This window comes from Bacillus sp. FSL R5-0585, from assembly GCF_038004545.1.
In the GTDB taxonomy this organism is placed as follows: Bacteria; Bacillota; Bacilli; order Bacillales; family Bacillaceae_G; genus Bacillus_A; species Bacillus_A cereus.
This window is the reverse complement of the sequence record NZ_JBBORJ010000001.1, coordinates 1,209,676-1,325,018: the sequence shown is the minus strand read 5'-3', so window position 1 is coordinate 1,325,018 and position 115,343 is coordinate 1,209,676. Positions and strand designations below refer to the sequence as shown.

Sequence of the window (115,343 nt, the reverse complement as noted above, 5' to 3'; positions counted from 1 at the left end):
ACAGCAATCCCCATTTCAGTCAACTCTTGAATTTTCGAAAGCAAGTTCCTTCCTTCAAAAGGTAATCCACCGTTTCCAAAACTTTCAATAATAATCCCTTTATACAAATCTTTTAAACAATCAAATACCTCAGGCTTTGTACCTGGATACAATTTCATAAGAAAAACATCCGTACATAAATTAGTATTTATTGAAAGTTCACTATGTGAGGAAGTTGGCTTCCAATGATATTTCACTTCATCTTCATTTACCTCAGCAACATATGGATAATTCACACTTTCAAATGCATCATAACTTTTTGTTCGCATTTTAACTGCTCTCGTCCCAATAATCACCCTACTATCAAAAACAATAAACACACCGCCAACATCCTCACAGGCAAACCTAAGAGCATCAGCTACATTTTTCTTTGCGTCTGTCTTTTTAAAACTAATAGGTACTTGTGAACCTGTTAAAACAACTGGTTTTCTTAAACCTTTCAGCATATAAGATAACGCAGAAGATGTATAAGCTAACGTATCCGTTCCATGTGTAATCACAAACCCGTCATAGTCATCATAGTGATTAAAAACAGCATTAGCCATTTCTTTCCAGTGCTCAGGTTGCATATTGGTACTATCAATATTCATTAAGATTTTGCAATCTATCTCTAAGTTTCGAGAAGACTTCGAAAAATAATTCAATAATTCCTCAGCGGACAATCCTGGAACAAGCCCCTCATTCCCCTCCACAGATGCAATTGTCCCACCAGTTGCAAGTAATAAAATTTTCTTCATACACAACCCCTCCATAAAATAAACAACGATATATCGTTCGCGTAATGCGTATTTATATTTATCATTATAGAACTTAATTTGAATTAATCAAGATTTTGTATTCAATACGCGTACTTTTTTTCTATTCTTGATTCTTTTTCTATGTTATAATTAATTTAATAAAATTAGATGGGGTATGAGACGAATGCTGGAACGTTTATCTAAATTAAGAAAAAATCAAAAATGGTCCTTACAAAAGACAGCAGATCGACTTGGGATTGCGAAAAGCACCTATGCCGGGTATGAAAATGGTTATAGATTACCTTCATTACAATCTTTATCAAAAATAGCCGATTTATTTGATACATCTGTAGATTATATATTAGGTCGAATTGAACATTCACATCAAAACAAAGATGTAATTGATATTACAAGACTCCTAAACGATCCAGATCCAACACTTTTAATAGATGGAGAAGCACTGTCAACAGAAGAGATAATAGATTTTATTGCTTTTGTGAGAAGTAAACGAGAACTAAGTTCCAAGAGAATAGAAAATATTGAACCAACATGTAAAAGTTGATTCAATAAAAAACGAAGACACTGTACTCTTTAAACTTAGAAATACTTAGACAATTAATTTGCAAACGGTTTATATAATGAATTCTTAGCAACTGGCCTCATTCGGGGACTTATACTTGGAAACAATCCCATTGGTTATATGATTCAATTATTTTTCATCATTTGTGTAGTGATAGCAGCTATTTTCGGAGGTTTCACATCCAATACATCAATTATCATGAAACAAGGATTTCTCGCTATTTTAGCGTTGCTTGCCCTTTTATCTGTCATATAGAACTAAAGCTTTTCAATAAAGGAACTCACTTTTGAAGAATACGCCATTCTTTCTGTAAATTTATAAGAAAGAATGGCGTTTTTGTATGTCTATTTCTGTATCGAAAGAATTTGAAAGTATAACAGAATTCAAACAAGAATTAGCAAAGTATATAAAGTACTATAATCATGAAAGAATCAAGGAAAAATAAAAGGAAATGAATCCAGTATTGTACTAGGCTCATTCCCTAGAGGCTATTTCATAAACTGACCTTTCTAACTTTCGGGGACACAGTCTAATTGAAGTGCTACAAGCAACGAATTTACTATTTTAAAGTTAAGTGTTTAACCTTGAAGTACTTAAATTCTTTTTTCCAAATAAAGCATACATTATATCTTGATGTTTTATTGTCCTCTTATAATTATGTGGTATCGGGAATTTGTTTTGTTGTTCTTTTATTATAATTATGATTACTGTAAGTGATAAAGCTACAGGTATAAAAACGATTAACAAAGCATCTTAATGTTTATGAAATGCTTTATTAATCGTTTCTCTTCTCCCTAATCTCCTGCGAGACTATATTTTTTCATTAAAATTTCCTATATCTTATTTGATTTATTTATTCTGTAACACCAGATTGGGTTACTTTCACATCAGCTGTTACACGAAAACGTAAATGTTTATAGGATTCTTCCCATTCTTGACTGTTCCATTTTCTTACGTGAGTTCTACCAAGCTTTCTAAGTCCTATAGGATCTGTGTCTTTTTTAATAAATCTCTTTATCAATGTAGTTGCCTTTTTTTCTATTTCTGTTTCCATAATTTTTTCTAATTTTTTTATTTCTTTAGGATTATCTAGATTTTTTGTTTTTGTAAATTCTTGAATTTCAGCTTTAACTTGAATATGAGCATTTACGAATGGATGCTTACTATTCCCCTCCATCTTATATTTTGTTCTAGCTTTTATATTCTCTATCGTGGCGTAAGTATTTGAGGAACCAGGTAGTTTGAATTGGTATGTACCTTGTTTAAAATTATCTGTCAACAATTTAAATACAAATAAATCTTTAGGGTTCACTTTATCAACCATTTTACATCTTTTAAAAAGTGCTATTCCATCTAACTCCAACACGTTACCTTTTTTAGATATCATCGGTAAATAAGAATCTCTCGCATCATCATTAAGTTGATTTAAAAACATAAAAAAATTTGTTTTTGGTTGCGTTCCATTGTCCATATTTTGCTCCAGTAAAGAGGATAGATAGGAAGCAATTTCTTTTTCTTTAGAATAGTTCCCCTTTAATAGTGATTCCCCTTTTACATTTGTAATTGCTAAATAAATTGCATTTCCTACACTAGGATTTCGGTTCAAAGTCTCTAAAATTTCCTGCATTCCCTTTTCAATTATTTTTTCATTAAATATAATAACACGCAATTGCCCCAACTCTAGAGGTCCAGAAGATTTTTCGGATGCTCTTGCCAGAACTTCTCTACCAGTCTGGCCTGATGCTGAATAGATTTTTGTTTCACCTTCCCCGCCTCCTTTATAAGCTGAAATCGCAAAGGTTCCTTTTAGCTTACCTTCTGCTTCGGTATCATATGCCGCAACTTGAACTAAGTCAATGTCATCCACAATTTTCGTTTTAGCACAACCTATTAAGAAGACACTTACTATAAGGAAAAGTATCCATCGCTTCATGTTTATCTCCTTAACTTTATTTTGGCGGTTTGAATTAGCCATAATATAGGTAGGTATACATATATATATACAAAGCCAATTTGACCTGTCCAAGTATTTAATAAGTTAATTTTATTACGGTTATTCAAGAAAAATGATAAAACAAAGATGAACAGGATGATAACTGGCAAAACATATTTTTGCTTTATTCCCAGTGCCTCTTTTATACCACGACTTACTCCCCATAATGTAAAGGAAACATTGGGTAATATAAAAAAAGCCCAAACAGAAACAATAATGTATTCAAACCGCTCTATAAAGGGAAATTGTATAATTTTAATCATGCTTAAATATGCCCATATCGCGCTCGCTAGTTGTTTTTCACTAAAAAACGCAAGAGTTAAAATCATAAGGTATGTGTAGACAATAGTCGTTACTAAATTTGCATAGTGCGCATATTTTTGAGACGTTCTTGCCTTTTTAATAAATGGGTAGTATAACAATAACATTTCAAATCCAAAAAAACTAAACATATTTCCTTTCATTCCTTTCATAATTTCTAGGAATGAATGCTGTGCAATTGGAAATAAATTCTGAAAATCTGCATACTGCAAAGGATAAAAAAATGTGAAGATTAGAATGCTTGGGATAACAATTCCAAAGAAGCCAATTCCGGCAACTACACGAAATCCTCCAGTCACAATGTAATAACATAGACCCAAAAAAGCCCCTGCTATAATCCAAGATGAAATGGAAGGAAACATCCAAACATGTACTACTTCGATATAAGTATGTAGTGTTGTTGCACCTAACAATACAATATAAGATAAAAAAATGAAGTTGAACAATCCACCAATCCATTTTCCAAGTACGTCTTGATTGATTGCAATGATATCTCCATTACCCTGATTTAAAATCTGATATATAATCCAAATCATAAGATTAACAGATATTCCAAAAAGCAGCGTGCTAATCCACGCATCATTTCCAACTAATTTTGCACTAATCCTTTCAAAACCAAGCATACCAACCCCCATCTGTATAGTAATAATTAAAAAAAACACCATATATGGAGAGACTTGATACTCAATTGGGATCTGTTTCATAATGCTCCTCCCTGTTAATTTCAATCATCAAAATCATTTCGTGATTTGATTTTATTTTTCTCTACCTCTTCTGGATTAAAACGAAAACGCTGTTTAGATCTTGAAAAAATAGGACGTCGAAACATCGCTGAGATCGGCAAACGGATAATGCTGTCTTTCCAATCTGTAGGGCGTGTAGGATAAAAAGGAAACAAATAAGGACGTCTTAATGATTCTGTACGTAATAAACGTGCTAAAAGCAAAGAGCTTGTTAAAACAATTCCTAATAAACCCAACAGGTGTGCAGATATTATAAAAGGAAAACGAATTACTCGAATTGTATTACCAATTCGATATATTGGTGCTGTAAATGAGCTAAGAGCTGAAAGTGCAACAATAATAATGAGTACATTACTTGTAAGACTTGCCTCTACAGATGCCTGTCCAATTACAATACCACCTACTATACCGACAGTTAGACCCACTTTAGTTGGTAAACGTGCCCCCGCTTCTCTCAGTAATTCAATCGTTATTTCTAAAAAAAGCGCTTCAATTAATGGAGGAAAAGGTACTTTACTTCTCGATATGATTAACGTTTCAAGAAGTTCTTTTGGAATAAGCTCGTAATGATATGTTAAGATTGCAACATATAATGGAGTCGTTAAGACAGAAAACATAAAAGCAAAAAGCCTTAATAGACGAAAAAAAGAGGCAATAATCCAAGGCATGGTGTAATCTTCTGTCGTAGAAAAAAAGTCAATTAATGTTGTTGGAAGAGTGATGGCATAAGGCGAGCCATCTACAAAAAGTGCAATTTTCCCTTCTGCCAATACAGCTGCTACACGGTCTGGTCGTTCTGTATTCAAAAATTGAGGAAATATAGAATTCGGGTTGTCTGCAATTAACTGCATCAAATACGTGCTATCCAAAACATGGTCTGTTTTTATTTGACTTACCCTTTTTATAATTTCTTGTAGATTTTGATCATTTACAATTCCCTCAATATATACAATCGCAACGGTTGTGTTAGATAGAGAGCCTACTTTCAATTCCTTCATTTGTAAATAAGGTGTTGGAAGCTTTCTACGTACTAAATTTAAGTTTACATCTAAATCTTCAACAAACGCGATTTGTGGACCCACGATATTGTATTCAATTTCAGCTTTTGTAATATCTCTTTTTTCTTTCTTTGCCACATTGATTAACAAGCCATTTAATTTATCTGTATCGAACTGAATAAGTATATAGCCGTTTAAAATACTATCCTGAATATCTTCCATTTGATTTGTTATTTTTGAATTTTCAAAGGGTAAGACAGACCGAATATCTTGTAATGAATCGAAGCTCTTCTCTTTTATATAAGTTAAAACCTCTTCATGAAATATATTTACATCGATTAAGGTTCTAAAATATGAAATGACTATAGAGGATTTGTTTGAAGCGATCTCCAACGTTATAAAATCTTTAGATTTTTTTAGTAATTGCATTAATTCCTGCAAAGATTTTATAGAGTGAACAGGTACTTTTTCATGTGGTTTCAATTGATAATACCCTTCCTTTCAAAAAGAACCTATATATAGTTTTTAGAAATTTCTATTTTAAAAATGAGGGATATTTATATGTCAATATGCTCATTAAAAATAATACCTTTTTAACTAACTTAACCAAAATTAGTTAAAAAATGTATTACGAGCAAAAATTTGAAATGTCCCCAAGAAAAATTACAATATTAAAAACATCCTTTCTTTTGGTTCTAAAGAAAGGATGTTTTTATAACAGGCTTTTTCAAGTGTCTATTCCATAGGGTACATTTACCAGTGTTCTTCTCTTTATTATTTCATTAAGTAACATTAGCATTACATTCTGTATGGTTTCTTAAAAAATTTCAGTAAAAGAATATATTAATTTTGAAGTGTACAAATAGGAAGAGTGACTTCAACTATAGTCCCCTTATTCACTTCACTCTCAATAAATATCTTTCCCTGATGTGTTTCAATGATTTTATAACAGATCATTAACCCTAAGCCAATCCCCTCTTCTTTAATACTATAAAAAGGTTCTCCGAGGTATGGTATACGTTCTTTTGGAATCCCACACCCTTGATCAATAAAACGAATGCTTACTTGATTATTATCAAGTCTATTTATTTGAATCAGGATTTCCCCTCCCATCGGCATAGATTCAATTGCATTTTTTAATATATTAACAAATACTTGTTTTAATTGATTTCCTTCACATGAAATCAATGGAATACCAGGGTTAAGATTGATTCTAAATTTTATATTATTCATCATTGCTTGAGGTTGTAGTAGCATTAAAACTTGATCCATTAGCACACTAATGTTATTAGGTTGCATTTTTACCACCTGTGGTTTGGCTACCGCCATAAATTCAGTTGTAATGCTCTCTATACGCTCAATCTCTGATGATACTATATTAATATAAACCTGATTATTCTCATTTTCCGTTGATTTTAGTAATTGCATGAACCCTTTCATTGCAGTTAATGGATTATTAATCTCATGAGCCATTACAGTCGCTAATTGTCCTACAACAGCAAGTTTTTCAGATTTTCGTAATAATTCTTCTGTTTTTAGCCGTTCAGTGATATCACGAGAAATACTTAGAAAAACTTTTTTACCATTTAAGTTAAAAACACGAACACTAAACTCAGTTGTTATTACTTTTCCTGTTGGAAAAACATATTCATCTTGCAAAGTGAAGGAAGTTTGTCCTTTTTTAATTTTTTCTAATAACCTTACGATTATTTGAGAATCTTGTGGTACTATATTTGAAAATGATAATGAGAGCAACTCTTCTCTACTATATCCAAATCTTCTACACCCAACAGGGTTTACCTCAATAAATCGACTTGGAGTATTATCTTCATTCAGCTCTACTACATATACCGCATCAGTTGCTTGTTCGATTAGTGCACGGTACTTCATTTCACTATCTCTTAATTGCTGGTGTAATCGATGCCGTTCTCTTTCTGCTTGTTTTCTTTCAGAGATGTCTCTACATATTGCTGATAAAGCTATCACATTTCCTCTTACATCTAGTATAGGAGAAACTGTCAGACTGATATCAAGAAGACTCCCATCGCTCCGTTGTCTAACAGTTTCTAATCTAGTAACCACCGATTCACCTGTTAGAATTTTCTGAATATTTTTAAGTGATTCTTCCATTAAAAAATCTGGTACACAAGGTAATCTCTTACCTATGATTTCTTGTGATGACCACCCAAATATCTTTTCATAAGCTTTATTGGCTTGTAAAATATGCCCTTCTCGATCAGAAATGGTAATAGCATCTAGATTGTGCTTTATAAATGATTCTAATAATTCTTTGGTAGCGCTTAATTCTGATTCTACCTTTTTCCTTTCGGTTATATCAACTGTAGAACCAACAACTTCAATAACTTGTCCATTTCGTTTAATTGGCCTAAGCGCAATAAGAATAATAGTTTTATCATTTGGCCAAGGTAATTCAAATATAATCTCTTTTCCTTCCCATGCCTGGAGATAGTACTTCATCAATTGTGGAACTAAATGTGGAGGAATAATAGAAGCATCAATAGTACGTAAGCTTTTTCCTACCACCTGTTCAGAATAAAATCCGTTTTGATAATAAAACTGTCCATCACATAAAGTGTGTATAAAGTGCTTACCCACTTTTTTAAATTTAAAAATTCCTCCTTGAAGCTCATGTACGGTATCTGTAAGTTCTTGCTTCGATTTTTTTAATTCTCGATTCATTTTAGATAAGTCCTGTGTTAAATAATACAATCTCTGGTAGGCTTCCATAAGAAATAGCCCAATTAAAAGTCCTAACGCTATATATAATAAGCCTCCTGTGTAAAGTAATGTAGTATTAAATAATACGCCAACTAACCACTTTATTCCAATAAAAACAGAAAAATATAACGATGCACTTTTAAAAGGATGTAGTTTTTTTTCATAAGTTTTAAAAGTAGAAAATAGAATCCCCATACCTAAATAAGCAATCACAGGAGGTTCCCAATACTCTCCAATGTAAAAGATACGCATTAATATTATGCTAATTAACGTAATCCAACCAGCAATACGACCAAAGTAAATAAAAGATAGAATAAGAGGAACAACTCGAAGATCGTAGGAAAATCCCATGTATGGAAAAGAAAAGAACATTAACGTAACTGCAATAATCCCTCCATAGAGCTTTTCGAAATATCGACTAGAATTAATTGTAAACACTTGAATAAATATTGCTGCGCTAACTAATAAAGAAAAAATAGAAAGGTTGATGAAATAATCTTTAATAATCATGTAATGTCCCTCCTTGCATTAAGTGTATTCGACAAAAAAGCTAAAAATCCTACAAATTGTATAAACAGTTCAAATGCATAAATTTTAAACTAGGATAAAATCTGGAAAAATAAATAAGGAGCACAGCAGATGAGATATTTTAATGAAAAATAGTTCAAAAAAGATAATAGTAACCGTTGACTACTATTATCTTTTTTCTTTAAGTTATCGTAATACGTATGAAACTCTAAGGGACGTGGTATGTCATTTCATCAAACAATGATTATATGCTGAGTCATGAATATAGAAATTTCAGCAGTAATTTTTAAAAAATAACATAAAAAACAAAACTATCTTTGAAAATGGAAAAAATCTATATGAATGTCAACTAATCTATGTACAAAAAAGTTCACTTAATTTTGCATAAAATCACTCCACTTAGGAAGCTAAGTAGTTCTTCAAGGTCGATAAGAACACCTGTAGATGCTTCAGGATAACTACATAATTGTATGGGTAATGTACTTGAAACCTTTCGGTAAAACCATACACATAATACAACTAACTCCTTGGTTCAATATTTACTTTTTCGCTGAACAAATTCTTTTTCTTGAGCAAAATATTCTAGGATATAAGGAGATTTTCCGATTAACTTGGTGTCTAGTTTATTCTCCAGCTCCAATTACTTCGTTACTTTCAGATTCAGTTCATTATATTTTGTACTTTGTCTTTATACACAACATATTCTTTACCATCCACTACTGCTACTACCGCAAATTCATCATTTGGATTGAATGAAAGCCAATCAGCCCACATGTTAGTATTAGCCCCTCCACTCCACATATTATGAACAGTGTTTTTAGTTAAATTCATAACTTTATAAGACGCATTTGGCGCATTTGTTCCAGTCTTTATTTCAAAAGTGTATGCGTTATGAATTTTTTTATAAAAGTAGAAAACGTTTGATGGACGAAGCTGATTCAAAAAATCCTGTTCTTTTTTCTCTGCAATTTTTATCCCTTCTTGCAAAGTGACAACATCTGTTTTTAATGTTTTCCAACTGTTTTTCGCTGCATTCAAGCTAGGGGTTAAGAATTTATATTTATTTTGATCAGCTTTTTGATCAGCTTTATCAATATGTCCCAGTACACCCGAATATTGAGAATCTAAATCCTCCCATTGCGTAGACATATAAGTAAGAGCAGTGATAGCACTATCAAGCATACTATGCATATCACTAATATTATGAAATGCAACTCCAACTACACGATTCAATGTTATTTTATAATCTACAGTCTGACGCAATTTTGCTAATTCAGGTTCTAGCCAACCTAACTTACCTCTTGCATCACCTATCATTATGCCACCAGCAATCAAGGTTGGAATAAAGGGGATTTTCACCATGTCTAACCCCTTAGATTCTATGTCTTTCTGATATTTTACTTGTCCTAAAAGGTCCTCTAGACGCTTTTGGTCCGCCTCCACATCAGCACCTTGGTTTTTTAAAATCGATTGCAATGTCTCTTTATGACTTCCAAATGTTCTAACATCTTCTCCAATAGCATTTTTCAATTGAATTAATTCTTCTATTAATGCTTTTGCAGATTTTTGATTTTGTTGAATTCCTCCCTGTAAATCTGTAATCCCTTTTTTTAAAGTATCTCCATTTCCGGTATTAATCGCCTCTACTAATGTTTCATAATAATTTTCAAATTTTGTATCGTATTCTATAATGCCTGTCAATGTATCAAAAAGCTGTTTTTTTACTTGTGTATTCCATGTAACAGCATGTGCTCTTGCATTCTTTTGATCTTGTACAATTTTACTAGGTAAATCTGCATTTCCATTAATAGTTATTCCTTCAAAACTCACATCTGGATTATTAATTAGCAAATAAGAATATTCATTCATAGCTTTTGCAAATAAACCAGCATCTTGCAAAGCTTTTTTCATCTGTTCTTCATTTGCTGAAAGAGACATATTTTCAGTGTTCGTTTGTTCAATTTCAATTGCAAAAGTTTCTAGTGGTATGACTGCATAAGTAGTTGTTATAGTTAAAAACGCTGATACAGCGAGTAGTTTATTAGGGATTTTTTTCATCATTTCGTATTCCTCCTATATAAGGTATGGTTTCAAGTTCTAATCTTATTAAAAAACGATGTCTTTCAAAATGAGTTCTACATCTTTTATCAGTATCGTTTGAACTTTCTTTAGCAGCCTTCAAATCATTAAGTATTAAAGAAAATGTATATAATCTGCTTCAAATTAACCGATTCTATTGCAAATTTTAAAAAAGCAATTAAACTACAAGGTTATTTTTTATTCGAATCATACTTATATATAATTGAAAGGCGAAGTCTTTAATGAGACTCCGCCTTTCTGTTATATAAGGATTTATTAATTATTACTTTTCTGTTTAACAGTGTAATCATAGACTTTCTATGTTTTAGTTCACTTTACGCAGAATTAATATTTCCCTATTTTTGTGGAGTAACAGTTTCCACTTTTAATTCCTTTATTCCTTCTTTTAATGTAACAGCATCTGTTCGTAATGTTTTCCAACTGTCTTTCGCTGCATTTAAATTAGGCTTTAAGAATTTAAATTTATTTTGATCGGCTTTTTGAGCTGCATTCTCAATATGCCCTAGAACGCCCGAATATTGAGAATCTAAATCATGCCACTGCGTGGACATATAAGTAAGAGCGTTAATAGCATCATCAAGCGCCTTGTGCATTTCATTAATATTACTGTAAGCAACTCCAACTACACGATTTAAGGTTACTTTATAATCCACGGTCTGACGTAATTCTGCTAATAAAGGCTCTAACTTACCTAAATTATCCCTTGCTACTCCCACTATAATACCGCCAATTATTGGTAGACCCAAAATAGCACCCTTCATTACATTAAACCCATCAGATTCTAATTGTTTATAATAGTTTACTGATCCTAATACTTCTTCTAGACGCTTTTGATCGGCATCAACATCTGCACCTTGATTTTTTAAAATTGACTGCAAGAGCTCTTTATTACTTCCAAAAGCTCTAACATCATGTCCAATAGAGTCTCTTAATTTAGTTAATTCTTCTATTAGTTGTTGTGCATACTTTTGATTTTGTTGAATTTCACCTCGCAAATCTGTAATCCCTTCTTTTAAAGTTTCTCCATCCCCTGTATTAATCGCTTCTACCATTGTTTCATAATAATTGTCAAATGTTGTATCGTATTCAACAATACCATTCAATGTATCTAAAAGCTGTTTTTTTACTTTCGTATCCCAAGTAACGGCATGTGCCCTTGCATTCTTTTGATCTTGTACGATTCTACCAGGTAAATCTACATACCCATTAATAGTAATTCCCTCAAAATTCACATCAGGATTCTTAATTAACATATAAGAATAGGCATTCATAGATTTTGCAAATAATCCAGCCTTTTGCAAGGTCTCTTTCATTCTCGCTTCATTTGCAGAAAGAGCCGTATCTCCATTATTCGTTTGTTCAATTTCACTTGCAAAAGTTGTTACTGGTGAAACTACATTAGCAGTTGTAATAGTTAATAACGTCGATACAGCGAGTAATTTATAAGGGATTTTTTTTATCATTTCATTTTCCTCCAATTTAGGTTTTAAATTTCAGTTCTACTCCTGTTTAAAAGCAATATCTTTTGAAATGAATTCTGCATCTTTATGAATATCATTCCAACTTTCTTTAGCGGCTTTTAAATCATCTGGTATTAAAGAGAATTTGTGGTCTTGCATAGAATCGATATTATCCAGTAAATCTGTATAATTTGCGCCCATTGTATTCCATTGCTTTTGAATATTTGTTAGAGACAATATCGCTTGATCTACAGTCTGATATAAATATGCCAATGTTTCTTTCGCGTTAGTAAGCGAAAGAACTGCTTGATTAGCACGATCTGCTTTCATACTTAATTCTCCGATTTTGTTAGAAATTTCATTATAGGAGTCCATATGCTTAGATGCTGTGACACCAGCCGCAGTTCCTAGACCGATACCAGCTGCGCCAAGAGCCGAGAGTCCACCAACAACAGCCGGTGTTGCTGTACCGCCAGTTACAACAATAACTACCGCTCCTCCAATAGCTGCAATAACTAAAATAGCTGCTCCCAATCCACCACCAATTGACCATGCTAATACATCATCAAAATGTTTTTTCTGAGTAGAACGAAGTTGCTCAATTTCAGCTTGAAGTTGTGGAATCGTTGCCTGTTGACCTGCTAATATTGCAGTTAATCCACCTTTCCCATCCGGACCACCAACATTATTTTTAAAATCTGTAGAATTTTGATATAGTTTCCCTTTGAAGTCTTGCAGCATCTTAATCACATCTGTAACTTCTTTTGAATTTGTATTGATTGTAGTAATTAAATCATTTATACCCTCTTTTAGACCTGCCTTATCTTTCTTTTGTACAGTTTCTACTAATGTGTCGTAATAATTTTGAAATTGTTCATCGTAATTTACAATATTACGAGCAGTTTTTTGAATCTGTGGCTTCGCTGTATCTAACCAGTAATTCGCATTGATTCGTGACAGCTCTTGATTAAGGTGAATATTTTTGAGCAACTCTCCCCCCTCTGAGCCTAAATCGATATTAGATAAATTTACATTTGGTTGCTTAATCATTGTTTTTGCGTATAAATCCATTACTAGAATATGAGACCCTGTTTCAGCTAATGCTTTCTTCAGTCCTTCGGGGCCTAATGCATAATTGCCTACTTTTTGTTCTTGAGCGGTCGTTTCTTGTGCAAATGCATGAATAGTGTTACCGGTAGTAGCAGTTATAACAGTTGCTAATGTAGCTAAAGTTAGTACTTTGAATGGAAATTTTTTCATGACTATTCTCCTTCTTTCGCTAAATGCTTATAATCTTTATGAATTCCCAAAAAACGCAATATTAAAATTTATATACTTGTTCTTCAAGGTAACTTATTACATTTTTTAATTGTCTTAATGTATCTTTTTGAGACTGCTCGTTAGTTGTATCAACATTAGTAGATAATTTTGTAATGCTATTTTTTATTAGATTTAAATCTTCTTTATAGCGCTTTAGTAGATCAAGTTCTACATCTACTTGATTTGCAAACGTATGCAAATCATTTTGTGTAAGAAGAAGCATTGATTTTTGTAAATCAGCTATTGATAATTTCGTTGTTAAATCATATATTTTTTGATTTTGTTTCTCTAAATCATCTAAATATGCTCGCTGTTCTGCTGTTAATTTATTTACTTCAGCAAAAACGCCAAATGTTTTCTTAATCTTTTCGGTATCAATGGCTTTCATCAGGTCATACTCTTGTGTTTTTGCTGCGGCTGCGGCTGCTATTTCACCTTGTTTGCTTTTCTCAATTGCTTCACGAGCTGCTTTTTTTGCTGATTCAATCTCTAGAGCAGTTTTACCTTGTTCTGTCGCTTCTTGCGCCGCTTTTTTCTCCGCTTCTAGAATAGAGTTGTTAATTTCTTTTCCTTTGTTATACGCTGCCACCCCTGCTTGAGCAGCCGGTTCAATAATTTCTTTTGAAAGACTATAAACTTCTTTGAATATAGCAAATCCCTGCTCATTTAAAGCCCCTGGTATTAATGCAATTTGCTGTAAATCATTTTGAATTGCTTTTTTGGTATTTAATATTTCATTTTTTAACTGATCTATTTTTCCTGTCCCATCTGTACTTAGTATGCCTTGCGCAGTTGCCACATTAGTATCAAAATCTTTTAATTTTTTATCAAGCTGTAATTTAAGATCTGTTAATTCATTGATTTGTCGTTGCGCATTTTCTTGATTCGTCATAGCCATTTCTTGAAGTACTTCAAGTCTATCCGAAAACCCTTCTCTATCTTCTTTATTGTCTACAAACGATTTTAATGTCGGGTAATAACTATTAAATTTTGTTACAAATCCTTTACTTTTTGAATTTAATAGAATTAACTGTGGATAGAGTTCCGATGACCATTCCTTCATATCTTGTTTGATTAGGAATTGATTGGTATTTAAAGCTGGTACTTCCTCTAGCTGTACATTAGGACTCATTAAAGATTGATCAATATACGTTTGGATTAATTTAGATTGCGCACCTAATTTTCGTAATGAAGAGGAAATATCCATGCCTTCCTGTTAAGTTTCCGCTTGAACGATTGGTGTTGCGAGAGTATTGATAGGAATAGTTGCTCCAGTTACAATGGATGTGACTAATAATCCTGTCATTATTTTAGTTTTCATTCCGTACACTCCTTTACCATTGTTTTTATAACTTAATTCATATAACTTGTACGACCGCTCTCTTTGTAAACTAGATAAGAAGGAGAAATCTTTCAGATACGTTAATATCGTTGTTTTTTACTTCTAATAGGATGTAAGGATTTTATTTATCTCTCATTTCGATACTCTATTTTTTTAAATATAAATAACAAAAATTTGTTAACTATATTTGAATCAGGCACCTTATGAGTAGTAAATTATTAATTCTTTCCTAAAGTTGCGGTTTAACTTACGGAATCGTGAGGATCAATAAACCAATGCTTACAGTTAATCTTGTCATAACATTGTTTAATTTCAATTTGATAATATCCCTCTTAGTTTTGTCAGCAAACTCCTTACTAGACAACAAAAGGTGAAATTATACTGTACATTGCTTATACTTTTATTGCGGAATAACTTCACTTTTGTTATGCAGAAACTTAGAACACGTTTATTACCAATTTGATTCTTGACCCCTCGTAAATAAATTGACTATTTAGAAAATTATTAAAGACATAATGTTACTTATAACTTCACTATAATTCCTATTAGCGTAACCTTCTCCTTTCTGTCTGGTCATACCAGTTATGTTGTTCATTAAAACATTAAATTTTTAATGCGTAAATAAAAAAATTTTGTCGATTATGCTCGATAATTTACTGTTAAATAAAAATGTGAACCGAAAAAAATTATATAAATATAGTTATTCGTAAATTTCATTTCTGTAATTGGAATGATTACAAATTAATGTGTATACGATTAAAAATAACTATTTTAGCTTAACCAAGAAATTTTATTTTAGAAAAAATACTTATAGAATAATATAATAGGTTTTTTTATACTTTTTTACCTTTATTTAGTTATGTATAATTGCATAAAATGTAGATATATTTAGTAATATATGTTATATTGTTGATTTTTTTACAAAACATCATAATATCTTTATCAATAAATATATTATGTGAAGATATTAGTCTATAAACTTATCTTCGTTATAAACGTAGGTTTTAAATTACAAAAAGGCTGCAAAGCTTACTTGAAACACTTTGCAGCCTTCTGTCTTTTTGTTTTCTTTAGCAAAATAATGGTTAGTGAATTTTCATTTTTTGGGATACTTATACCCATGTTTAAGTCTTTACATTGGAGACAGCAGATAACAAGCTTATATTACTGTATATTTTTCACGGTACTGCCTAGGAGTCATGCTAGTTATTTTTTTGAAAACTCTTATAAAATAACTTTGGTCATTAAAGTTAAGCCAAGCGCAGATATCTGATAACGAATAAGTAGTGAGTGTTAATAATTTCTTTGCTTCTTCCACTCGTTCCCTTTGAATATATTCGCTTAAAGTAATTCCCATTTCTTTTTTAAATAGTTTAGACAGATAAGTAGGCGTAATTTCTAAATGATTAGCAAGTTCATTCAGAGATATTCCATCGTAAACATTTTTATTAATATGTTTTATACATGTAGTAACCGCGTAAGAATACTTTTTTGCATTGTATTCTTTCACACGATCTGCAAAGGTACGTAAAGCATCCCCTGACAATCGCTTTACAGATTCTACATTATCTAATTGTTCCAGGGTTTGTATATATAAAATACTATGAGCAAAAGCAATATCTGGTGGCAGATTTCCTTCTATTGCATATCGAGTGGCTAAGGTAATCGCAATAATTCCAAGGTTTTTTTGATTCCTGAGCGGATCCTCTATTAGCATAAGTTCAACATCTTCTTGCGAAACCGCATACATATACTGTATTAACTTTTTTTTATTTCCTTCTTTGATAGTCGAAAAGAAATCATTTACTAATGCCATATTGTGCGTTTTAGGTTTGTTTTGTCGGCGTTTTAAAATATATAAATCAGGTTTCACAATTTTATTAGGAACTTCCTCTAGTACTTTATTTTTTTCCAAAACAATATCTACATCTAACTTTTCATTGAAAATCATGTAATGTAATAAAATTCCCATATCAATTAATGTAGTTTTTTTAATCTCAGATAAACACTGATAATAGGCAAGTCTTTCTTGAATGTTATCATTTGATTTAAATTCTTTCTGAAATTTTATGATCATATCATCTGAATCTTTTGAGTGTATAGTAGGACCGATTATAATAGTCCCTTTAATATCATCATGATTTTCTATATGAATTAGAACAAAATTTTCAAGATAGTTGTTACTTCGGAAAAGTGGCAAGTTAAAGGGATCGTTTTCTTGATAAATATCACTAAGATGTTCTTCTTTTGAAGTATAAAAAGGACTACAAACATTATCAGATGTAGAATGATATAAAATTTTTCTGTCTGTAGACAAAATATGCACAGGGGCATTAAATGCTTTATGTGCAAGATCACACAAGTGTTGTATATCGATGGAAGTATTCATTACATTCTCCTTTATAGATCCATAAAATATATTCTGTTAGATATAATTCACGACAAATAATACTATAAAATATCAAATTAGTACAATTCACAACAAAATATTACTATATCTTTTTTATAAAAATCATATATTATTTAATTGTAGTTAGCATCTAAATATCAGAGTAGATAAGTAAAGGAAATACACGAAGTTCTTTTCTTAATTCTACAAGATATATTATTGAACTTGAGAAAACAGTGAAGTACTACAAAATACAGTGGTAGTCAATGCGAGGACCAAGCTGGAAACAGATTTAAAATAAAGCGAAAGTAAAAAGAGATACTGTACCACCGCAAGAAACAACAGTCAAAGTTCCAATTCAATCATTTATACAAATTGAATTCAAAAAAATAAACTTATTATTAATTTCCAAATACAATAGTTGTTAATCAACAAAAAACTTCAATAATTAAGGTGCACAGTAAATTGATCTCAAAACAGTAATTACTACAGTATCAGTTTTTACTTATTCTATAAAAAAAGAAATATCAATTAATGATTATTATTTCATATCGATTTAGACATAAAACATTTTATTATATCGGCTTAAGTATTATGGAATTAAAATTACAAATAACACCGAAACCATTTTAAGGGACCATACATCGTTCATATCGAATTTACAACCTTTTGATACCTATGTCATTAACACAACTAAAAAATATCATTACAAAGTAATCTGAGAGGTTTTTTTCGATTTCGAAATTTATTTTTTTGTAAATTAAAGGAAAAATAATCCGTATATATACGGATTATTTTCTTAGTGTAATCTGTATTGACCTGTTAACTGTTTTTCAGCCATTCGAACTAAGCGTTTTGTAATCTCTCCACCGATCCGAACCATTTGCAGATGATGTGATGTATCAAGTCCCAGTGTGACTCCTAGTTCAAAAGCAATTTCATACTTCATTTGCTCAATAGTACTTGTAGTAGCAGAAATAAGAATTTCATTTGTATTACTTTCATATCTTTGAATATTTATAATTGCACTTCTAATATATTTATAAATAACATGTGCCTACTTATGCTATTTAAGCATGAGTAACCTAATTTCTTCTAGTACTTTTATGGGAACTCTTTCTCACCCCTTATTATACCAATTGAATTTGAAACACAGATGTACATTGCATTTCAATATAACAATAAAAGCTACAAAAGCAACGAATTTACTACTTTAAAGTTAAGTGTTTAACCTTGAAGTACTTAAATTCTTTTTTCCAGATAAAGCATACATTATATCTTGATGCTTTATTGTCCTCTTATAATTATGTGGTATCGGAAATTTGTTTCGGTGTTCTTTCATTATAATTAAAGTTTGAAGTTCTATGCTCAATACTTTTGCGAGAACATGATAGTTATATCCATTGTTTAACAGAGAAATTATGTCATAAAACATAGTTTTTCCGCCTACTAATTTTACTAATCTATTCTTTAACTCATCCCTTTTTTCTTTAGATTCATCCATTTCTAACAACATGGATTTTTTATTTGTTTGCTTAATGTATTGAGTATATAACTCTGGGAATTCTTTTTGGACTTCTTTGTTTAATACTGGTTTATATTTAATCATATAAGTAACTTGTAACAATGAGCGTTTTAACAAACTATCTTCAATGAGATACGCTACTTTATTAAATAAATGTACATATTCCTTAATATTGGAATAACTATTAAAATGAGCTAATACTCTACTTTTTATACTAAAAGCCTTGCCTATATAAATAATATTGTCATTATAATCTTTAATAAAATAAATACCACTGTCATCTTTTTCTAATTCATTATCCAGTTCTTCTAGACTCATAAAATGCAATTCACTCATACTTTCCTCTCCTTATTAGTTTTAAATCATGAAAAACAGGCAAGGTTTCTAAAAAAGTACTTAGCTGCCCTAGTATCTCTTATTTTATCTCTTGCTAAATGTCAAAAAACTGTTTCTATGTTACTCAACTATCAATATGATTATTAATAAAATTTTCGATCGTTATTATCTCGCAATTTTATCATGTAATTTCGAGATCGTTTCCTCATTTAAATTACTGTGTTTTATCGAATAAAGGAAATATACTACTACCCCAATAGTAATCCAAATACTAAAGTACACCCATGTCCTTAACGGTAAATTTAGCATTAAAAACACACAGCATACAATTGCAACGCATGGTAATACAGGTACAAAAGGTACCATAAATCCACGTTTTAAATTTGGATGTGATTTACGAAGGATAATAACTGATAGACAAACTAACGCAAACGTCACCAAACTACCGATATTAACTAAATTAACTAATTCTTTCAAATCAATAAACCCAGCTATTATAGAGCTCCCTATTCCTGCTAATCCAGTTATAAAAGTGGGTGCTCCAGTTTTCTTATTAACTTTCGCAAATGATTTTGGTAACAATCCATCACGACTCATTGCAAAGAATACTCGTGTTGCCGCATACATATTGGAAAAAATAACAGCCATAAGGCCAATTACAGCACCTGCAGCAATTGCACCAGCGACTTTTCCTTGTCCTACAACTTCCATTACATAAGCCATTGCCTCAGGAACATTTAATTCTTTATAGGAAACCATTCCTGTCATAACAAGGCATACCATAACATAAATAATTGTACATATGATTAATGATGCAATAATACCGATTGGAAGATTACGTTTCGGATCTTTTACTTCTTCTGCTGAAGTTGCTAATATATCAAAACCCGTAAAAGCGAATAAAATAGCTGCTCCACCCGTAAAAACTCCACTTAAACCGTATGGTGTAATTGGTATCCAGTTCATTGGTTTTACATAGAATATACCAACCGTAATAAACAACAAAATCATTCCAATTTTAATCAATACCATTGTATTATTGATTCGTTTGCTTTCTCTCGTACCACGGGATAACATCCATGCTAATATCAATGTAATGATTACTGCTGGTAGATTCACAATACCACCATGCGAAGGAATCGTTACTAGAGCTTTAGGTATCTCTAATCCAAATCCCTTTATTAAATTGTGGAAATAGCCTGTCCATCCAGCAGCGACAGCCGCTGTTGCCACGATATATATTAATAGCAATGACCAACCTACTAGATGAGCAACAAACTCACCAATTGTTGCATATGAGTATGTATATACACTACCAGACGCCGGGAGTGTAGAAGCAATTTCCGCGTAACATAATGCTATAAATCCACATATAATTGCTGCAAGTATAAATGAAAAAACAACTGCTGGGCCAGCATTTCTTGCTGCTACTAATCCAGTTAACACAAGAACGCCCGTTCCAACTATCGAGCCTACCCCTAACATAATTAAATCAAATGCTCCTAATGTTTTCGTTAAAGTCTTGCTTTGATTATGCTCTAACAATTGTGTAACGGATTTCTTTTTTAGTAAATTACTCATATTTTCTGTATCCCCTTTAAAATAAGGTTTGTTCTTCTCGTTAGTGTTGTATATAAATTTACTTAGTTATTAACTAGCCTCATAATATTTCTTTTACATTAAATAGATTTTAAATATTATATAAATTCGCTTCTCACTTACTAGTTAAACGAGACATTTCCATAGATTTTTTCGTACAACGTTTCATAGCTGAAATGATAGCTGTTCTTAAACCTTTTTCTTCTAATGTTGCTACAGCTTCTATCGTCGTTCCCCCTGGAGAACAAACCATATCCTTCAATTCACCTGGATGTATTCCCGTTTCCAATACCATTTTTGCAGAACCTAATACAGCCTGAGCCGCAAATTTATAAGCTTGTTTTCTCGGCATACCGTCAAGTACAGCAGCATCTGCCATGGCTTCTATAAACATATACACATATGCTGGAGAAGAACCACTAATAGATGTAACAACATCCATTAATTTTTCATTTACGACCTCCGTCTGGCCGAAACTATTAAATATATTTAGTACCTCTTTTATATCTTTTTCTGTAACCATTTCATTAAAAGATAATGCAGACATTCCTTCCCCAACAAGTACCGGTGTATTCGGCATTACTCTAATAACCTTTAACTTTCTATCAAATTCATTCTCAGTGCTCTTAATACTTTTTCCTGCAGCAATAGTTACAACAATTACATCATTTTTTATTTGGTCTTTTATTTGGTTAATTACCGATGTGTATAAATCTGGTTTAATTGATAAAATTAAAATGTCAGCACTGTTAGCGACTTCATTATTGTTAGTAGTTATAGTTATGCCATATTTATCACTAGCATTTTTTAAATTACTGACGTTTAAATCTGAACAAATTATTTGATTTGGAGACACTATATTTTTATTAATCATTCCACCTATCATAGCAATACCCATGTTTCCACATCCGATAAATCCTATTTGTTTATTCATAATAATTTGATCTTGCTCCTTCTATTCTAAACTTTATTGATTTTGAAATTATTATTCTAAATAAGGGCTATTACAATTACTGGTTTTATCAATAGAATTTAAAAATTCTCCTTCCTATATAGAGCTTACATATACCTCTAATAACTTCTTTGCTTTCGCTGAATTTTGAAGTGGGGGGCTTACTGCCCGGCAAATAGCCGGGTAAAATCATTTCTTTAATCTATAATAAGAAGGACATAAAAAAACAAAAAGTTACAAAAATTTTCAAATTAAAACTTTTATAACTTTTTGTTTTGATGTAAATATAATTTCAATTAAGGTATCTCACCGTTTTAAACTTGACGCTCCATAATCTTGTATAGTTACATTTATATGATATTTAATCGGTACCTTACTAAATGTTCGATCCCAATTTTTTTTGACTTTCTCCCATGTTCTCGGGTGTTTAATTCTTAATTGGTTGCCAAAACCCGCAATATCGACTTGGTATTCTTTTTGTATTTTTTTTGTAACATGATGTACTAAGTGCTTTACTTCTTTTTCAATAGCTTTTTCTTCCCTTTTTAAAAATTCATTTTCAAAATCTTTTCCTGATTGCATCCAATTTTCAGACAAACGCCCTTCTGATTCAATGTTTACATCAAAGGAAATATTATTTCCGTTAACATGTGGTATGATTTTGCTTTTTATTGACTTTATCTCGTATATAATGAGTTTCTTTGATTCTTTATCAAAAGTTTTTACCACACCACCATTCCTTTTTCCGTTTATCCATACTACTCCTTCCAATTCCTGTTCATTTAAAAAGCCCATCAACTTTTTTGTCTTCCCTTTAATTACAGCAGCTCCTGCAAATTTTGTTTCTCCTTTTATCGAGATTACATTTTGCAAAAGAAAACTGGACCCTGACCGCATCTTTCCTTCTAATTTAGCGAGCGATACAGGAGGTAAAATCCTTGTTGTTCTATTTCTATTATCTGCAATTCCAGACAAACGAAATGCTGGGATTTCTCCTTTTTTGTTTGATTCCAGTACCTCCTTCGCTAGACCCTTGCTAATTAAGAGCATACAGCTAAGCCGAACTTCATTGTCACGGAGATACTGTTCAAGTAATTGTTCTAAACTGTATGTACGTACAAGACTATCACTAATAACAATGTTTTTTAAATGTGGGCTGAACATTGTGCTCTCTCTTTTCAATGAAAACTCACGAACAATTTGATGAATGGAATCACCGGTCTCAGAAACATTTATATAACGTTTTTGTTGTCCATTTCCTTTACTTTGTGCTTGTGAACTAACAATTTGATAAGTAGCTGTTATAAGATTTCTTTTAGGATAACCTCCTTCCTCATCCTCTTTCTCAATTGTTGAATTCTTCCCTTTATCTAGTGCTATACCTGCAGTTAGGCTCAACTCTTCTACTTCTTTACTGCTCCAACACCCTGTTAAAAACAGAAGCGAAAGCGCCCCTAACAAAGCCAAATAGAACCGCATATAATTAAATTTATGCTTCACACTACTCCTCCTTTTAATCGCGTAATAAGAAGAAGAAGCAGTGGCAGTAAACCAAATAAAAATAAAGCAGCATTACCGAGCATATCCCCCAATTTAAGCAATTCAGTTATATTTTTCGAAGTCATAGCAATGATGTAAATGATTGGAATCAAAGCAAAAATAAATGGATGAATACTCTTTTTAAAGAGTTGCGCTAATCCTAATGCAGCTGCATAATAACTAATCGTATAGGTAGCAAATATTTGCATAATCCATATTACAAGCAGTAAAGATTCAAAACGTTCAAATATCAATCCAGAAATTTCAAAACTGCGCATAAGGTCAATTGTCGGCCATGTTCTTGTTACAACCCCATCAATTGATAATGCACCGATGACCATTACAACAGTTATTACATAAAAGATTAACGGAATAGAAATTCCAACTAAAATAGCTTTTACTGCTTTATTTCTTTGTTCCATAAACACCAAAAGAATTAACATAATTTCAGGACCTGTATATGCGAGAGACGTTGTTTTTATCCCATCTAACACTGGTTTAATCCCAAAACCCAATACGGGACGGAGATTATCTATCTCAAATATTCCGATACTCATAAAGGAAATGACTAAAAAAATAAAAACAGTAATAGGGAATATTATTTCAAACATCCGTGCAATTGAGTTAATACCACTCATAATCAAATAGAGACCTATCCACATAAAAGGCATAATAATAGCCCATGTAGGAGTTCCTTCGAGCAAAAAAAAGCTTATTACTTCTGCCATTGAACGAATTTGAAAAGCTGAGGTTGTAAGAAAATAACCTATAATAAGAAAACTAAGTAACCTGCCTATCCATTTCCCTACAATTTCTTGACTGTATTGATAAAAGGTTTTTTCTGGGAATCCTTGACTTAATTTGACCATGATTACTCCTGAAACCATTGCGAGGATTCCACCTAATATCACACTTAGCCATACATCTGGTGTTTTCACTTTTTCCACAGATGCTCTGGGCAGAGTGAGGATTCCTGTTCCGAGTATGTAATTTACAATAATAACAACTGCTTGCGAAGTTGTTATTCGGTCTTTAGGTTCAGTAATCACTGAAGGCCACTTCCTTTTGTCATCAGCTACTTTTTGCGGATAGTTTTTTTAGTATGCATTATTTTTGGTCGACGTCTCATTATTTTTAATGGCATGCGAACCATAAAATCTTTCCAGTCACTAAATCGATACGGAACAGCAGGGCTAGTATAAGGAACGCCAAAACTTTTCAGTTTCACTAAATGACTGCAAAGTAAAAGAAAGAAGAGAATAACTCCATACAAGCCAAATATCGCAGCACAAAACATAGCTACAAAACGAAGAATGCGTAACGTAATTCCCACACTATATTGCGGAATAGTAAAAGAAGAAATAGCTGTTACCGCAACAACGATAACCATTATTGGACTAACAATTCCTGCTTCTACGGCAGCCTGACCAATTATTAAACCACCCACAATTCCCATTGCAGGTCCAATCGGTTTAGGCAGACGTAAACCTGCTTCTCGTAAAACTTCGATAGCTACTTCCATAATTAACGCTTCGATTAAAGCGGGAAAAGGAACTCCTTCTCGCGATCCGATAATCGAAATAGCGAGCTTAGTGGGAATTAATCCTGGATGAAATGAAATAAAAGAAATATACAGTGCTGGAGCAAATAATGAAACAAAAGCTGTCATAAAGCGTAATAAGCGGAGAAGCGTACCAGGAATCCACCTTTCATAATAATCTTCTGGTGATTGCAGCAGCATACTAAATGTAACTGGAGCAATTAAAACAAATGGTGTTCCATCTAACAAAATAGCTACTCGACCTTCCATCAAAGCACTAATAACACGATCAGGTCGTTCTGTATTTTGAATCTGTGGAAAAGGACTGAGATAATTATCTTCAATGAGTTGCTCTATATAACCAGATTCGAGTACACTGTCTATGTCAATTTTCTGAATTCTGTTTTTTATTTCATCCACCAATTCTGTACTAGCAAGATCTTTAATAAATGCGACGACTAACTCTTTCTTTGCACGTTCTCCTACTGGTAGCTTTACTAATGATAAGCTCTCATCCGCACAATGCCGTCGCAAAAGTGAGGTATTATCACTTAATACTTCAGTAAAACCGACCCGTGGCCCTCTGACTAATGCCTCCGATACTGGTTCTTCAATGTTTCGTTTATTTGCTTTTGTTGTACCAAGAATAAACACATCTGCTAAACCATCAATTAAAAGAGCTGTTGAACCTATCAATACTTTGGGTATTAAATCTTTTATGTAATGGACTTCTGCTACTTCACTAATTGTAAGAACTTTATTTTTAATATATTCTTTTGAAACAGTCCCCTCCACATAAGAAGATTCATTTTTATATTCATCAGAAAAATCATCCATTAGTAATTTCATAATATGTTTGTCAATTATCTCTTTATCTGATAGGCCATCAACAAAAACGATCCCAGCCTGAATATCTGTGCGTCCAATATTAAACTTCCGAAAGCGAACATCAGAATTATGTCCGATTTGTTGCTTTATAAGTTCTAAGTTAGAGGCAAAATCATTTGTGAAATGAACGATTGCATTTTGAGATGGTTTATGCTCTTGTTTCGTTTTACTTTGAATATTATTTTTTTTCACTTGTTTGTCTCTTGACTTCCACCAACTCATTCTTCCCACTCTTTCTCTGACATACGAACCCAATGAAAAAATCTTGAGATAGTATACGGAATTAAAAACAAGATAAAAGCTTGTACAAAGACTTTCCAATCTGGAAGATAAGAAGTAATTATGTTCCACATTTTTATCACCCAATTTATATACTCTGCTAGGATTGAGATTTCTAAAAAACGATATGTACTTAATAAAAAATAACTATAAGATTAAAGAGCAGAAAAGCGAGACATTATGCTTATTTAGTACAAATAACCTAATTAGTATAAAAACATTTCTGACCTAAAATACCATTTCCAATTATAATTTGTTAAATATTATCTCCTTTTCCCTTATTTATATGCCCGCATTTGAATTTCAAATAATATAAGGATCAATGATATTTCCTCTTAAAGAAAAAAAGATGCTAGAAGATAGCATCTTTTTTTAAATTCAACTTACTATGTAGTTATATTTTATTTTGGAAATACTCGTTTTTAAATGAATATTAATGTGTAAAAAATACATATTCTTTTGTTCTAAGTTCATACACTTCTACCAAATCGATACGGAATTTTCTGATTTTAAAATCAATATGAAATAAAGGAAAATCCACTCTTAGAAAGACTATATAAAACAAATAACATGAAAACAACTATCAATCTATTAATTGAAAATAATAATGAGCAAGAGTTTATCATCTTAATTCCAAGTGTATTCGTTTTGCTTCAAAATAAAGAACTTGAATAAATTTTTTTGTATCAATACGTGCAGGTACTGTTGGTTCATTATTCAATTCTGTCATCTTTCTCCTTACGGTAGTAAAATCAAAAAATCTAGAAGCATAATTTTCGAACTTCGGGTTTAAAAAATCAGTAAGTCCAAGGGATGCTAAATGGTTTAATGATTGATAAATTGCTCTCCGAATCCGTTGTTTGGAAGCTTCTATGAACCTTTTTAATTCGGCATCTTCAGCTGAATCCCCAAGTTTTTTTTGAGCCAAATTCATAAAAATCTCTTTTAGTGAGGGAAAGCCTTGTTCCAACGTGTTATTTTGTTCATATTTATATAAATAATCTAGCATATCCATTAAATCTTTACTTCCACTTTCACTGGCTATTCCTAATTCAGACAAAAGAAAATGAATGGAATTTTGAAAGTGATTAAAAGTATTTAAATGTTTTTCACTACGGTATTTTTCTTGCGTACTTAAATTACTATCCAATTTTAGTACCATATTAAGCGATTCTTGAATGTTTTTTATCGATTTTTCCAAACGAATTCGTTCAATGACTTTCCGAACAACTGTTAATACTTCAATCCGGTTAATTGGCTTAATGATATAGTATTCAACACCAAGCGAATAAGCTTCAGCAATTAATTCTTTTGATTCTACTTGAGAGACCATGATGATTTTCCCTTTAAACGAAGGTTTTATTTGACGAATTGTTTTTATTCCATCTTGATTCGGCATTAACAAATCTATAAATAAAATGTCTATATTTTTAAGGATTACCATTTGTTGCTCTAAAGATAAACCATCCTCAGCTTCTCCTATAACCTCCCCAAGATCTTCATCCTCGATAATTTGAGCCAACATTGAGCGAACCGCTTTTTCATCATCTACTATATAAAAATACATAGAATCACCCTTTCGAAATTATATGATCAATCCCTAATCTAATTATAAAAATTGATCCTTTTCCTTCGGTTCTGTCCTCAAGCGTAACATCACCTTCAAGTTGTTCGACCATTTCTTTAACATACGATAATCCGATACCTGTCGATGGGTTGCCTAAATCATCATATTTAGAAGTAAACCCAGGCTCAAAAATTGAATCTTTATATTTTGAAGAAATACCAGGACCATTATCGCCTATTTGAAATTCAATAAAATGGTGGTCTTTATTAATGTCAATTGTGATGGTTCCCATACCTTGGATAGCTTCTACAGCGTTTGTAACGATATTATTTATAATAGATAAGATTGTGTAAATATGATAATGAGGATGCACACCATCAATTTTATACACAAATTGGATGTCTTTCTCTAGCAACCGTGCGTATTTCGTATTTGCCCGTATAATGATGTTTACCAGTTCATGTACAGACATATAATCTGTAAAACTTTCATCAGAAATTAGTTTTGAAAGTCCCGCAAAAATGCGTTGGTTATCCTTTTTAACGTCATGAACCTCGCCAGCAATTTGTAATGCCTGTTGCCTTAAATCCTGAAACTGAAAATCCATCTGTTTATGCTCAAAAGAGTCTAAGGTTTTATATAAATCATAGGATTTTTTTGTTATATTCTCAGCATCTTGTAATGTTTTTTTTAAATGAACAGCATCTTCATATAAATTAGAGATGAGCATAAGCATATGTTCATTTTGTTTTTTTATGTGTCTCTCCCTTGATTGCGCTTCATACAATTTCATCATATTGAAAAAGCTTAGAACTATAAAGCTATGGGAACATGCGATAACAATGATCTCATTTATTGCCTCAGATGTGATTGATGTTTTTAATACGAAATATTGAATCATTAATTCCACACAGTCTGACAGTATTTCAATCGTGCAACCAATAAAACCAATCATTAGTGGTTGATGATAAAAACGTTTGATTTTTGCTAAATGAAAGAGATACGAATAAGTAAAATAAAAGAAAAAACTAGGATAGTGAGTATGAAAAGCGGCTAGCCAATCCATATTTCCCTTTATAATGACATCCATTGAGATACGAAATACTACCACGACTATCGCTGTTAAAAAACCCGGTAAAAATGCTGGAATTCGTCGAAACAATAACAAAAAAAAGAAAAATGTTGGTGCGCCAAAGCTCATTCTAAATGTTTCATTTAAAGGAAATGACTTTATTTCACCTACTAAGGGTACTGTAAGTATCATTAAAACGAGAATATAGATGTCTTTTTTTACTAAATTACTAAGATTCAAAATAATCACTTCTCACTTTCGCCTAACAGTCAGTATACAAACCTATTTGCATTAATACAATACTTACTCTATTTTTTTCAAAAACTGATAAATAAGATATAAACGAAAGCATTCTAGATTGTGAGTATTCATTACACCCTTCTACTTTAGAAAGATACTTTATAACTCAAAAATGTTCAGACACAATATAAGGTCTGAACACTTTTGGACTCGCTCTAACACCAAAATATCTGTGCTCCTTTTTAAAATATACTTAAATCCCATTCTTTTGCAATATGTTCTAACAACATAATTCCTGGTAAACTATTCCCATATTCATCAATGGCCGGTCCGTAAATACCAATACCACATCCATCTTGGAACGATAAATCCTTCCTAGATTTTGAGGGAACAAGTGTCATAATTCCGCCGGATACCCCACTCTTAGCTGGTAATCCAATGAAAGCAGCAAATTTTCCAGAAGCGTTGTACATTCCACAAGTAAGCATTAAAGCTTTTGTTAACCTAGCTACTTCTTTAGGGAGCACTTGTTCTTTGCGAATAGGATGATATCCATCATGTGCTAGTATAAGCCCTATTAAGGCAATATCTTCTGTATTTATTTCAATCGAACATTGTTTTAAGTAAACCTCTAGTGTCTCCTCCACATCTGATTCTAGAAAACCATTCTCCTTTAAATAGTATGCTAATGCTCTATTACGATGAGCCGTTTCCCATTCTGATTGAAATACTATTTCATTAATAGCGGGACGCTTCTCTATCATTTTTTCAATTAATACGTATAGAGATTCTAATTTTTCTTGCACCGATGTCCCTGGCAAAAGTGAAGCTATCGTAATTGCTCCAGCATTAATCATAGGATTAAAAGGTTTTCCTGGTTTATGTATCTCTAAACGAATAATTGAATTAAAGGCATCTCCAGTTGGCTCTACGTCAACTCGTTCTAATACATAAGAAATACCGCGACTTAAACAAGCGGCTATAAAACCGATTACTTTTGATATACTTTGTAATGTGAAAGGTATCTCCCAATCTCCTGATTTTATCATTGTTCCATCTGGCTTTACTATACAAATACCTAACTGCGATACATTTATTTCCCCCAGAGCAGGAATATAACTGGCGCTTCGTCCCTTAGCTGCATACGTTCGATAATGAGCTACCCATTGATCTAAGCAAACTTTTTCTTGACCCTCAACTTGAACGCTAGAATTCTTTATCATTTAATCATATTCCCCCGTACTATTAACTTTATATAGAATGATTTTTTCTTTACTATAATCAATAATATTTGCACTAGAACCAAGAAAAATATTCAGACATATTGCAGTCTGAATATCCTTCTTATTACACACTTTTCTTTTTTGAAGTTTTCTCATAACTATCCCAACATTCAATATTTTCAAGCCCTTTAATGTTTTCTTTATAAAAAATAGGATCTTTACCAGCTTTTTTCTGGTTTATATAATCTTGTAACGCCGCAAATGCTACTTTTGAAAGTAAGGTAATAGCAATTAAATTAATAATAACCATAAAGCCCATAAATAAGTCCGCTAAATCCCATACAATTTGAATCTTTGCAACAGAACCAAATACAATCATAGCCAGCACACTTATTCTGTATATCATTAACCACACTTTACTTGTATGTAAGAAGCGAATATTTGTTTCACCATAATAATAGTTGCCAATTAACGCACCAAATCCAAATAAAAAAACAAAGATAGCAAGACAACCCGATGCCCAAGGACCTATGTGTTCACTTAATGCTGCTTGTGTAAGTGCAATACCATTTAACCCCGGTTGTTTATATGCATCAGACAGCAAGATAATAAAGGCAGTGCTAGTACAAATGATCAGTGTATCCGTTAATACACCAAATGCTTGAATCAGTCCTTGTTTCACCGGATGACTTGTTGTTGCTGTTGCGGCAACGTTTGGTGCACTTCCCATACCAGCTTCATTTGAAAATAAACCACGTTTAACTCCATTCATAAGTGCTGCACCAATTGAACCGCCTGCTATTTGTTTAAAACCAAATGCGTTTTGAACAATAAGAGAAAGAACTTCCGGCATTTTTGATATGTTGGTAACTACAACAAATAATGCAACTCCAATGTATAATACCGCTAAAAATACCACCTTGTATTCAGCCATTTTTGCAATACGTTGTACACCACCAAAAATAATCGCAGCGAAAGCAATGGCCATGATTATCCCAACTGTTAGACGATCTGTACCAAATGAGTTTTGAAAAGCAATTGTAACTGTATTTGATTGTACTGAATTGAATACAAGACCAAAAGTAATTGTGATTAAAATAGAGAATAATACTCCCATCCAACGTTTATTCAACCCTTTTTCCATATAATAGGATGGACCACCGCGGAAACCAGTTTTATCTTTTACTTTATATATCTGTGCTAATGTGCTTTCGACAAAACTGGAGGCCGAGCTAATAATAGAAATAATCCACATCCAAAATACAGCTCCAGGACCCCCTAATGCAATTGCAATCGCAATTCCTGTGATATTCCCTGTTCCAACGCGGGCTGCCATACCAATACAAAACGCTTGAAAAGGAGATATTTGATCTTTAGAACCACTTTTCCCCTCCATTAATACACGGACCATCTCTTTTAACATTCGAAACTGTACAAAATTCAATTTAAATGTAAAATAAATTCCGCAAATAACAAGCATAATAATTAACAATTTAGACCATAAAAAATCATTTGTTGATCCGACTAACTCTACAAAAAATCTTTCCATATTATCACTCCATACCAAAAATTTATCTATCATAATCTATATAAAATCACCTATATTCCTTGGCATAAATACCTCATTCATATTCAAATACAACAAGGATAAAAATTTTCTATATGAATAGAATTGGCCTGTTTAAACAAACATCGCAACACGCAACTACAAAACTGAATTTTCTAAAAACTTACCATTTATACACACGATGCTCTATCCCCTTCTGCAAAACCAATATTCTTATCCACTAATGTTGTTGTACTATTATGTTTGTTTCGTTTACCGGTGATTTATATTTAAATCATAATAATCAATAGTGATTAACTGGTTTTTTGTTAATTTTCTTAAGAACATGGAAATATCTCCTTTCTTACTACTAATCTCAAAAATAAGCTAGGTAAAAATTTCACGAAAAACCTATAAAGCGCTTTCAATCTTTAACTAAGAGAAGCTTGTCTTTAATTTATAATTAAAAGTACAGAATGTTACGAAAAAGTACAGATTTTTATAAAAACAAAAAAATATTTTAAGATTTTTCATCTAAAAAAACAGTGAGATTTTGTGAATTTTATACAGTATCCAAACGTCGCAGATTTTGTTCTACCTATCCTTTGACAAGCCTCTATTTTCTTCATAAAAACATGCATACTTTTTCTCTTTTAGAAGTTCATATAAAGTATTTGAAATCAAGAATCAATAGAATATTATAAGAATATTAAAAAAATAGAGCATTTAATTTATTTATGGTATCATACAAAAAACATTTGTTTTCTCAATTAATCCCCCTAGTTGGATTCGTCTATATTGCACATATTTACAACATGAAAGACACTAAGAAAAAAAGGATTTTGTTGAAAGGATGAAACATTACAAAACTCTTATTTAGGACCTTATGACATCCTCTTTTCTAGCAATATCGAGTTATCCCAAAAAACGTATATTTACTAACATAGATTACAGGTGGTGTATTGTGAAAGAAATAGTATTCGTTCAAAATAAAAAAAGACTCCTTATGAAATTCAAATTTTTAAAAAAGGATTTAGTGCTTACCATTTCACTGATACTAGCAATTGTAAGCTGCTTAATACATTCGCCAAAGATCGAATATATTAACTTTGAAGTGTTAATTAGCTTATTTAATCTAATGGTGGCCATTAAGGCCTTGGAACAGCTAAAGATATTAGACAAACTTGCCGTTGCGATTTTAAATAAATGCAATAACAGCAGGTCAATATCTATTATTCTAATTTTGTTATGCTTTATTTGCTCCATGTTTGTAACAAATGATGTCGCTCTCCTCACTTTTGTGCCAATAACACTTGTCATTAGTAAAAAAACACAAATGAACATGATGGATACAATCATCCTGCAAACAATTGCGGCAAACATCGGCAGTAGCTTGATGCCTATGGGAAACCCACAAAATTTATACTTATATTCTTACTATGGAATTAAGCTCATCCCATTTTTAGGTTCAATCCTGCTTTTAGCTGTACTTGGAATCAGTTTGTTATTTATATTTACTCAAAAACTTCAAAAAACAGATTTAAAAATAGAACTACCTGTTATTACCGTGAAGAATCGAAAAAAAGCTACCATCTGGATTTTGATACTTATCACTATCATTGCATCTATTTTTGGTGTCATTAGTTATTACATTGCGCTAATAGTTACATTGATGGCAGCATTTACGTTAGATAGAAACTTACTATTTAAGATCGATTACTTTCTTCTAATAACCTTTGTCTGTTTTTTTATTTTTATCGGAAACATTTCCCATTCCGATGCGCTGGAGACATTTGCTCGCGCTAATTTAAAAGGAGATACTTCAGTCTTCTTTAGTTCCATATTTTTGAGTCAATTGATTAGCAATTTTCCTACTTCAATTCTTCTATCAAACTTTACTTCTGATTGGAAAGCTTTATTACTAGGAGTAAATATTGGAGGGCTTGGAACAATTATCGCATCTTTAGCCAGTGTAATTTCCTATAAACTATTCACTCAAGCCAATGGTAAAGAGAGTAAGGCGTATTTAATTAAATTTAGCATTTACAACTTTGCATTTTTAATCATACTTACATGTATACAATACTTTATCTTTAAATTTCTAAAAATTTTTTAAAAAATTGATTACTTTAGAAAAACCCAAATATCTCAGCATTAAATTGAGAAATTTGGGTTTTAATATAGGTATGTTTAAAGAGATACAACAAAGTTACCATCAATTTAATATTTTAAGATGTTCTCAAAGCGAAAATCTTTTAGCTTTTACGCTATTTATTAGATTTCAGTTCATTTTTGAAGTCCTCTTCACAAAATCCTTAATGTCCCTCAATTTTTTTCCGCTAATATTATCTTTGATCGTTGAATCTATGTCATTTTCAATATAAAAAGTTTTATTCTTAACCTTTGTTTCAAATTTATATTTATTTTTATCCCAATTTATTAGATTGCTCTTTAAGTGTGCAATATTTCTTATATCAAATTCAATCATAAAAGGTTCTAAAGCTGGATAAAAATGTCCAAGTTTATTATTTTCTTTTAAAAAAACTATATATGTCTCCTCGGATTTTGGTTTTATATACAATGGATCTTTATTTTCTACTTTTTTAGTAAACACTTTCGTAGCACCTTTCAGAATGATTCCATTTTTATCAATGATTTCATTACTTTCCTCTAATACGAGATTTTCTGAATATCTATGATTTATTAAGATTTCATTCTTTACATAGTCCCCTTTTAAGATTTCTTTGACATGAAAACTAAACAAATGGCCTTCAACATCTTCACTTTGAATCTCATGTGATGAACTGTTTGCCATATTCCATTTAGAGTATAAGCCGTCATATTCACCTAGTACAATTACGTCTGCTTCTTCAACCATTTCGCTTAAATGATTTGTAGTTTTGAATGTCTTATTTAATACTATAGTTTCAGAATTCGATGACACGCTAGACACTCCTGCCACATCTATACTGGACCAAATTGTTTTACCAATAATAATTAAAAAAGTAAATATGAATAAACATAGACACCATTTCATTGCTTTATATTTATACATTATAATAAAGTCTCCCTAATTATATTTTCTCAATACAAAATATTCTAAATGTTAATTAAATATTAATCCAAAACAAGAGAATGGTGCTATAATTCTCTTGTTAAAAATAATCTTTGGAGGGATAATATGAATTTTAAAAAAGGGATTACTGCATTTTTATTAGGTACTGTGTTTGTTTTTTCAAGCGTTGGCGTTTCAGAGGCTTATGTAAAAGAAGGATGGAAGCTGCCTTCAAAATCAGCTACATATAAATGGGGAGACAGATTAGACGATGGTTCAAGTATCATCAAATCTGGTTGGCAAGCTGCCGATTCAGCCTGGTACACTGCTTCTCGTATTAATTTTACAGTTTCTGCTTCTTCTGTGAACACATTAAACTCTTGGTTTGAAAGTTCCTCTACTTATTATGGAAGAATGAAGACATCTTATAATACATCCACTAAAAAAGTAACGAAATTTGCCGGTGATATTAACGCAGGTAATACAAATATTACAAAATCAAATGTTGCTAAAAGTACAGGAGTCCATGAGTTTGGTCATGCAATAGGAATAGGTCACAACAGTGGTACTTCAATTATGAACAGCAATCGTAATCGTACTACTATGCATGTCCCTCAAACTGACGATAAAAATGGTGTAAATGCAATCTATTAACAGAAAAAGGAGATGATTTCTTAATGTTAAGTAAAAAAGCAAAAACTATGGTAATTGCAATACCTTTGGCTACAGTAATTGGTTTGGGAGGATATTCAGCATTTAATAGTCACTTCTCCCCTGTTGCTGAAGAAGATAAGAATACCGAAACTGTTATTCTCAGTAAAGATTTCCCTGCTACAAGTGATTTAAATCAAATGATTAATGAAGCAGATCTAGTTGTAATCGGTGAATATGAAGGTCTTGACTCTAAGTGGAATATGGCACGTAATCCAAGTAATCCATCGGAAGAGGACAAAGAAAATTACGTTGAAGGACATCTATATAATTTCAACATTTCCGAAACAATTAAAGGTGTGAATGAAAATAAACAAATAAAAATCAATCATCGTTTCGCTGAAACTGTAAAACTTGAAGATTCTAATGCAGTTGTTGCACCAGATGGCACAGTTACAAAAAAGGCTACTAAGATAACTACTAAAGAGGTGCAAAATAAGGATCCTTTATATATCGAACCTATGGTTAATAAAAAATATATGATGTTTTTGAAGAAGGATCAATTATTTGGTAACTACTACGGAGCAATTGAACCATTCGCAATTACCTTTGATGAAAATAACAAAGCAGATCTTCAGACAAACATAGAAACTATTAATGAAAGTAAAATGTCTTCCAAAGCACAACTTGCAGGAAAAACAATTGTATTAAAAAATGAAATACATGAAACTATTACTGACAATATTAGCGGTAAGACCCTTGATGAATTAAAAGAACAAGTAAAACAAAAAAACAAGTAATCATTATAACTTATATTGATTTTCCCTATTTCATAAGATAATTAAAATTAATTTATAACTGTTATTACAGATTAAAGAAAAATCATTTTTTTCACCCAAAAGCAAAGCAACTGCCTATCAATTTTTTTAGTAGGCAGTTGTTCAATTATTAAAATAAAGTACCATACTGTTTAATTAAATACTATTTCCAAAACAAAAAAGTAAAGGTTTTCAATTCACTTGAGCTTTCTTGTCTCTAATTCATATATTCTTCTAAATTTATTTTTTGTATATCCCCCAAAAAAAATCCTACATAGCGCATGTACCAAGATTCATCCGCATAACTAGTTACATTCTCCTTTTTCTATTGTTAATAGCTTCACAATAAAAGCTGTTAAACGGAAAAAGTGCAAAGTCTTAAATTAGACTTCGCACCTTATATAAATTTACAATTAGTGACAATACCCATACAAATACAATATATAATAATCACTCATTATATGTGTTGCTCTTTTAATCGGCCAATGTATAAACCAATCCTTTTGCTTAGCTATCTCTCATGATTGGTTTGATTGTTTCTACATACTTCATCCCCTCTATCTATACTCATTTCAAGCGGTAATCCATTCCGATTGAAATTACAAATGAAAAAATTTTTCCGTTTTTCCTTGTTGCCTACTTGCTAAATTCAGCAAGTAAAATATCTTTAAAAAATTCCGGATTATTAATGTTTAAACTGTTCGCATTGATAGCAAATGTATGTTTTCCTCCAAGTGTTCCACCAACAAAAGTGGAAAACCCTGGAACGGCACCCCTATGTCCCCATATCGAAACACCGTTCGGAAGTTTAATTTCAAGAATTCCAAGGCCATATCTAGTTCCCTCTCTTTCTGTAGGAACTGTAGTAAGCATTTGTTTTAGTTGCTGTTCCTTCAGTATTTTGCCACTGAGTAAGTAAGAGAAGAATTTGTTTAAGTCGTCAGCATTAGAAATTATATCTCCATCCGAGCTACCTGGGTTAATATAAGTAACGTCTTTTAGCTCACTCGCTCCGTCTAGTTGCAAATAGCCACGGGCATGCTTAGTGCCTGGAATCACGCTTGAATTGCCAGGTAGGAATGTATTTGACAAATCAAGCGGTTCAATGATCCGATTTTCAACCTCTTCCGCATAGCTGTTTCCTGTTACTCTTTCGATAAGGATTCCTAGTATTACGTATCCTGTATTTGAATAAGACCAACCCTTCCCTGGAGCGAAGTCTGGTGGAAGAGAAATCCCCATCTTTACAAATTCTTCAGCCGTATACGATTTTTTTATATCCGTAATATCAAAGTCTTTTGAATTTATATAGTCAGCAATACCACTTGTATGATTCAATAGTTGCCGGATCGTAATCTGGTTACCATCATATCCGTTTCCTTGAATGACACCAGGCAACCATTTTTCAATGGGGTCGTCTAAATTCAAACGGTTCTCTCCAGATAATTGAAGTAGAACTGTTGCAATGAACGTTTTCGTCACACTGCCAATGCGAAAGCGAAAATCTGCTTTCATTGGTTTCTTAGTTCTCAAATCAGCTACCCCAGCAGTATAACTCCAAGTTTTACCCCCCTTAGAAATTTGAGCTAGTATTCCCGGGTATCCAAGTTGCAGTGTATCTCGCATTGCTTTCTTAACGGAATTACGATCACTTTGCGTACTTGTTTGTAACGAACTAGATACATTTTGCACGGGTTCTGCTTTTACAATTGAGGCTGGTGTTATGCATAACAGGGAACTCCCAGCTATTAATAGTGATAGACTTGCACATGTAATTTTACTCCGTGTTTTCATAAAGCATTCCTCTCTTCTATTAAAATTGTATAGATGGTTGATAGCTGTGTCATATACGAACCACACAGCTACTAATTCTCTCAATGATGAAAAGGCAACAATGCACTTGCAAACATTGTACTCATTATTTTCACAAAACACTCTTGTTACTGATTGTTTTATATGTAGGCCGTACTTATTCCCTCCTTTACGCCTCCTTATATTTTTATCCTACACATTGAAAATCTCTTTTTCCTTACCTATCCCTTACGAATTCCTTACATTTGAAATTGTTTCTATAATGATAGGATTGAAGTAGCATCTGTGCCCGAAAGCGCAAAAAAACACCAATGTCGCTTCGGTGTTTTTTTGCGTTTTAAGTATTGAATATTCTTTTTACTCTTAATAAGTTACATTGCTGATTTTTTCTAATATGATTATTTTTCTTGCTATATAACAAAATTTCATAGCGCTATATGAAACATTTATCACGTTGTCATTAAGACATATGATTCTACTTTTATTGATACACTTGAGATGGACTCACTTTTTGAATTTGAACAAGTATATCAAATGATTTCCCTAATGATATATCAACAGTTTTTGGTATAGTAGGCCCTTCGGTAGTTATCCCAGCGAAAATTGGATGTTGTTCGTTTAACCAAGTTTTTGTCACTCCGTTCGCCTTACGTAAATCAATAAAAAATTGATCTTTTTTAACCTGTCCAAAGATATAGTTATAACTCTTTGGATCATCTGATTTCAATGTTCCATATGGGCCAAATTCACCGTCACTATTATAGACATTATATTGTCCTTCGTAAACTGACGTTCCAATAGATACATACCGTTTTCCATAGTATTCTGCTAAATGTTGCCCAGCTACTTTAGGGTATATAAAAGGAATCATATTTGTTTTCGAAACGTGCCCATTATGTCCCCATACAATGGTTTTTCCTAAATGTTCTTCAGTCCACTTCGCATTTTCATACATTGCGATATCATGTTTCAAAAAGATATCCGATGGTTTATCAGGAGGTGACGCTAACATTGTAGTAAACTGTTCAATAATACGGGCATTTTGTTTTATCCATGCGAACTCTTTGGATTTTCCATTTAAATAACTTTTATTTTGTTCTAATAAAACACTGATTTGTTTAGCATCTGAACTATACTTTTCTTTTTCTTCTTTCGAAAGACTCTCAAAAGTATTCATATCCTTTGTTACAGGAATAAGCCCTTTTATCTTCTCTTCTACTCTAGGCAACAGTTTTGAATTGTTCGCTTTAATATATTCTATTATATTATTATAAACATTTCCGTTTACTGATTGAATGTCCATCCCGATGACACGTACTTTCGATTTATGTTTTGGATTAGCATTATATTGCCGAATCCAATCAAGTAAATCCAACATTTCATTCGTTTTAAATGTAGGTGATAGATGTTGGATTGGGTTTCCCTTACCAGTAAGAACATATCGATCAAGTTCCAAGGCCCTGTCCCATCCCTCTTCTAAAACTAGATTGGTAAAGCCCTTTTCAGATACTAAATACTTAACAATGCGGTGTTTTATCGTAAAAACTTCATGAGCCCCATGCGTAGCTTCACCTAAACCTACAATTGAAGCTGAACCTACCATATCCTTAAGTGGTTTCAAATCATTAAGAGATGCAGTTGGATTAGTTGTTTTTAAAGGCTTTGCATGTGCTTCTAACCATTCCGCTATTTGATTTGTATTGTAGGGAACTGTAACAGAAACTTCTGTTTTCGAATCTGCATAAGTAATTTCTACAAAATTAGTCAGTATTATAGCAGAAGCACTAAGTGCAATAATTATTTTCTTTTTCATAAAAACCTCCTGAAATACTAATTTATTAATTTTTGACATACTATAAGGACTACCGTTTAAACCATTACCTCTCTTATTACTGTTAAGATACATTTATTCTAATTCCTAAAACTCACTTATTTCTTAATAGGTTCTTAAAAAATCCTTAATTTACTCATACGAATATAAAACTACATGATCTTCAATCCATTGTAGTGTAGCTAATATTGGGCTAATATAAATTTCTAAATTTTGTTTTTTGCAATATATTCTCTTCATCATAGAGTTAATTTAGGGGTTATTTTTTGTTCACTTCATTTTTTTCGGCACTCTGCATCTAGACGGTATACCCATTGGCCACAGTTAGACTATTTCAAATCAAAAAAATAGATTACCTGCACACGAAAAAATATAGTGCACAGGTAATCTATTTGTTTTTGAGATTAATAAAAACCTAATTTATCTTTTGAATTCTTCCATCAATAATAGACTGAATTGGTTCTTTTGATTTTTTTATATAATCTACTAATGCTTCAAAATCAGTTGGTCCTGTTTCAGCATCTTTACCGTTTTTAAAGGATACAAATCCATCTCCACCTGAAGCTAGAAATGCGTTCGCAACGACGCTGTAAGTTTTAGAAGGAATAATTTCTTCTCCATTCGTTAAGCGAATACTTGTTACTTTTTCTCCATTAGGCTTGTTCGCATCCCAAGTGTATTGGATCCCTGAAATTTGAAGCATTCTTGTTATGTCTTTTTGCCATTGTTGATTTAAAATATCACGAATGTCTTGGCCTGTTAAATTTACTTTTATTAATTGATTTCCGAATGGTTGAATACCATATATCTCGCCCCATGTAATATCACCAGCATCTAAGTCATTACGAATACCACCAGGATTCATAAGTGCAATTTGGGATTGCATTGTTGTACGCTGGGCATCAGCAACTAAATTTCCAAGAGTAGATTCACCAGCCGTATTGAGTTTGCGATCTAGTGGAGCAATAGACTTACCTACAACTTCATTAACAAGAGGCGCGATTTTTGCTTGATATTTCTCCATCTTCTTCTTTATTTTTTTATCAGGCTCCATGCCTTCATGGTAAGTTGTAACAATTTCTGCTTTTTTCTCAACAATATCTTGTGTCTTACGGTCAATCTTTACATCAACATCAGCAAAAGCCATACCATAAGAATTTGCTTGTACGACAAGTTTATTATTAACAGTTCCATTTACATACGTGTGGCTATGCCCACCAAAAATAACATCGACTTCTGGATCAGTCTCATTTGCTAATCGGACGATATCACCATTTGTTACGCCGTTCCCATCTGTTGTACCTCCGTTATGTGCAAGAACAACGATAGATTTAACGCCTAGTTTTTTTAATTGCTTTACGGATTTGTTAATAGCTTCAACTTCATCTGTAATTTCCACATTCTTTAGCATAGTAGGCATAACAAGGTTAGGAACATCCGTTGTTACAACTCCGATAAATCCAACAGGAACTCCTTGTACCTTTTTTATAGTGAATGGTGGTAAAAATAAACGACCAGTGGATTTATTATAGAAATTTGCAGCAACATATGGGAATTTTGCTCCTTTAAAATTTCCTGTTTTCTCATGGTATCCACCATAAATAAGGCGGTTCATTTCTTCAACACCTTCATCAAATTCATGATTTCCTATCGTTCCAACATCGAATTTCAAATCATTTAGAAATTCAATCGTAGGTTCGTCTTGTAATAATGCTGAAACAGGAGTACTTGCTCCAACAACATCTCCAGCATGTACCTTTAATGTATTCGGATTTTGTTTTTCACGATCACGTAAATAAGCCCCTAAGTACTCAATTCCCCCTGCATCTTTATTGTTAATTTTTTTTACAGTGTCTAGTTGCCCATGAAAATCGTTAATACCGAGCATTTGTACATCTATGTAGCGGTTTGGTTCTGTACTTGCTTGGGCTGAAGGCATAGCAAATACACTAGTAAAAGTAACTGTACTTAATGCTAAAGCAACTGGAATGATTTTTTTCAACATAAAATTTCTCTCCCCTAATTAAAATCTGACATAATACGATGTTATTTTAATATATTAAGAGAATTATTTCCACAAAAATTCTACCAATTATAAAAATTAATAAGATTTTATTGTTTTCTGACAAGATATTTCTTCCTCAAAAAAATGTATATTTCTTTGTTTTGAGGATTATTCAAAATATTATCTTGATAGTAATATAACAATACTTCTAAGAAATCAAAAAAACTCTAATCAATATATTTTAGCTGTTAAGAAGATTATTCAATCCAAAATTAATGGAGATTTATCAACCTAACATCTCAATATCACCATTTAAAAAATGCTCCTGGATTTATCCAAGAGCATCTTTTATAAAACTTTATTTTTTACTTGTTTATAATTTATTAATTAACAATTATATAGTTGTAATCAGTCATTTAAAAATAGTAGGAGTGCTTCATTAAATTCTTTAGCATGCGTTGCATTTAGCCCATGTGGACCACCCTTTATTAAGGCTACTTTAGAATTAGGAATTGCTTCATGTGTTAATTTCCCACTATATTCATATGGTACAGTTGCATCAGAATCACCGTGAATAATAAGAGTAGGTATATTAAACTTCTCCAAGTCTTTTCTAAAATCTGTCTTACTAAAGGCGGTAATACAATCAAGTGTTCCTTTAGGTGATGCACTGGCTGCAATATCCCAATTATATAAACGGAATGGCTCACTAACTAAATCTGTTCGATTACCAGCCGCGAAAAATCCCTTAGTAAATTCATCAAGAAATGCAAGTCGGTCATTAATCACACCACTTTTGAATGCTTCAATTGTTGCATCATCTAATGCCCCTTCAGGATGATCCTCTGATTTGTATAAATATGGAGGAACTGCTCCAGCAAAAACAGCCTTTTCAATACGATCTGTTCCATACGTACTAATATACCGGGCTACTTCGCCTCCACCCATAGAAAAACCAACAAGTGTGACATTTTGAAGCTCTAAATATTCTAATAGTTGATGTAAATCAGAAGTAAAGGTATCATATTCATACCCTTCCCATGGCTGAGATGATTTTCCAAATCCTCGACGATCATATGTTATAACTCTGTATCCAGCCTCAACAAGAGCTGGAACTTGGTATTCCCAAGATCGACCACTTAACGGCCAACCATGAATTAGTACAACTGGGTTTCCTGTGCCATGATCCTCATAATATATCTCAATTGGTTCTTGATTTTCAGTTCCTACAGTAATTTTAGCCATGCTTCTACCTCCAAAAAATATTCTAATATGTATCCTTTTTTTCAATAATCCAGATGAATCTCATAACCTATTCATACACGTTTATGTTGTGAACTCTAAGTATGAAACTCTATTATTCCAAAGAATTCATTTTCTCCTTTTGGACAATTCCTCCTCTAATACCTTTTTCACCATAAGGTATTTTCTGAACATTCCTCATATTAAATTATAATAACAAAAATAGGTGACTATCAATATTGTTCTATCTATAGGATGTATAGGTAAAACCAATCTATTTTATAGTGAAAACAACTATAGTTACGACCTATACAAATTATAGATAATTTAGAATTGATTAACGAATCAATTTTCAAATACTATAAATTTGTATAGCACTTCATGTTCTGTGAATGCTGCTATAACCAATATTATTGGTTATATTAGTTATAAACGAAGAAACTTATGATAGTATTCTACTATTTAAACTTTCTTCGATTACTTAATTTTTAGGAGGAATACATAATGACTGATCTCTATTCTCGTATTAACAAAGATGATGCTGTCGTGCTTTTAGTAGATCATCAAACTGGTCTTATGTCTGGACTAGTACGTGACTATGGTGTTGATGAATTCAAGAACAATGTTTTAGCTCTTGCTCATACTGCTAAGTTTTTTGATTTACCAGTTATTTTAACAACAAGTTTTGAAAACGGGCCTAATGGACCTTTAATGCAAGAATTGGTTGATCTCTTTCCTCATGCACCAAAAATAGCTCGACCTGGACAAATTAACGCATGGGATAATGATGATTTTGTAAAAGCAATCGAAGACACTGGAAAAAAACAACTTATCATCGCAGGCGTAGTTACGGACGTTTGTGTTGCTTTCCCGGCACTTTCCGCTATAAAAGCTGGATATGAAGTATTTGCTGTTACTGATGCTTCAGGAACTTTCAGTAAACAAGTTGCAGATGCTGCCAATACTCGTATGGCACATAGTGGTGTGCAACTTATGAATTGGTTTAGCGTAGCTTGCGAATTACAACGCGATTGGCGCAACGATGTCGAAGGTTTTGGCAATTTGCTTGCTAGCAATCTTCCAGGCTATCAAAATATAATTGGAAGCTATAGGGGAGCTCAGCGAGATCTTAGTAAACAAAATGCATAAATGTATCTCAAGGAAATAGCTTTAAATCACCTTTTTTAAAGTAGATAGTATAAATTTAGTGCTGATTAAATCAGCACTAAATTTAAATTAAAAAGTATAGCAGAGCTTTAATTGACAGAATATACATTACTTTCAATAAACAATTAAAAAAGGAGCGTTTTATTATGAGTAATTTAGAATTGTTAAATCCGGAGAACAGTGCCTTAATTTTAATTGATTTTCAACCTCAAATGACTTTTGGAGTTGCAAGTATTGATAGACAAACATTGATTAATAACGTTATGCTACTTGCTAAATCAGCAAAAACTTTTAACGTACCTACTATTCTTACTACAGTTGAAACACGCAGCTTTTCTGGTTATTTTTGGCCACAAATTCTTGATATATTCCCAAACCATGAAATTATAGAACGTAGTTCAATGAACTCTTGGGAAGATCCGAAATTTGTTGAGGCAGTTAAAGCAACCGGTAGAAAGAAATTAATATTTGCAGCACTTTGGACTGAAGTTTGCCTTGCGTTCCCTGTGCTTGAAGCAATTAAAGCTGGCTATGAGGTGTATGCAGTTGATGATGCTTCAGGTGGTACTAGTTTGACAGCACATAACGCTGCTATGCGTCGTGTAGAACAAGCTGGTGCAATTCCAGTAACAGCAATTCAAGTTTTACTTGAATACCAACGTGACTGGGCACACAAAGACACTTATGATGCTGTAATGGAGATTGTAAAGGAACACACTGGTGCTTATGGTCAAGGTGTAGAATACGCATATACTATGGTGCATGGCGCGCTTCCAAGCAGGAAAATATGAACCAAGAAGGAGTAGCTGTCGAAGAGACTTATACTGGGAACACGATGGATGCTGTTGATCCAGTAACAACGATTGTTACATGGGAAATTCAACAAGGTAAAGAAAAACAGTTTGAAACATGGAGACATGAAATCGAAGCTGCCGCTACTAAATTCCCAGGGCATTTAGGCGTAAACCTAATAGTCCCAAGTAACGAATCCAGAGAGTATACTGTTATTTTTCGCTTTGATACGTATGAGCATCTACGTGCTTGGCAAGAATCAGATGTTCGCCGGGATTTGTTAAAAACGGCCGAGCAATTTCAAGCCACTAATCCAACTTACAAAACTGAAAGCAGTTTGGCTTATTGGTTTGTTACTCCGAAAACGCCAGTTCCACCGCCAAAATGGAAAATGTCTATAGTTACCCTTCTGGGTGTATGGCCTCTTAGCATGTTAGTTCCTAAAGTGATAGGACCTATTATAAAACATATGAATCCTATTATGTCAGCTTTTTTTGTTTCTGTATGTATCGTGTCCTTGCTATCATGGGTAGTCATGCCGATTTTCGGTAAATTATTTCATCCATGGTTACAAAATAATAGGAAGTAGACGAGGTGTGAATATGAATGTACCGGATATGCTCTTATACAACGGAAAAATTACTACCCTTGACCCTTCTCAGCCTGAGGTATCTGCTATCGCCATAACTGATGGTTTAGTCACTGCAGTAGGTGGAGATGAGCTTCTTAATAGTGCCACGGAAAAAACAAAAAAAATAGACCTTAAAAGAAAGAGAGCTATTCCAGGCCTGAATGACTCTCATATACACGTTATTCGTGGTGGTCTGCATTATAATATGGAATTACGTTGGGAAGGCGTACCATCACTTTTTATTGCTCTAGAAATGCTCAAAGAACAGGCAAGACGTACACCTGCTCCTCAGTGGGTAAGAGTAGTTGGAGGTTGGTCTGAATTTCAATTTAAAGAGAGACGGATGCCAACATTAGAAGAGATTAATGCTGTTTCTGAAGACACGCCTGTCTTTGTGCTACATCTTTACGATAGAGCACTTGTAAATCGTGCAGGGCTACGTGCACTGGGATACACGAAAGATACCCCAGATCCTCCAGGCTGTTTAATTCAGCGGGATAAAAGAGGTAATCCAACAGGCCTTTTAATTGCTAACCCTAACGCTTCTATTCTTTATTCAAGTTTGGGTAAAGCTCCAGTACTTAATTTTGACGACCAGATTAACTCCACACGCCATTTTATGCGCGAATTAAATAGATTAGGTATTACAAGTGCCATTGATGCAGGTGGCGGTTTCCAAAATTATCCTGACGACTACAGAGTTGTTGAACATTTAGCCGAGAAGGAACAATTAACTTTACGTATTGCTTATAATCTATTTACGCAAAATCCTAATCATGAATATGAAGACTTTGCTTCATGGACAAAAATTGTTTCTCCAGGTCAAGGAAATGATAAGTATAAAATGAATGGTGCCGGAGAAATGTTAGTATTCTCTGCAGCTGATTTTGAAAAATTTCAAATGCCACAGCCCGAACTAGCTACGATGATGGAAGCTGACTTAAAGAAAGTAATTTCTCTATTGGTAGAAAACCGTTGGCCATTCCGTTTACATGCAACTTATGACGAATCAATCACACGTTTCTTAAATGTATTTGAGGAAGTCAACAAAGAAATTCCTTTTAATGGTCTACGATGGTGGTTTGACCATGCAGAAACTATCTCAGATCGTAGTATGGAACGTGTTAAGGCTTTAAATGGCGGTATTGCCATCCAAGACCGCATGGCTTTTCAAGGTGAATACTTTGTTGACTTATACGGAAAGGAAGCAGCAAAGCGTACACCTCCGATTTATCGTATGTTAGACCTTGGTATACCTGTTGGCGCCGGTAGTGATGCAACTAGGGTTTCCAGCTATAACCCTTGGGTTGCTCTTTACTGGATGGTTGCTGGAAAAACCATTGGTGGGCTTTCCATATACGATGAAAAAAATAAACTTGATAGAAAAGTAGCTCTGGAATTATATTCAAAAGGAAGTGCGTGGTTCTCTGGTGATGAAGGTAAAAAGGGAACCCTGGCAGTCGGTCAGTTTGCTGATATTGCTGTATTGTCTGCTGACTACTTTACTGTGCCAGAAGAAGAAATCAAAGACCTTGAATCATTACTCACCATTATGGGTGGGCAGGTTGTTTATGGAAATGATGAATTTAAAAATTTATCACCTGAATTGCCGCCAGCATCACCTGATTGGTCACCGACGGGCGTTTATGGGTATGGTGGTGCTAACCTAGCCAACACTATACTTTCTCACGATTCCCATGATAACAAGTTACATAGTTGTAGTAACCCTCTCCATCAACATACTCATACCGTAATAGGAAAAGATGGAACTAAATGGGGGATTGGTTGTACTTGCTTTGCTTTCTAAGTCAAAACCACCGGTATAATGCCGGTGGTTTTCTTTCTGCAATAAGGGTATGTAGATTCGAAATAACATTGTATATCCCTACATGGAATCTGTTACTATGCGATAAGACCGAAGAATTGATTGATTAACTTAACTTGTTTTTGATAGCCTTCTCTCCTTGCAAAGTCTGTCCTTTTTTCCTTAATTAAAAGTCAATGGTATCCCCTTTTGATCGACTACACCACACATATAAATCCACTGCCCTTTGACTTTAATATAGATCTTAATTTTTCAATTGTTACACTAAAATCATTATTATTTCTATTACACTGATACTTTTTGAGAATCATTTAACTTCTGCATAAAGATACGTGCTGCAAAACTTAAAAATTTATCATCAAAGTGAATAAGATTAATATCTTGACTTGGTGTTGGATCAGTAATACGAACTATGCTCAAAGTATCATTATTAACAAAGTTAACCAGTGAAAGAGGTATTATAGCAACCCCATGTCCATTGTATACAAGGCTCAATAGAGAAATAGAAGATTTTGTTTCTATATTTGCTTCAGATAAAGATAACCCTAAACTCTCACAATATATTTTAATAGATTCACGACAACTACATGAAACCATTATTCTACTCAGCCCTACTAATTCTCGAAAAGAAACAAATGATTTTTCATTCAAAGGATGATTTTTGGGAATGACAAGGACGAGCTCTTCACTATACAAAAGGGCGTTTGTTAATGTGTCTGGAATTTGAGCACTACGTGTAATCCCGAAATCAATATTTTTGTCAACGATTTGATTTACAGCAACTTCAGATTCTATAATCTTTACTACGATGTTGGGATAATGTTGTTGAAACTTCATAATATAAGGTGTTAAATAAGTGAGATCCTCTAATAAACCTCCTATAGTAATTACACCTCTTTTTACACCCTTTAATTCAAAAATTTCATTATAAACGTCATCAAATTGTTGCATGATAAATTTTCCTTTATCAAATAGCAGCTTACCCGCTTCTGTCATTTTGATACCTCTTCCAACCCGATGAAACAAGGGTGTATCAAGTTCACCTTCTAACACACGGATTTGTTGACTTAAAGTCGGCTGTGAAATACCTAGAACTTCCGCAGCTTTAGTAAAACTATTATTATTACAAACTTGAATAAAATACTCTAAATGACGTAATTCCATTCTTGATACCCACTCTCCGCTTTATGAAAGATTTATAATTTAAAGGACGATATGTATACGTTAACATAACAACCATCTTTTCTACTATACCACTTGAAATTACATGTTTTATTCATTTTGTATTATAATAAATTTACTACCATTTATTAATTTTTCCTCCTATTCATTTAACTTATATTTAATTAGGACATTACTAATTCGAGATATATTTCTAAAAATTTATAATTCTAGTGCATAATACCCTAATTTTTTCAACTTTTCGATTATCATTTTTTTCTCAATATAGTCCAAACCACCAAATATATGCCGAATCGCCTCTTTATGCTGAGGAAAAATACTATCCATTAACTGAATACTATCTGAAGTAATTGACGCATACGTGACACGGCGGTCTTTTGGACATGGTTTTCGTATTAAGAACCTCTTCTTTTCCAACTTATCCACTACATACGTGATACTACTACTTGCAAGTAATATTTTCCCTCTAATTTTTTGTATAGGCTGATTGCCTTTACTATATAGTAGCTCAAGCACTGCAAATTCAGTTGGATTAAGTCCATAACTTTTTATATCCTCTTCAATACGCTTAGTAATTGCCTGTGCTGCCCTTGATAATGTAACAAATAACTTTAAAGATAAGCTCTCATCATTAATCACACTCATAATTACCAATCCTTTACAAGTTATCTTGAATTCGAGATTTATTATATTATCGTCGAAATATTATGTCAACAATTCATTTTAGTTTTATTAAGCCCTTTATCATTTATTTCTCAACATAAGACATATGGAATTAGAAGAAAAAATTGTTACTATATAAGTATCTCAATTACGTTATTTCTTTTAAAGAGAGCTTGTATTCTAACGCAAGTTCTCTTTTTTTATATTCTAAATTGAATCCGGACAAAGTTCACATATTGAGTCTGCCCATGTATATGATATAGTTTTTAAACAAAGATTAGAGCCCTCCTACAAGAAGGAGAGCTCTAATCTTTCATATGAATTTTCACCTTTTTTATTATTGCGGAGACATCAAAACTTTAACTTGATGGGGATATGGTACTCCCCCATCGCCATCAAGCTAAGATTTTGAGACACCCCCATAACGAAATTTTTCCCTTTACAGTTATTTGTGAAAATTTAGCCTCTATATAAAAAAGACCACTCCTTACAATAACAGAAGTGATATTCCTAAATTATATATTTCATTAAAATCAAACTATTATAATATAGTTCCATTCAGCCATCCGTTTATAGCAATAAGGTCCATCAATACATGTAATTCTGTACCTATTAAAACAGAAATAAAAATAATTTTTAATGAAGAGCTCTGTTTATAAGTAAACAGTTTCATTAATCTAGGTATTGTTTTAAGACCTATCATAATTAGTAAAGTCAAAACTAAAGCGCAAGCTAGTCCACCTATGAAACTCTCATCTACCGCTCCTCCTGGTATAAGCGGTACCTTTCCAATGAACATGCTTATAGCATCTGGAATCGCCATACCGAAAAATAAAGTTGTGATATTTAAATGTTTTTTATATACCAATCCTACAGTTGCGGTAACTACTGTATGTCCTATAACGCCTGCCATATGAATCCTCCGTAATATTTATATTATTTTTTAGTTAGTTTTCACCTTTTTTTGGGCTTATTATTTTATAATTGATAATGCTTCTAAAAACTGTGAATTATCTTTTCTACTCTCAATAATTTTTTGAAATTCTTTCTCCACTTGTACTGAGTTTTTATCCTCGGTATCAACAACTCCATGATTATTTCCATAAACTTTGTTAAGTTCAAAAATTCCCATATAGGTTTCTTGTATAGGAATTTGATTAAACATAGAATTATTGACAATTAAAATACACTGTTCATAATTCGAGTTACGATAATGCCCAAACCAAGTATTACTATCATATTTTACCGGTATTTCTTTGTCAGCAATTACTACTCTTTTTATATTTTTACTTTTTTCACCCGCGAATAACACAGCATTATCATTTGTTATTTTAGGCATAGACTTTATTGGATCTGAAATCGGTGTAAAATGATCTTCTCCCTCTCGTAATATCCCTTTTTTTATTACGGCTTCACCTGTTTTTTGATCCATAATAAATACTGATTCTCCATTATATTGTGCTGTTTTAACTTTATATAAATCGATAGACTTAATTTCACTTTTGTTTTCACTTCGTATATCTTGTAAAGCCTGTTTATCTCCTAACATCAAAATTCCATTTCTTGGTTCTTTAGGCGTAAACGCCAAGTATAAACCAAATAAGAGGGCTCCAATCATACATAGGTTAATGATTTTTCTCATTTTTAATCTCCTTAGAATTATTGTTTAAGGTGGGTAAACTAGTTAAGATAATTACTGCAAATCATCTATACGTATACCGATTCTTTAATTCGTATTTACTCCTTATATAGAATAATTGTTTTATAGAATTTCACATATTCATTTACCTTTCATTTGTATTACATTTATGTAAGGTAAAATTATTAGCAAACTACAATTATCGGGATAGCATCCTACTATTTGTATGAGCAACTGATCGCGATCCTACTCTGTTCGGCTACTATGGTTCAAATGCATCAATTACTTCTTATGAAAAGAAACAAGAACTGAGTGAATATAAGGTCATATATAGATTAAAGATTATTTTCTTCTTATTTATCAAGCCATACAGAAAAACACCTAATAGCTATCAAAGGTGTTAATTCGCCTGTTCAATCTCCTATAATAAAACGGACGAAAATCTCATCGGTATGAGAGGAAAACAGTCTTTGATATATTAGGTGTCGTTTTACAATTGTACCAAGCCTAATAATTAAGCGGATTAATTAGATTTAAAAAAAGACTTCTTTTTCTTTACTCGTAATAAATCACCTGTCCATCCTTTGACTCGCATATACAAATACATCCCCCCTGTTGTGAAAATAATAAATAAGAGAGCGATTAAATAGCTATATTTCCATTCTAGTTCAGGCATGTATTTAAAATTCATACCCCATAATGCTCCTAAAGCTGTCAAAGGCGTACTAACAGCAGTTAATACAGTAAGAGCTTTCATAATTTCATTCCCACGATGAGAAGAAACAACTTCTTGTAAATGAATCATCGTGTCTAATTCTTCTTGGTACTCTTTAACGAGTTGTAATCCACGCTCTAATTTTACGTGCGTTTGTTTATAACAAAGGGTGTTTGTTAGGTTGCCTAACCAAGCTTCCTCCAAGCCTTGTAACACTTCTTGTATTAAGCGAAACACATGTGTGTTCATAAATAATTCATGACGAATATGATAAATTCTTTCTAAAACTGCTATGTTATTATGATGATAAAAATCCCATAACACATTTCTGAAATTGTTTTCAAAATAGTCAACCTTCCGTAAATAGTGAGATATAAATATTGATAAGATAGCACACATTCCTTCAGCGGAACTATTACAATTTTTTATACCCATAGAGAAATTATGTATTAATTTTTGAAAATCCTCTTCCTCTTTTTCTTGGACCGTTATCAGTATTCCATGAGCTACGAAATAATGAAGAAATTTTTGGATTTTGGCGTCCTTTTTATCTTGATCATATAAAAACGAACCATATACACAAGTTTGACTTGGTGATAACGTATAAACATATAATCCATTTTCACAAGGAGAACTTATTTTTTTTACAAATTGAGAGAAATAAGATGTTACATCACGGGGGATTATAGAAGAAATTTTTTCAAGCTCACTAGTTTTCACATGATACCAACTCCATTTCGTCATTTTTATGCATTCCATATTATTCTTCCTTTCTAAATAGTTTTATGTTTGATCGAATCATATCCGTAATATGAAATTTGTATGTAGGTATCCATATCTTGGAGGAAAGGTTTTTAGATAATAAATGGCATAGGAGGTCTTATTCTTTTAAAAGGAAGACCCCCTATATATTAGTTATTTTTATTCTCAATTTTAAACATTTCCTCTATACAAGCACTTTTTATCTTTTCTTATTTATATGTGGAAAAGAAGCCACACAATTTGGCACGTCTATTCAACGAACTCCATTTCGGTCGTCATTATAATTTGGATTCATATGCAGATTGATTGGTGATGTCCTCAAATACTTGACTTCCAATAATATAGTATCCATGAAGCGCGGCCTCTTTTGAAGCGTCTACCATACGGAAAGAAACAATTTCACCTTGCATTTTTTCAATTTGTTTTTTGTGGAGATCTACTATTCCTCCTGTCCAAACAATAGTATCATACTGGTCTAACTTAAATTGTTCTTGTAATACACGCATGATGTCTTGGAAGTGTGTATCCAACTCTTTTTGAATTAAAATATCCACCTGACTTGTCTCATAATTTTCTTCTTTATCTCCATATCCTTTTTCTAATATTTTTGGCATGTCGTTAATATGCAATTGATTACTTTCACCCGCATGATTCTGCAGGATATTCTTAATATTTTTCAAAGGCTTGCTACATCCTAGTTCCGTCTCATAATGATTTAAAATGAGATTCTGTTTCATATCTGTCATTTCTAATGTACGAAATCCACCATCAATAATTAAGATGCGATCTCGTTCCTGAATGATTCCCTCTTTTAAGAAATAGGCATGTAAAGCAACTGGTTGCTGAAGAATCAAAGCATTTTCAACCGTAATATTAATAAATTTCCCATCAATTTGTACGGAAGTTTCTTTTTTTAGTGCATGTTGTAATTGCTCATGCTGACTACCAAAACAAGTGACTGGAAGCCCGGTAACAACTAAAGGTAACACGACATTTTCTTTATAGTCCTTTGCAATGCAACCAAATATTTGTTGTTTAAACTCTTCGCTTTCATAATAATTTTCTATTTCTTCTTCAAATGGAGGAAGAAATGAAGCGTCAGATTGATGTGCTTCATTTCCCATGTAGTATGCAAAGTCTAAGTCTATAAAACTTACCTTTGTTAAATCTTCACTTTCAGCATGATTAGGTACAGGAGCTAGTGTGGCAGCTTCACTCTTAATCGTCACCTCAGAATCTACATCCTGTCGATATGCCCGCTTAGTAAAACCAATTCCTACATCAATTGCATACAGAGATTTCATACTTTTTTCCTCACTTTCTCTTTTTAGAATTAAATCTAAGCACTCTCTTCTTTCCCTTCTTTCACATATTTCTTTTCATTTTCCGTTTTTTCTCCGTCTAGGTTCTTACTATTTTGTTTTATTTCATTATCCTTTTCATCTTTTCTCTTTTTGTTATTTTCGTTTTCTGTTAAGTCTTTAATAGTAGAAATGACAACTGGTGTGGCTGTAAGCAGTTGTGGTAATGTTTGTTTTGCAACATTAGCTGCAGTTACAGAGAATTGTTTACTTGTCTCAGTTACCTTCTCCAATGTTTCCTTTATGTTTCCTTCTTGTAATTTTTCTTTTACGCTTTTCCCTTTTGTTTGTATAGCTTTCCGATTTTCTTTTTTTAATAGGGAGACTATGACTCCGGTCGTAATTCCAATCACAGCATATTTAAATATTGTATGTTTCATTTTTCTCACCCTTCTCTACTTGTATTTTCTTCCATGCTACAACCTAAAATAATTAATTTATCTATTTATCAGATGTTGCAAGCTATTAGAGAGAATGATAGTTTTGCAGCTGCCTATCATTCGCCATTGGTACTTCAGCTGTTACTAGGAGTAAAATCTGCCCTTGATCTAGTTTTTCTTCATATAAGTTAGCTTCCTCTTTCGACAACCCCATTTTCTCCATTTGACTTCGAAGTTCGTCTCCTTTTTTGGAGAAAAAATTGATAATACTTGTGCCCAATCCTTGTTCTTTTACTCCAATCGTATTTGTGTTTGTATCATCTGCAATCCTTTTTGTTATATGTTTTTCATGTGTTAAGACGTAAATGTCATCGTGGCGAATCCCTTGCAATTCTAGCTCTTTTACTTTCATAACTACTTCCTGTTCATTTTGATATTCATAAACCACCGGTTTTCTTTCATTCTTATACATGGTATCTTTCCTCCTTTAGATTTTTTATTTAGTTGTTATGTAATATGTAATACACCTATTTTAAAGATGTTAAACCTAAATTTTCGAAAAATTTCATAAAATAAGTTATAAATGTTTTTGAATATCAAAGCGATGTCACGAGAACTTTGCTTTGATAAAAGCGCTACAAATAACGATTTGTTTGGAAGGCAAGCCCATTGTTTTATAGAAATCATAGAAAAATAAAAAGCACTCCTTTTCAAAGAGTGCTTTTACAAAACATATAACCTCATAAAAATATTTCTATTTTGATTACAGAAAGAAAGTCTTTATTAAAACATATAGTTGCTAATTTAATTGCGATCTTCCTTGCACCCAAGCAGCAATATCATTTATAACATACTCAGGTATATTAGCAGGACTATAATATTCATCCGGCTTACTTATTTCCCCATCGCCCTCTGTAAAGAAATGATTTAACTTTGGATATAGCTGGTAATCAACGTTATTTCGTTCTTTTAATTGTTCTTTCCAAAGAGGAATTTCGATTTTTGATTGAACTTGATAGTCTCTTTCTCCTTGAATAATAAGAAGCGGTGTCTTTTGTTCTTTTGACATTTCTGCTGCTTTAATTTTCCGAATAGAATCCCAAAATACTGCTGATCCTAAGTAAAAATCTTTTGGAGGATTCTGACCAGAGAAATTTGGATCATTTAATAATTCAAATTGCGATTTGTAGAATTTATATTGCTCCTGGTTCATTGCTCCAATAGAAAAAAGATACTCAAATTGATCTAAAACAACGTCTTGAATCGTACGAGCTGGCCCACCCATTACAATTGCCCCAGCAATATTTTGATTTTGGTCTTTTTCAATCATTTTCGGAAGCATCATTCCACCTTGACTATGACCAAGAATATATATTTGATTCTTATTTATTAGAGGCTCATTTTTAAGAAATTGAGTTACAAGAAGAGCATCATCTGTTGTCTCTTTATCAACTGTATAGAAGGGACTGAATTGTGTTTTCAGCCCATGTTCATACGTTCGTTTATTATAGCGAAGGACAGCAATTCCCTTCGATGCAAGACCTTCAGCTAAATCGCGAAATGGTTTTAAAGCAAACGCTGTTTCATCCTGATCAGTTGCTCCTGATCCTTGAACAAGAATAACCGCTGGAAAAGGACCATTTCCTTTTGGAACCGACAATGTTCCTGGTAATGGAAATGCACCACTTCCAACTACTACTTCTTTATCAACAAATGATTCAGGCTTACTATATGATGGACGCTCAGCAACAGGACTAAACGACATGTTTAGTTGAAAATCGTCTATTTTTCCAGATGGATCTAGTTTAATTAGTAAAGGTACAGTCATTTTTTCAAAAACTAATTGAATCTCCACATTTGTATGAACAGGATTTGTCTCTTTTTGTGTAACCTCTCCAATTTCTATAAAAGAACCTGCTTGCAATTGAACTGGAAGTCCCTCCCAATAGCTCTTCAACCATTCTTCGGATATTATTTTCTGTAATGACCTTGAGGTTAAATCAAATGCAGATTTATAATCTTCACTATTCATATGGCGAATAAATGAAAGAGTAGTAGATATAATAGGATTTTCATCATCACTATTGTCTATTTTTTTTATATTTGTGTTTACTTCCTTTAATTTTGAAATAAATTGGTGGTTAAACGGATTATTATATGTATTAGGATATAAATTTGTTTTCAAAATTTCCGTATTCCGTGCCTTATACAAATTTGAAGAACTCTTAAAATTTTCAGGTGAAATTACTTCCTCCGCATATGAGACTGAGGGAATTGCTATTGTAAAAATTGCACTGATAAGTAGTAACTTATTACTTATTCTTCTTTTCTTACCCATACTTATTGATTCTCCCTTCAAAATTTAAAGTTTCTAATACAATATGCCAACTATAAGGAAAATAAAAATTATTAAAGAGATTAATAATCTATTTTACGATCCCCCCCTAACTAGTTAAAAATCTATCATTAACAAACTTCAATAAAAAATGCCTTCCCCCTCTTTTTTTATCATTGGATTTTTCAGTGACATAGAAGCACAGCACGAAATTACATGTAACTGACCCATGTGATTCTCTATTCCAAAAGAAAAAAGCAATCCACTAGATGCTTTCTTTAATTGTTCTCACTCTAATTTTTTTAGATAATTCTCTTATTACTGTAAGATACATTTATTCTAAATCCTAAAACTCACTTATTTCTTGGTAGGTTCTTAAGAAATATCAAAAAATAAAGAAAACAAGTTATTTGGTTATTCATTCCGTAAGCTTAATGCTCAAGTTAGTTTTTTTCACACGGTTAAACTTTATTAAGAAAACCTTAAGAAATTTCCCTCTATATTCATAAGAACTTTTTTCTATACTCAAAAATGTAAATAGACAAAAGGAGAAACGATCATGAAGAAATTTGTAATTTGCATACTAGGAATAGGCCTCCCTATATACTTACTACCTTTTATATTACGTGGAGATTTAGACAGATTTAATCCGATTGCTGAAGAAAAAAATGTATATGCCGTTGCGAAAGGATATGGTGTTCCAGATTACCATCATAAAGGAAAAGCTATGTACTCACTAAAAGCTGTTGACGAATTAAGTAATGAAAAAGAATATACAGTTGGAACGAACACGCCTAATGATTTTATAAGAAAAACTTACTTAAAAATTCATGTGAAAGGAAAATATGTGTATTCTTACGATATTATTTCTAAAGAGGATATTCCGGAGAAAATAAGGGGACAATTGGAGATAGCAAATAAATAAAAGAGCCAATTCATACGATTTGGCTCTTTATTCTCTCTCCCATCTACCGTTTGGATAATTCTTTCGGTAGATTTATTAAATTCGTTATCATTGTTCCAATAACCATTGTTCAATTACTTTCACTGTTTCATCTCGTTGTGCTTTTGCCGTAATTAAACTCGTATTATCACCTTTTTGCTCACCATACATGCCAAAATGAGCATGGTTTCCCCCTTTTATCATGTGCATATTTGTATTCTTTGACATGAACTTTTTATTGTTCTCTATTTTTTCTACAGTTGCTAAAGCATCTACTTCCCCGTAAATTGATAACATTGGAATCGATTTCGTAGAGAAGTCATCTGCAGGATACGAACCTAAGAAAATAATCCCGTCTACCTTTTCTTCATGTTGGAAGGCATACTTAGAAATCATAGCTCCTCCCATTGAATGCCCTGCAACATACCATTTTTGAACTTCAGGATACTGTTCAATTACACTTTCTACCTCATTTATTCCAAGTATCGCTAAATTTAATGGTAACTTAGGCATTACTACAAAGTGCCCATTTTTTGCAAGCGCTTCTCCTAAGTAACTATAAGCCTCGGCTTCTACTTTAGCTCCTTGATAAAAAATAACTCCTATTTTTGCATCTTTCTCTCCAAAAACTATATAATCTTCATCTTTTTTATCATCTACTAACGCCAAAGCCTCTCTCGTCGGTTTATAAGTAAACTGAGACCAAGTCAAAAAAGTAATACTTCCTATAATTAAAATAGCTAGTAAAGAGTACAGCATAATTTTTATCCATTTCTTCACAAAGATGACCTCCCTAAGATGTATATATTCTATATTTCGGATTATCATTAACACATATAAAAACTCGAGCATTTTTATTATGCTCAAGTTTTTAGTTCCGTCTTTAATTTATACTATAAATTGTCCAAGATAAATATGTAGCAAATGCAGACCATAAAAAATACGGAATTAGCAACCATGTCGATACTTTAGATAATTTGGAAGAAACCGCTATGAGAAGTAACGTAGTAATAGCGACAAGTAAACAATCTACTGTTGCTAAAAACAAATTCTTTTGGCTAAATTGAAAATAGCTGAACGCTTGATTGAATATATAATTTAAAAGGAATAAAAACCAAAATGTTTTTGGCTTGAATCCATAGTTGTTGTAAATAATTGCAACTGATAATGCAATAAGTCCAAATAATACAGCCCATATCATTCCGATTGTCATACCAGAAGGTGTCCAAGATGGCTTTTCTAACGCATCATACCAAGTACGATCAATAGGGAATAAAACACTAGAAACATAAAACAAACCATATGTTAATAAAAATACTATAATACTAGATTTTTTCATAAACATTCTCCTTTTTACTAGAAGATTATAGAAACTTTATATGATTAGTATGTCCTTGTAATGAATAAAATTCTAAATACATATTGTTTAACCTATTTCATACAAATTCTTTCATACTTTTATATGCACAAAGGGCTCTCTCTCGTGCTGCCTTATGATCAACAATCGGATAAGGATATGTATTCCCAAGTTTTATATTAGCTTTTTGTAAAATATGCTCAGGTGCTTCCCAAGGTTTATGTATATATTTGTTTGGGATATCTCTTAATTCTGGTACCCATTTTCTTATATACTCTCCATTTTTATCAAACTTTTCTCCTTGTGTGATCGGGTTAAAAATACGAAAATACGGTGATGCATCTGCTCCACTTCCAGCAACCCATTGCCATCCCATTGTATTATTTGCAATATCAGCATCTAGTAGTGTATCCATAAACCATTTTGCACCTTCTTGCCACGGAATTAACAAATGCTTTACAAGAAAAGAGGCTACAGCCATTCTTGCCCGATTATGCATAAAACCTGTTTGCCAAAGCTCCCGCATTCCCGCATCAATAAACGGATAACCAGTTTCACCCTTCTGCCATACTCTTAATAACTCCTCTTCCTTATTCCACGGAAAATGTTCAAAGCTCTTATTAAGAGGTTTATATACTGTAAATGGATAATGGTATAGTAAATAATAAGAAAACTCTCGCCAAATTAATTGACGTATAAAGCTATTAACTTGTTTTTCAAAAAGACTACATTGTCTTTCGGTACTTTTATTTATTAAGTAATGAAACATTAGCTTTACTGATATTTGACCAAATGAAAGATACGGTGCCAACATCGAATGGACATTTTGATCTGGAAAATCTCTTCCTTCACTATAAGAGACTAATTTGCTAGAGAAAAATTTCTTGAATGTTTTATATGCCCCTTCTTCTGTCGGATCCCATATTGCTTCCATATGAGATGTCCACGGTATAGTTGGCAGCAAGTGTAATTCTGAAACAGATAAGCTTGTTGGTAAAGAGCTTCCCCACTTTATACTCTGTACTCTGCTAATAGGTTTAGGTATTACCTGCTTTTGAAATGCATTGTAAAAAGGCGTAAACACCTTATATTCAGTGTTATCCTTCTTTTTTATAATCCACGGTTCTAATAATAAATGCGAATTAAATTCCTTACAAATAATACCTTTATCTTCTAATATCATTTTCATTTTTTGATTAGATTTTAACCTGTCTGGATCATAACAACTATTCCAATATACAGCTGTTATATCTAATTGTTTTATGAGAGAAAGTATTTCTTCTTGTGTATTTCCTTTGCGGATTATTAAAGTAGAGCCCAATGCCTCAAGTTGCTTTTGGACATCTATTATAGCATGGTGTAACCACCACTTTGCTGCACTTCCTATTGAAAAAGTTTCATCTTGTATATATACCGGAAGAACCTCACCAGACTGAACAGCCTCAAATAGCGCTGGGTTATCATATAAACGAAAATCTTTTTGAAACATAACAATAATTTTATTTTGCATGGCTATCCTTTCTAATTCTTAAAGCACAATTCATTCTTTATTAGAACAAATACTTCTGTTATTTTTAAATAATTATGAGAATCATCCTTTTTATTTTATAATCTTCGTCACTATAAACATTGATTTTCTATCTCTCTAAGTACATCATTTCCTATATTATCTATCTTTTCATTTTTTATGTTATTATATAAACTCTGTAAAACTTTTAACTCTGTTCTTAAATGTAAAATGACACTAGATAATATATATAACTTAGCTACACTCTCTTTTCCACACTTCTCTTCATATACTTTTTGAAGGGTAGTAAGATATAACGTCAGTTGAGAAATTTTAGTTTTTAACTGTTCTAGAATTAATTCTTCTTCCCCATATTGTGCAAAAAGTAGCGCTTCATATATAGGACGATGCATATCCTCTTTCTTTATCATTTGCTCTAATAATAAATGTTCAAATTCTTGTTTCCCACTTTTAGTAATACCGTAAATAGTCCGTTCAGGACGTTGTTCATTACGAATAATATCAACAACTTCTATAAAGCCCTTCTTTTCAAGTTGCTCAAATGTATAATATAAAGAGCCTTTAGTAATTTTTATATAATATTTCATTTCACTATTTTTTAAAAGTTGCTGGACTTCATACGGATGCCTATTTTTCTCCATAAGAAGACCCAGCATAAAAAGCTTTGTATTCATAACTCTCCACTCCTTAATAACCTATACCAATAGTATAAGCTAAAAATAAGCAAAGAATCTTTTTGTTTTATAAAATTTATGACTTCAAATTCACTTTATTATCCTTTGTACCGGCTTTAACGTTCCCCATAAATAATATCGCAATAAACGAAACGATAATGGGAAGTAAAGCTAGTAGAAATACAGTAGTAATTGAAGATGACATAGCAACTATAATCTTTTCAAGAATAAAAGTAGGTATACTGGACCTTACATCTGAGCGAAATATTGCACTTGGATCACCTAGATTATTTAACATGCTGGAACCATGTTCTATTCCCTTAAAAGCATCCTTTAAGTTAGCTGTAAAGGTACTATTTTGAATGGAGCCAAAAATCGTTACTCCAATTGTCATACCTAGTGAACGAAAGAATGAATTTGTCGAAGTAGCTGAACCACGGAATCTCGGTTCCATATTATGAATAGAAACTGTGGGAAGCAAAGAGAACGAAAATCCAACTCCAAATCCCGTTATAATCATGTATATCGTTAAAAGTACACGGCTTGTTTGCGGATCCATCGTTCCTAACAAATACATACCTATCCCAAAAGATATTATAGATAATAACATCAAGTTGCGGTAACTAATTTTCGTTTGAAATATTCCACCAATTGCACTACCTACTACAGAACCTAACATCATTGGGGTTAAAATTAATCCAGCATTAGTTGCTGTTCCACCATATACAGCCTGAACAAAAATAGGAATAAATACTGTTAAAATAACAAATGTTGCTCCATAGAAAAACGTAATAATTTGTGATATTGCAAACTCCTTACGCTTAAACATCCAAAATGATATTATCGGATCTTTCACTTTTCTTTCTACCAATAGGAAGCCAACAAAAAATACAATAAACGATGCAAATAACCCAATGATTTGTATCGAATCCCACTTAAATTCTTTTCCTCCCAACTCTAAAGCGAACATTAAGCTAATTACTGCTATGACGAGTGTTATCGCCCCCCACCAATCAATATTTTGCTTAGTAGGTGGATTATTTTCTTTATAAGCTTTTAAAATAAAAATTAATGACATTAGACCAATTGGAATATTGACGTAAAAAATCCAATGCCAACTTATATTTTCTGTTATATACGCACCTAATAAAGGTCCTAATACACTTGAAGAACCAAATACGGCCCCTAATAATCCAGTCATTTTCCCTCTTTTTTCAATAGGAAAAATATCAAATACAATGGTAAAGGCGATTGGCATCAGTGCCCCCCCACCTATACCTTGAATTGCACGATAAATACTTAGCTGAACAATACTTTGCGCAGTACCACATAATGCAGAACCAATTAAGAAGATTAATAAACCAAAAATATAAAACCTCTTTCTACCATACATATCAGATAATTTCCCAAAAATAGGCATACCCGCCATAACTGCAACCATATAAGCAGAAGTAACCCAGATGAATTTATCCAATCCACCCAAATCTGAGACAATTGTACCAATTGAAGTGGCAACAATTGTATTATCCATTGCAGCCATTAAAATGCCTAGCATTAACCCAGCTATCACTAAGCGTAAGTTGCTCTCTTTTGCAACCATACCTCTTTCCTCCTTTTTTCACACTCAATAAAATATATAGTCTAATTAAACTATATACTCATTATAGTCTAATTAGACTATTTTTCAATAAATCATAAAAAAATAAATCCCCCCAAATATATTGGAGAGATTATAATTGTAGAATTGCTTCCTATATAAAGTAATTAAAACCGTAAAAACTATTACTTTTTTATACTACCTTGATTTTGCATACATGTAGCTTACTCATTTAGTTTTGGTCTAGTTTGTAAATATAATTTCAAATCCGGACTTGAACCGTTAATAATTATATCTCGAACAATTTTAGAAAGTACCATACTATATACTAATCCATTATCTCCATACGCATAGATAAAGTGACAATTTGGAAACTCTTCATACATTCCAATTATAGGTAAACCATCATGAGTACCACCATAAAAAGCACTTAAATAAAATTCAGGTTCAACTGTTATATTGGGAAAGAGCTTATTAAATTCATTTACTAATTTCTCTTTTTTATGGATTAATTTTGAATCTCTTTCTTGAGCAATGTTTGTATCTTCATCTAGCCCACCTATAATAATCCTGTTATCTGCAGTAGTTCTCATATAAATATATGGTCTCGCAGTTTCCCAAATGAGAGTACGTTTATACCAAGAAGATAAATCTTCTACAGGATTAGTAACAACTGCATATGAGCTAATCAGTGTAGCGTTCTTTTCCTTTTTAAATTCCAACCCTTCATATCCTGCAGCCACAATTACTTTATTGGCAGTAATAGAATTGCCCCCTTTTGTATAAAAGATAGCACATTCTTTCTCTAACTTTTTGCCAACAATCTCTGTATCTTCATAAATGTGAACTCCTTTATTAGAAGCTTGTTCTAATAAACTATGTGTAAATTTATAAGGATTTATTTCACCATCATTATACGTATAAATAGCTGCACGTTTTTTAAATGGATATCTCTGTCCAATTTGTTCCTCTGATAGCCAAGTCGCTTTAAAATCATGCTTATGTAAATAATACAGTTCTTTTTCTAATTTCTTTATATCCTCTTCATAACTTGCATAATATAAACTGTCACGTCGTTTAAAATCAGAGCAATAAGGTAAGTTTTGATCAGCATATTCAATATCATTAATGGCTTGTTCACACAATTTCATATGCCTAACTGCACACTCTTCTCCAAATGTATTTACAAGCTCAAAAAACATCTTGTCACCTAAATATTGAATAAGTGCTGTATTGGTAAGGTTACTTCCATGTCCTACCTTTCTTTTATCAACGACAACAATATTTAAATCTGATTCACTCAAATAGTATGCTGATTGAGCACCTGAACTTCCTGCTCCTATTATTAGTACGTCACATTTTATATCTTCGTCCAATCGAGGATAAGAAGGTGTATTAGAAAAAGTTGTGTTCCAATATAATTTCCCTTTCTGTAAATCCATTTAAAGTGCACCGTCCTAAATAAAATAGTTATATCCCCATCTGTATCTCCAAATCATTCTTACTATATACTTCTTATCAAATTTATTTTTGCTATCATTAGATTATTAGTGCAATATGTTTGCCCACTCATATTTGGTATTAAACTAAGCTTATAAAAAGTTAATAGTATATATATTATTTATTTTCATTTAGAAATTTAAGAACTCGATTAAAAGCTTCTTCACCTGCTGGAGTATTCATTTTAAATTGAAATTCATGCGCTAACTCGCCAGAGATATTTTTATCAAAGAAAAGTGTATCTACAGGTACTCCTTTATTTTGTAAAGTAGAAGCTAATGCTTTACCTTGCTCTTCAAATGATGCAGTATTTCCATCTGTGATGAACGTTGGTGGGTAATCTTTTGTAACGTGTTTATAAATAGAGGCGATTTCCATTTCAGGTAATGTTTCAAACTTCTTTTTCCCAAAGTAAGCCCAGCCAGTAGTACGCATAAAGTCTTGCACTTCTTTGGATGTTTCCATTTTAGCTAATGCAGGCATATTATACGGGCCGCAAAATAGCAGTATACCTTTAATTGTAGAAGGAGCAACAATAGCGTCAATTCCGGTTAATTTCGCATAATCTGGAGATGTTTGAATAGTAACAAATTGTCCAGATATTTGTGCTCCCGCAGAATCTCCTGCAAAATATAGGTCATCTAGTTTTACATTATATTTCTTTGCATTTGCTTTTATATATTCATAAGCCTCACCAAGTTGTAGTACGGGTGTAGGGTACTTTCTTTTAGGAGCAAGAGCATAATTTATATTAATCACTGTATAACCACGAGCAGCTAATTCTACTGCATAACCAGTAATGTCTGATTTATCTCCACCTACAAATCCACCCCCATGCACCCAAAAAATAACAGATGTTTTCCCTGTAAAATTTTTGGGATAAATAATGTCTAATGTACCATCAGGAAATTTAGAATCATAATTGATATCTTTAACAATTCGTGTCTCTTTTAGAGCGTTTTTATAATTATTAGATTGAACAAACATTCCACCTTCAAATGCTTTTTTTATGAGAAACGCTTTCGGAATAGGTGAAACATTCCAAAAAACAACCCCCGCAATAATCAATCCGACAACAATAAAAAGAGTTAGCAACATTCTTTTTTCCATATCATTTTAGGTTTTAACTGTTTTATTCTCATAATTAAAGAATCTCCATTCTTTTTAGTAATAATCATAAAATAAAGTGAACCTTTAATCAGCCCTCACCAATAGGGCTGCCCGTTAATGCGGGATAAGTCACAATATACACTTCTATTTTACGATTAACTTTATTATCACCTGCTAATCCGTCCTTAAAATTTCATGCAAAAGGTTATATATTTTTATTATGTACATATTAGATATCTCCTATAAAACACATGAAAAATTCAAACAAAAAGAGCAAAAGATCCCCATTTATAGAAGATTTCTTTTGCTCTTTGTAAAGGACACAAGTCCAAATAAAAGTTGCTTATCTATCGATAACTTACACATAAGAATGCATTTTTTTCGCTACTTTATTAGTAGGAATTTTAACAACCACTTCTTTTTCACCTGTTCTATCAATCCTAAAACCACGAACCTTAACATTAGAAGGCACTAATGGATGATGACGGATCATATCTATACTCTTTTCAATATTTTCACTAACATTTTTTTGTCCACTCAGCCATTGATTAAGGCTACCACTTGCAAATTCAGGCATGCAATTTTTAAAGAGATAGTCTAATTCTATCTTATCTTTTATGAAATCACGTTGAGTTTGTAGATTAACTGAAGAAGTTTTTTTATCCTCTATTCCGACAACAAAAATTTCTTTAACATTTTCTTGATAAATAGCAATAATAATAGATCTCATTATATCTCCATAAGGATGTACAATTACAGAATCATAGCTGTGTATAGTCAACATGTTTTCTTGTTGAATGTTAGTTACTTGTTGGATAGTAGGCTCTATTCCGTGTTCAATGTCTGTTAATAATAAAACTTTTTTATTCTTTGAATTCATATGGAGCACTCCTTCTTCATTATTGTATTTATGAAACTTTTAAGCTAGTAACAATAATAATTGTTACCAATTTTTCCAGCGTCCCTCTGAATCAACACTTGCAAGTCTAACCCATCCATTTTGAACTTTTTCTCGAAATGTGAAATCATTATTTAACAAACGTTCTATATATTCAATAGGTGCTTGAATGACAATTAGTAAACGAAGTGGTGAATGATACGTCTCACTATCTGACTGCATAACCGATTGCCAAGGTAAGCCTGGCAACAGGTCACTAGCATTCCCTTGCATAACACCGAGACCCGCCGTTACGGTTTGGGTTGTTTTATTTCCACTACCATAATAATGAGGAGCTACAGTTGATGCGTAATATTGTAGATTTATCCACTGTGCAACTGTTCCTGGTCCTGCAATAATGTTAGCTAATATATCGCCACTTTCATCCTGTTTCCAATCATAATTATGAAGGAAAGCCCTACCTTCTAAGTCACAATCTTGAGTTAATTCACGCTGTCCGATAATAAAAGATGCATTACGGGCTAATCCCCATTCTGGACGTATTTCACTCCAATCTTCTGCAAATCGATGTGCCTCTTTACTCGAATTTTTTATTTTCGTTTTAAAATTAGGTAATTGCGTTAAACGTTCTCTATTTGCATGTTGGCTCACATTTGGCATAATCGACTCAATACAATCAAATGCTTCTTGCGCAGTTTTCGAAAGTTCTGGGACGTAAATCCATTCCAATTCGTCCACTGTTGTTTTATGTTCAGCTGCTGCAAAAATGGTATCCTCAGGAATGTTAATGCCTTCAGCAGACAACGCCTCTCTTACTTCTGGAAGATTACATAAAGTAGCGAAAACTCTTGCATTGAATCCTCCTGCTGCTCCGCCACAAGCACCACACTCAAGTGCTGCAGCATAAGGGTTGTTCGTACTTTGACTACTATGTCCGCACATTACAACTAAAGGAGCAAACTTTTCTGTCAGTCCCACCATTTTCAAAGCTTGACGCACATAGTTCACTTTTTCTTCTTTCGTAAAACCGATAGGTATCTCACCTTTTGTGTCATGAACATGATTAAGCGAGAATGTTGTATCAGGTTTTTGTAACATAGTTTTACGAAGGTTACGAATGAAACCACCAACTCCTCTTGGGACAAAGCTTCTTGTCACCATCTGTAGACCAAGTAAAGGACCACTTAACTCAGGTAGCACCATACTTGTCAGTACGTTCTGTTTCATCGTTTTAAATGTATAACGCACCGAACTGCCTACCCTCTTACGTTGCTCATAAGATTTAAATTCATTTTCATCTGTGAGCTCTTTTATTTGATGCTTCGGTTTTAATATAACTGGCAAAGAAGGATGGCTGTCATTACTACCTAGTTCACTAGTCGCAATTGGTAACCCAAAGAAACCAGCTATTCCAAACGTTTCAAACGGACCTAGTTTTTCTAAGTGGCGACGAAACGGTTCTGAACGTACATCAATACAAAATGCTAATTGAGCTACTACACGCTTTTTATCATTGGCTGCACGTTGTTTAGAAGCAATCTTCTCCCTTAATTGCTCTGCATGCGTCTGTTCCCAAGCTTCCAGCCAAAGTTTTCTGCGAATATTTTCATCAAAACGATAGGCAAATGCTAATAATTCACTTTGTTCAGCAGCAGGCATTCGTAACCATTCCCGTGTTGAAATATTCCCCCAATAGATCCAAGAAGCTATAAGTGGGACAATCGAAACTTTTTTCTCAACCTTTTGATTTTTTAAAGGTAAATAAGGTTTTACAATAGCCAGCTCCATAGAAATTCGAACTGCTAAATATTCTATGAGAAGTTCCTGTTCCTGAATTGATTGTTGTGAGCGCCATCGTATCATTCCTGCCCACCCAGGCAAAGAAAGTAAGTGCCCTTCAAGGTAAGATTGTATGTTAGATTCAGAAATTCCTAGTTCAGATAATGCTCTCGCTAAAGCTACTTCGGCATCTTGTGGCCAATCTTTTAAAACTTTACGCTCATTTTTACTGAGCGCTGGATCAAATGTAATAAGGTGTTGCCATGCACGATAAAAACCTTTCTCTCGATTTGGCATCGTCCAACTTGACTGGGATTCATCAAGATATAATTTACACCATTTAATGATATGATAATTAAGAATATCAGATAGGTTTTCACCATTTTGATTCTCTATAAGCGAACTTATTGGTTGCATAACAGAGGCTTTCATACTCCCTGTATTTATATAACTCATTTCGTCTGCCAGTTTATTTAATTCTGGCAATGATAATAGACTAGAAGGTAATTTTTCTAACTTTAAAGCCGCTTGGCAAAATCGCTCTACTTTCTCTCGCGGAATATGAAAAGATTGTGAATCCAGCCAACGAGACAAACTACTTTGTAAAAATGATTCCTCAATCTCACCTTTCGCTTTTGCCGAATGAATCATGGAGGCACTAGGATACATATCCACATTACGAGCTTCTTTTAACCAATTTGCAACTTGATCAAATGATTGCTTTTCAAGTCCCATCCAAGGATGGTGAGCTGCAAACGTAGAGATAGGCCAAAGTGGTGCAATAACTCGGCTAGCAGATGCAACTAAATCATTTATATTATTTTTTTGTATATCAATGTTTGTATCTTTCTTTAATATTGACGGTATGCTCATCACGAATTACCTCCCTTTGATACATAATGTTTCAGATAGCTTGGATGACTTTCTACTGACTTTCTTCTCGCCTCACCTACTCGAACTAACCAAAGATAAAGTACAGCGAATAAAGTAGAAGATTGATGACGAGTAACGAAAGTACTAATAACACTACTAAATAGTAAAATACATATAACAAAGATAACGGCTGGAGCTGAAGGTTGAACACTTTGATAAATATCAGTATGCAACCATTTATAAAGAGAATTATGAACGGTAAAGTAAATGAGAGAAAATCCAATCAAAACAATTACGCCAGCAATTCGTCCCATTCTTCCCTCTCCAAAAACAACAAGCTGTTTCCATGAAAAGTATAGTGACCAGCCTAAGATTAACGCACTAACTAGTTGATACCCCTCTCCAGAAGTCATAAACCAGAAAGTAATTGCTATAAATAATCCTAAAACACGCCCAACTATAATCCATAAATTGGACATCTTTTCATTAGACTGATTCACTACCCCAAAACGTTGCACGGAAGAACCAGCTTGTAAAAATAGTGTAGCTTTAAACAAACCATGTAAAATTAAATGAATAATAGCTGCTAAATAGGCGCCTAATGCACATTGAATAAGCATAAATCCCATTTGTGCAATAGTTGAACCTACTAGCTGACGTTTATAATCAACTTGGACTAAACTAATTCCTGTACCTATTAAGATAGAAATACTAGAGAAAATTAGTAAAATGATTTGTGCAATATCATCATGAAAAAGAGGTGAAAATCTAGTTAACATGATACCGCCAGCATTTACTAAACCCGCATGCATAATAGCAGAAACAGGAGTTGGAGCAACAGCAGACTCAATTAACCATCTTTGAAAAGGCCATTGTGCTGCTGGAATCATCACCGCTAATATAATTAATAAGTTAATTCCTGTTCTCTCCAATGTTCCATGTAGCACTACATTTTCATTCGTTAAAACTGATGTTAACTGCCACTGTCCTGTTACTTGAAAAAGCCAAATGATAGCTGATAGCAACGCAATCCAACTTATTGTAAATAGGTAGCCAGAGATTTTAGTTGCTTCACTAACTACTTTCCACCCTTTATTTAGCCCTATAAGTAGAACCAATCCTATAAGCGTTGCTCCCCAACAAATGAGCATTAAGCGAAGATCATCACTTAACCATGCAACCGAAGATACACCTGTAGTACATGTAAAAAGTGCAAAGTATTTTCGATATGAGTGATCCCCCATTAAATAACGTACAGAGAAACGCTGAATGATTAAACCAATTGTAAGAACAAAGAAAGCCATTAACCAAGCTAAAGTATCTAGATGCCAAGGCCCCACAACTCTATCTCCATTGTTATTAACAAGTGCGAGTAAAGAAACCAATGAAGGCAATGCAGCGATACCAATATGGAGATGAACAAAACGTAAAGGCATCCTTGCATTTAAAAACAATAATCCACTTAGCCAAGAAGCACTAAGCGCCATAAAAAATAATGTTAACAGTGTTGATGAACTCAGCGAAATTAACATGTTAAATACTCCCTTCTAAGCGAAAATAACCTATAAAAATTCCTTTTAATTAAGATGATTTTTTTAATTTCAATTTTCATTCACTCTTTTTAGTGCATCGTTTTTTCCCATAAAAAAAACCGACAACTTCCATAATTCAATGATTTTATATCATCATTGAATTATGGAGATTGTCGGTTTCCCTTCAACTAACTTCAATAAAGTTTTTTGAAGAGCTCCCATTTTATAGAGGATAATAATGTATGTATTACTCCTGTTAAAAAGAAATGTATATTTCTGATCTCCTAGATTATGCAATCAATATATCAATTTATGTTATACGCTACCTTTTAATTAAGAAACTTTTTCATTTAGTCAATATTACATATTAAAAAAATGCTAAAGCCTTAATTATAGCAAACAGTTAAAATAAGCATCTATTAATTTTTTAAAACAATTATAAGATAAACTATATTAAGCAGTTTGTCAATTTATTTATCAGTTTTTTTAAGAGTTATTAGAATTAAGATTTATTATACCTAAATAACTTCAAATTTTTAATTATTAGCCTGTTAATAAAGTGCAAAACTTGTAGGTTTCTTAATTCTTCCACTAACCTTAAGGTATTTTTAAAATTTCTCCTCAAGATTATGAAGCAATTTAAAAATCATTACTCGTTCGCCTGTACGGGAGCTTATATCCGTATGAAAGCTCTTCACTTTCTCTCCAGTTAATTCTAGTATAATCTCTTTCAAATCATCAATTCCAGATTCAACTAGCTCCGAACGATTCTTCTTTATCGTTAGCATACCATCTTTTGTTTCGCAAACACTATATTCAGCCGGCGTTAAAACACCTTGTAAATTTACGATAATCATATCCCGTAATATATCTGTCTTAACGGATATAGACCCACGTCCTAGGTAGTCCTTTTCCCAGTGAGTAATTGCTTTGCTTATCTCTGATTCAATAGAGCCTTTTGAGCTTTTCATCTATGTATCCTCCTTCAATAAAATAAATTTACAATAACAATATAATAATCCGGATTGATTTTATTTTCAATTATTGAGAAGAATTTATTAGGATTGCAAAAAAGAACTCTTATAAAGTGAAACTTTAATCAGTGGAGGTTTTCTTCATCCCCCACTGATTATCAGCCTTCACCAATCGGACTTTTATGGGCAATTGATCCTCCCCTACCTAACTTCTTTGCTTTCGCTGAATTTTGAGGTAGGGGTCTTACTGCCCATTAAAGTGGGATAAATTTACGAGTCCTTTTTATATTGTTTCGGTCAATCAATCTTTTAATTGTTGTAGGTGGATTTTTTCATGTCTCCTTTAATATCTTTACAAAATACAGTTAAGTTCATAAACAAAAAGAAAAGCAAATGACCTTAATTATTAGATCCCTTGCTTTTCTTCCATCATATACTTTCTAAACTACTCTATAAACGATTCTAATTACTTGCCTTACTTTCAAGTTTTTGAGTTGCCACTTTTTTAGGCATGAAACATGCAAAGATTAATGCTACGAAAGATAAAAATAACATGAATAGATACGCATCACTTGAGCCGAAAATAGAGGATAATTTAGCTAGTTGAATAGCTGTAATGTTTCCATTTTCTAAAGATAACTCTGAAGCGTGTGAAGTTGCTTGAGTTGTATATATAGTAATAACAACAGCTGTTCCAATAGCACCGGCTAATTGACGAACCGTATTATTTACGGCTGAACCATGTGAACCTAATTCTCTAGGTAAAGCATTTAGTCCTGCTGTATTTAAAGGCATTGAAATGAAACTTAACCCAATCCGTAAAAGAATAGTACGCACCATTACATACATATACGTTGTGGATTCAGTTAAATCAATTACCCCCCACATCGAAATAATGATAAATACTAACCCTGTAATAAAGAGTGGTTTTGCTCCGTATTTATCATACATTTTACCTGTAATTGGTGATAAGAATGCATTAATGACCGCTCCAGGTAATAGAAGTAAACCTGATTCAAATGCGGTAAAGCCTCTTCCGTTTTGTAAGTAAATCGGTAAAAGAATTAAATCAGCATACATAATCATCGTGATAAGTACATTGATCACTGATGTAAGAGTAAAAATTTTATACTTAAATACGGATAAATTTAATAATGGATCGTTAGACTTTATTTGACGTAAGCAAAATAGCGTTGTAACAAGTACCCCGGTAATAATTGTCGTAATAACAATCGGGTGATCCCATCCCTTACTTCCTGCACTACTGAATCCAAATAAAACACAACCAAAGCCAATCGTTGATAAAATGACACTTACAATATCCAATCTTGCTTTTGTCGTATCTGCAACGTTCATTAAATATTTTAGCGCAAGAATAATGACGATGAATACAAATGGAGCTAATCCAATAAATAACCATCTCCATGATACATATTCAATGATAAAACCAGATAACGTTGGAGCAATGGCTGGCGCAAAAATCATAGCAAAGCCGATAGTTCCCATAACACTCCCGCGCTTTTCACTAGGATATAAATATAAAATAACTGTCATCATGAGCGGCATAATAATTCCTGCCCCAATTGCTTGAATCATTCTTCCTGTTAATAACATGCCAAAATTGATGGCACCGGCACATAGTAATGTTCCGATTAATAAAAAAATCATTGAGCTAATAAATAATTGCCTCGTTGTAAAACGTTTCATTAAAAATGCCGTAATTGGCACTAAAACACCGTTTACGAGCATAAAACCTGTTGCTAACCATTGTACAGTTGTAGCTGTAACATCAAATACTTCCATTAAGTTACTCATTGCCACATTAAGTAACGTCTGGTTTAATGTTGATAAAAAACATCCAGCAATTAGTACAAGTAATAAAATTTTCTTATTTTTTTCTGTTATTCCCTTCTCCATTTGTAAACTCCCTTTTTCTATAGTTGCATTATCGACACAGTGTCGATAAAATTCATAGTAACAAAGATACATATTCCTGACCATGAACAATTTTGTTAAAAATGTTCATTAATCGACATTGAAAATATGCTATGTCGAGAAAGTCAAAGAAAAATCTATAAAGGAGTTTCAAAATGTCTACATCTAAAAAAGAGGATCCTCGTACACTTCGTTCAAGAGAAATGTTTAAAAATGCCGTCTATTCCCTTTTACAAGAGGAATCCACTATTTCAAATTTAACAGTCCAGAAAATTGCAAACGAAGCTGGATTAAATCGGACAACATTTTACTTACACTATCAAGATATTCAGGATTTACTCATGCAACTCACTGATGAAATTTTAAACGAACTTTCTAATAAAATTACCGCTTTAATACACGTAAGCAATTTATCAGAAAAACAACAGCTAACACAATTGCTTGATTATTTATATATTCATCGAAATTATTTATCTGTTTTATTTAATATGAATCATTTTGAGGAACAATTATTTCTATTAATAAAGAAATTAGTAGAAACGCGCAGAAATAATAGTGAGACAGAGCTACCCGAAGATTATGTTGCCATTGAGATTAAAACCGCTTCATTGGTAGGAATCATTATGTGGTGGATAAAAAACGGACTTCATTTTAGTTCAGATTATATTACAAACCAAATTTATTTCATGTACAGAGGACAATGATTGCAGGCTATTTACTAATAGAATGAGGTTAGAGCATATGAGCCCTATTTCGCTACGGAGAAAAACGCGAATTTCGTACGCTAAGAGAATTTGACTAAAAAAAGTGCCCCTCGATTGTTAGACTTTGTTTAGCAATCAGGGTGCACTTCAAAGTTATATAAGTGTTTTAGTCATTATAAAGTCTATTTATTCCTCATCACCCATATAAAAATCTTCATCTTGTATATAATACCGGAAGAACCTCACCGGATTGAATAGCTTCAAATAAAGCTGGGTTATCATATAAACGAAAATCTTTTTAAAAACATAACAGTAATTCTACCTTGCATAGCTATCCCTTCTGATTCTAAAAAATAAATTTTTTATATTATTATAAGAACAATTCTTTGTACTCACACACAAACTTACTTATAGTTATAGGATTGCTGCGTATTAAATATTTCACTACCACAAGCAATTAATTCCAGTATTACAATATGAAGAAATGAAAACTTATTCATCTTCTTCCTAACACACCCCAAATACACTTTTCCTCAGTAATGTAACGCAAAATAGCACTTAGGCATTTGTAGATTTATACAACATATTTCGAAGCAGAATACAAATAAACCCTAATACTAATGCAAACATGCCTACAAATAAAATATATTTCGTTCCAATTTGTGCAATAATTATCCCTGCGATCCCAGTACCAATTGTAGTCCCTAAATTACAAGAAGTTAAAAATAATCCATTAGCGAAATCTGGTGAATTAGGTGCTGAAGACATCATCCAATATTGATTGACATTACCACCAATCCCGCCAAAAACACCCCAAATTACAATAAAAATTGCAGTTGGTATCGCAAGATCTGATACAAAGAAAAAGGAAAAATATAATATCATTAGAGCAATGGGATAAATGATTACCGTACGGACAGGAGCTATTGTCAGTAATCTCCCTGCAAGAATATTCCCGATAATATTTGCTAACCCATAAACAAATAGCATGATACTTATCATATACGGCGACATTTTCGTAACTACATCTAAATATTCGGCTAGATAACTATAAATTCCAAATACCGCTCCATTTAAAAAAGTTACAGCAAGTATGGATAGCCATGTGATACCTTTCTTTAAAATCTTAAGCTGCGAACCATAAGAAAGCTTTTCCTGAACAGGCATAGAGGGAATAAATACGATTGTCATAATAAACGCAAAAATATTAACAAGCGCAAAAAATGTTAATGATATTTCAAGTGTAAATACATTTGCTAAAAAGTTGACAATCGGTACACCTAAAACCATACCAGCTGAAACCCCAATAAACACTTTGGCAACTGCTTTTGGAGCTTCTTTTGCACGAACTGAAGTTGCTGCTACTGATAAAGCCATCGATACGTACACTGGATGAAAGAAAGCCGGAATTACTCGTGCAACTAAAGCAACTGTAAAATTCGTTGTAAAAATTGAAATAACGTTGCCGATAATAAAGATTGCTAGTACGAACAACATAACCGTTTTTCGATTTACACCCGAAAAAACTAAAGGAAGCGTTGGAGCCGCAATGGCAATGGCGAGCGCGAACAAACTAACCATTAAACTTACCTTCGAAACACTTACATCAAAATGATCTGATAATGTCGGAAGCAAGCCAATATATCCCATTTCAGTATTAAGAATACCGAAAACCCCTACTGCTAATATAAAAATTAATACACTTTTTGAATTCTTCATAAAAAACACTTCAACTCCTCTTTCACTTCTTATCAATGCTTTTGGTAATGTGATTATAAAATGGTATTATTGAGATAACAAATACCTATATTGAATACATTCCTATAACAAATAGGCATACGAAGGAGAAGAGTTTTTTGGACATACGTGTATTACGCTACTTCATTGCGGTAGCAACGCAAGAGAATATATCTGCTGCTGCAAATGCATTGCATTTATCTCAACCTACATTATCAAGACAGTTAAACAACCTGGAAGAAGAGCTTGGAACTACTTTATTTGTACGAGGAAATCGAAAAATCACTTTAACAGACGAAGGTATGTTTTTATTAGATCGAGCAAAAGAAATTGTGGATTTAGTAGAAAAAACAGAAGCTAATTTTAACCAAAAATATGAAATTATTAGTGGAGAAATTCATATTGGAGCTGGAGAAACAGAGGCAATGCAGTTCATTGCACAAACTATAAAAAAAGTTGTTTCCCATCACCCTAACATTAAATTTCATTTATATAGCGGCAACGCTGATGACATTACAACAAAATTAGATAGTGGTTTATTAGATTTTGGTATCGTTATTGAGCCAGCAAATAAACAAAAATATGACTACTTAAAGTTACCAGCTACTGATGTATGGGGCGTACTTATGCGAAAAGACAGTCCCTTAGCGGAAAAAGCTTATATCCATCCAACAGACTTACTAAATAAACCTCTTATCATATCAAGACAAACGGCTGTAAGTAATGAATTATCAGGATGGCTTGGAGAGGAAATTGAAAACTTGAATGTTATAGGTACATATAATTTACTCTATAATGCATCCTTACTCGTAAAAGAAAATATAGGCTACGCACTATGTATTGATAAGCTTATGAATACGTCTGAGGAAAGTACACTTTGCTTCCGCCCCCTATCTCCTAAGCTAGAGGCTGGACTAAATATTCTTTGGAAAAAACATCAAACATTTTCAAGTGCTACAAAGATTTTTCTAACATATTTGCGAGGAGGTATGTAAATATTTTCTTACAAAAACTACATGTTTGAAAAGCGGCATAACCTTCTTTCTAGGATAAATTTTTAGAGCGGAACACATATACACAAATGTAATACATCAATGAGATAAAAAAGGATTCCCCACGAACGGGGAACCCTTTTTTATTATATACATATCATCTTGAGATAACTATTCCTTGATTATTTTTTAATTTTTTCTTTTGCTTTTTCTGGAACATCACTTTCTTTTACTTCTTCTAATGAAAAAACATAACCTCCTTTTACTCGAACTTTTATATAAGTATCTTGATATTCATGTGGGCCAGTAATCCCTACCCTAATTACCGATTCTTTTCCTGATTCATCCACCCCATTTAGCATATACATAAATCTCCTAGGGTAATCAGGGTCAGGTTCTGGTTCAGCTGGTCCCTTAGTAAGAGCATAGACATCTTTTTCTATCACAAGTGGATTATATCTATCTATAATTTCGTTTTCTGTAAAAGTTAATCCCCAACACACTATAATTAGCACTACAACTACTCCAGCAATTTTAAATAATAATTCTTTCATGTTTAAATTTCACCTTTCGTTAATTAATATATTTACAAAAATATTTATATATTTAAATTTATAAATGATAAATATGTTGTATAAGACCTTTCTAAATTTAATAGGTATATCTTAATAAAAAGTGAATAAATAACTTAATTTTTTCTTAATCTCCCATAATGAGTCATTATCATAACGGACATAGACACTGTAACAGTGAATAAGAGCTATCGAAAAAATAAAGTTACCTCTCTAAGGAGCTACCTGTAGCAAAAGAAAAAGCCGATTTCTTTATCGTATAGGAAATCGACTTTTGGCTTAATTATTGATTTAGTAATAAAAACACCTTTTTAAAATAACTATGTTTATACTATAGACGTTGATCTTTTTGGAAGTTTAGACGAAAATGATCCTCGTCATTATATACCCCAAATTCATACCCTTGCTCTTTATAAAATTTAATAATTTCAGGAAGAGCTTGTAATGTTTGCGCCTTTTCATGCATTAATACAACTTCAACTTCTTCTGTTGTCTGTTTCTTTACATTTTCGATAATCTGAATGGGATTATCTTTTAATTTCCAATCATTTGAATCTATCGTCCAATCCCAAACTTTTATTCCTGCTTCTACGATTTTGTTACGAATGTCCTCGCCCTTTAATCCTGGTGCAGATCCATATGGGGGACGGACTAGTTTAGGAGTTGTACCCGTAATATTATGAATAAGAGCTAACGTTTCTTTCATCTCCGTTACAAATTGTCCTTTTTTGTATAGCTTATCACTATTATGTGTCATACTATGAGCACCAATATAATGTCCTTCTTTTACCGCTCGTTTTACGTTTTCCTGAAAACCTGTATTTTGTAAATTGCTACCTTGCATAAAAAATGTCGACGCAACATTTTGCTCTTTTAGTACATCTAAAAACTTCCCAGTTAATTCGCTAGGACCGTCATCGAATGTTAAATAAACAACCTTTCCTACCGGCTTTCCATCAGGTCTTTTCTGTTTTGCCGGTGGTGTTTCTTTTTTCTTTTCTTGTTGTTGCGTGTTAACTTGATTACTACTTTCGTTAGCTATTCCCTTCGCTGGGATAGAGTTCCATTTTCCAATTAAAAAGAAGGTGAAAAAGGTCGTTGCTAAAACAACTCCTAGAGATATTATTACCTTAGTTAGTCGACTTGTTTTTTTCTTACTTTGTGATTCTTTCATTATTTTTCTATCCTTTCCCTATTAATTTTTATATTCATTATTTATACGGCTGAGCATTAACTCCAGCTGATATTTACAATAAATAGATTAATAGAGGAAGGTGAAGATAAAATGCAGATAATGTCGAATTTAGTTAAAGAATAACGTATGGCATCCACTCTTTAAAAAAATATTTGTTTCTCTACTACAGTTAAATTTGAAAACTGGATATACATCCAAAATAAAAGATACTACTCTTTCTAAACAATATTTTCATATCAAGATAACAACATACTGGTATAAAGATAAAATACAAAGATAGCCGTACTATTGAAATTCTATTATAATTTTGTAATTGGAATTCATTTGAACCAAATGAAGAACTAGAAGAAATATTATTATGTGGAGGTGCCCCGATGAACCTTGTAATTAGAGAGTTAGAAACAAATGATTTAGATAATCTCCCGGAGATTGATGACAGTTTTATAGTGAATACTCGGTTAATTCTTTCTCTTTCCAAAGGAAATAGACACATAGAATATACAGTAGAAGACGTTCCGAGTTATGAAAAAAGTTATTTGCAAAATCAAGATGATAATGAAGAACTGGCTTACAATGAATATATAAATAAACCTAATCAAGTCATTTACATAGCACTGTTACATAACCAAATCATTGGATTAATGGTATTGAAAAAGAATTGGAACCACTATGCTTACATAGAAGATATAACGGTAGATAAAAAATATCGTACACTCGGAGTTGGTAAAAGATTAGTTGATCAAGCAAAGCAGTGGGCAAAAAAAGGAAATATGCCAGGTATCATGCTTGAAACGCAAAATAATAATGTCGCAGCATGTAAATTTTATGAAAAATGTGGATTTGTAATTGGTGGGTTTGATTTTCTTGTTTATAAAGGTTTGGATAAGACAAGTGATGAAGTTGCAATTTATTGGTATATACATTTCAAATGATAATAGTTTATAACGTAAAAAACTCAAAATAAAACCCCAATTTCTCTATACTAAAATCGAGAAATTGGGGTTAAGTTATTTAAAACAAATAACTAATTAATAATCCTGCTGACAACAAGAAGCCGAAAATCGTATTTGTCATCGCTGTTGATTTCATTGCGATACGCATATATCCAGGATCCTTTGCCCCTTTTTGGAAACTTTGAATCGCAGAAATTGGCTTTCTCAAACCTAGGAACATAACTAATGCCCAAGGGCTTATATAACCCATTAATACAATTACGGCAATCCATAAATACGCAATGAAAAAGGCTACCGCTAGTGTTACCACAGCTTTTTCTCTCCCAAGGAGGATTACTAATGTCTTTCTTCCACCTTTAATATCTTCTTCGATATCTCGGATGTTATTTGACATATTGATTGCACCTACTAAAATTCCAATTGGAATGGAAATCAATACACTTTCAATCGTTACAGTATTCGTTTGAATAAAGAAAGCAATGAGTACAAAACATGTCCCCATTAACAATCCAGAAACTAATTCTCCAAACGGGGTGTACGCAATTGGTAGTGGACCACCTGTATATAAATAGCCAACTGCCATCCCAATTAAACCAATAACCACTAACCACCAACTACTATTCATACAAATATAAATGCCAATAAAAGCTGCTACGACATATAATAAAAGCGCAACTGTTAACACATTTTTTGGCTTCAATCCATGACGAACAATTCCGCCACCGATGCCAACGGATTCAGCGGTATCTAATCCACGTTTAAAATCATAGTACTCATTAAATAAGTTCGTTGCTATTTGCAATGCTAAACATGCAACCATCATCGCAATAAATAACAGCCAATCAATTTTGGCAACATAAAGTGATGCCACTGTTCCTAAAATTACAGGAGAAAACGTCGCCGTTAATGTATGTGGGCGCGTCATCTTCCATATTAATTTAGCGGAACTAATTTCTTTTTCTGTCCCCATAACTCTGTTCAATCTCCCTACATTTTAAGTATAAATTACTAGCAGTATCTTTCTATCTATTTCCTGCCACGCATCCATTCATTATATCAATAAATGATTATCCTTTCTAACAAATCAACTTTTAATAAGATGAAAAATTATAAAATGAAACTTTAATCAGTAGGAGTTTTGTCATCCCCACTGATTATTAGTACATATCCATTGTTTTTTTACGGGCAGCCCTCCCTCCCATTCGCTGAATTTTGTGGTGGGAGTCTTACTGCCCGTTAATGCGGGATAAAAAAGAAGTCAAATTACTTCCAAACAACACCTCGCCTCTCATATTCCATTCTGTATTCAACAGCAGCCGCAATTTTAGGACTTGCGAACCTTTCCGTGATCCAAAGTCCCAAATCAACTCCTGAAGTGACCCCTCTTGCAGTGATAATATCCCCTTGATCCGCAATTCTGTAATGAAGAAGCTCTGCCCCGTATTCACTCATTTCATCCTGTGCCAAATAGTGCATCGTTGCCTTTCGACCGTTCAATATACCAGAGGCAGCTAATAGCATACCTCCTGTACACACACCAGCAACAATTGTTCCTGCATTGTGCATCTCGCTAATCATTTCGGTCAAAGTACCAAGCTCTGCTTGCTTTCGTGCCCCATGCTCTGCTTTATGATTCCAGCCACCACCAGGTACAATTAACAAATCTGGCCTATTATCCATTCGTAAAAAATCATGTAGTTTAACCGTAACTCCAAATGAAGTCGTAACTTCTTGTTTTTGTTCACTCGAAACGAATTCAATTGTAAATGGAGCCCCTTCTTCTATCGCTCTTTTCAGTACCTCAAACGGTGCGAAAGAGACAAGTTCTCCGAAACCATCAAACAATACTATTTGTATTTTCATTTTCGGACACCTCATATGCTTTCTTTTTTAAATTGTAGATATATATAATGATTGGGCAACCTCAAAGTGTAAATTGTAAAGTATACCTAGATTATTCAAATAAAAAATAATATCCCACATAGTTAAATACATTTGTAAACCCTACATTTTCCACAACTGCAACAGAAGGCTTGTTCAATTCCATACAGTCCCAATATGGAATAATATCATTCTCCAAACAATCTTTCACAAAACTATGCGCTATCTTTTGAGCTAATTTTCTCCCTTGGTGACCTTTTATCGTTTCAATATCTATACAATGTATATTTGCAAATACAAAACCTGAAAAACATACACTTACAATTAGATCATCATAAACAACGCAATAACCGATTCCCTCATCGAAAAAACAATCCGGTGAAGACCAAAACTCTAAAATTTTTGATTGTAAAAAATCAATATTCTTAAATGTATTGTTATTATTTTCATAGAGAGCTTTACTCATTTTCAGCACAGTATATCCCTGTTCAAATTTAGGCTCATGATGATTGTCATAATCCTCTTTTCTTAGCGTATACACTCTTTGATTCCAACTCTTTAATTTACGGTGCTGAAATATTCTTTCAATTGTTTTGTTCCATTTTGAATGATTACCGATTCCTTCAAAGCAATCTAGTCCTACCTTCCTCGCCTCAGGTACTATTACATTATTAATAAAATGATTCATTTCTTTATTAAACTCTTCATTTGCAGAATCTCCAATGAAGAAGAATCCATCATTATTACCTAACCAAATAAGTCCCGAATTAGGAGCAGTACTATTATCTACAAATATACGACCAGGGTTCACTCCTGCAATTACAGCACGTACCTCTAATTGACCTTGTTCATTCACTAAACTATTACACCTATAAAAATCATTCTTGCTTAGTTCACAGATCATACGTTACATCCCCTTTTTTAAACTGTTCTATTCTAACTTTACCACTTTCACATAATATTCTGTATTATTTTCAAGAGTGGTTTTAAAGCGATGCGATAAGTAAATGAAATACATAATAAAAAAGAGTCAATCCCCTATAAGATAGAAGATTGACTCTTTCCTTTATTTACTCCCCTGTTTCAGAAAATCGCTTTATACGTTCACCAATTTCATCACGAACACGTTGAAATTCAGACCACTCTTTTCCTGCTGGATCATCGAATCCCCAGTGAACACGATTTACGTGCGGAGGTGTCGAAGGACAAACAGAATCCGCATGACTACAAAGGGTAACGACTAAATCAGCGTTATTTAAAATATTTGCATCAATTATATCTGATGTTTGATTCGTTATATCAATATTTACTTCATTCATCGCTTTAATCGCATTTGGATTTACTCCGTGTGCTTCGATTCCTGCAGAATATACATTCCATTTATCACCTACATATTGTTTGCCCCACGCTTCTGCCATTTGGCTTCGGCACGAATTTCCTGTGCATAAGAAATAGATTGTCTTTTTGTTTTCCATGTTGTTTTCCGCCTTTGTTTTTAAATTTAGACTGGCTGATCAATAAAATATTTTCGCTTAAACCAAAAAGCGACGTTTACAAGCGCAATCATTACAGGTACTTCCACTAACGGCCCCATAACAGCTGCAAATGCTGCACCTGAATGAATACCAAACACACCAACTGCTACTGCAATCGCTAACTCAAAGTTATTACTACCTGCTGTAAATGCTAACGTTGTCGTCACTGGATAGTTTGCACCAATTTTTCTTCCCATAAAGAAAGAAACAAAAAACATGACAATAAAATAGATTAATAACGGAATTGCTATTCTTACTACATCTAATGGTACGCTAACAATCATTTCCCCTTTTAAAGAGAACATAACGATAATCGTAAATAGCAATGCAATCAATGTAAGTGGACTAATTTTAGGTATAAACACCTTTTCATACCACTGTCTTCCTTTTAACTTAACGAGTACAAATCGTGTCAGCATACCTGCTATAAAAGGAATTCCCAAATAGATAAATACGGATTTCGCTACTTCTACCATTGTAATATCAACAATAGCTCCTTCAATTCCTAACCATTCTGGAATGACTGTTACAAACACGTATGCATAAACGGAGAAGAAAAGCATTTGGAATACGGAGTTAAAAGCCACTAAACCTGCTGCATACTCTTTATCCCCATCTGCTAGATCGTTCCAAACGATTACCATTGCAATACAACGTGCTAAACCAATCATAATGAGTCCGACCATGTATTCTGGCTTATCAGGAAGAAAAATAATTGCTAAAACAAACATAAGTACAGGTCCGATAATCCAGTTTTGTACTAAAGATAAAACCAATACTTTTACATCTTTAAATACGCGGCCCATTTCCTCGTAACGAACTTTCGCTAACGGTGGATACATCATGACAATTAAACCGACAGCTAGCGGGATAGACGTTGTTCCAACTTGTAATGTACTCATTCCGTCTACTACACTAGGAAATACAAACCCTAAACCAATCCCAACAGCCATAGCTAGAAAAATCCATAGTGTTAAATATCGATCTAGAAAAGATAAACGTTTCATTTTATTTTCCATCTCCTCTTAACAACAAGAATTTTTTTCTACTACGTTAGAAGTCGTGCAACAAGATGCCTCTTCTATTTTATGAACATCACTCTGTGCTTTTGTATAAAAGAATTCCCACTCGTTCCCATCAGGATCCGTTACCCAAAACTTATCTTGAACCGCATAGCAACAAGTTGTATCCATCTCATCACGCGCAAAGAAACCTTCTTTTTCTAATCTTTCTTTATGTAACGTAATTTCTTCAGCTGTATCCACTTGGAAACCGAAATGATTTACCTGATTTCCCTTCACTTCATCTTTTACGTTTAGCGTGAAGTTAAGTCCTGGCGTCTCTAATAAAAATTTTGCATAATCCACTTTTACCTTAACTGGTGACACACCAAATACCTTTTCGTAAAATTCGATAGACTTCTCTAAATTCGTAACATTTATACCGACGTGAACATATCTCATAGCCTATTCCTCCTCTATATATGTTATTAATCAATTTTTTTTGATTAATAGTACAAAATTTTAACAACAGCTACCTTTGCCTGTTTTTCTAAAAATACAACACAATTCTTCTGATAATAAATTGTTTACTTCCGCATCATTTAAATCATAATAACTCCACGTACCTTTTGTTTCTTTTACAATTAAACCTGCATCTAATAAAATCTTTAAATGATAGGACAACTTAGATTGCGTCATTTCAAAAACTTCTGTCAAATCACATACACACGTCTGGCCTCGCTGGCAAAGCTCATACATGATTTCTAAACGTTTTTGATCAGCCAACGCTTTAAACTTTTTCTCATATAACTGAAAATTTTGTGCCACTGTAGTTCACTTCCCTTCATCAACTTTTTTTGATGTTTATAGTATATACGCTAGTGAGTTTATTATGCAACTTATTAATCAAGTTTTTTGATTTAGAAAAAACTTCCTCTCATTATATCTTCGCTACAACTAAAAAGTACCCTAGCCTTTTCAAAAATGAAAAACGACGGTTCTTTTTACAACTTAATAGTTATAATATTTCCGAGAAATGGAGTCTCTATAACTATTTTTAATTTTAATTTGATCATAATAGAGTAGTGCCCCATCACCATCAATCTAAGAAAAACAAATACCCTAAAATGAGAAAAATCGATATAACTCTTCGGCAAATAAAGATAACTCTTGTTTTTAGTGCATAATCATAAAAAGCACGTCACCCTTTCTCATTAACATAAGAGAATAGTAATGTGCTTTTCATTTCAAAAACAGTCTAAATCCTTAAGTTGATGGTTGTGGGGCGGGACCCCAATAAGAATGGTATCTAAGGTTGTATAAGAGGTGTTAGTTCCATTCCAAAGGCCTCAGCCGACGATTAACTCAAGTACCGGTTTCGGATGACTCCCATGTGATGAAGTTCGTGTCCTGCGATGCCGTACGCGAGGGCGCGCGCCGTAATGCTGAGGTTATTGGCTGTACCCTTGCGGTTCCACGCCTCCGCCGGTAGCCCGCGCAGCAATGTGATCGTTGATTGCCGGACGGCCTGGTAGTCTTCGGCCAGTTGCGCGATTGTCCAGCTTCCGAAAGGAGGCATGAACAATTCCTGATCGAAACCGGTCAGCGGCGTCTGGTCCCCTCTTGCGAACCGGAGCAGGCGGTAGGTCATGACGCGTTCCGCGTCTGTAATGTGGCCCACAACTTCTTTCAGTGTCCATTTTCCTTCCGCATACCGATATGCGGCCTGGCTTTCGGTCAACGATGCCAGGAGCTCGGTCATTTGCTTTTCCTGAGCGAGCAGAATGTCGATGATGTTACCGTCTGGCACCAAACGAATATATTCGCCGGAGCTCCCAGCGTATTCTTCTTCTGACGGTCTTTGATTCATGCGTAGTCACCTCTTTATGTATATATAGAAAATTATAACACTCGTCTATGTCTAATCAATTCGTGAAATGATAGAACTTTCCTTCTAATAATTGAGGATAAGCAACTATTTAGTTGGTCGGTCGCCACACTACCCTGATTCGTTTGCACAATAAGCAATGCTAATCAATACTGCATAAAGTGAAACTTTAATCAGTGAGAGTTTTCTTCATCCCCCACTGATTATCAGCCCTCACCAATCGGACTTTTATGGGCAGTTGATCCCTCACCTAACTTCTTTGCTTTCGCTGAATTTTGAAGTGGGGGTCTTACTGCCTATTAAAGCGGGATAAAAATTATCTGTTATACAATATTTCGAAGTTATTAATATATAAAGGTAACACCTTCTTTTTTTAATTTAAAGATGAATTTTCAATTATATTTTGAAATGAACCGGAGTAAAACACACTAGTCTAACTACTTTTTCATACAAGATTTTATGCAAAAAAGAATAGCGAAGATCCCTAGAATCTCTGCTATATCAATGATGTATAAACTCTTGTATAAGTGATAGATAGACATAGAGACAAAAAATTTAGTAAAAATAAGGATTCTATGAAAAACTTGCTACCGGTAATGAGACGTTATGTTAACCAATCGTGTATATGGTATACAATAAAATTGAGGTGAAGTTATGGGAATAACGCTAACGATTGATACGCTGCAAAAACTCAATGATACAGATTTAGCAACAAAATTTTTTGATTTGCTAGAGAAACATGGATTATATCTAGAGAAACTAGGATTGTATGAACCATTAAAACAAGAATATAGTAAAGAAAAAGGTATTGAAATATGGTGTTTAGAAGATGAAGGATGTTTTGATATAGAATCAAATAAAAGTTTAGGTAAAGCTGGGGGAGTGCTTGGAAAATCTAAAACACAAGGCTTTACCATGCATGTTGTTTGGTGGGATTGTCCATGGAAAAAAACGAATTATATATGGTTTCATTTTCAGAAAAAGGCTTATAAGGCATATAAAACTCAAATACAAGAACTGTTTAAAGATCTTATTATTCTTACGAATGGCTTGTATGGATACATAAGTGATGAAATTGCAGTTAATCGCCAACATGTTACAGGTACAATTCAAGAACGAATATCAGGAGTGTTCTGGTGTAATTATTTTGGCCCCCCTCTTTTAGAAGTTTTAAGAAAAGAAAATGTAGAATCCTTTTCTTGGTACAACAGTGTTAAGGTTGATAATGGTGGAGTTATTACCTATTTAACATCAGATGCTTTAGATATAAAACTCAAGTCAAATGAACTTGAGACCAAGGCACAGGAGTATATTGGAAGTCATTGGTTTAATGGTAAAGCTGCCAATTATCACATATTTTAAAAATTAACTTCCTGTAACGAGAATTATGTAAATAAGCTGTCCATGTGGACAGCTTATTGTTTTTTTGCTTAGCGTGCAAAATTCGCGTCTTGTTCGCAGGACCCCAAACAGTACGATTTTATTTCAAAGATATAACGATCTTACTACACACTTTTTATTTATTACACACTCTCATCTGCTAGTATTACTATTTTTTATTACTAATGTTGCCGTTTCACTCGGATGGCTAAGAGGAAAATGATGGCCATATGGAACAAAATCAACCTTCCCAAGGTGCGATGGAGCAGAATAGCTTCTGTCATACTCCCCCCAAATAACGTGAAGATTATACTTTGTTAATTCATTGAAATCACCTTGATCGTTTTTCAGTAGTAAACTGTTAAGCTGAACCGTAGTATTTAAAATTCTAGGAGAAGTAAAACTGTTCCTTATTTTTTCAATATAATGTTCAGGGATGCTCTCTATACTTTCAAACAAACCATTACTTAATAAATATCGCTCTATGAAATTAGTAGTTGCCAGTTTTAATGTCCATTTGTTCATAAATTGAGGAACATTTAGCGATTTAGCATTTTTTTTAACAACAGGTGGCTGAAGTAAAGTGATTGAATACTTCTTATCTACGTACTCTTGTACCAATGCTTCCAGAAGAATAAATGCACCGAATGAATGACCAATTAGATGTGCACCATTCGTAGCTTTCTCCAATAACTTTTTCACTACATTCAAATAGATAGCTAGAAGATTTTTCTCTCGTTTAAAAGGAGAACGTCCCAAACCTGGAAGATCCAAGATCCATACAGGTTGACCAGTTTTTTCATGAAGCTCTTGTGCTAAAGGAAATAAATCCTCTCCATCACTCAATAAACCATGTAATAAAATAAACGGTTTACCCTCTCCTTGTAATTGGTAAAGGGTAGTGTTATCGCATAATGTTCGTTTAAATACATGATTATGCTGGCCATTTTGATATATCATTCGATAATCCAGATCAGCTACTACGGCAGGGAGAAATTTCATTACACTCGTCTTCTTAAACCAATCCCCTCCCATAATTTTTTTCGCTGAAACATTTGAAAATTTTCGTTTTGTAATAAAATTCAGTCCATCAGAAGGAATTTTTGTTATTTTACTTACTCCACTATTCATAATTGTTTTCATAAGCGGCATTGGAACCGAGATTTTTGGTGCCCTCATATTCATACTTTCCGACATAACACTTAATAATTCAGCAATGTTCTGATCGTGCTGTTTGTCTTCAACAAGTGTATATGTTTGAATAGTCGGTTGCTCCAACCTGAAAACCTGCACAATAAACTTCGCAAACTCATCGTTTGAAATAAGTGGTAACCTATATCCCTTACCTCCAGGAATCACCGGCATGAGTCCTCTTCGCATACTCATCACAAGCAAACCTAATCCCGCTATCTGCTCTGTACTCCCTGTTTTGCTACTACCGACTACAGTTGGTGGATTAATTACAGAAAGCGGATAACCTACTGCTGATGCCTGCTGACGGATATAAAGATCTGCTAAAAATTTTGTTCTCTCATATGGATTTTTTATTTTCAAATAATCGTTTCCCTCTTTAAACACATCAATTGCAATCTTGCTATTTTTATCATCAAAGGGACTCATATAACCTACAACATGAATAAATTGTTGCAAGCCCTTCAATTGATGAATACTTTTAGCTAATTCACTAATATGTTTGGCACCATTTAAAAATACGGAAGCTGCCTCGTTACTTGTCGCTTGAATATCCATGGGGCCTCCTGCATGAATAATCACATCCGTTTTCAATACCCTCTCCTTATCTTCAGCACTTAGACCTAAATCTATTTTCGTCAAATCACCTTCAATAAAGTGCATAACATCCTTTTTTAAGATGCCTCTTTCTTGAAAAAGACGTATTGCTTTACTTTTCGACCTCACTAAAAGAAGAATTTTAGCATCCTCTTTGGCTAATTCTTTCACTAATTGCTTTCCAATAAAGCCTGTTCCACCAGTTAAAAATACTGTTCTCATATAAGATCCCCTTTTTAGTACTAATCAGTACTAATTTGATGTAAAAAAAATGCTTCTTTTATCGAAGCAATTTTAAAAAATGATCTGCTGTTTTCGTGATTACAGTTGCATCCTTCAATGTTTCTGAAATAAATAACGCTCCTTCAAGATTTGTAATAAAAAGTGATGCAACCTCATCAATATGAATCGTATTTCTGAATTCTCCATTCTCTACCCCTTGTTTAAGTAATAGAGAAACTTTCTTTTGTAATCCTGTAAAAAAAAGACCTATTTTTTCTTTTATTTGCGTGGCCTGTTTAGGACTTTGAATATAAAGAGTAATAAACGGACAGCTCCCCTTATACTCTCTCGACTGAACTCCTTGTGATAATTGCTTTAAAAACAGTTGGATACGATCTTCAACTAAAAATTGGCTCTGAGAAATTACGTCATCAATTGCAGATTGATACATTTCAATCCAATAATCAACGACCGCTTCTAATAATACTTCCTTATTAGAAAAGTGATAATACACATTAGACTTTGAAACTTTGCTTACACGTACTAATTCATCCATACTTGTATAAGCAAACCCTTTTTCTAAAAATAATGTTGCAGCTACTTCAATCACACGTTTTTGATTCATTAATTTTACCTTTGTCATAATTAGAACTATATAGTACTATTTTAAATATTGCAAGTATTTATGTTCATTTAGAAAAAAGTTTAATTAAAAATGTTCCACTAACATTGATTTTACTGCAAAAAAATCTTAGCATCAGTGTTATGCAAAAAAGAAAGGGAGTGGATCCCCCACTCCCTTTAACCATCTACCCCTGATTCTTCTGCGCTTCTCTAAACTCCTCCTTCACCTTCTCTAACAACCCTTCTTCCGTAATTAATCGATATGCCGTATTCGCTAGTGCTTTTGCCGATGTAATTAATGCTTTATCTCCAAGTTCTGAACGTGCTGCTTCTCTAAATTCATTCGTATGTGCAATTAAATCATCTGGTCCGATTTTAATGTACGGATGAATTGTCGGTACGACTTGACTTACGTTTCCTGCGTCGGTTGAACCAATCCCTACTCTTTCTTTACGATTTACATCTTCACCTAATAGTTCTAGTTCTTCCGCTACGATATCGTTATATGTTTTTGTTACGAGTAATTCATCGATTTCATTTTGAAATTGATGGATTTTTACTTTTGCACCTGTTGCTAATGCTGCTCCCTGTGCAATGTTTCTTACTTTTTCTGTTACTTCCGCGCATCTTTTTCGCGTTGCTGCACGGATGAAGAACCTAGCCGCGGCATAGTCAGGAATAATGTTAGGTGCTTTTCCGCCTTCTGTAATGACGCCATGAATTCTCACGTCTGACGGAAGTTGTTGGCGAAGTGCGTTAATACCGTTATAGAGCTGAATAACCGCATCTAATGCATTAATCCCTTCTTCCGGCGAAGCTGCAGCGTGAGCTGTTTTTCCATAAAAATGAAAATCAAGTGGATCGACTGCTAGTGAAGGACTCGTTGTCGCTGTTTTTCCGCTCGGATGAATCATAAGCGCCGCATCAATGTCTTTAAATAAACCTGCCTTTACATAACTTGATTTCGCGCTACCATTTGGCCCACCTTCTTCTGCTGGTGTACCAAACACGACAACTTCCCCGCCAATTTCTTCAAGTGTTTCTGATAATGCAATTGCTGCTGCAACGCTAATTGTGCCAATTAAATTGTGACCACACGCATGGCCTAATCCTGGTAAAGCGTCGTACTCCGCTAAAAATGCAATTGCCGGTCCTTGTTTTCCAGAACTTTTTCGCGCAATAAACCCCGTTTCATGTCCAGCTATATTGTGCTGCAACTGAAATCCTGCACTGCCTAGCAATAAACTTAACGTCCTAGATGCGTAAAACTCTTGGTTACCAATCTCTGGATTCGCATGAATATCATGACTTGTTTCTATGTACTTTTCCTTATTTCTTTCGATACTCTCTTCAATTGTTTTTCTTTGTGACGTTACTCCTGTCGCTCCCATTGTTCTTCCTCCTTTTATTTTCACGTAAAAAAGCCTCTTTCTAAAAGATAGAAAGAGGCTTCTGTATATACAGTCAAAATGAGCTTCTTTCTTATCTTTCAAGTTACCTTGCTGGAATTGGCACAGTATTCATAACGAATCCGCTGCCGAGGTATCATAGGGCCAGTCCCTCCACCTCTCGTGATAAGAATTTTCATAAAATTATATTAAATTATTTTTTATTCTAAGTTCATTCCAAGTAAAAGTCAAGGAATTCCTATCCGAATTTACCGAATATCTAAAAATCCTTTTAATACACCAATTGTCTCAGGTGCTTGCAGTCTTGCACATACGTACGGAAATTCCGTACTACCTTCAAATATCATTTGAGATGTAAGCGGTGCGCCTGCCCAAAAGATTTCATCATCAATTACTAAGAATGGGAATGCTTTATTTTGTCTTTGTAACTTTACATTTTTCAGCGGAACTGGTCCATCACTATAAACTGTTATTTGTGCATTTGTACGCATTAACGCTTGCCATACTCGTTTATCTACTTGTTTCGTACTTGGCAGTGAAATAATAATTTTTCGTTTTGCGGCTAAAATATCTTTTAATAGCCCTTTCGGCTCTTCAAGATTCATTTCCATAAACCAGCGTAAACGTTTCGAAATTTTCCGTTCCCACAATTGTCTTGATGTCGTGCGATCATACACATCTCCGTGACGTTCTATATGAGCTGTTAATTGTGATAACGCTTGTTTTCTAGAAAGATTTTTACGCATATAATGGCAATCTGATAATTGAATGAACTTCCCTCTCGCCCTTGTCACTGCTACATTGACGAGGCGATGGTTTTTGTGATCAAAGAATAATACACCAGGTCGTTCTTGCGGATAACTGTCAACCGTATCAAAGATCATCATATCTCTTTCAGAACCTTGGAACTTATGAACTGTCGCCGCTAAAACTGGTATGTTTTGATATTTTGTTCTCTGCAACATTTCTCTAATACACGTTGATAAAAAGCGTGACTGCGCCCTGTAAGGTGTCACAATACCAATTGATTGCACACCGTCTAACAATCCGATTAACATCATTTGCATCGCTACTAAACCAGACATAATGTTAAAACGGGAACCAGAAGCAGCATCTTTTAACGAAAAAGCTCCCATTTGGCTCGTATCAAATAAAACACTCGCTTCATTTGCGAACGGCTGCAATTGCGCAAGTTCTTTACGCTCTGAAACAGACGGATGATCGTATACTCTATTTTTATAAATAAACGAATTCGTAAACTTCGATATATCCGCATGCATACGTCTTTGTTCCTGCAACATAAATAGGTTTGGGTGTGCTTCTGATTTATTAACAGACTCAACAATCCCAGCATGGTAAAACATATCTTCCCCAAGCCATTTGCGAACGGGTTCATGATTTGCCATCGCAATTGGAGGTAACTGTAAAAAGTCACCGCAAACGACGATACGTTTTCCAAGTGAAGCAGCTAATGCAATTTGCGGAACATATGCCATACTTACTTCATCTACAACAACTAAATCAAATGTGCGCTCATAAATAAGTGAATCAATGGCACATTTTGATAAAGTTGCACCAATTACTTTCGCATTTTCAATATATTCTTTTTCTACTTCTTTAATTTTAGCCTTTTGCTTTCGAAGATCACTTTCAATCTCTTGTATACGCTTCTTATCAGCAGATGTTGCTTTATACGATAAGATTTTTTCACGAAGATCTTGTCGTGTCTCTTCTAAATAGAGTCTTTCCTCACCCCAAGATCCGTTCGTCGTTTCAACTAACTTCGATGCAAGTAACGTATCATGATTTCGTATATGTTCATGTTGACTATAGCCGTAACGAACAATTTCACCAGGCGTCCATTTCTTTTTCTTCTCAATTTGCTTCGTTACTTCACTCATTAATACGTCTACTGCCGCATTACTATGAGCCAACACAAGTACCGATTTTCCTTTTTGATAATGAGCCGAAATAATACGTGATAAATTGTAAGACTTTCCTGTTCCTGGCGGTCCCCATACGTACGTTGTTGGATTATAAAACGCACGATATGCCAGTTCATTTTTCGGATTTTTCATCTTCTCAATATGTTTCGGACTGCTCGTCCCATCAACAAGACGCTTTATACGATTACGTTTCAGCTTATCTTTACGTGCTTCCTTCAACCTCTCTTGTAGTTGCTCTAAAAGTTGCCACGGTTCACTATATAAAACAGCTTCTCGTATTTCACCTTGTATATAATCATTTAATTTCAGTTCTATTTCTAATCCATGTACAGACAATACTTCTCCTGTCGCTTCCTCACCATCAAACTCAATTCGAATGGGTGAACCTTCAGGTAAGCTTACTTCCGAAATAAGCTGAAATACGTATACTGTACTTTCATAATCTGTATATAAAAAACGACCATTCATGATAGAAATTTTACTACCACCTATCGTTTTCCAATGTTTAATTTCATATGCTAATGCATAATGCCACTCTTTCATCGTTCCCGATAATGAAGGAGTTTGAGTAGGTGTATTCATCGTATAATCTCCTTCCTTCTCCCCAAACATACTTTCTCACTATACCATATAAAACGCTAAAATTTGTAAGGTTTTTATCTTGCTTATTTTCTTAATTTTCAATAATATATTGTATATAATTTTCAGAAAGAAGGAATCTACATGCCAGTTAGAAGAATTGAACACGTTGGACTTATGGTAGCAAACTTAGAAACATCTATTTCCTTTTATGAAAAAGTAGTCGGCTTACAGCTCATTAAGCGAATGGGGCACCCGAACCCAGACTTAAAACTCGCTTTTTTAGGTGTGGAAGAATCAAAGGAAACGATACTCGAATTAATTGAAGGCTACAACTCTTCTCTTCCAGCAGAAGGAAAAGTACATCACATTTGCTTTAAAGTGGATTCATTAGAAGATGAAATTAAAAGACTAAATAAACATAAAGTAACCTTTTTACTAGGAGAAGAAATTGAAACATTACCAGATGGAACACGTTACATATTCTTTGCTGGTCCTGATGGAGAATGGATTGAGTTTTTTGAAACCGAGAGATAAAGTAAGACTTTATTTTGCGAGATAAAAAAGAAGCCGGAATTCCGGCCCTTGTTTTTAACGAAACATATTTTATTATAGGAATAAAAAGAAATAGGATATTCTCTCCTATTTCTTTTCTTAATGTTATAAAAATCTTTCTAATAACTCTAACTTGCACAATGCTTCCCGTTAATATAATAGGCTGATTCTGTGAAAACTGTAAATACAACCTCTACTTCTAGAAGTCCAAAATCCATTACATATGTAGTAATGGCCTTGGCAAATCGATCACGAATTTCCTGTCCACGCTCGAACCATTTCACTTCAATAAGAGGAAACGCTTCTATTTCTTCTCCATTGAATACAAACGTAGAACTTGGTAGTTCCAAGGTGAAATTATCCGTACCACACTCACAGATATCTGCGAGTTCTTCTACTAATGGCTTGCTTATGCTTTTTAATTGTTCAGTAGTAATTCCACGAAACACAACATGCGGCATGTTATTCCCTCCGTTACATAGCTTTATATTTCCTCATATCATAACACAATTTATTTTGCTGCACTAACATCTATTCGTACATTTCACTGACATTCTTAAGAATGATTATATGTTATTAAAGCTTTTCATTAAGAATATAATCAGGAGTTAAGGAAAAGCAGACTGATAGAATTAAAGATGAAGAGGTAATACTTGACCTCAATTCTAATCGTCATATAATCAATGCCATGCACAAAGAATCTCAGTTACATTATTTTCTGAACAGTCTCGTTAAAGCCATACCAAGAAATCCAGCACCCATTCCTATTAGCCATCCAGTTTGGGCATTACCTAACATAGATCCCACTCCTCCACCAAGAAACATACAGCCAACGAATACTAATCCTCCAATTCCCCAATTCGGCCGTTCCATAATTCAATCACATCCTTTCAATAAAATATATGCGATTAGCTCCCTCAACTTTCTTCCATAGGATAGTTCATTATTTTACTTAGGTTTAGCACTTCAGGGCATTCAAAAGATGCGAAGCTTGAGTCATTTATATAGATTGTAGAAGTATGGAGATTTTCCACATTTTAAAATAGTAAAGTATAAACATGAAAAAACTCCTAACAAATTTTGTTAGGAGTTTTTTCAAATAAGCGATATTTATTTAATCTTCATTATTGAGTTCTATTGTACCTGTTCTAGCACTAACTTTTAAAATATTTAACAGATTATCAGGTGTCTTGATTTCCACTTCATATTCAAATTTTGATTGTGCTAAGTTGTCATCTTCTAATTCAAATTCTTTTTTCACATTAATAATTTCTCCATTTGTATGAGCTAAAGAAATTTCACGAACTTGTTTCTCTGTGTAGTTTTCATTCTTTTTTGCATAATTGTAACCCATACCATAATATCCACCAACAATAGCAATACCACTTACTAAAATAGCAATTACAATTATCATTATTTTCTTTTTATGTTTTAACATTTTCATCCACTCCTTCATAATTAATCATCTATTCCAAATCTTGCTTCGAGTGCATTTTCTGCTTGTTCTAATTGATCTTCCAGTATATCGTGTTCTCTTTCTTGCGTTTGATATCGTTCAACAGTTATCGTTCCAGCGTGATAATCTGCTTCTAGCTGATTATCAGACAGATCTATCTTGTCATCTAATTGATCAATTTCTTTTTTTGCTGCTAAGTACGTATTTAAGTTTTCTTCTTTTGATCCAACTGGTTTCGTGTTATTTGTCTTTTCAACGATAGATGTGACTTCGTTTTTGAAATCTTGTATTTGCTTCCTATCATTCGCAGCAGCTTGTGTTTTGATTGGTTCTTGTTGTAATTGAGAACTTTCTTTTTGCAATGTATCATTCTCCACCTTCAGTTGTTGTACTTCTGTATTGTTATCAGCTTGAGTAGAACAAGCTGTTAACAATACACAAGACATTGCTCCAATCAACATCCACTTTCTCATTCTGTTTTCCTCCCTTTACATGTGTACCTTATCCTTGCCTTTATATTACTGAACAAACATTAAAGGAAGATTAATGTACAAAAAAATAAAGTGAAGACTTTTACGGGTAGCCCGACTTCCCCTAACTCCCTCGCCATTCGCCGAATTTTGAAGGAGGAGTCTTACTGCCCGTTAATGCTGGATAAAATGATATAATTAACTAGTTTCTAATCTTTCTTTAATGTTTTGGAATTATAATGATACATATAAATAAGGAAAAAAGGAGAATGTTAATGCGAGTTCTTATTGTCGAAGATGAACAAGACTTACAAAATATATTGGTAAAACGATTAAATGCAGAAAATTATAGTGTCGATGCATGTGGGAATGGAGAAGATGCCCTGGATTATATAAACATGGCTACCTACGATTTGATTGTACTTGACATTATGATTCCAGGAATAGATGGTTTACAAGTATTACAAAGATTACGCGCGGACAATAATACAACTCCGGTCTTGCTTCTTACAGCTAAAGATACAATTGATGATCGTGTAACAGGACTCGACTTAGGTGCAGATGATTATTTAGTAAAGCCGTTTGCTTTTGATGAACTGTTAGCAAGAATTCGAGTGTTAATGCGAAGAAAAACAGGAAATACATCTAATGTGTTTGAAATCGCTGACCTAGTGGTAGATTGCAATATGCATAAAGTAACAAGAGGAGACCAAGTTATCACTCTTTCCAGTAAAGAATTTGCTATTTTAGAATATATGATTCGTAATAAAGAAGTTGTGTTGACACGAGATAAAATTGAGCAACATGTGTGGAATTACGATTATGAAGGTGGCTCGAATATTATTGATGTTTACGTCCGCTATCTTCGCAAAAAAATTGATAGCCAGTTTGAAACGAAGTTAATTCATACAGTACGAGGAACTGGTTACGTATTGCGAGTAGAATCATGAAAAGACTATCAATAAAAATGAGAATAACTCTGTGGTATACGGGGCTAATTGTAATTATTATGGCACTCGTGTTAGCTTTTATTTTAACTTCTTCAGATAAAGTTTTGCTTTTTAATATGAAAGATCAATTGAAGAACACAGTAAAAGAAAGCATGGAAGATATCGAATATAAGCATGGACAATTAAAGATGGACGATGATTTTGAAGCCTTAGAAGATGGAGTAAATATTAGTATTTATAGTAAACAAGGTGAGCTGCTAGCAGGAAATAGTCCAACAAGCTTTAATAAACAGATATCGCTTAAATCTGATGAAATACAAACTATTAAAGACGGTAATAAAGAATGGATAGTATATGATTTTCTCCATAATACAGGCGGCGATCAGCAAGTCTGGGTTCGTGGAATAATGACTATGAACCAATTATCCTCAACGATGAATACGCTTATTGTGGTAACAATCATCTCATTCCCATTACTTATTCTCATTGCGGCAGTCGGGGGATATTTTATTACGCAAAGAGCGTTTCGACCTGTGCAACAAATGAGTGATTCAGCTAGTAAAATTGGTGATGGTAAAGACCTTTCGAAGAGAATTCATTTACAAGGTTCACCGAAAGACGAAATGTATCATTTAGCACAAACCTTTGACAAAATGTTTGAGCGATTGGAGACATCATTTGAAAGTGAAAAACAATTTACATCTGACGCATCTCATGAATTAAGAACGCCAACATCTGTTATTATTTCACAATGCGAATACGCTTTATCGCAGAGAAATAACCCGAAAGAAATGGAAGAATCGTTAGAAGTAATTTTAAAGCAATCACGTAAAATGTCCGCTCTAATCTCACAACTCTTATTGTTAGCAAGAGCTGATCAAGGAAACCATAATACTTTCCAATTTGAATGTATTAATATGAGTGAATTAACGGAAATCGTTGTAGAAGAGCTTTCATTAATGGATCAAGAAACATCGGTTGATATCACAACTCATATAGAGGAAAACCTGTTTATAAAAGCAGATCAAACATTGATGATGCGTTTATTAATGAATTTACTAACGAATGCGATTGCTTATAGTAAAGCGAACGGCACTGTGCATATGCAACTGTTCCGTGATGGAACCAACATAATAGGTAAAGTCTCCGATAATGGCATTGGCATCAGCGAGCAACATATTACGAAAATATGGGACCGCTTCTATCGAGTTGACGTAGCACGCACATCTTCAAACATCGGAAACACAGGTTTAGGATTGTCGATGGTAAAATGGATTATCGAACTACACGGAGGAGAAATTACGGTTGAAAGTAAATTAGGAGAAGGCAGTACTTTTACATTTAAACTACCAATTGAAAAAAGAGCATAATGTATGCGCGTCTGTCGCTTCAAAATAAAGATTAATATTTAAAAGCTCTCTACAATCCTTATGTAAAAATAACTGACGCATTTTAAACATCATCGATTTTATCATTTTGGACAACCTATTCTGTTAAATTGATATACATGCGAAAAAACTATCGAAATAAAACCCCAGAAATCCAAAGGTCTCTGGGGCTCCATTATATATTTAGCTCTTTTTGCTTTTTATTTTGTTTATGTCTATACAGTAATTTTCGGCTTATTAGAGAAATCACTAATAAGGTCAGAATTAATAAGATAAGTTGCATAAATGATAGATCAAAATATTTAGCACCTGTAACGATTAAAAGTGTAGAAATCGTGCCTTTTACAACGAAAAAAATAATAACCCATAATCCGCCTTTTTTCCAGTTCATTTTATATTACCCTTTCCTACGTTTAAATTCTTAAAATATTTAATGATAGTTCTTAAATGTGACAACTTAATAGAAATCTATTATATTAACAAAAAATTCATGTCTAATTAAATGCAACGATTCTATATTAAGTGAAAATGATATTCATTGTCAATTTTATTGACTATTTGAATACTTATTATTTCTTTCTACTTTGTTTCTTATAAGCAATACGCTCTTGTATTCAAACAAAAACACCTCCATTGCATTTGCACTTTGAACTGACCCACGAATTTGGTACATGAAAAAAACACCTATGCTACCTGTTTCTTATATTCTATAGGAGACAGGTAGTTTAACTTTTCTTGAATACGTTCCGTATTATAATACTCAATGTAATCGTGAATGAGTTGTTTGAGAGTAGAGGTTGAATGTATTTGTTTTTCTTGGGAGTAAAACAATTCAGATTTCAATGAGGAATGAAAAGATTCTATTACGGCATTATCATGACAATTTCCTTTACGGGACATACTTGTGGTAATGCCATTCTCTTTAGATAACGTTTGGAAAGCGTAGGAGGTATACACGGCCCCTTGATCACTATGTAGTATAATTTGAGTCTTTTGTTTTAGTTTGATCGCCTTCTCAACTGTGTTTAAGACAAGTGTTACGTCTTGTCTGTTACTTATTTCATACGCAATGATTTCATTGTTATATAAATCCATAATACTTGATAAATACAACATCTCTGTACCAAATGGCAAATATGTAATATCTGTAACCCATTTTTCATTTGGCTTGTTAGCTTGAAAATTTCTATTTAAGAGATTCTCTACAACAATTCTACTTTCCCCATTGATCCAGGTTCTTCTCTTTCTTTTAACCCTACATTGTAAATTTTTCTTTTGCATTATTTTTTGTACGGTTTTTCGATTTAGGTGATAATTATATTTTCGTTTCAATAAAGCAGTAACTTTTCGATGTCCATATCGAAAGTGATTTGTCATACAAATTTTCAAAATAGCCTGTTCTAATTTTGCTTCCTTTACATCTTTCACTTTATTTTTCCATCGATAATAAGTAGAACGAGGTATACCAATTAATATACATATCTCTTTAATGGAGTACTCATCTTTCATCAACTCCACTACTTCTACAACTACTTCTTTAACCAACTCCTCTCGATTTCTTGGTACTTTTTTAAAATATCTAGTTGCATTTTTAATTTCCGATTCTCTATCTGAAGTTTCTCGATTTCAGTTATACCTCCTTCACTAGCCTTTTGTAGCGTACTTTGTTTTCCTACAGGGCGACTAAAACGATACGTTTCACCTTCACGATGCCACTTCATCCAAGTTTTAATCTGTGCTTTATTTTTAATTCCTAATTGTTCCATAATTTCTTTATTTGTGTATCCTTGTTTTTTCAGCTTGATTGCTTTCCATTTAATTTCTTCTGAATAAGATTTTCTCGTCCCCATAAAAGAAACACCTCCGTATATTCGTATTTAAATTAAATACGGTATAAGAGGTGTTTTTTCCTTGTCTTATTTCATTGGGTCACTTCACTTAGTATGCGAATGCAAGAGGTGTTTTTTCATATACCATCAGGTAAGATTTCCTGCTTTGTTTATTTCTTGATACGTAGCTATTTTTTAATACACAATAACTGGATCATACGTGTTCAAACTATCATATACAGTTTTTGCAACATTAGGAAGAAGGTTCACACACCCACCTGATCCTCCTGTTAAATAAGCATTATTTCCCCAGTCTTTTCGCCAGCCGGCATCGTGAAATCCTTGACCACTATTTGTGAATGGAACCCAGTAATCTACTTTAACCGCATAATCAGCTTTTCCTACTGCGTTACCTCTTAGCGTATATGGTGTTCGTTTATATAGGACGTACCACACACCTGGTGATGTATCTTCACCAGTACTATGTTTACCAGTTACTACATTTGTTGTAACAACTAATTTTCCATCTTTGTAAATCCAAATTTGTTGCTCTGCAATTGAAACTTCTGCATACGTGTCTCCGATGCCATTATTCGCTGTTGTTTTATAACCGATACCTTCCTTCTCCCAACCATTTCCGTGAATATTAGAAGCAGAAAGCGATTTTTCGCCTTTCTCAAAGGCTTGTTGAACTTGTTTAGTTTCTTTTTCAACATCTAGTGCCCAGCCGTATCCTTGTCCTTTTACTGATATGACTGAACCGGAATGAGTTTTAAATGAGAAATCTTTATTTAATGTTGATTTGGCATTATTAATTTCAGTAATTTTCTTCTTAATGTCACTCGCATCAATTGTAACTTTCATATCCTTTGACATAGAGGCATTTTGAATTAAATCTTTCGCTTTTAAAGGATAAACCTCATCCTGCACTTTATACTCAACAGACTGCCCAAGAAGATTCTGTAGTGCTTTCTCCTCTTTTTTGACAATCGGATCGTCTTCTTTAATAGGTTTTATGTATGCAGACTTCAGATGAATTTCGCTTTTATATTTTTGCTTATCATAATCTTTCAGTAGACTAGTAACATCATACTGTTTTCCTTCAACACTTTTCGAAATAACAATTTTCCCTTGTTCTAGCTTCGCCATAGCATCTTGAGGCGCTTTTAATTTCTCATTCATAGAGATGAGCTTTTCTTCTACAAGTTTTTTCATCGTTTCACTACGATACTGATCTGCCTTCTCTGGTAGCAATGAATAATTTTCTCCCTTTGAGGAAGGAAAAAATGTCCACTGACTTTTTAATAGTTTCTTAACCTGAGGCAAATCTTTTTCCGTAAGTTCCGTTTTTGTATCTTTTTCATCTAAAATTTGTTGTTGATCAACATAGACTTTGTTTGCTAGTCCAGATGTCTTTAGTTTCTGTATTGCCTGATCAGCGCTCAGACCACCAACTTTTGTGTCATTAATTGTAACATTCGAATTGAAGTGAGTTGCCTGATAATAACTCATTCCCCCAATAAGAAGTGCAATTACACCAATACCCACTGCGATAAACTTCCAATTTGTATAACGTTTTTTTGATCTTACTCGTTTTTGATCAATTTCTTTAACTGATTCATTTGTTGTATTGTTGTTCATCAATCTTTCCCCCGTATGCATTAACGTCAAACGATTTTCAACTAAAATCATAAACTAGTGTACCTTATTTTTCCTAAAATTTCATTATTTCCGAACACATTTTATCGCAATTTAATGATTAAATTTAGATTTTTTAATAGTACGATGCATTGAACAGTCCTTTACAAGTCATAAAATGAAATTTCAATCAACCGTTATACCAAAGGAATTAACTACATCTTCTTCGGAAAACTTCTTCTCTTTACGTAAAATACGAATTATATTATCCATTTTATAAACATCACCTCCTAATTTTGTCAAAAAAATAAACGATAGTCCTTCTATCTAAAATGTAGAAGAACTATCGTTTTTTCAGTTAGAGTATTTGTATAATCGTTTAACTTTTTATTTCCTGAAGGTCAAACGTGATGAAGATGATGAAATTTCATTTCATAGCCTTTAAATGAAAACATTATGTTTTTTATGGCAAACCAAGTTTATTTTCTTAGCTTGATGTACCCACATATCCAGCAGCCTAAGATTAAGTAAGAGTCTGTTCAACTAGATTTTTTCTAATATTTTTAGGAGCATCTTATTTCGCCTCGTCATATTTCACTAATTGAATTTAAAACACATCCGTATGCTATTTAGTAAAATTTACGATTCGAGACGTAATTATTGCAGTAATTAAGATAATAATAGCGGTTATCAAGCCAGATTCTCCAACCCAAATCTCAGTTTGATATCCTGTACTTGCACGTGCGAAAGGTCCTTGAATAATGGCATTCCAAGTAGTATGGATGATAACCGAAGGCCAAACGCTACCTGTGATTAGTCGTAAATAAGCTGTAATATAACTGAATGGCACAATACAAAAATAGATGCCAAGCACTGAAAATAGGACAGATGGTCCCTCTACATATAGACCAGCAATAACAATTGGAACATGCCACGTTGCCCAAATCAATCCACTAATAAGGATCGGCCGTGAAAACTCTGCATCGACTAGCCTTGTGAGCATATAACCTCGCCAACCCATTTCTTCTCCCAAAACTGGGATTAAGCTAAGCAAACTTCCAAAGACGCCGCTCAATACAACTAGATAAATGAAACTGAATGGTGCCGCTACATACTGAAGTCCAAGCATATTGTAGATCGGTTCTAACATACCACCTTCAGGATGCTGAAACCCTGCAATTCCGCTCAGCCAGGCGATAGAATAAGTAATTCCACAAATAATCATAGGGATTAGCAGAGCAAAACCGATTCCCTTCCATATCTTTAAGTTACCGAGACTAAAAGATACATCTTTAAACCCTTCTTTCAGCATTATGCGAGTCAAAATAGAAGATAATGCTGGGGTAAACATATATACCACAATAAGCGGCATACTTTTCGTAATTATTACTACTACATTTAGGATAATAGAAGTAATGATTAAGATACTCAGAAAGAGTTGCAGTCCTATTTTAGCACGTTGGATTTTATCTTTATTGTGGAACGATTTTGCGTGTAATATCATTGTAATCCGCCCTTCCCCTTTCATTCACTTGTTTATCGAATTTACTTTTTGTCATTTCTACAGACACACCTTAGAATAAAAATATTTTGGCATACAGATTCATTCATCTTTAACATCACTCCCAAATTTATAATCTAGTTTTACTTGCAACTTATCCATGTAATTATTATTTATAAGTTGTCATAACCGATAGTACAAAAGTGTAATGATTAGTCTATGACCTGTGTCAATTAACCTTATGACACTATGTAACTAGAAAATATGATATGGAATAAATAACAATTGAATTAAGGCAATTGATTCGTGCAAGTACAATGAATCATTCTTGCTTTTACAAATAATTCAATTGAGGTGAAAAAAATGAATAAGAAAAAAATAATTGCAATGGTTAGTACAGCTTTATTAGTCACAGGATGCGCGGAAGTAGGAAAGGCTCAAACAGTAGCAGTCGAAAATTCAGGTCAATCAATACAAAAAAATATAGTTAAATCCATACAATCACAGGCTTACCCATTAAAAACGATAGAGCCGTCAAAATCATTTGAGGATTTAAAACCACTTAAGAAAATGATTGGGAGCGCACAATATGTAGGATTAGGAGAGAATACTCATGGAAGCTCTGAAATTTTCACTATGAAGTTTCGCCTTGTGAAATATTTGGTTACTGAGATGGGTTTTACAAATTTCACAATGGAAGAAGATTGGGGAAACGGCTTAAAACTAAATGAATATATCCAAACAGGAAAAGGAAACCCTAGGGAATTTTTAAACTTGTTATATCCTACTGATGAAATTATAGCCATGATTGAGTGGATGAAAGATTATAATGCTGATCCATCCAATAAAAAAAAGATCCAATTTATTGGGCTCGACTTAAAAACGTTGGACCAAGGCAGCTTTAATAAAGTAATTGATTATGTAAGGGTGCATCGACCGGATTTGTTGGCAGAAGTAGAAGAAAATTATAAAGAATTATCGTCTTTTACTGAAAGTATACAGGAATATATGAAACTTACTCCTGAATTGAAAGAGAAGTTCAAAGCAAACGCTGAGAGGGTAGCTCGATTACTAAAAGATGAGAGTGAGCAAGCCAACACAGAAATAGTTTCACCTGAGTACATCTGGGTGAAAGCAACGGCAAGTGCAATAGAGAAATTTACCACAATGCTACTTCCTAACGACTATCCAAGTATGATAAAGCTACATGAGCAATACTTGGCCGATCATGCAATGTGGGCACAAGAGACATTTGGTGGTAAAACGATGGTATGGGGACACAATATTCATATAGCTAAAGGAATTATCGATGAGCAATTATATCCTGATGTTGCGGGGCAGTTTTTAAAGGAACGTTTAAACAATAATTATGTCACAATTGGTAGTACAACTACGGAGGGGAATTTCACCTTATATAGCGAATATAATCCTTCCACCGGAGGTAAGATTACAACAGACGCTATTCCACAAGATGTAAAAAGTTTCAATTACACTCTCGGAAAAGTACCATATAACATGTTTTTATTGGATAACCGTCACCTTAAAGGGCAAGCAGAAAAATGGGTTAAAGCAAAAAGACCATTACTAAGTATAGGAGGACAAATCATCCCCAACAGTTCGGTATACTTTGATACTTCATTGCTTGAGCAATTTGATATTATTTTTCATATTCGAAAAACAAGTCCATCTCATATTAAATAAAAGTACAAAACAATCCCGTTCTTGCAGATGTAAGAACGGGATTGTTTTGTGGGGATTAATAAAGTGAAACTTTAATCAGCAAGTTTTTGTTCATCCCCCACTTATTATTAGCCTTCACCAATCGTGCGTTTACCGGCAGCCCGCCTCCCCCACCTAGCGCTGAATTTTGAGGCGGGGGTCTTACTGCCTGGCAAATAGCGGGATACAAGCATCTTTGTTAACTAGAAGTAAACTGCTCTCCCCCTTTTTAATATCATTTAGAACTGTCATATGACACTTTTACACTAGTGAGAATGACAAAAAAAGCAGTATGATTCGGTTATTACATAGATAGGAGCGATGAACTTTATGAAATCAAAATTCATCCAGAATGGTTATTTTTTATTGCTAACTTTCGTTACAGGATTGTTTTATTTTTGTTTTTATCTTATAGCTCTGCTATTTAGTTTAACCCTTTCATTTACTGTTGTTGGGATTCCATTAATTATGCGCGTACTACAGACTACGACACCTTTTATCCAATTCGAGCGCATACAGACGAAAATTTATACAGATATTTCAACAGACTCTTATGATAAAAGTATAACAATAGATACATCGAACTGGGCTCAGGTGAAATTAGTGCTTACAGATCGTCGTACTTGGTCTGCTGTCTATTGGTTAATACAGAAATTTGTGATTGGCATTTTCAGTCTCATTAGTGCAATCATTTTTTATGTAATGCCACTTATGCTCCTGTTGGCACCACTACTGTATCGATACATCGATATGAATATTATATTCATACAGATAGATACTTTTGCCAAGTCCCTCTTTGTAATGTTTATGGGGATAGTATTTACCGCCATAAGCATTAGAATAGTAGAAGGTTTGACAAAGAAAATTGGGGGCTATACACGTAGTATGATTCGGCAACTAAATCAATAAAAGCTTGCAGTCTGTGAGTAGTATCGTAGTTTTAAATTAAAAAGTATAATAAGACAGGAAGAATTAAATTATAATATAGGAAGAAAATGGTAGGCTATTTAGGGGGTAAAGAACTTGTTAGATATGGTTAAGTATTGGTTTTGGTATGATTGGATTATGTTGGGGGTACGCCTACTTGCTAGTGTGTCTATCATTCTAGCTACGTTAAATTTTCAGGATGGTTTAACATTACCACTTTGGAGTATTATTCTTTGGGAAATTATTGCCTTCTCTATTCCATGGGTAGCCTTACTATTCAATTATAAATATTATTTGTTCACAGAAATACTGCTGTATGGTGGACTATGTATATATTTAACCTCATTATTTCCAGGAGCTTACAACACATTTCTTATATCAGTGTTTCTAATTGCTGCGAATAGTAAGCATTTGTCCTATTATTGGACAGCTCCAATAACAGTTTTTATAACGACTGGAATTTTCTATGCGGTTGCGGCAAGTAATAGCTATTGGGTTATGGTCACCTATTATGGATTCGCATATGTAATGGGCTTCGCTTTTCATTTATTAATCGTCAATCATAAACAAAATGAATCAATTCGTAAACAAAACGCGGTACTTGAGCAATATATGTCTCAGATTGAACGCATCACACTGGCGGAAGAACGGAACAGACTGTCGAGTGAGCTTCATGATACAGTTGGTCATGCTTATACTTCTATTATTATGGGGATGGAAACGTTGCGTACCGAACTTTCTACTGAAATGGGTATACAGAGGCTAGACTCTCTGCTTGAAATGGGACGGAAAAGTATCGAGGACGTGAGAGGTTACCTACATCAAATGGATTCTCCATGTCAATCGCCTTCCTTAATTCAATCTCTACAAAATCTTGGAGCCGAATTTCAGGAGCATGCTCAGGTAAATGTAAGTTTTAGGACATTCGGAGAGGAATATCAGCTGTCTCGGCAAGCGAAGATCGCATTCATTCGTTGCTTACAAGAGTCCCTTACGAATGCAGTACGTCATGGTCAGGGAACTGAAATTATAGTTTCATTGCAGTTTGACGAACAATATACGAGGTTAGAAGTTCAAGATAATGGAAAAGGAAATGTAGAATGGCAGGAAGGCTTTGGTATGAATGCGATGAAAGAACGGGCAATGAACTTGCAAGGTCAATTGTCTGTATATACAAAGCCTGAGGAAGGAATGCTTGTTACTTGTACCATACCGCGACAAACTGAAATAAAAGATGGACTTATTCGTTTGTTAATTGTAGACGATCAGCCATTTGTCCGGGAAAGTTTGAGGACACTACTCGATAGATATGAAGATTTAAATGTAGTCGGTTTAGCTGAAGATGGCAATGAAGCCATCGATTTGTGTGGGCGCCTTCAACCCCATGTTATACTTATGGATTTAGATATGCAGCACATGGATGGAGTCGAAGCAACCAAAAAGATTAAGCAACAATGGCCACATATCCGCGTATTGATTTTTACAACGTTTCAAGATACCGAACAGGCAGTGGAATCACTTCGCAACGGTGCGGATGGTTTTTTACTCAAATCTATTGAAACGTTGGAGCTAGCCAATACGATCCGACTTATTCACAAAGGTGGGACACTAATTGATCAGGGAATGTCTCACAAAATATTTGAGAAATTTGATGAGCAAAAAGAGACACCACAATCAAAAGCAGCCGCTTATGAGCTAACAGCTAGGGAAATAGAAATATTGCAACTAGTAGCCAAGGGACTTCGATACACTACCATAGCATCAAGGTTATATTTATCGAATGGTACGGTCAGAAATTATGCTTCTACAGCTTATACAAAGCTGGGAGTCCGTAACAAAGAAGAAGCTGTTCAAAAGGCTCTAGAAATTGGAATTATTGAATAAGAAAAATGTTTTTTTGTTTCTCTACAGCAAGGTAAAATGTAGTTACAAGGTACAGTAAAGGATAAAGTGAAACTTTAATCAGCCCTCACCAATCGGGTTTTTACGGGCAGGCCGCCCCTACCTAACTTCTTTGCTTCCTGTGAATTTTGAGGTGGGGGTCTTACTGTCCGTTAATGCGGGATAAACTTATGAATTTAATTGAATATCATTTTTGATAGGTAATTTTTTTGAAAAATTTAACCCTGTTTTAAAAAATTTAAATAGCGTTACTACATATTGAATGTAGCAACGCTATTGTTTTCTATATTAGAAATTAAACATCTTTATTATCGCTATACGGAAGACAGTTTTAGGTCTTTTCATGTGGGGATTCCTCTAAACCAGTCCCCCCTAATTCACTTGTTGTCTCTGAAAATAGTCATTTAAAAATATAGTTGCTAATTTCATTTCACTCTTCCTTGCACCCAAGTTGCAATATCATTTATAACATACTCTGGGATATTAGCAGGACTATACTATTCATCCGATTGACTTAATTCTCCTTCTCCTTCTGTAAAGAAGTGATTTAACTTTTGATACAGTCAATAATCAATGTTATCTCTCTCTTTTAATTGTTATTTCCAAAAAGGATTATCTATCATTCTTTATAAATTGCAAAATTTAAGGTCGGCAAAGGATTTCTATTTTTTATAAACAGGTGGAATGCTTTGTGGAAAATTGAAAATATCTTCTGGATCGTATTTAGCTTTCACTTGAGTCAATCGTTTAAAGTTTTCACCATAATATAAATCCGACCAATCTTTCATTGAGAGGTCAGGTGTGTTAACATAGACACCTTTCGTAAAAGGAATCAACGCGTGACGAAAAGCTTCTACCCAACGAATCCCTTGTGCAGCTCCCTCAGGTTTGTCCCAAGTGGAAAATAACACCATATTCATTAGAGCTTTTCGATAAAAATAAGCAGTTGCTTCCTTGGGTACTGCAGAAACAGTCCCCCCTAAGCCCTGAAAAAATATAGAAACAGTAGAATTAGGTGGAGATTGACTCATAAAATGTTGAATCGTAGCAATACCTTCTTCAGGTAATAAAGAATCCATAAAAGGTGCTACGCTTTTAAATGGAAAAGGAGTTGTAGGCTGATGATTGGATATTAACGTTATAGCTTCTAAATAAGAGAGTTCTTTTATGTCTACCTTTATAGGTGATCCAATTTTGAGAAGTGGTTGTATCAATTTCTGTAAGTCTGTAACTGATCCATGAAAAATCCCATGCATCAACACAGGAGCTGTCTTTTCTGAAGACAATAATAATGTAGGAGTAAAGCGTTTATCAGAAGTAGGTAGAGTATACTTTTGCCATTCCTGTATAACGGCTTTTAAATCTTGATGCCTCCAACTAACTTCAACAAAACCAACAGTCTTAATTTCCTGAGTACGAAAGCGAAAAGATGTACAAATACCGAAACTTCCGCCTCCACCACGTAAAGCCCAAAATAGATCAGGATGCTCCTGATCATTAACCTGCAATACACAGCCGTTAGCATCAACCATTTCTATTTCTACGACATGATCAAGTAATAGTCCTAATGGTCGAGAAAGAATACCTTGCCCACCACCTAGCGCTATTCCTGCGATAGCTGGTTTAGGACAGACCCCATTAGGAATAGCTAATCCCTCTTTCCCAAGAAGCTCAGCTAGATGGAGATTTTTACAACCAGCTCCTACTGTAACAGTTTTTGATGTTGGATCTATTTTTATTTGATTTATCTCACTGACATCAATTACAATACCACCATCTAAAACTGACAAGCCTTCATAATTGTGCCCTCCTGAACGTACTCGGATAGGTACGTTATTATGTAACGACCATCGTACTGCATTCACAACGTCTTGAGTATTTTGTGCAAAGACAATAACAAAAGGGAATCTATTAAAAAATGTGTTGAACGCTTGACGTGCTGAATCATATTGCGCTTCACCAGGCGATACAATACGTCCTGTTAAACTTATATTTTCATCATAGAGCATATAGAAACCTCTCTCTCCGTACAAAAATTTTTAATGTTATCATGCTAATAATATGTATGTAAAAAAAAGTAAGAACCGTCAATTATATTGGTGATTCTTACTTTTTTTCATAAAATTAAACAAATCCGTGCAGCTTTTAAATCAACAAAAGCCGTTTTTGAGCCTTTATTTTTACTATATGGCGTAGTGACGCATACCTATCAACCTTGCTCGATGGTGATAGGACACGGCAACAATCCTTTCTCTTTCGGGCTACTCATTATAAATAATAGATTTTCAGGGTGAAACTTTAACTTATGAGATTATAGCATTACAAGCTTTAAAAAAAACTCATACAAATTAATCCTGTTAAATAAAACTTGCCAATGGCCCCTAAAAGTAGTAATCGTTGCCGCGCCCCTTCTTAGATAAAAGATAAATTTTTAATTTAAAATCTAAAATAAATAGTTTATGGACCGTAGTGCTAGTCCACCTATTATTTCTAAATTTCTTGTACCGATTCAAGATAATCAATAAAACGAGGTCCGATTATGTCTATACTTCGTATAAATAACATCATTACATTAATCTTTTTTCGGGAGTACAATCCCTTTATATAATTGAACTGTAATCAAGTAATAAATCGAGTAAATTACTACAAAAATAACAAGTGGTAACCAAATACGAAAGTACGGATCGATTAAAAGCGATCCAAACATGTTCATACCAACTAATATGTGAGTAATCCCCACAATTGCTGGGAATAAGAATATGAAGAATAACTCTTTATAGATTGATTTTGTTAATAATTCTCGGCGAACACCAATTTTACGAAGCATTTGATAACGTGCTACATCTTTTGATGCTCCCGACAGAACTTTAAACATTAAGCAGCTTGCCATCATTGCTAAAAATGCAATTCCAACGAAGAAACCCATAAACATTAGTCCGCTGGCAAAATCATGACTCATAATATATTTTTGATACTTACTATCCAATTCTTCCGCTTTCACATTTTTATATTTTGCTATCTGTAATTCATCAAGTTTTTTCCATTCTTTTATGTATGATCCAAAATCATCTGTTTTCCCTATAAACACAGTACTTTCTTTACCCTTCAACCCATCGTATATGTTTTGTTCTACAATTTTGATTTCATAATGAGGATACATATAATTTGGCTGGATCGTTCTGAAAGCCTGAATCCATTGTTTTGTGTCGATTTCTCCTTTAACCCATTTTATTGAAAATGCACCAATTGGTATTTCCTCTGAAACTTTTTCTATTTTCATGCCTTGCAAGAAAGGGCGATTTTTTTCTACATCTTCTTTAAGATAATAAACATACCTATCATCAACTTTGTAATGGTATTCAAATTTTTCTTGAAATAAGATACCACCCAAAATTGTCTTTTCTTCCGCAGTTGGATTATGAATGACTGAATCGTAAATTCGCATTTGATCTGTCATGTTTATAATGTTGTTTTTAAATGCCATACCACAAGCAATTCCACCAGCACCAAGAGCCACTAAAATTGCTACTGTTGCAAGCACATTTGTTAGACTATTAATGCGGAAATTTAATTGTGCAAAAGTAAAAGCATTGAGGCCTTTTTCACTACGTTTTTTATTACTCTTTAGCTTGTTAATCATAACTGGGAGAAGGGATCCAAATATAAGGTAAGTACCAGCGGTTGCTGAGATTAATCCAACGGCCATTAATCCCAAAGCAATTAGCGAATTTGCATATGACATATAGATCAGTGATGCATAACCAATACCTAATAAAAGAATACCAAGGAATGCAATTACAACTGTCATTTTTCCTTTTATGGCAACACGTTCTGTTTGTGCATCTGCATGTACAAGTTGCAGTACAGAAATACGCGATAATTTAATACTATTCATAATTGCAGATAATACAAATAGTGCAAAGAAGAAGACGCAAGTAATAGCTATTGATGGCAGATAAAATGCTTTATAACCTTCACCAGCAAACTCGAGTTGTTTCATTAATAACTGACCGATCCCTTCTGCAAGTCCTACACCAACTGTAATACCAATCGCAAGAGACGCAGCGCCTAATACGATTGTTTCGATAAACATAAGTAATGTAACTTTATGCTTTTTTGCTCCTAACATCATATACATACCAAATTCTTTTTGACGAAGAGCTGATAAGAAAGAGTTTGCATATAAAATAAAAAAAAATGTGATAACCGCTAACAAAAAGGAACCAATTTTAAAGACAGCCACAATATCCCTAATAGAAGAGTTAGATTCAAGGAACGTTTTATTGGATGCTAGCGTTTGAAACATATAAAAAGTTGAAATAGAGACAATAAGACCAACAAGTAAAACAATGTAATCTTGCAACTTACTTTTTAGGCCTGACATAGAAAGCTTAAATAACATGATTGAACTTCCTTCCTTACGCTTTTTGTGTGCCTAAGTTTGCAAGCACGTCTAAAATTTCTTTATAGAATTCTTCACGGGTACCACCGCGATGAATTTCTTTATATAACTCACCATCTTGAATGAATAAAATACGCTGACAGTAACTTGCGCTATAAGGATCATGCGTAACCATCATAATGGATACACCTTGCTCTTTATTTAAGCTTGTCATGGCATTAAGTAAACTCGTTGCATTTTTAGAATCTAGAGCTCCAGTCGGCTCGTCTCCCAAAATAATTGCTGGTTCATGAACTAACGCACGTGCTGCTGCAGAACGTTGCTTTTGTCCACCAGATACTTCAGAAGGATATTTTTGAAGTATCGCTGTAATGCCTAACATATCAGCTACTTTTTCTACTTTCTTTCCAATGTTACGAGATGAAACACCTTGAAGTGAAAGTGGGAGTGCGATATTTTCATAGATAGATAAATTTTCTAATAAGTTAAAGTCTTGGAAAATGAACCCTAACTTTTGTGAACGAAAATCAGAAAGTTCACCTTGCTTCATTCTCGTAATATCCGTTCCTGCAATTTCAACAATGCCGCCTGTCGCTTTATCTAACGTTGAAATTACATTTAATAATGTTGTTTTACCAGAACCAGAAGGCCCCATAATACCGACAAACTCCCCCTCTTGAATTGAGAATGATACACCTTTTAATGCATGTGATTGATTCTCACCTTTTTTACCGTACAATTTTTGAATGTTTTTTACATCTACAACTGGCTTTATCATTTATATCCTCCTACATTTTTTTATTTCATTACAATAAGCTACTATGTTTGTTTACTACTAACAAAATAGACACGTTGCATTCACCCTAAAGCTACAATGAAATCTTTCCTTTTATCTTCTTTGCTCACCCCATCACTTTGAATACATCCATGATAAACTATGAAAATTAGGAAACACTCCTTAAAATCCTTAAGAATTCTTAAGTTTTAAAAAAAACTTATGGAACCTGTAATTCCATAAGCCAGTCTATTTGATTGGATGTTCAACAATAAAGGACATCCAGCCATCTTTATATTCTGCATGTATAGTACCATCATGAAGTTCAACAATTCTTTTTGATATAGCAAGTCCCAGTCCATTTCCTTGATCATTTTTTCTTGCCTTATCACCCCTGAAAAATCTTTCAAACAATTTATTTGGATCGCTAACAGGCGGTCTCTCGACTATATTTGATACTTTTAAAATTGCTTTGTTATCCATTAATTCAAGACATATGAATAATTGGGATGGTTTCATGCTGTAATTTATCGCATTCATAAACAGATTTTCATATACACGTACCATTTTTTCTGCATCTATGAAGATAGGTATTATTTCTTGTGTAATTGATTTTTGAACGATTAAACTTTCCTTTTCAAATATAGGAATGTATTCTCCAACTATTTGCTCCAACAGACCTGATAAATCAACTTCATTAAGATTTAACTTAGCATCTATGCCTGATAAACGAGTATATTCAAACAGCTCATCAATTAAATATTTCAATCTCTGTGACTTTGAATAAGTGGTTTCAAGGTATTCCTGTAGTTGTGTGTTATTGTTGTATTGCCCTCTTTTTAATAAATCTAAATAACCAATAATAGATGTCAACGGTGTGCGTAAGTCATGAGATACGTTAGTTATGAGTTCATTTTTTGTACGTTCTAATCGTCTTTCTTGTTCAAATGTATTTTCCAATTCCTTAGACATATAGTTGATATTTTGAGCAAGTTGGGTCAATTCGTCCTTCCCCTTAATCCCAATTGTTAGACCTAGTTTTCCATTGGCAATATCATTCACGTTATCAGAAATAAGCTTCAAATATACTATTTTCTTTCGAACCAATATCAAAAAAAGTATAATAAAGGTAAAGATTGCGAACGCGAATAAGAACAACATTGCGACATTGAATTCAAACATACCAAATTCTTCGTATTTTATAAATAATGGATCTATGACGTATGCCAAAATGAGGATTGTTAAACCAAATGAAATAAAAAAACTAATTGCAACAGCACCAAGAAGTTTTATAATGATCTTATTTCTGAAACTAACATTCTTCATATTTTATACCCAATTCCCCAAACAGTTTTAATGTAAATGGGATGTTTAGAATCCTCTTCAATTTTATCTCTTATTTTTGTAATATGCACCATGACGGTATTGTCTGATTTATAAAAAACCTCTTTCCAAACTGCTTCATATATTTTTGCTACACTCATAACACTCCCTTTATTGCGGGCAAGTAGTTCGAGAATAGCAAACTCTTTTGGAGTTAACCTTGTTTCTTTTCCTCTTACCCATACTTGACGTGTATCTGTATTTACGGTTAAGTCACCAATTTCTAGAATGCTTTTATTATGTTCTACGGACGTATTGTATTTTTTAAATCTTCTTAATTGGGATTTCACTCTAGCGATTAATTCTAATGGGTTAAACGGTTTTGATAAATAATCGTCTGCACCAGAGGCTAGGCCCTGAATTTTGTCTATATCCTCAGATTTTGCAGATAGCATAATGATAGGCATATTGCGATCTTCCCTAATTTTCATACATGCTTCAATGCCATCCATATTCGGCATCATAATATCTAAAATAACCAAATCAAATTCCTTTTCTTCTAACAGTTGTAAAGCTTGTATAGCATCTTCTGCCTTTTGAGTTTTTAGGCCTTCATTTTCTAGATATACAGAGATAAGATTTCTAATCTCTTTATCATCATCAACAATAAGAATTTTTGACTCCATATTATTCCTCCACATTAAATGCAATAAGTATACAATAAAGCATATATTTGTTGTTACTTACTTAATAAACTTACTAGAGATAGTTTCTATCTTTTTTTCTTTAATTAAGACGATTCTTTGTAAAATACACAAAAAGACCGTCACAGTATTGTGACGGAAAAACAGGAAAATTTCAATAACTAATACTATTATTATTTATTTTTAGCTTTTAAGACACCCAGCGCTATTTTGGTTGCTTCTGCAATAAGCTTATCA

General features: G+C 33.4%; 93 protein-coding genes, 10 pseudogenes and 1 riboswitch (2 of these 104 only partly in view). Of the genes and pseudogenes, 24 read left to right on the top strand and 79 right to left on the bottom strand.

What is annotated here, in order from left to right:
• Positions 1-776 carry the 5' portion of an asparaginase gene (ansA, locus tag MKY38_RS06855; protein WP_070179892.1) on the bottom strand. The gene continues 229 nt to the left of window position 1, outside the view, so 776 of the gene's 1,005 nt are visible here — the first part of the coding sequence; its start codon is at positions 774-776; the stop codon falls past the left edge of the window.
• Positions 777-960: 184 nt separating this feature from the next.
• Between ansA and ansR the strand changes: the two genes are divergently transcribed.
• From ansR to MKY38_RS06840, 3 genes and pseudogenes are all read left to right on the top strand, one after another.
• Positions 961-1,338, top strand: coding sequence for an HTH-type transcriptional regulator AnsR (ansR, locus tag MKY38_RS06850; protein ID WP_341050269.1), 378 nt, complete (start codon positions 961-963; stop codon positions 1,336-1,338).
• Between the two features lie 57 nt (positions 1,339-1,395).
• Positions 1,396-1,611 (top strand): annotated as a pseudogene (locus MKY38_RS06845) (DUF1304 domain-containing protein); the annotation flags it as partial.
• 103 nt (positions 1,612-1,714) lie between these two features.
• Positions 1,715-1,801: pseudogene (locus tag MKY38_RS06840) on the top strand (IS3 family transposase); the annotation flags it as partial.
• A gap of 125 nt (positions 1,802-1,926) precedes the next feature.
• Here the strand turns inward: MKY38_RS06840 and MKY38_RS06835 are convergent.
• The 21 genes and pseudogenes from MKY38_RS06835 to MKY38_RS06730 all read right to left on the bottom strand — a co-directional run.
• A pseudogene (locus tag MKY38_RS06835) lies at positions 1,927-2,058 on the bottom strand (excinuclease ABC subunit C); the annotation flags it as partial.
• A gap of 151 nt (positions 2,059-2,209) precedes the next feature.
• The gene (locus tag MKY38_RS06830; RefSeq protein WP_046392857.1) at positions 2,210-3,289 is read right to left on the bottom strand and encodes a Ger(x)C family spore germination protein; all 1,080 of its coding nucleotides are present in this window, start codon (positions 3,287-3,289) and stop codon (positions 2,210-2,212) included.
• A gap of 2 nt (positions 3,290-3,291) precedes the next feature.
• Positions 3,292-4,374: a GerAB/ArcD/ProY family transporter gene (locus MKY38_RS06825; protein WP_000809697.1), complete on the bottom strand. Its 1,083-nt coding sequence runs from the start codon at positions 4,372-4,374 to the stop codon at positions 3,292-3,294.
• 20 nt (positions 4,375-4,394) lie between these two features.
• Positions 4,395-5,894, bottom strand: coding sequence for a spore germination protein (locus MKY38_RS06820; RefSeq protein WP_065223197.1), 1,500 nt, complete (start codon positions 5,892-5,894; stop codon positions 4,395-4,397).
• A 360-nt stretch (positions 5,895-6,254) separates the two neighbouring features.
• Positions 6,255-8,660, bottom strand: coding sequence for a PAS domain S-box protein (locus MKY38_RS06815; RefSeq protein ID WP_341048491.1), 2,406 nt, complete (start codon positions 8,658-8,660; stop codon positions 6,255-6,257).
• Between the two features lie 678 nt (positions 8,661-9,338).
• A complete protein-coding gene (hblB, locus tag MKY38_RS06805; RefSeq protein ID WP_000976163.1) occupies positions 9,339-10,739 on the bottom strand; it encodes a hemolysin BL regulatory component HblB in 1,401 nt (466 codons plus the stop codon).
• Positions 10,740-11,113: 374 nt separating this feature from the next.
• Positions 11,114-12,241, bottom strand: coding sequence for a hemolysin BL binding component B (hblA, locus tag MKY38_RS06800; protein WP_000591972.1), 1,128 nt, complete (start codon positions 12,239-12,241; stop codon positions 11,114-11,116).
• A gap of 36 nt (positions 12,242-12,277) precedes the next feature.
• Positions 12,278-13,498 carry a hemolytic enterotoxin HBL lytic component L1 gene (gene hblD, locus MKY38_RS06795; protein ID WP_000714435.1) on the bottom strand — a complete coding sequence of 407 codons (1,221 nt, stop codon included), beginning with the start codon at positions 13,496-13,498 and terminating at the stop codon, positions 12,278-12,280.
• A gap of 61 nt (positions 13,499-13,559) precedes the next feature.
• Positions 13,560-14,879: pseudogene (gene hblC / locus MKY38_RS06790) on the bottom strand (hemolytic enterotoxin HBL lytic component L2).
• Between the two features lie 1,180 nt (positions 14,880-16,059).
• A complete protein-coding gene (locus MKY38_RS06785; protein WP_078384895.1) occupies positions 16,060-17,289 on the bottom strand; it encodes a helix-turn-helix domain-containing protein in 1,230 nt (409 codons plus the stop codon).
• A gap of 799 nt (positions 17,290-18,088) precedes the next feature.
• Positions 18,089-18,310, bottom strand: a complete 222-nt coding sequence (locus MKY38_RS06780) for an alpha/beta-type small acid-soluble spore protein (protein WP_078384894.1) — start codon at positions 18,308-18,310, stop codon at positions 18,089-18,091.
• A gap of 198 nt (positions 18,311-18,508) precedes the next feature.
• Entirely contained in the window at positions 18,509-19,150 is a 642-nt protein-coding gene (locus MKY38_RS06775) for a nucleotide excision repair endonuclease (RefSeq protein ID WP_065223194.1), read from the bottom strand.
• Positions 19,151-19,315: 165 nt separating this feature from the next.
• The gene (locus MKY38_RS06770; RefSeq protein WP_114555888.1) at positions 19,316-20,731 is read right to left on the bottom strand and encodes an amino acid permease; all 1,416 of its coding nucleotides are present in this window, start codon (positions 20,729-20,731) and stop codon (positions 19,316-19,318) included.
• A 133-nt stretch (positions 20,732-20,864) separates the two neighbouring features.
• The gene (gene proC, locus MKY38_RS06765) at positions 20,865-21,683 is read right to left on the bottom strand and encodes a pyrroline-5-carboxylate reductase (protein ID WP_001041306.1); all 819 of its coding nucleotides are present in this window, start codon (positions 21,681-21,683) and stop codon (positions 20,865-20,867) included.
• A 324-nt stretch (positions 21,684-22,007) separates the two neighbouring features.
• Entirely contained in the window at positions 22,008-23,201 is a 1,194-nt protein-coding gene (locus MKY38_RS06760; protein ID WP_065223188.1) for a Ger(x)C family spore germination protein, read from the bottom strand.
• Complete coding sequence (locus MKY38_RS06755; protein ID WP_065223187.1) at positions 23,198-24,289, bottom strand: spore germination protein; 1,092 nt, start codon at positions 24,287-24,289, stop codon at positions 23,198-23,200. Before MKY38_RS06755 ends, MKY38_RS06760 begins: the two co-directional genes overlap by 4 nt.
• 26 nt (positions 24,290-24,315) lie before the next feature.
• The gene (locus tag MKY38_RS06750) at positions 24,316-25,890 is read right to left on the bottom strand and encodes a spore germination protein (RefSeq protein ID WP_341048483.1); all 1,575 of its coding nucleotides are present in this window, start codon (positions 25,888-25,890) and stop codon (positions 24,316-24,318) included.
• Positions 25,891-26,569: 679 nt separating this feature from the next.
• Positions 26,570-27,514, bottom strand: coding sequence for a response regulator (locus MKY38_RS06745; protein WP_341048481.1), 945 nt, complete (start codon positions 27,512-27,514; stop codon positions 26,570-26,572).
• A gap of 4 nt (positions 27,515-27,518) precedes the next feature.
• Positions 27,519-28,835, bottom strand: a complete 1,317-nt coding sequence (locus MKY38_RS06740) for a sensor histidine kinase (protein WP_137071921.1) — start codon at positions 28,833-28,835, stop codon at positions 27,519-27,521.
• A gap of 233 nt (positions 28,836-29,068) precedes the next feature.
• The gene (gene glsA / locus MKY38_RS06735; protein WP_065223185.1) at positions 29,069-30,049 is read right to left on the bottom strand and encodes a glutaminase GlsA; all 981 of its coding nucleotides are present in this window, start codon (positions 30,047-30,049) and stop codon (positions 29,069-29,071) included.
• A 124-nt stretch (positions 30,050-30,173) separates the two neighbouring features.
• A complete protein-coding gene (locus MKY38_RS06730) occupies positions 30,174-31,598 on the bottom strand; it encodes an alanine/glycine:cation symporter family protein (protein WP_000439283.1) in 1,425 nt (474 codons plus the stop codon).
• Positions 31,599-32,559: 961 nt separating this feature from the next.
• On the opposite strand from MKY38_RS06730, the gene MKY38_RS06725 reads away from it, so the two are divergent.
• The gene (locus tag MKY38_RS06725) at positions 32,560-33,711 is read left to right on the top strand and encodes an anion transporter (protein WP_000659304.1); all 1,152 of its coding nucleotides are present in this window, start codon (positions 32,560-32,562) and stop codon (positions 33,709-33,711) included.
• A 165-nt stretch (positions 33,712-33,876) separates the two neighbouring features.
• Here the strand turns inward: MKY38_RS06725 and MKY38_RS06720 are convergent, their stop codons facing one another.
• The gene (locus MKY38_RS06720) at positions 33,877-34,650 is read right to left on the bottom strand and encodes a hypothetical protein (protein WP_063264095.1); all 774 of its coding nucleotides are present in this window, start codon (positions 34,648-34,650) and stop codon (positions 33,877-33,879) included.
• Positions 34,651-34,776: 126 nt separating this feature from the next.
• On the opposite strand from MKY38_RS06720, the gene MKY38_RS06715 reads away from it, so the two are divergent.
• Together MKY38_RS06715 and MKY38_RS06710 are read left to right on the top strand one after the other, a co-directional pair.
• On the top strand, positions 34,777-35,304 hold the full coding sequence (locus MKY38_RS06715) for a matrixin family metalloprotease (RefSeq protein WP_001009604.1): 528 nt from the start codon (positions 34,777-34,779) through the stop codon (positions 35,302-35,304).
• 23 nt (positions 35,305-35,327) lie between these two features.
• On the top strand, positions 35,328-36,101 hold the full coding sequence (locus MKY38_RS06710; protein WP_000949362.1) for a hypothetical protein: 774 nt from the start codon (positions 35,328-35,330) through the stop codon (positions 36,099-36,101).
• Positions 36,102-36,755: 654 nt separating this feature from the next.
• Here the strand turns inward: MKY38_RS06710 and MKY38_RS06705 are convergent.
• From MKY38_RS06705 to MKY38_RS06690, 4 genes are all read right to left on the bottom strand, one after another.
• Positions 36,756-37,913: a serine hydrolase domain-containing protein gene (locus MKY38_RS06705; RefSeq protein ID WP_065223184.1), complete on the bottom strand. Its 1,158-nt coding sequence runs from the start codon at positions 37,911-37,913 to the stop codon at positions 36,756-36,758.
• 499 nt (positions 37,914-38,412) lie between these two features.
• A complete protein-coding gene (locus MKY38_RS06700) occupies positions 38,413-39,744 on the bottom strand; it encodes an erythromycin esterase family protein (RefSeq protein WP_065223183.1) in 1,332 nt (443 codons plus the stop codon).
• A gap of 433 nt (positions 39,745-40,177) precedes the next feature.
• Complete coding sequence (locus MKY38_RS06695; protein ID WP_025708583.1) at positions 40,178-41,767, bottom strand: bifunctional metallophosphatase/5'-nucleotidase; 1,590 nt, start codon at positions 41,765-41,767, stop codon at positions 40,178-40,180.
• Between the two features lie 408 nt (positions 41,768-42,175).
• Positions 42,176-43,012: a bromoperoxidase gene (locus tag MKY38_RS06690; protein ID WP_065223182.1), complete on the bottom strand. Its 837-nt coding sequence runs from the start codon at positions 43,010-43,012 to the stop codon at positions 42,176-42,178.
• A gap of 501 nt (positions 43,013-43,513) precedes the next feature.
• On the opposite strand from MKY38_RS06690, the gene ycaC reads away from it, so the two are divergent.
• From ycaC to MKY38_RS06670, 4 genes are all read left to right on the top strand, one after another.
• On the top strand, positions 43,514-44,158 hold the full coding sequence (gene ycaC / locus MKY38_RS06685) for an isochorismate family cysteine hydrolase YcaC (RefSeq protein ID WP_000131211.1): 645 nt from the start codon (positions 43,514-43,516) through the stop codon (positions 44,156-44,158).
• Between the two features lie 164 nt (positions 44,159-44,322).
• Positions 44,323-44,967, top strand: a complete 645-nt coding sequence (locus MKY38_RS06680) for a hydrolase (RefSeq protein ID WP_000067162.1) — start codon at positions 44,323-44,325, stop codon at positions 44,965-44,967.
• The gene (locus MKY38_RS06675) at positions 44,964-45,557 is read left to right on the top strand and encodes an antibiotic biosynthesis monooxygenase (protein ID WP_065223181.1); all 594 of its coding nucleotides are present in this window, start codon (positions 44,964-44,966) and stop codon (positions 45,555-45,557) included. The genes MKY38_RS06680 and MKY38_RS06675 overlap by 4 nt, the downstream gene beginning before the upstream one ends.
• A gap of 13 nt (positions 45,558-45,570) precedes the next feature.
• Positions 45,571-47,406: an amidohydrolase gene (locus tag MKY38_RS06670; RefSeq protein WP_065223180.1), complete on the top strand. Its 1,836-nt coding sequence runs from the start codon at positions 45,571-45,573 to the stop codon at positions 47,404-47,406.
• Positions 47,407-47,709: 303 nt separating this feature from the next.
• Here MKY38_RS06670 and MKY38_RS06665 read toward each other — a convergent pair whose 3' ends face one another.
• From MKY38_RS06665 to MKY38_RS06650, 4 genes are all read right to left on the bottom strand, one after another.
• A complete protein-coding gene (locus MKY38_RS06665; RefSeq protein WP_065223179.1) occupies positions 47,710-48,588 on the bottom strand; it encodes a LysR family transcriptional regulator in 879 nt (292 codons plus the stop codon).
• Positions 48,589-48,807: 219 nt separating this feature from the next.
• The gene (locus MKY38_RS06660) at positions 48,808-49,251 is read right to left on the bottom strand and encodes a MarR family winged helix-turn-helix transcriptional regulator (RefSeq protein ID WP_065223178.1); all 444 of its coding nucleotides are present in this window, start codon (positions 49,249-49,251) and stop codon (positions 48,808-48,810) included.
• Positions 49,252-49,810: 559 nt separating this feature from the next.
• Positions 49,811-50,182 (bottom strand): hypothetical protein, encoded by a 372-nt coding sequence (locus tag MKY38_RS06655; RefSeq protein WP_341048470.1) that lies wholly within the window; start codon positions 50,180-50,182, stop codon positions 49,811-49,813.
• A 60-nt stretch (positions 50,183-50,242) separates the two neighbouring features.
• Positions 50,243-50,911: a lipoprotein BA_5634 family protein gene (locus MKY38_RS06650; protein WP_065223177.1), complete on the bottom strand. Its 669-nt coding sequence runs from the start codon at positions 50,909-50,911 to the stop codon at positions 50,243-50,245.
• A gap of 216 nt (positions 50,912-51,127) precedes the next feature.
• Here MKY38_RS06650 and MKY38_RS06645 point away from each other — a divergent pair.
• A pseudogene (locus MKY38_RS06645) lies at positions 51,128-51,426 on the top strand (IS4 family transposase); the annotation flags it as partial.
• 5 nt (positions 51,427-51,431) lie between these two features.
• Here the strand turns inward: MKY38_RS06645 and MKY38_RS06640 are convergent.
• The 4 genes from MKY38_RS06640 to MKY38_RS06625 all read right to left on the bottom strand — a co-directional run bounded on the left by MKY38_RS06640 (position 51,432) and on the right by MKY38_RS06625 (position 54,598).
• Complete coding sequence (locus tag MKY38_RS06640; protein ID WP_065223176.1) at positions 51,432-52,382, bottom strand: magnesium transporter CorA family protein; 951 nt, start codon at positions 52,380-52,382, stop codon at positions 51,432-51,434.
• 281 nt (positions 52,383-52,663) lie between these two features.
• Positions 52,664-53,689, bottom strand: coding sequence for a ParM/StbA family protein (locus tag MKY38_RS06635; RefSeq protein WP_065223175.1), 1,026 nt, complete (start codon positions 53,687-53,689; stop codon positions 52,664-52,666).
• A gap of 35 nt (positions 53,690-53,724) precedes the next feature.
• On the bottom strand, positions 53,725-54,126 hold the full coding sequence (locus tag MKY38_RS06630; RefSeq protein WP_000683220.1) for a hypothetical protein: 402 nt from the start codon (positions 54,124-54,126) through the stop codon (positions 53,725-53,727).
• Positions 54,127-54,211: 85 nt separating this feature from the next.
• Positions 54,212-54,598, bottom strand: a complete 387-nt coding sequence (locus MKY38_RS06625; protein ID WP_025708600.1) for a general stress protein — start codon at positions 54,596-54,598, stop codon at positions 54,212-54,214.
• 111 nt (positions 54,599-54,709) lie between these two features.
• Between MKY38_RS06625 and MKY38_RS29260 the strand changes: the two are divergent.
• A pseudogene (locus MKY38_RS29260) lies at positions 54,710-54,808 on the top strand (acyl dehydratase); the annotation flags it as partial.
• Positions 54,809-54,925: 117 nt separating this feature from the next.
• Here MKY38_RS29260 and MKY38_RS06620 read toward each other — a convergent pair.
• Positions 54,926-56,464 (bottom strand): alpha/beta hydrolase, encoded by a 1,539-nt coding sequence (locus MKY38_RS06620; protein ID WP_341048466.1) that lies wholly within the window; start codon positions 56,462-56,464, stop codon positions 54,926-54,928.
• 556 nt (positions 56,465-57,020) lie between these two features.
• Here MKY38_RS06620 and MKY38_RS06615 point away from each other — a divergent pair.
• Complete coding sequence (locus tag MKY38_RS06615; RefSeq protein ID WP_000714887.1) at positions 57,021-57,386, top strand: YxeA family protein; 366 nt, start codon at positions 57,021-57,023, stop codon at positions 57,384-57,386.
• An 87-nt stretch (positions 57,387-57,473) separates the two neighbouring features.
• Here the strand turns inward: MKY38_RS06615 and MKY38_RS06610 are convergent, their stop codons facing one another.
• The 12 genes and pseudogenes from MKY38_RS06610 to MKY38_RS06555 all read right to left on the bottom strand — a co-directional run bounded on the left by MKY38_RS06610 (position 57,474) and on the right by MKY38_RS06555 (position 73,143).
• Positions 57,474-58,184, bottom strand: coding sequence for an alpha/beta hydrolase (locus MKY38_RS06610; RefSeq protein ID WP_070180267.1), 711 nt, complete (start codon positions 58,182-58,184; stop codon positions 57,474-57,476).
• Positions 58,185-58,287: 103 nt separating this feature from the next.
• On the bottom strand, positions 58,288-58,743 hold the full coding sequence (locus tag MKY38_RS06605; RefSeq protein WP_000749754.1) for a TspO/MBR family protein: 456 nt from the start codon (positions 58,741-58,743) through the stop codon (positions 58,288-58,290).
• A gap of 97 nt (positions 58,744-58,840) precedes the next feature.
• Entirely contained in the window at positions 58,841-60,271 is a 1,431-nt protein-coding gene (locus tag MKY38_RS06600; protein WP_025708607.1) for a cryptochrome/photolyase family protein, read from the bottom strand.
• 110 nt (positions 60,272-60,381) lie between these two features.
• A complete protein-coding gene (locus MKY38_RS06595) occupies positions 60,382-60,963 on the bottom strand; it encodes a PadR family transcriptional regulator (protein ID WP_001093175.1) in 582 nt (193 codons plus the stop codon).
• A 76-nt stretch (positions 60,964-61,039) separates the two neighbouring features.
• On the bottom strand, positions 61,040-62,563 hold the full coding sequence (locus MKY38_RS06590; protein WP_000225813.1) for an MDR family MFS transporter: 1,524 nt from the start codon (positions 62,561-62,563) through the stop codon (positions 61,040-61,042).
• A 221-nt stretch (positions 62,564-62,784) separates the two neighbouring features.
• Positions 62,785-64,002, bottom strand: coding sequence for an NAD(P)/FAD-dependent oxidoreductase (locus MKY38_RS06585; RefSeq protein ID WP_341048459.1), 1,218 nt, complete (start codon positions 64,000-64,002; stop codon positions 62,785-62,787).
• 175 nt (positions 64,003-64,177) lie between these two features.
• A pseudogene (locus MKY38_RS06580) lies at positions 64,178-65,202 on the bottom strand (alpha/beta hydrolase).
• A 326-nt stretch (positions 65,203-65,528) separates the two neighbouring features.
• The gene (locus tag MKY38_RS06575; protein ID WP_001086253.1) at positions 65,529-66,050 is read right to left on the bottom strand and encodes a hypothetical protein; all 522 of its coding nucleotides are present in this window, start codon (positions 66,048-66,050) and stop codon (positions 65,529-65,531) included.
• A 63-nt stretch (positions 66,051-66,113) separates the two neighbouring features.
• Complete coding sequence (locus MKY38_RS06570; RefSeq protein ID WP_341048455.1) at positions 66,114-68,720, bottom strand: DUF2309 domain-containing protein; 2,607 nt, start codon at positions 68,718-68,720, stop codon at positions 66,114-66,116.
• The gene (locus MKY38_RS06565) at positions 68,720-70,252 is read right to left on the bottom strand and encodes an NADH dehydrogenase subunit 5 (protein ID WP_078384878.1); all 1,533 of its coding nucleotides are present in this window, start codon (positions 70,250-70,252) and stop codon (positions 68,720-68,722) included. Before MKY38_RS06565 ends, MKY38_RS06570 begins: the two co-directional genes overlap by 1 nt.
• 608 nt (positions 70,253-70,860) lie before the next feature.
• Positions 70,861-71,223, bottom strand: coding sequence for a DUF2294 domain-containing protein (locus MKY38_RS06560; RefSeq protein ID WP_000842548.1), 363 nt, complete (start codon positions 71,221-71,223; stop codon positions 70,861-70,863).
• A 465-nt stretch (positions 71,224-71,688) separates the two neighbouring features.
• Complete coding sequence (locus tag MKY38_RS06555) at positions 71,689-73,143, bottom strand: DHA2 family efflux MFS transporter permease subunit (protein ID WP_000410730.1); 1,455 nt, start codon at positions 73,141-73,143, stop codon at positions 71,689-71,691.
• A 173-nt stretch (positions 73,144-73,316) separates the two neighbouring features.
• Here MKY38_RS06555 and MKY38_RS06550 point away from each other — a divergent pair, with 173 nt between their 5' ends.
• Positions 73,317-73,865: a TetR/AcrR family transcriptional regulator gene (locus tag MKY38_RS06550; RefSeq protein ID WP_000107858.1), complete on the top strand. Its 549-nt coding sequence runs from the start codon at positions 73,317-73,319 to the stop codon at positions 73,863-73,865.
• Positions 73,866-74,060: 195 nt separating this feature from the next.
• Here MKY38_RS06550 and MKY38_RS29255 read toward each other — a convergent pair.
• Both MKY38_RS29255 and MKY38_RS06545 read right to left on the bottom strand, forming a co-directional pair.
• Positions 74,061-74,194, bottom strand: a pseudogene (locus MKY38_RS29255) (deoxyribodipyrimidine photo-lyase); the annotation flags it as partial.
• Positions 74,195-74,423: 229 nt separating this feature from the next.
• Positions 74,424-75,584 carry an MFS transporter gene (locus tag MKY38_RS06545; protein ID WP_044307071.1) on the bottom strand — a complete coding sequence of 387 codons (1,161 nt, stop codon included), beginning with the start codon at positions 75,582-75,584 and terminating at the stop codon, positions 74,424-74,426.
• A 137-nt stretch (positions 75,585-75,721) separates the two neighbouring features.
• Here MKY38_RS06545 and MKY38_RS06540 point away from each other — a divergent pair, with 137 nt between their 5' ends.
• The gene (locus MKY38_RS06540) at positions 75,722-76,597 is read left to right on the top strand and encodes a LysR family transcriptional regulator (protein ID WP_000354971.1); all 876 of its coding nucleotides are present in this window, start codon (positions 75,722-75,724) and stop codon (positions 76,595-76,597) included.
• Between the two features lie 179 nt (positions 76,598-76,776).
• On the opposite strand, the gene MKY38_RS06535 is transcribed toward MKY38_RS06540, so the two are convergent.
• Positions 76,777-77,148: a YxeA family protein gene (locus MKY38_RS06535; RefSeq protein ID WP_000661360.1), complete on the bottom strand. Its 372-nt coding sequence runs from the start codon at positions 77,146-77,148 to the stop codon at positions 76,777-76,779.
• Positions 77,149-77,497: 349 nt separating this feature from the next.
• Positions 77,498-78,340, bottom strand: coding sequence for a polysaccharide deacetylase family protein (locus MKY38_RS06530; RefSeq protein WP_000665176.1), 843 nt, complete (start codon positions 78,338-78,340; stop codon positions 77,498-77,500).
• A 395-nt stretch (positions 78,341-78,735) separates the two neighbouring features.
• On the opposite strand from MKY38_RS06530, the gene satA reads away from it, so the two are divergent.
• Complete coding sequence (satA, locus tag MKY38_RS06525) at positions 78,736-79,293, top strand: streptothricin N-acetyltransferase SatA (protein ID WP_025708620.1); 558 nt, start codon at positions 78,736-78,738, stop codon at positions 79,291-79,293.
• A gap of 79 nt (positions 79,294-79,372) precedes the next feature.
• On the opposite strand, the gene menA is transcribed toward satA, so the two are convergent.
• The 8 genes from menA to MKY38_RS06485 all read right to left on the bottom strand — a co-directional run bounded on the left by menA (position 79,373) and on the right by MKY38_RS06485 (position 85,601).
• Entirely contained in the window at positions 79,373-80,284 is a 912-nt protein-coding gene (gene menA / locus MKY38_RS06520; RefSeq protein WP_000536385.1) for a 1,4-dihydroxy-2-naphthoate polyprenyltransferase, read from the bottom strand.
• Positions 80,285-80,577: 293 nt separating this feature from the next.
• Complete coding sequence (locus tag MKY38_RS06515; protein ID WP_000701557.1) at positions 80,578-81,177, bottom strand: DJ-1/PfpI family protein; 600 nt, start codon at positions 81,175-81,177, stop codon at positions 80,578-80,580.
• Positions 81,178-81,268: 91 nt separating this feature from the next.
• Entirely contained in the window at positions 81,269-82,099 is an 831-nt protein-coding gene (locus MKY38_RS06510) for a GNAT family N-acetyltransferase (RefSeq protein ID WP_000562836.1), read from the bottom strand.
• Positions 82,100-82,265: 166 nt separating this feature from the next.
• Positions 82,266-82,670: an arsenate reductase (thioredoxin) gene (gene arsC / locus MKY38_RS06505; protein ID WP_025708621.1), complete on the bottom strand. Its 405-nt coding sequence runs from the start codon at positions 82,668-82,670 to the stop codon at positions 82,266-82,268.
• 26 nt (positions 82,671-82,696) lie between these two features.
• On the bottom strand, positions 82,697-83,737 hold the full coding sequence (gene arsB / locus MKY38_RS06500) for an ACR3 family arsenite efflux transporter (protein WP_070180273.1): 1,041 nt from the start codon (positions 83,735-83,737) through the stop codon (positions 82,697-82,699).
• Between the two features lie 18 nt (positions 83,738-83,755).
• Positions 83,756-84,193: an ArsI/CadI family heavy metal resistance metalloenzyme gene (locus tag MKY38_RS06495; RefSeq protein WP_070180274.1), complete on the bottom strand. Its 438-nt coding sequence runs from the start codon at positions 84,191-84,193 to the stop codon at positions 83,756-83,758.
• A gap of 60 nt (positions 84,194-84,253) precedes the next feature.
• A complete protein-coding gene (arsR, locus tag MKY38_RS06490; protein ID WP_002026021.1) occupies positions 84,254-84,559 on the bottom strand; it encodes an arsenical resistance operon transcriptional regulator ArsR in 306 nt (101 codons plus the stop codon).
• A 532-nt stretch (positions 84,560-85,091) separates the two neighbouring features.
• Complete coding sequence (locus MKY38_RS06485; RefSeq protein ID WP_001076316.1) at positions 85,092-85,601, bottom strand: DinB family protein; 510 nt, start codon at positions 85,599-85,601, stop codon at positions 85,092-85,094.
• Positions 85,602-86,273: 672 nt separating this feature from the next.
• Between MKY38_RS06485 and MKY38_RS06480 the strand changes: the two genes are divergently transcribed.
• Positions 86,274-86,981 carry a hypothetical protein gene (locus tag MKY38_RS06480; RefSeq protein ID WP_070180275.1) on the top strand — a complete coding sequence of 236 codons (708 nt, stop codon included), beginning with the start codon at positions 86,274-86,276 and terminating at the stop codon, positions 86,979-86,981.
• A 171-nt stretch (positions 86,982-87,152) separates the two neighbouring features.
• Here the strand turns inward: MKY38_RS06480 and MKY38_RS06475 are convergent, their stop codons facing one another.
• The 4 genes from MKY38_RS06475 to MKY38_RS06460 form a co-directional block, all read right to left on the bottom strand.
• A complete protein-coding gene (locus tag MKY38_RS06475; RefSeq protein ID WP_070180276.1) occupies positions 87,153-89,009 on the bottom strand; it encodes an alpha/beta fold hydrolase in 1,857 nt (618 codons plus the stop codon).
• 58 nt (positions 89,010-89,067) lie between these two features.
• On the bottom strand, positions 89,068-89,634 hold the full coding sequence (locus MKY38_RS06470; protein ID WP_065223153.1) for a TetR/AcrR family transcriptional regulator: 567 nt from the start codon (positions 89,632-89,634) through the stop codon (positions 89,068-89,070).
• Positions 89,635-89,818: 184 nt separating this feature from the next.
• Positions 89,819-91,024 (bottom strand): M20 family metallopeptidase, encoded by a 1,206-nt coding sequence (locus tag MKY38_RS06465; protein ID WP_070180277.1) that lies wholly within the window; start codon positions 91,022-91,024, stop codon positions 89,819-89,821.
• A gap of 88 nt (positions 91,025-91,112) precedes the next feature.
• Positions 91,113-91,214, bottom strand: a riboswitch (SAM riboswitch).
• A 76-nt stretch (positions 91,215-91,290) separates the two neighbouring features.
• Positions 91,291-93,600, bottom strand: coding sequence for an AAA domain-containing protein (locus MKY38_RS06460; protein WP_070180278.1), 2,310 nt, complete (start codon positions 93,598-93,600; stop codon positions 91,291-91,293).
• Between the two features lie 111 nt (positions 93,601-93,711).
• On the opposite strand from MKY38_RS06460, the gene MKY38_RS06455 reads away from it, so the two are divergent.
• On the top strand, positions 93,712-94,104 hold the full coding sequence (locus MKY38_RS06455; RefSeq protein ID WP_065223150.1) for a VOC family protein: 393 nt from the start codon (positions 93,712-93,714) through the stop codon (positions 94,102-94,104).
• Between the two features lie 146 nt (positions 94,105-94,250).
• Here MKY38_RS06455 and MKY38_RS06450 read toward each other — a convergent pair whose 3' ends face one another.
• Entirely contained in the window at positions 94,251-94,583 is a 333-nt protein-coding gene (locus MKY38_RS06450; protein WP_070180279.1) for a DUF1904 family protein, read from the bottom strand.
• 140 nt (positions 94,584-94,723) lie between these two features.
• Here MKY38_RS06450 and MKY38_RS29250 point away from each other — a divergent pair.
• Positions 94,724-94,819 (top strand): annotated as a pseudogene (locus MKY38_RS29250) (PRK06770 family protein); the annotation flags it as partial.
• A 14-nt stretch (positions 94,820-94,833) separates the two neighbouring features.
• Here MKY38_RS29250 and MKY38_RS06445 read toward each other — a convergent pair.
• The 3 genes from MKY38_RS06445 to MKY38_RS06435 all read right to left on the bottom strand — a co-directional run bounded on the left by MKY38_RS06445 (position 94,834) and on the right by MKY38_RS06435 (position 96,051).
• Positions 94,834-94,995, bottom strand: a complete 162-nt coding sequence (locus MKY38_RS06445) for a hypothetical protein (protein WP_000441008.1) — start codon at positions 94,993-94,995, stop codon at positions 94,834-94,836.
• Between the two features lie 241 nt (positions 94,996-95,236).
• Positions 95,237-95,560 (bottom strand): PepSY domain-containing protein, encoded by a 324-nt coding sequence (locus MKY38_RS06440; protein WP_025708642.1) that lies wholly within the window; start codon positions 95,558-95,560, stop codon positions 95,237-95,239.
• Between the two features lie 20 nt (positions 95,561-95,580).
• Positions 95,581-96,051: a hypothetical protein gene (locus MKY38_RS06435; RefSeq protein WP_025708644.1), complete on the bottom strand. Its 471-nt coding sequence runs from the start codon at positions 96,049-96,051 to the stop codon at positions 95,581-95,583.
• Between the two features lie 272 nt (positions 96,052-96,323).
• Here MKY38_RS06435 and MKY38_RS06430 point away from each other — a divergent pair, with 272 nt between their 5' ends.
• Positions 96,324-96,998 carry a response regulator transcription factor gene (locus MKY38_RS06430; protein WP_070180280.1) on the top strand — a complete coding sequence of 225 codons (675 nt, stop codon included), beginning with the start codon at positions 96,324-96,326 and terminating at the stop codon, positions 96,996-96,998.
• Positions 96,995-98,368: a sensor histidine kinase gene (locus MKY38_RS06425; protein ID WP_070180281.1), complete on the top strand. Its 1,374-nt coding sequence runs from the start codon at positions 96,995-96,997 to the stop codon at positions 98,366-98,368. Before MKY38_RS06430 ends, MKY38_RS06425 begins: the two co-directional genes overlap by 4 nt.
• Before the next feature lie 193 nt (positions 98,369-98,561).
• Here MKY38_RS06425 and MKY38_RS06420 read toward each other — a convergent pair whose 3' ends face one another.
• The 4 genes from MKY38_RS06420 to MKY38_RS06405 form a co-directional block, all read right to left on the bottom strand.
• Positions 98,562-98,777, bottom strand: coding sequence for a hypothetical protein (locus tag MKY38_RS06420; protein WP_001104104.1), 216 nt, complete (start codon positions 98,775-98,777; stop codon positions 98,562-98,564).
• A 293-nt stretch (positions 98,778-99,070) separates the two neighbouring features.
• A protein-coding gene (locus MKY38_RS06415; RefSeq protein WP_171902538.1) for an IS3 family transposase occupies positions 99,071-100,236 on the bottom strand; the annotation gives its coding sequence in 2 pieces (ribosomal slippage) (positions 99,071-99,939 and positions 99,939-100,236; 1,167 coding nt in all).
• A 174-nt stretch (positions 100,237-100,410) separates the two neighbouring features.
• Positions 100,411-101,856, bottom strand: a complete 1,446-nt coding sequence (locus MKY38_RS06410) for a L,D-transpeptidase family protein (RefSeq protein WP_070180284.1) — start codon at positions 101,854-101,856, stop codon at positions 100,411-100,413.
• Between the two features lie 622 nt (positions 101,857-102,478).
• Positions 102,479-103,357, bottom strand: a complete 879-nt coding sequence (locus MKY38_RS06405) for a CPBP family intramembrane glutamic endopeptidase (protein WP_341048431.1) — start codon at positions 103,355-103,357, stop codon at positions 102,479-102,481.
• Positions 103,358-103,717: 360 nt separating this feature from the next.
• On the opposite strand from MKY38_RS06405, the gene MKY38_RS06400 reads away from it, so the two are divergent.
• The 3 genes from MKY38_RS06400 to MKY38_RS06390 all read left to right on the top strand — a co-directional run bounded on the left by MKY38_RS06400 (position 103,718) and on the right by MKY38_RS06390 (position 107,884).
• Positions 103,718-105,055: an erythromycin esterase family protein gene (locus MKY38_RS06400; RefSeq protein ID WP_341048429.1), complete on the top strand. Its 1,338-nt coding sequence runs from the start codon at positions 103,718-103,720 to the stop codon at positions 105,053-105,055.
• A 348-nt stretch (positions 105,056-105,403) separates the two neighbouring features.
• Positions 105,404-105,982 carry a sensor domain-containing protein gene (locus MKY38_RS06395; RefSeq protein ID WP_070180287.1) on the top strand — a complete coding sequence of 193 codons (579 nt, stop codon included), beginning with the start codon at positions 105,404-105,406 and terminating at the stop codon, positions 105,980-105,982.
• Positions 105,983-106,096: 114 nt separating this feature from the next.
• Positions 106,097-107,884, top strand: coding sequence for a helix-turn-helix transcriptional regulator (locus MKY38_RS06390; protein ID WP_025708656.1), 1,788 nt, complete (start codon positions 106,097-106,099; stop codon positions 107,882-107,884).
• A gap of 443 nt (positions 107,885-108,327) precedes the next feature.
• Here the strand turns inward: MKY38_RS06390 and MKY38_RS06385 are convergent.
• The 7 genes and pseudogenes from MKY38_RS06385 to bla all read right to left on the bottom strand — a co-directional run.
• Positions 108,328-108,522 (bottom strand): annotated as a pseudogene (locus MKY38_RS06385) (alpha/beta hydrolase); the annotation flags it as partial.
• Between the two features lie 42 nt (positions 108,523-108,564).
• Complete coding sequence (locus MKY38_RS06380; RefSeq protein WP_025708658.1) at positions 108,565-109,911, bottom strand: FAD-binding oxidoreductase; 1,347 nt, start codon at positions 109,909-109,911, stop codon at positions 108,565-108,567.
• Positions 109,912-110,474: 563 nt separating this feature from the next.
• Positions 110,475-112,304: an FtsX-like permease family protein gene (locus MKY38_RS06375; RefSeq protein WP_114556211.1), complete on the bottom strand. Its 1,830-nt coding sequence runs from the start codon at positions 112,302-112,304 to the stop codon at positions 110,475-110,477.
• Positions 112,305-112,320: 16 nt separating this feature from the next.
• Positions 112,321-113,082: an ABC transporter ATP-binding protein gene (locus MKY38_RS06370; RefSeq protein WP_000595165.1), complete on the bottom strand. Its 762-nt coding sequence runs from the start codon at positions 113,080-113,082 to the stop codon at positions 112,321-112,323.
• A 246-nt stretch (positions 113,083-113,328) separates the two neighbouring features.
• The gene (locus MKY38_RS06365; RefSeq protein ID WP_070180289.1) at positions 113,329-114,405 is read right to left on the bottom strand and encodes a sensor histidine kinase; all 1,077 of its coding nucleotides are present in this window, start codon (positions 114,403-114,405) and stop codon (positions 113,329-113,331) included.
• Positions 114,402-115,088 carry a response regulator transcription factor gene (locus MKY38_RS06360; RefSeq protein ID WP_003313232.1) on the bottom strand — a complete coding sequence of 229 codons (687 nt, stop codon included), beginning with the start codon at positions 115,086-115,088 and terminating at the stop codon, positions 114,402-114,404. The genes MKY38_RS06365 and MKY38_RS06360 overlap by 4 nt, the downstream gene beginning before the upstream one ends.
• Positions 115,089-115,279: 191 nt before the next feature.
• Positions 115,280-115,343: the end of a class A beta-lactamase gene (gene bla / locus MKY38_RS06355; RefSeq protein ID WP_025708667.1), read on the bottom strand. Its footprint extends 887 nt past the window's final position; only the last 64 of its 951 coding nucleotides appear in the window; its start codon lies beyond the right edge, outside the window — the gene reads right to left on this strand; it ends in the stop codon at positions 115,280-115,282.

Bases quoted from the DNA above. Each gene is read 5' to 3' on its own strand.
- ansR (WP_341050269.1), top strand. From the start codon at position 961: ATGCTGGAACGTTTATCTAAATTAAGAAAAAATCAAAAATGGTCCTTA.
- MKY38_RS06830 (WP_046392857.1), bottom strand. From the start codon at position 3,289: ATGAAGCGATGGATACTTTTCCTTATAGTAAGTGTCTTCTTAATAGGT.
- MKY38_RS06825 (WP_000809697.1), bottom strand. From the start codon at position 4,374: ATGAAACAGATCCCAATTGAGTATCAAGTCTCTCCATATATGGTGTTT.
- MKY38_RS06815 (WP_341048491.1), bottom strand. From the start codon at position 8,660: ATGATTATTAAAGATTATTTCATCAACCTTTCTATTTTTTCTTTATTA.
- hblB (WP_000976163.1), bottom strand. From the start codon at position 10,739: ATGATGAAAAAAATCCCTAATAAACTACTCGCTGTATCAGCGTTTTTA.
- hblA (WP_000591972.1), bottom strand. From the start codon at position 12,241: ATGATAAAAAAAATCCCTTATAAATTACTCGCTGTATCGACGTTATTA.
- hblD (WP_000714435.1), bottom strand. From the start codon at position 13,498: ATGAAAAAATTTCCATTCAAAGTACTAACTTTAGCTACATTAGCAACT.
- MKY38_RS06785 (WP_078384895.1), bottom strand. From the start codon at position 17,289: ATGAATACTTCCATCGATATACAACACTTGTGTGATCTTGCACATAAA.
- MKY38_RS06775 (WP_065223194.1), bottom strand. From the start codon at position 19,150: ATGAGTGAATTGCATTTTATGAGTCTAGAAGAACTGGATAATGAATTA.
- MKY38_RS06770 (WP_114555888.1), bottom strand. From the start codon at position 20,731: ATGAGTAATTTACTAAAAAAGAAATCCGTTACACAATTGTTAGAGCAT.
- proC (WP_001041306.1), bottom strand. From the start codon at position 21,683: ATGAATAAACAAATAGGATTTATCGGATGTGGAAACATGGGTATTGCT.
- MKY38_RS06750 (WP_341048483.1), bottom strand. From the start codon at position 25,890: ATGAGTTGGTGGAAGTCAAGAGACAAACAAGTGAAAAAAAATAATATT.
- MKY38_RS06745 (WP_341048481.1), bottom strand. From the start codon at position 27,514: ATGTATTTTTATATAGTAGATGATGAAAAAGCGGTTCGCTCAATGTTG.
- glsA (WP_065223185.1), bottom strand. From the start codon at position 30,049: ATGATAAAGAATTCTAGCGTTCAAGTTGAGGGTCAAGAAAAAGTTTGC.
- MKY38_RS06730 (WP_000439283.1), bottom strand. From the start codon at position 31,598: ATGGAAAGATTTTTTGTAGAGTTAGTCGGATCAACAAATGATTTTTTA.
- MKY38_RS06720 (WP_063264095.1), bottom strand. From the start codon at position 34,650: ATGTATAAATATAAAGCAATGAAATGGTGTCTATGTTTATTCATATTT.
- MKY38_RS06715 (WP_001009604.1), top strand. From the start codon at position 34,777: ATGAATTTTAAAAAAGGGATTACTGCATTTTTATTAGGTACTGTGTTT.
- MKY38_RS06710 (WP_000949362.1), top strand. From the start codon at position 35,328: ATGTTAAGTAAAAAAGCAAAAACTATGGTAATTGCAATACCTTTGGCT.
- MKY38_RS06705 (WP_065223184.1), bottom strand. From the start codon at position 37,913: ATGAAAACACGGAGTAAAATTACATGTGCAAGTCTATCACTATTAATA.
- MKY38_RS06700 (WP_065223183.1), bottom strand. From the start codon at position 39,744: ATGAAAAAGAAAATAATTATTGCACTTAGTGCTTCTGCTATAATACTG.
- MKY38_RS06695 (WP_025708583.1), bottom strand. From the start codon at position 41,767: ATGTTGAAAAAAATCATTCCAGTTGCTTTAGCATTAAGTACAGTTACT.
- MKY38_RS06690 (WP_065223182.1), bottom strand. From the start codon at position 43,012: ATGGCTAAAATTACTGTAGGAACTGAAAATCAAGAACCAATTGAGATA.
- ycaC (WP_000131211.1), top strand. From the start codon at position 43,514: ATGACTGATCTCTATTCTCGTATTAACAAAGATGATGCTGTCGTGCTT.
- MKY38_RS06680 (WP_000067162.1), top strand. From the start codon at position 44,323: ATGAGTAATTTAGAATTGTTAAATCCGGAGAACAGTGCCTTAATTTTA.
- MKY38_RS06675 (WP_065223181.1), top strand. From the start codon at position 44,964: ATGAACCAAGAAGGAGTAGCTGTCGAAGAGACTTATACTGGGAACACG.
- MKY38_RS06670 (WP_065223180.1), top strand. From the start codon at position 45,571: ATGAATGTACCGGATATGCTCTTATACAACGGAAAAATTACTACCCTT.
- MKY38_RS06665 (WP_065223179.1), bottom strand. From the start codon at position 48,588: ATGGAATTACGTCATTTAGAGTATTTTATTCAAGTTTGTAATAATAAT.
- MKY38_RS06660 (WP_065223178.1), bottom strand. From the start codon at position 49,251: ATGAGTGTGATTAATGATGAGAGCTTATCTTTAAAGTTATTTGTTACA.
- MKY38_RS06655 (WP_341048470.1), bottom strand. From the start codon at position 50,182: ATGGCAGGCGTTATAGGACATACAGTAGTTACCGCAACTGTAGGATTG.
- MKY38_RS06650 (WP_065223177.1), bottom strand. From the start codon at position 50,911: ATGAGAAAAATCATTAACCTATGTATGATTGGAGCCCTCTTATTTGGT.
- MKY38_RS06640 (WP_065223176.1), bottom strand. From the start codon at position 52,382: ATGGAATGCATAAAAATGACGAAATGGAGTTGGTATCATGTGAAAACT.
- MKY38_RS06635 (WP_065223175.1), bottom strand. From the start codon at position 53,689: ATGAAATCTCTGTATGCAATTGATGTAGGAATTGGTTTTACTAAGCGG.
- MKY38_RS06630 (WP_000683220.1), bottom strand. From the start codon at position 54,126: ATGAAACATACAATATTTAAATATGCTGTGATTGGAATTACGACCGGA.
- MKY38_RS06625 (WP_025708600.1), bottom strand. From the start codon at position 54,598: ATGTATAAGAATGAAAGAAAACCGGTGGTTTATGAATATCAAAATGAA.
- MKY38_RS06620 (WP_341048466.1), bottom strand. From the start codon at position 56,464: ATGGGTAAGAAAAGAAGAATAAGTAATAAGTTACTACTTATCAGTGCA.
- MKY38_RS06615 (WP_000714887.1), top strand. From the start codon at position 57,021: ATGAAGAAATTTGTAATTTGCATACTAGGAATAGGCCTCCCTATATAC.
- MKY38_RS06605 (WP_000749754.1), bottom strand. From the start codon at position 58,743: ATGAAAAAATCTAGTATTATAGTATTTTTATTAACATATGGTTTGTTT.
- MKY38_RS06600 (WP_025708607.1), bottom strand. From the start codon at position 60,271: ATGCAAAATAAAATTATTGTTATGTTTCAAAAAGATTTTCGTTTATAT.
- MKY38_RS06595 (WP_001093175.1), bottom strand. From the start codon at position 60,963: ATGAATACAAAGCTTTTTATGCTGGGTCTTCTTATGGAGAAAAATAGG.
- MKY38_RS06590 (WP_000225813.1), bottom strand. From the start codon at position 62,563: ATGGTTGCAAAAGAGAGCAACTTACGCTTAGTGATAGCTGGGTTAATG.
- MKY38_RS06585 (WP_341048459.1), bottom strand. From the start codon at position 64,002: ATGGATTTACAGAAAGGGAAATTATATTGGAACACAACTTTTTCTAAT.
- MKY38_RS06575 (WP_001086253.1), bottom strand. From the start codon at position 66,050: ATGAATTCAAAGAATAAAAAAGTTTTATTATTAACAGACATTGAACAC.
- MKY38_RS06570 (WP_341048455.1), bottom strand. From the start codon at position 68,720: ATGAGCATACCGTCAATATTAAAGAAAGATACAAACATTGATATACAA.
- MKY38_RS06565 (WP_078384878.1), bottom strand. From the start codon at position 70,252: ATGTTAATTTCGCTGAGTTCATCAACACTGTTAACATTATTTTTTATG.
- MKY38_RS06560 (WP_000842548.1), bottom strand. From the start codon at position 71,223: ATGAAAAGCTCAAAAGGCTCTATTGAATCAGAGATAAGCAAAGCAATT.
- MKY38_RS06555 (WP_000410730.1), bottom strand. From the start codon at position 73,143: ATGGAGAAGGGAATAACAGAAAAAAATAAGAAAATTTTATTACTTGTA.
- MKY38_RS06550 (WP_000107858.1), top strand. From the start codon at position 73,317: ATGTCTACATCTAAAAAAGAGGATCCTCGTACACTTCGTTCAAGAGAA.
- MKY38_RS06545 (WP_044307071.1), bottom strand. From the start codon at position 75,584: ATGAAGAATTCAAAAAGTGTATTAATTTTTATATTAGCAGTAGGGGTT.
- MKY38_RS06535 (WP_000661360.1), bottom strand. From the start codon at position 77,148: ATGAAAGAATTATTATTTAAAATTGCTGGAGTAGTTGTAGTGCTAATT.
- MKY38_RS06530 (WP_000665176.1), bottom strand. From the start codon at position 78,340: ATGAAAGAATCACAAAGTAAGAAAAAAACAAGTCGACTAACTAAGGTA.
- satA (WP_025708620.1), top strand. From the start codon at position 78,736: ATGAACCTTGTAATTAGAGAGTTAGAAACAAATGATTTAGATAATCTC.
- menA (WP_000536385.1), bottom strand. From the start codon at position 80,284: ATGGGGACAGAAAAAGAAATTAGTTCCGCTAAATTAATATGGAAGATG.
- MKY38_RS06515 (WP_000701557.1), bottom strand. From the start codon at position 81,177: ATGAAAATACAAATAGTATTGTTTGATGGTTTCGGAGAACTTGTCTCT.
- MKY38_RS06510 (WP_000562836.1), bottom strand. From the start codon at position 82,099: ATGATCTGTGAACTAAGCAAGAATGATTTTTATAGGTGTAATAGTTTA.
- arsC (WP_025708621.1), bottom strand. From the start codon at position 82,670: ATGGAAAACAAAAAGACAATCTATTTCTTATGCACAGGAAATTCGTGC.
- arsB (WP_070180273.1), bottom strand. From the start codon at position 83,737: ATGAAACGTTTATCTTTTCTAGATCGATATTTAACACTATGGATTTTT.
- MKY38_RS06495 (WP_070180274.1), bottom strand. From the start codon at position 84,193: ATGAGATATGTTCACGTCGGTATAAATGTTACGAATTTAGAGAAGTCT.
- MKY38_RS06485 (WP_001076316.1), bottom strand. From the start codon at position 85,601: ATGAATCAAAGACCGTCAGAAGAAGAATACGCTGGGAGCTCCGGCGAA.
- MKY38_RS06480 (WP_070180275.1), top strand. From the start codon at position 86,274: ATGGGAATAACGCTAACGATTGATACGCTGCAAAAACTCAATGATACA.
- MKY38_RS06475 (WP_070180276.1), bottom strand. From the start codon at position 89,009: ATGAGAACAGTATTTTTAACTGGTGGAACAGGCTTTATTGGAAAGCAA.
- MKY38_RS06470 (WP_065223153.1), bottom strand. From the start codon at position 89,634: ATGAATCAAAAACGTGTGATTGAAGTAGCTGCAACATTATTTTTAGAA.
- MKY38_RS06465 (WP_070180277.1), bottom strand. From the start codon at position 91,024: ATGGGAGCGACAGGAGTAACGTCACAAAGAAAAACAATTGAAGAGAGT.
- MKY38_RS06460 (WP_070180278.1), bottom strand. From the start codon at position 93,600: ATGTTTGGGGAGAAGGAAGGAGATTATACGATGAATACACCTACTCAA.
- MKY38_RS06455 (WP_065223150.1), top strand. From the start codon at position 93,712: ATGCCAGTTAGAAGAATTGAACACGTTGGACTTATGGTAGCAAACTTA.
- MKY38_RS06450 (WP_070180279.1), bottom strand. From the start codon at position 94,583: ATGCCGCATGTTGTGTTTCGTGGAATTACTACTGAACAATTAAAAAGC.
- MKY38_RS06445 (WP_000441008.1), bottom strand. From the start codon at position 94,995: ATGGAACGGCCGAATTGGGGAATTGGAGGATTAGTATTCGTTGGCTGT.
- MKY38_RS06440 (WP_025708642.1), bottom strand. From the start codon at position 95,560: ATGTTAAAACATAAAAAGAAAATAATGATAATTGTAATTGCTATTTTA.
- MKY38_RS06435 (WP_025708644.1), bottom strand. From the start codon at position 96,051: ATGAGAAAGTGGATGTTGATTGGAGCAATGTCTTGTGTATTGTTAACA.
- MKY38_RS06430 (WP_070180280.1), top strand. From the start codon at position 96,324: ATGCGAGTTCTTATTGTCGAAGATGAACAAGACTTACAAAATATATTG.
- MKY38_RS06425 (WP_070180281.1), top strand. From the start codon at position 96,995: ATGAAAAGACTATCAATAAAAATGAGAATAACTCTGTGGTATACGGGG.
- MKY38_RS06420 (WP_001104104.1), bottom strand. From the start codon at position 98,777: ATGAACTGGAAAAAAGGCGGATTATGGGTTATTATTTTTTTCGTTGTA.
- MKY38_RS06410 (WP_070180284.1), bottom strand. From the start codon at position 101,856: ATGAACAACAATACAACAAATGAATCAGTTAAAGAAATTGATCAAAAA.
- MKY38_RS06405 (WP_341048431.1), bottom strand. From the start codon at position 103,357: ATGATATTACACGCAAAATCGTTCCACAATAAAGATAAAATCCAACGT.
- MKY38_RS06400 (WP_341048429.1), top strand. From the start codon at position 103,718: ATGAATAAGAAAAAAATAATTGCAATGGTTAGTACAGCTTTATTAGTC.
- MKY38_RS06395 (WP_070180287.1), top strand. From the start codon at position 105,404: ATGAAATCAAAATTCATCCAGAATGGTTATTTTTTATTGCTAACTTTC.
- MKY38_RS06380 (WP_025708658.1), bottom strand. From the start codon at position 109,911: ATGCTCTATGATGAAAATATAAGTTTAACAGGACGTATTGTATCGCCT.
- MKY38_RS06375 (WP_114556211.1), bottom strand. From the start codon at position 112,304: ATGTTATTTAAGCTTTCTATGTCAGGCCTAAAAAGTAAGTTGCAAGAT.
- MKY38_RS06370 (WP_000595165.1), bottom strand. From the start codon at position 113,082: ATGATAAAGCCAGTTGTAGATGTAAAAAACATTCAAAAATTGTACGGT.
- MKY38_RS06365 (WP_070180289.1), bottom strand. From the start codon at position 114,405: ATGAAGAATGTTAGTTTCAGAAATAAGATCATTATAAAACTTCTTGGT.
- MKY38_RS06360 (WP_003313232.1), bottom strand. From the start codon at position 115,088: ATGGAGTCAAAAATTCTTATTGTTGATGATGATAAAGAGATTAGAAAT.